86 protein-coding genes, 1 tRNA gene and 1 riboswitch are annotated in these 88976 nt (G+C 67.8%); of the genes, 48 read left to right on the top strand and 39 right to left on the bottom strand.

What is annotated here, in order from left to right; genetic code table 11:
- Positions 1 to 249: 249 nt before the first annotated feature.
- Complete coding sequence (locus KPB06_RS33360; RefSeq protein WP_059578077.1) at positions 250 to 1074, top strand: Cof-type HAD-IIB family hydrolase; 825 nt, start codon at positions 250 to 252, stop codon at positions 1072 to 1074.
- A gap of 130 nt (positions 1075 to 1204) precedes the next feature.
- Here the strand turns inward: KPB06_RS33360 and aqpZ are convergent, their stop codons facing one another.
- Positions 1205 to 1948, bottom strand: coding sequence for an aquaporin Z (gene aqpZ, locus KPB06_RS33355; RefSeq protein WP_006489324.1), 744 nt, complete (start codon positions 1946 to 1948; stop codon positions 1205 to 1207).
- Positions 1949 to 2247: 299 nt separating this feature from the next.
- Between aqpZ and KPB06_RS33350 the strand changes: the two genes are divergently transcribed.
- The gene (locus tag KPB06_RS33350) at positions 2248 to 2544 is read left to right on the top strand and encodes an H-NS histone family protein (protein ID WP_021162849.1); all 297 of its coding nucleotides are present in this window, start codon (positions 2248 to 2250) and stop codon (positions 2542 to 2544) included.
- Between the two features lie 103 nt (positions 2545 to 2647).
- On the opposite strand, the gene KPB06_RS33345 is transcribed toward KPB06_RS33350, so the two are convergent.
- Complete coding sequence (locus tag KPB06_RS33345) at positions 2648 to 3712, bottom strand: glycosyltransferase family 4 protein (protein WP_059578080.1); 1065 nt, start codon at positions 3710 to 3712, stop codon at positions 2648 to 2650.
- Between the two features lie 315 nt (positions 3713 to 4027).
- Positions 4028 to 4378 carry a hypothetical protein gene (locus KPB06_RS33340; protein ID WP_181035347.1) on the bottom strand — a complete coding sequence of 117 codons (351 nt, stop codon included), beginning with the start codon at positions 4376 to 4378 and terminating at the stop codon, positions 4028 to 4030.
- Here KPB06_RS33340 and flhD point away from each other — a divergent pair.
- The 25 genes from flhD to metF all read left to right on the top strand — a co-directional run bounded on the left by flhD (position 4377) and on the right by metF (position 30244).
- Positions 4377 to 4697, top strand: coding sequence for a flagellar transcriptional regulator FlhD (gene flhD / locus KPB06_RS33335; RefSeq protein WP_059578082.1), 321 nt, complete (start codon positions 4377 to 4379; stop codon positions 4695 to 4697). The genes KPB06_RS33340 and flhD overlap by 2 nt on opposite strands.
- Positions 4698 to 4789: 92 nt before the next feature.
- Positions 4790 to 5344: a flagellar transcriptional regulator FlhC gene (gene flhC, locus KPB06_RS33330; RefSeq protein ID WP_059578085.1), complete on the top strand. Its 555-nt coding sequence runs from the start codon at positions 4790 to 4792 to the stop codon at positions 5342 to 5344.
- A gap of 191 nt (positions 5345 to 5535) precedes the next feature.
- On the top strand, positions 5536 to 6396 hold the full coding sequence (gene motA / locus KPB06_RS33325; RefSeq protein ID WP_059578087.1) for a flagellar motor stator protein MotA: 861 nt from the start codon (positions 5536 to 5538) through the stop codon (positions 6394 to 6396).
- 13 nt (positions 6397 to 6409) lie between these two features.
- A complete protein-coding gene (motB, locus tag KPB06_RS33320) occupies positions 6410 to 7429 on the top strand; it encodes a flagellar motor protein MotB (RefSeq protein WP_059578090.1) in 1020 nt (339 codons plus the stop codon).
- A gap of 16 nt (positions 7430 to 7445) precedes the next feature.
- Complete coding sequence (locus KPB06_RS33315) at positions 7446 to 7823, top strand: response regulator (RefSeq protein ID WP_059578092.1); 378 nt, start codon at positions 7446 to 7448, stop codon at positions 7821 to 7823.
- Positions 7824 to 7856: 33 nt separating this feature from the next.
- Positions 7857 to 10127 (top strand): chemotaxis protein CheA, encoded by a 2271-nt coding sequence (cheA, locus tag KPB06_RS33310; protein WP_275905628.1) that lies wholly within the window; start codon positions 7857 to 7859, stop codon positions 10125 to 10127.
- A gap of 47 nt (positions 10128 to 10174) precedes the next feature.
- Entirely contained in the window at positions 10175 to 10690 is a 516-nt protein-coding gene (cheW, locus tag KPB06_RS33305; RefSeq protein WP_059578098.1) for a chemotaxis protein CheW, read from the top strand.
- 37 nt (positions 10691 to 10727) lie between these two features.
- Complete coding sequence (locus KPB06_RS33300) at positions 10728 to 12686, top strand: methyl-accepting chemotaxis protein (protein WP_275905629.1); 1959 nt, start codon at positions 10728 to 10730, stop codon at positions 12684 to 12686.
- A 3-nt stretch (positions 12687 to 12689) separates the two neighbouring features.
- Positions 12690 to 13682 (top strand): CheR family methyltransferase, encoded by a 993-nt coding sequence (locus tag KPB06_RS33295; protein WP_124659565.1) that lies wholly within the window; start codon positions 12690 to 12692, stop codon positions 13680 to 13682.
- Positions 13679 to 14407: a chemoreceptor glutamine deamidase CheD gene (gene cheD, locus KPB06_RS33290; RefSeq protein ID WP_099315949.1), complete on the top strand. Its 729-nt coding sequence runs from the start codon at positions 13679 to 13681 to the stop codon at positions 14405 to 14407. Before KPB06_RS33295 ends, cheD begins: the two co-directional genes overlap by 4 nt.
- Positions 14404 to 15495 (top strand): protein-glutamate methylesterase/protein-glutamine glutaminase, encoded by a 1092-nt coding sequence (locus KPB06_RS33285; protein ID WP_059578107.1) that lies wholly within the window; start codon positions 14404 to 14406, stop codon positions 15493 to 15495. Before cheD ends, KPB06_RS33285 begins: the two co-directional genes overlap by 4 nt.
- Positions 15496 to 15562: 67 nt before the next feature.
- On the top strand, positions 15563 to 15958 hold the full coding sequence (gene cheY / locus KPB06_RS33280) for a chemotaxis response regulator CheY (RefSeq protein ID WP_026045350.1): 396 nt from the start codon (positions 15563 to 15565) through the stop codon (positions 15956 to 15958).
- A gap of 2 nt (positions 15959 to 15960) precedes the next feature.
- Complete coding sequence (gene cheZ, locus KPB06_RS33275; RefSeq protein WP_059578110.1) at positions 15961 to 16692, top strand: protein phosphatase CheZ; 732 nt, start codon at positions 15961 to 15963, stop codon at positions 16690 to 16692.
- A gap of 318 nt (positions 16693 to 17010) precedes the next feature.
- Positions 17011 to 17514, top strand: a complete 504-nt coding sequence (locus KPB06_RS33270; protein ID WP_059578113.1) for a DUF2844 domain-containing protein — start codon at positions 17011 to 17013, stop codon at positions 17512 to 17514.
- A gap of 16 nt (positions 17515 to 17530) precedes the next feature.
- Positions 17531 to 18763 carry a DUF3443 domain-containing protein gene (locus KPB06_RS33265; RefSeq protein ID WP_226094301.1) on the top strand — a complete coding sequence of 411 codons (1233 nt, stop codon included), beginning with the start codon at positions 17531 to 17533 and terminating at the stop codon, positions 18761 to 18763.
- A 163-nt stretch (positions 18764 to 18926) separates the two neighbouring features.
- Positions 18927 to 19424: a VOC family protein gene (locus KPB06_RS33260; RefSeq protein WP_124659103.1), complete on the top strand. Its 498-nt coding sequence runs from the start codon at positions 18927 to 18929 to the stop codon at positions 19422 to 19424.
- A gap of 489 nt (positions 19425 to 19913) precedes the next feature.
- Positions 19914 to 20294, top strand: coding sequence for a DUF805 domain-containing protein (locus KPB06_RS33255; RefSeq protein ID WP_059578122.1), 381 nt, complete (start codon positions 19914 to 19916; stop codon positions 20292 to 20294).
- Positions 20295 to 20639: 345 nt separating this feature from the next.
- Positions 20640 to 21839 carry a flagellar biosynthesis protein FlhB gene (gene flhB / locus KPB06_RS33250; protein WP_060310193.1) on the top strand — a complete coding sequence of 400 codons (1200 nt, stop codon included), beginning with the start codon at positions 20640 to 20642 and terminating at the stop codon, positions 21837 to 21839.
- Positions 21836 to 23938, top strand: a complete 2103-nt coding sequence (gene flhA / locus KPB06_RS33245) for a flagellar biosynthesis protein FlhA (protein ID WP_275905630.1) — start codon at positions 21836 to 21838, stop codon at positions 23936 to 23938. Before flhB ends, flhA begins: the two co-directional genes overlap by 4 nt.
- Positions 23935 to 25695 (top strand): flagellar biosynthesis GTPase FlhF, encoded by a 1761-nt coding sequence (flhF, locus tag KPB06_RS33240; RefSeq protein WP_275905631.1) that lies wholly within the window; start codon positions 23935 to 23937, stop codon positions 25693 to 25695. Before flhA ends, flhF begins: the two co-directional genes overlap by 4 nt.
- Positions 25688 to 26506, top strand: coding sequence for a nucleotide-binding protein (locus KPB06_RS33235; protein WP_059638371.1), 819 nt, complete (start codon positions 25688 to 25690; stop codon positions 26504 to 26506). Before flhF ends, KPB06_RS33235 begins: the two co-directional genes overlap by 8 nt.
- Positions 26507 to 26528: 22 nt before the next feature.
- Entirely contained in the window at positions 26529 to 27263 is a 735-nt protein-coding gene (locus KPB06_RS33230; protein WP_006484033.1) for an RNA polymerase sigma factor FliA, read from the top strand.
- 95 nt (positions 27264 to 27358) lie between these two features.
- Positions 27359 to 27477: riboswitch (S-adenosyl-L-homocysteine riboswitch) on the top strand.
- A 32-nt stretch (positions 27478 to 27509) separates the two neighbouring features.
- Complete coding sequence (gene ahcY, locus KPB06_RS33225; protein ID WP_104011772.1) at positions 27510 to 28928, top strand: adenosylhomocysteinase; 1419 nt, start codon at positions 27510 to 27512, stop codon at positions 28926 to 28928.
- A 97-nt stretch (positions 28929 to 29025) separates the two neighbouring features.
- Positions 29026 to 29379: a phage holin family protein gene (locus KPB06_RS33220; protein WP_011882923.1), complete on the top strand. Its 354-nt coding sequence runs from the start codon at positions 29026 to 29028 to the stop codon at positions 29377 to 29379.
- Between the two features lie 34 nt (positions 29380 to 29413).
- Entirely contained in the window at positions 29414 to 30244 is an 831-nt protein-coding gene (gene metF, locus KPB06_RS33215) for a methylenetetrahydrofolate reductase [NAD(P)H] (RefSeq protein ID WP_059578135.1), read from the top strand.
- Positions 30245 to 30348: 104 nt separating this feature from the next.
- On the opposite strand, the gene KPB06_RS33210 is transcribed toward metF, so the two are convergent.
- Entirely contained in the window at positions 30349 to 31827 is a 1479-nt protein-coding gene (locus KPB06_RS33210; RefSeq protein ID WP_104011783.1) for an amidase, read from the bottom strand.
- 80 nt (positions 31828 to 31907) lie between these two features.
- A complete protein-coding gene (locus KPB06_RS33205) occupies positions 31908 to 32600 on the bottom strand; it encodes a dienelactone hydrolase family protein (protein ID WP_059578138.1) in 693 nt (230 codons plus the stop codon).
- Between the two features lie 221 nt (positions 32601 to 32821).
- Between KPB06_RS33205 and KPB06_RS33200 the strand changes: the two genes are divergently transcribed.
- On the top strand, positions 32822 to 33904 hold the full coding sequence (locus KPB06_RS33200; RefSeq protein WP_059578142.1) for an NAD(P)H-dependent flavin oxidoreductase: 1083 nt from the start codon (positions 32822 to 32824) through the stop codon (positions 33902 to 33904).
- 441 nt (positions 33905 to 34345) lie between these two features.
- The gene (locus KPB06_RS33195; protein WP_059578145.1) at positions 34346 to 35488 is read left to right on the top strand and encodes a branched-chain amino acid ABC transporter substrate-binding protein; all 1143 of its coding nucleotides are present in this window, start codon (positions 34346 to 34348) and stop codon (positions 35486 to 35488) included.
- A gap of 79 nt (positions 35489 to 35567) precedes the next feature.
- On the opposite strand, the gene KPB06_RS33190 is transcribed toward KPB06_RS33195, so the two are convergent.
- A complete protein-coding gene (locus KPB06_RS33190; protein ID WP_124863765.1) occupies positions 35568 to 36785 on the bottom strand; it encodes an MFS transporter in 1218 nt (405 codons plus the stop codon).
- Between the two features lie 239 nt (positions 36786 to 37024).
- Between KPB06_RS33190 and KPB06_RS33185 the strand changes: the two genes are divergently transcribed.
- From KPB06_RS33185 to KPB06_RS33175, 3 genes are all read left to right on the top strand, one after another.
- Positions 37025 to 37684, top strand: coding sequence for a HugZ family pyridoxamine 5'-phosphate oxidase (locus KPB06_RS33185; protein ID WP_099315955.1), 660 nt, complete (start codon positions 37025 to 37027; stop codon positions 37682 to 37684).
- Positions 37685 to 38038: 354 nt separating this feature from the next.
- Positions 38039 to 38332, top strand: a complete 294-nt coding sequence (locus KPB06_RS33180) for an H-NS histone family protein (RefSeq protein ID WP_060008799.1) — start codon at positions 38039 to 38041, stop codon at positions 38330 to 38332.
- A 255-nt stretch (positions 38333 to 38587) separates the two neighbouring features.
- Positions 38588 to 39745: a cation diffusion facilitator family transporter gene (locus KPB06_RS33175; RefSeq protein WP_060310190.1), complete on the top strand. Its 1158-nt coding sequence runs from the start codon at positions 38588 to 38590 to the stop codon at positions 39743 to 39745.
- Positions 39746 to 39800: 55 nt separating this feature from the next.
- Here KPB06_RS33175 and KPB06_RS33170 read toward each other — a convergent pair whose 3' ends face one another.
- The 3 genes from KPB06_RS33170 to KPB06_RS33160 all read right to left on the bottom strand — a co-directional run bounded on the left by KPB06_RS33170 (position 39801) and on the right by KPB06_RS33160 (position 41651).
- Entirely contained in the window at positions 39801 to 40271 is a 471-nt protein-coding gene (locus KPB06_RS33170) for an Lrp/AsnC family transcriptional regulator (protein ID WP_006477376.1), read from the bottom strand.
- A gap of 79 nt (positions 40272 to 40350) precedes the next feature.
- Positions 40351 to 41010: a 3'-5' exonuclease family protein gene (locus tag KPB06_RS33165; protein WP_006483674.1), complete on the bottom strand. Its 660-nt coding sequence runs from the start codon at positions 41008 to 41010 to the stop codon at positions 40351 to 40353.
- Positions 41007 to 41651, bottom strand: a complete 645-nt coding sequence (locus tag KPB06_RS33160; RefSeq protein WP_059638358.1) for an MBL fold metallo-hydrolase — start codon at positions 41649 to 41651, stop codon at positions 41007 to 41009. Before KPB06_RS33160 ends, KPB06_RS33165 begins: the two co-directional genes overlap by 4 nt.
- 652 nt (positions 41652 to 42303) lie before the next feature.
- On the opposite strand from KPB06_RS33160, the gene KPB06_RS33155 reads away from it, so the two are divergent.
- On the top strand, positions 42304 to 42915 hold the full coding sequence (locus tag KPB06_RS33155; protein WP_059578260.1) for a septal ring lytic transglycosylase RlpA family protein: 612 nt from the start codon (positions 42304 to 42306) through the stop codon (positions 42913 to 42915).
- 91 nt (positions 42916 to 43006) lie between these two features.
- Here KPB06_RS33155 and rsmI read toward each other — a convergent pair whose 3' ends face one another.
- Positions 43007 to 43894 carry a 16S rRNA (cytidine(1402)-2'-O)-methyltransferase gene (rsmI, locus tag KPB06_RS33150; RefSeq protein WP_226225734.1) on the bottom strand — a complete coding sequence of 296 codons (888 nt, stop codon included), beginning with the start codon at positions 43892 to 43894 and terminating at the stop codon, positions 43007 to 43009.
- Positions 43895 to 43940: 46 nt separating this feature from the next.
- Here rsmI and KPB06_RS33145 point away from each other — a divergent pair, with 46 nt between their 5' ends.
- From KPB06_RS33145 to KPB06_RS33125, 5 genes are all read left to right on the top strand, one after another.
- Positions 43941 to 44369, top strand: a complete 429-nt coding sequence (locus KPB06_RS33145; protein WP_275905656.1) for a YraN family protein — start codon at positions 43941 to 43943, stop codon at positions 44367 to 44369.
- Between the two features lie 126 nt (positions 44370 to 44495).
- Positions 44496 to 45080: an SIS domain-containing protein gene (locus KPB06_RS33140; RefSeq protein WP_275905632.1), complete on the top strand. Its 585-nt coding sequence runs from the start codon at positions 44496 to 44498 to the stop codon at positions 45078 to 45080.
- A gap of 17 nt (positions 45081 to 45097) precedes the next feature.
- A complete protein-coding gene (locus KPB06_RS33135; RefSeq protein WP_059578262.1) occupies positions 45098 to 45898 on the top strand; it encodes a BON domain-containing protein in 801 nt (266 codons plus the stop codon).
- Positions 45895 to 46257 (top strand): c-type cytochrome, encoded by a 363-nt coding sequence (locus KPB06_RS33130; protein WP_059578167.1) that lies wholly within the window; start codon positions 45895 to 45897, stop codon positions 46255 to 46257. Before KPB06_RS33135 ends, KPB06_RS33130 begins: the two co-directional genes overlap by 4 nt.
- Before the next feature lie 66 nt (positions 46258 to 46323).
- Positions 46324 to 46399: transfer RNA gene (locus tag KPB06_RS33125), tRNA-Ala, on the top strand.
- Positions 46400 to 46467: 68 nt separating this feature from the next.
- Here the strand turns inward: KPB06_RS33125 and KPB06_RS33120 are convergent.
- From KPB06_RS33120 to KPB06_RS33110, 3 genes are all read right to left on the bottom strand, one after another.
- Positions 46468 to 46779, bottom strand: a complete 312-nt coding sequence (locus KPB06_RS33120) for a hypothetical protein (protein WP_089464472.1) — start codon at positions 46777 to 46779, stop codon at positions 46468 to 46470.
- 125 nt (positions 46780 to 46904) lie between these two features.
- Positions 46905 to 48302, bottom strand: coding sequence for an enolase C-terminal domain-like protein (locus KPB06_RS33115; RefSeq protein ID WP_275905633.1), 1398 nt, complete (start codon positions 48300 to 48302; stop codon positions 46905 to 46907).
- 62 nt (positions 48303 to 48364) lie between these two features.
- A complete protein-coding gene (locus KPB06_RS33110) occupies positions 48365 to 49705 on the bottom strand; it encodes an MFS transporter (RefSeq protein ID WP_275905634.1) in 1341 nt (446 codons plus the stop codon).
- Positions 49706 to 50036: 331 nt separating this feature from the next.
- Here KPB06_RS33110 and KPB06_RS33105 point away from each other — a divergent pair, with 331 nt between their 5' ends.
- Together KPB06_RS33105 and KPB06_RS33100 are read left to right on the top strand one after the other, a co-directional pair.
- A complete protein-coding gene (locus tag KPB06_RS33105; protein WP_275905635.1) occupies positions 50037 to 50678 on the top strand; it encodes a DUF2239 family protein in 642 nt (213 codons plus the stop codon).
- A 15-nt stretch (positions 50679 to 50693) separates the two neighbouring features.
- Positions 50694 to 52025 (top strand): carotenoid oxygenase family protein, encoded by a 1332-nt coding sequence (locus KPB06_RS33100; RefSeq protein ID WP_275905636.1) that lies wholly within the window; start codon positions 50694 to 50696, stop codon positions 52023 to 52025.
- Between the two features lie 19 nt (positions 52026 to 52044).
- Here the strand turns inward: KPB06_RS33100 and KPB06_RS33095 are convergent, their stop codons facing one another.
- From KPB06_RS33095 to KPB06_RS33080, 4 genes are read right to left on the bottom strand one after another with little or no spacing between them, the layout of a single operon-like run.
- A complete protein-coding gene (locus KPB06_RS33095) occupies positions 52045 to 53211 on the bottom strand; it encodes an ABC transporter permease (protein ID WP_059643682.1) in 1167 nt (388 codons plus the stop codon).
- An 8-nt stretch (positions 53212 to 53219) separates the two neighbouring features.
- The gene (locus KPB06_RS33090; protein WP_060008773.1) at positions 53220 to 54374 is read right to left on the bottom strand and encodes an ABC transporter permease; all 1155 of its coding nucleotides are present in this window, start codon (positions 54372 to 54374) and stop codon (positions 53220 to 53222) included.
- A 21-nt stretch (positions 54375 to 54395) separates the two neighbouring features.
- Positions 54396 to 55094, bottom strand: a complete 699-nt coding sequence (locus KPB06_RS33085; protein ID WP_059578184.1) for an ABC transporter ATP-binding protein — start codon at positions 55092 to 55094, stop codon at positions 54396 to 54398.
- Positions 55095 to 55099: 5 nt separating this feature from the next.
- Positions 55100 to 56305 carry an efflux RND transporter periplasmic adaptor subunit gene (locus KPB06_RS33080; protein WP_104011775.1) on the bottom strand — a complete coding sequence of 402 codons (1206 nt, stop codon included), beginning with the start codon at positions 56303 to 56305 and terminating at the stop codon, positions 55100 to 55102.
- 359 nt (positions 56306 to 56664) lie between these two features.
- Here KPB06_RS33080 and KPB06_RS33075 point away from each other — a divergent pair, with 359 nt between their 5' ends.
- The gene (locus KPB06_RS33075) at positions 56665 to 56898 is read left to right on the top strand and encodes a hypothetical protein (RefSeq protein WP_023477920.1); all 234 of its coding nucleotides are present in this window, start codon (positions 56665 to 56667) and stop codon (positions 56896 to 56898) included.
- Between the two features lie 78 nt (positions 56899 to 56976).
- On the opposite strand, the gene KPB06_RS33070 is transcribed toward KPB06_RS33075, so the two are convergent.
- Entirely contained in the window at positions 56977 to 57765 is a 789-nt protein-coding gene (locus KPB06_RS33070) for a Mut7-C RNAse domain-containing protein (RefSeq protein ID WP_104011776.1), read from the bottom strand.
- Positions 57766 to 57832: 67 nt separating this feature from the next.
- Here KPB06_RS33070 and KPB06_RS33065 point away from each other — a divergent pair, with 67 nt between their 5' ends.
- The gene (locus KPB06_RS33065) at positions 57833 to 58741 is read left to right on the top strand and encodes an NAD(P)-dependent oxidoreductase (RefSeq protein WP_226094309.1); all 909 of its coding nucleotides are present in this window, start codon (positions 57833 to 57835) and stop codon (positions 58739 to 58741) included.
- Between the two features lie 72 nt (positions 58742 to 58813).
- Positions 58814 to 59449 (top strand): LysE family translocator, encoded by a 636-nt coding sequence (locus KPB06_RS33060; protein WP_059643694.1) that lies wholly within the window; start codon positions 58814 to 58816, stop codon positions 59447 to 59449.
- Positions 59450 to 59538: 89 nt separating this feature from the next.
- Here the strand turns inward: KPB06_RS33060 and KPB06_RS33055 are convergent, their stop codons facing one another.
- On the bottom strand, positions 59539 to 60840 hold the full coding sequence (locus KPB06_RS33055) for an MFS transporter (RefSeq protein WP_275905637.1): 1302 nt from the start codon (positions 60838 to 60840) through the stop codon (positions 59539 to 59541).
- Between the two features lie 97 nt (positions 60841 to 60937).
- Here KPB06_RS33055 and KPB06_RS33050 point away from each other — a divergent pair, with 97 nt between their 5' ends.
- Entirely contained in the window at positions 60938 to 61867 is a 930-nt protein-coding gene (locus KPB06_RS33050; protein WP_226291536.1) for a LysR family transcriptional regulator, read from the top strand.
- Positions 61868 to 62052: 185 nt separating this feature from the next.
- On the opposite strand, the gene KPB06_RS33045 is transcribed toward KPB06_RS33050, so the two are convergent.
- The 7 genes from KPB06_RS33045 to KPB06_RS33015 all read right to left on the bottom strand — a co-directional run bounded on the left by KPB06_RS33045 (position 62053) and on the right by KPB06_RS33015 (position 69582).
- Positions 62053 to 62886: an OmpW/AlkL family protein gene (locus KPB06_RS33045; RefSeq protein WP_060966385.1), complete on the bottom strand. Its 834-nt coding sequence runs from the start codon at positions 62884 to 62886 to the stop codon at positions 62053 to 62055.
- 18 nt (positions 62887 to 62904) lie between these two features.
- Positions 62905 to 64146 carry a DUF2957 domain-containing protein gene (locus KPB06_RS33040; RefSeq protein ID WP_059578205.1) on the bottom strand — a complete coding sequence of 414 codons (1242 nt, stop codon included), beginning with the start codon at positions 64144 to 64146 and terminating at the stop codon, positions 62905 to 62907.
- Positions 64147 to 64293: 147 nt separating this feature from the next.
- Positions 64294 to 65715, bottom strand: a complete 1422-nt coding sequence (locus tag KPB06_RS33035) for a DUF2957 domain-containing protein (protein WP_059578207.1) — start codon at positions 65713 to 65715, stop codon at positions 64294 to 64296.
- 434 nt (positions 65716 to 66149) lie between these two features.
- The gene (gene argC / locus KPB06_RS33030) at positions 66150 to 67100 is read right to left on the bottom strand and encodes an N-acetyl-gamma-glutamyl-phosphate reductase (RefSeq protein WP_059578210.1); all 951 of its coding nucleotides are present in this window, start codon (positions 67098 to 67100) and stop codon (positions 66150 to 66152) included.
- Positions 67101 to 67266: 166 nt separating this feature from the next.
- Positions 67267 to 67839, bottom strand: coding sequence for a flavodoxin family protein (locus KPB06_RS33025; protein WP_011546661.1), 573 nt, complete (start codon positions 67837 to 67839; stop codon positions 67267 to 67269).
- Positions 67840 to 68058: 219 nt separating this feature from the next.
- On the bottom strand, positions 68059 to 68655 hold the full coding sequence (locus KPB06_RS33020) for a YbhB/YbcL family Raf kinase inhibitor-like protein (RefSeq protein WP_059578213.1): 597 nt from the start codon (positions 68653 to 68655) through the stop codon (positions 68059 to 68061).
- A gap of 240 nt (positions 68656 to 68895) precedes the next feature.
- Complete coding sequence (locus tag KPB06_RS33015; RefSeq protein WP_059578215.1) at positions 68896 to 69582, bottom strand: orotate phosphoribosyltransferase; 687 nt, start codon at positions 69580 to 69582, stop codon at positions 68896 to 68898.
- Between the two features lie 459 nt (positions 69583 to 70041).
- Here KPB06_RS33015 and KPB06_RS33010 point away from each other — a divergent pair, with 459 nt between their 5' ends.
- Positions 70042 to 72312 carry an NADP-dependent malic enzyme gene (locus KPB06_RS33010; RefSeq protein WP_059578218.1) on the top strand — a complete coding sequence of 757 codons (2271 nt, stop codon included), beginning with the start codon at positions 70042 to 70044 and terminating at the stop codon, positions 72310 to 72312.
- Between the two features lie 144 nt (positions 72313 to 72456).
- Here KPB06_RS33010 and KPB06_RS33005 read toward each other — a convergent pair whose 3' ends face one another.
- Positions 72457 to 76047, bottom strand: coding sequence for an indolepyruvate ferredoxin oxidoreductase family protein (locus tag KPB06_RS33005; protein WP_059578221.1), 3591 nt, complete (start codon positions 76045 to 76047; stop codon positions 72457 to 72459).
- Positions 76048 to 76376: 329 nt separating this feature from the next.
- Between KPB06_RS33005 and KPB06_RS33000 the strand changes: the two genes are divergently transcribed.
- On the top strand, positions 76377 to 76571 hold the full coding sequence (locus tag KPB06_RS33000; RefSeq protein ID WP_059578224.1) for a hypothetical protein: 195 nt from the start codon (positions 76377 to 76379) through the stop codon (positions 76569 to 76571).
- 136 nt (positions 76572 to 76707) lie between these two features.
- On the opposite strand, the gene hppD is transcribed toward KPB06_RS33000, so the two are convergent.
- A complete protein-coding gene (gene hppD, locus KPB06_RS32995; RefSeq protein ID WP_059578227.1) occupies positions 76708 to 77805 on the bottom strand; it encodes a 4-hydroxyphenylpyruvate dioxygenase in 1098 nt (365 codons plus the stop codon).
- Between the two features lie 214 nt (positions 77806 to 78019).
- Here hppD and KPB06_RS32990 point away from each other — a divergent pair, with 214 nt between their 5' ends.
- Positions 78020 to 78535, top strand: coding sequence for an Lrp/AsnC family transcriptional regulator (locus tag KPB06_RS32990; RefSeq protein WP_059578229.1), 516 nt, complete (start codon positions 78020 to 78022; stop codon positions 78533 to 78535).
- Positions 78536 to 78591: 56 nt separating this feature from the next.
- Here the strand turns inward: KPB06_RS32990 and KPB06_RS32985 are convergent, their stop codons facing one another.
- From KPB06_RS32985 to paaA, 11 genes are all read right to left on the bottom strand, one after another.
- On the bottom strand, positions 78592 to 78978 hold the full coding sequence (locus KPB06_RS32985) for a DUF805 domain-containing protein (protein ID WP_059578232.1): 387 nt from the start codon (positions 78976 to 78978) through the stop codon (positions 78592 to 78594).
- A 2-nt stretch (positions 78979 to 78980) separates the two neighbouring features.
- Positions 78981 to 79469, bottom strand: coding sequence for a hypothetical protein (locus KPB06_RS32980; RefSeq protein ID WP_059578235.1), 489 nt, complete (start codon positions 79467 to 79469; stop codon positions 78981 to 78983).
- 18 nt (positions 79470 to 79487) lie between these two features.
- Complete coding sequence (locus KPB06_RS32975; protein ID WP_124863725.1) at positions 79488 to 79871, bottom strand: hypothetical protein; 384 nt, start codon at positions 79869 to 79871, stop codon at positions 79488 to 79490.
- Between the two features lie 629 nt (positions 79872 to 80500).
- Entirely contained in the window at positions 80501 to 81136 is a 636-nt protein-coding gene (locus KPB06_RS32970) for a GNAT family N-acetyltransferase (RefSeq protein WP_059578237.1), read from the bottom strand.
- A 233-nt stretch (positions 81137 to 81369) separates the two neighbouring features.
- Complete coding sequence (locus KPB06_RS32965) at positions 81370 to 81975, bottom strand: TetR/AcrR family transcriptional regulator (protein ID WP_059578238.1); 606 nt, start codon at positions 81973 to 81975, stop codon at positions 81370 to 81372.
- A gap of 16 nt (positions 81976 to 81991) precedes the next feature.
- Positions 81992 to 82813 carry a DUF1835 domain-containing protein gene (locus KPB06_RS32960; RefSeq protein ID WP_060008760.1) on the bottom strand — a complete coding sequence of 274 codons (822 nt, stop codon included), beginning with the start codon at positions 82811 to 82813 and terminating at the stop codon, positions 81992 to 81994.
- Between the two features lie 413 nt (positions 82814 to 83226).
- Positions 83227 to 84315 (bottom strand): 1,2-phenylacetyl-CoA epoxidase subunit PaaE, encoded by a 1089-nt coding sequence (gene paaE, locus KPB06_RS32955; RefSeq protein WP_059578243.1) that lies wholly within the window; start codon positions 84313 to 84315, stop codon positions 83227 to 83229.
- Positions 84316 to 84317: 2 nt separating this feature from the next.
- Positions 84318 to 84881: a 1,2-phenylacetyl-CoA epoxidase subunit PaaD gene (paaD, locus tag KPB06_RS32950; protein WP_059578246.1), complete on the bottom strand. Its 564-nt coding sequence runs from the start codon at positions 84879 to 84881 to the stop codon at positions 84318 to 84320.
- Positions 84882 to 84906: 25 nt separating this feature from the next.
- Complete coding sequence (paaC, locus tag KPB06_RS32945; RefSeq protein WP_059578249.1) at positions 84907 to 85710, bottom strand: 1,2-phenylacetyl-CoA epoxidase subunit PaaC; 804 nt, start codon at positions 85708 to 85710, stop codon at positions 84907 to 84909.
- Positions 85711 to 85720: 10 nt separating this feature from the next.
- Positions 85721 to 86005: a 1,2-phenylacetyl-CoA epoxidase subunit PaaB gene (gene paaB / locus KPB06_RS32940; RefSeq protein WP_006482881.1), complete on the bottom strand. Its 285-nt coding sequence runs from the start codon at positions 86003 to 86005 to the stop codon at positions 85721 to 85723.
- Between the two features lie 36 nt (positions 86006 to 86041).
- A complete protein-coding gene (gene paaA, locus KPB06_RS32935; RefSeq protein WP_059578252.1) occupies positions 86042 to 87040 on the bottom strand; it encodes a 1,2-phenylacetyl-CoA epoxidase subunit PaaA in 999 nt (332 codons plus the stop codon).
- 200 nt (positions 87041 to 87240) lie between these two features.
- Between paaA and KPB06_RS32930 the strand changes: the two genes are divergently transcribed.
- Positions 87241 to 88506, top strand: a complete 1266-nt coding sequence (locus KPB06_RS32930) for an SGNH/GDSL hydrolase family protein (RefSeq protein ID WP_060008757.1) — start codon at positions 87241 to 87243, stop codon at positions 88504 to 88506.
- Positions 88507 to 88976: the final 470 nt, after the last annotated feature.

Here is an 88976-nt window from a genome sequence, read left to right as displayed (position 1 = left end):
CCAACACCAGCCCAACACCAGCCCAACACCAGCCCAACACCAGCCCAACACCAGCCCAACACCAGCCCAACACCAGCCCAACACCAGCCCAGCACCAGCCCAGCACCAGCCCAGCACCAGCCCAGCACCAGCCCGCAGCAGCCCGCAGCAGCCCCCAGGCCCCGCGTGCCCGGCAACGACCCGGCGCGCTGCCGGGTACGACGTTAAAATGGCGCTTCCTCCGTGCCGCGCGCGCCACTCTCCCGCCCCATGTACAAAGTCATCGCCACCGATCTCGACGGCACGCTGCTGAACAGCGACCACCAGCTCGACCCGTACACGATCGACACCGTTCGCCGGCTCGACCGCGACGGCGTGCAATTCGTGATCGCCACGGGGCGCCACTATGCGGACGTCGCCGGCATTCGCGACGTGCTCGGCATCCGGCCGTACCTGATCACGTCGAACGGTGCGCGCGTGCATGCGCCGGACGACACGACGATCCACGCGCAGGACGTCGACGCGGCGATCGTTCGCCGCCTCGTGCAGCCCGAAGTCGCCGGCGCGCACGGCCGCGTGATCGTCAACCTGTTTACCAACGACGGCTGGCTGATCGACCGCGAAGCGCCGCACCTGCTCGAATTCCATCAGGATTCGGGCTTCCGGTACGAGGTGATCGACATGGCCGCGCATGACGGCGCCGCTATCGCGAAGGTGCTGTATATCGGCGAACCGGCCGATCTGGCGGTCGTCGCCGAGCAGATGCGCGTGCAGTTCGGCGATGCGCTGTACGTCACGTACTCGCTGCCCGACTGCCTCGAGGTGATGACCGCGAACGTGTCGAAGGGGCGCGCGCTGCGCACGGTGCTCGCGCGGCTCGGCGTCGATGCCGGCCACTGCATCGCGTTCGGCGACAACATGAACGACATCGACCTGCTCGAAACCGCCGGTCATGCGTTCATGATGAACAACGCGAATCCCGACCTGATCGCGCGGTTGCCTCACATTCCGCGGATCGGCAACAACTTCGACGCGGGCGTCGCCCGCCACCTGCGCACGCTGTTCTCGCTCGAAGACGACGTCGTCGCGTCCTGAGCGCCGGCCCCGTGCGCGTTTGCCGCGTGGAAATGAAAAACGGGCGCCAGGGGCGCCCGTTGAAATTGCCTGCCTCGATGTTCTTCGACAGCGTGAGGCTCGCTGCTCTGCTCGCTTGACCCCGTAGTGTTTATTCGCTTGTGCGAGCTGATGCGGGCAGCAGGTCGACGGCGTCGTCACGCCCGGCGACCAGCGGATAGATGATTCCGGCGAGCACCGCGCCGATCAGCGGCGCGACCCAGAACAGCCAGAGCTGACCGATCGCGTCGCCGCCCACGAACAGCGCCGGGCCGGTCGAGCGCGCCGGGTTCACCGACGTGTTGGTGACGGGAATCGAGATCAGGTGAATCAGCGTCAGGCACAGCCCGATCGCGATCGGCGCGAAGCCGGCCGGCACGCCGCGCTTGTCGGTCGCGCCGAGGATCACGAACAGGAAGAAGCCCGTCATCACGACTTCGCAGATGAACGACGCGGCGAGCGAGTAGTGGCCGGGCGAGCGATCGCCGAAGCCGTTCGTCGCAAAGCCGCTGCCGACCACGTCGAAACCCGGCTTGCCGGTTGCGATCAGGTACAGCACGAACGCGCCGAGCGTGGCGCCCACCACTTGCGCGACGATGTACGGTGCGAGATCGCGCGCCGGAAAGCGGCCGGCGACCGTCAGGCCGACGCTCACCGCCGGGTTCAGGTGGCAACCGGAGATGTGGCCGATCGCGAAGGCCATCGTCAGCACGGTCAGGCCGAACGCGAGTGCGACGCCGGCAAAGCCGATGCCGAGGCCCGGAAAGGCGGCGGCCAGCACGGCGCTTCCGCACCCGCCGAGCACCAGCCAGAACGTGCCGAATACCTCTGCAGCGAGACGCTGAGAAAGATTCATGTAGGGACCTCGTTCGAGTGGGTTGAAGACCCGGGGCGACGCAACGGATTTATTCGGTCGTCCGGAATTGGTCTGGATTATAGGAAATGAATCGGGCCCGGGAGGGTAAACGATTGTTAAATTTGAATGGCTGACGAATGCCTTTTATTAGAATAAGTCCGCATTCTCGATATAGGCGATTCGGTTAAAGATGGCAGCATTAATTTCGAAGGGCAGGGCGGCAGTGCGGATGACGTAACGGATGTTGGTGTCCCGGCCGGATTCGCCGGGGCCGCATCATCGAAAAGGGGAGTCGAAAAATGTCTCAATACGCGAAACTCAAGGCGCAGATCGCCGATCTGCAGGCTCAGGCGGACGACGTGCGCCGCCAGGAAGTGGCGGCGGTGATTGCCGAAGTCCAGCAGAAGATTGCGGAATATGGGCTGACCGCCCAGGATCTGGGCTTCGCGGAGCGGGCGAAGCGCGGGCGCCCGCCGAAGAAGGCGCCGCTGCCGCCGAAATACCGTGATCCGAAGTCCGGTGCAACCTGGAGCGGGCGTGGCAAGCCGCCGAATTGGATCGTCGGGAAAAACCGCGATCGTTTCCTGATCGAATGACCGCAAGCCAAATAGAAAGAGCCGCATCGTCGATGCGGCTCTTTCGTTTTACGCGCCGATTTCGGCGCGGTTTTTACCGCGCATTTCCCGGCGGATTTCCGTGTCAGGCGCCCGCAACCCGGCGCAATGCCGGCTGCTTGGCCGCCGCGCAAAGCGATTCGTAGGTTTCGACGTAACGCCGCGCCATCGCCTTCGCGCTGAAGCGCGTGTCGAACCGTTCGCGGATCGCGGTGCGCGACAGGCTGTCGATCCGGTGCAGCGCGCCGACCGCGCCCTGCACGTCCTCGACGATGAAGCCGGTCACGCCGTCCTCGATCACTTCCGGCACCGAGCCGCGGTTGAACGCGACGACCGGCGTGCCGCAGGCCATCGCCTCGATCATCACCAGGCCGAACGGCTCCGGCCAGTCGATCGGGAACAGCAGCGCCTTCGCACCGGACAGGAACGCGGGCTTTTGCGCTTCGTTGATCTCGCCGATGAATTCGACGTGCGCTTGGTCGAGCAGCGGCTCGATCACTTCCTTGAAGTAGTCGGCGTCGGCCTTGTCGACCTTCGCGGCGATCTTCAGCGGCAGCCCGCTTTGCGCGGCGATGCGGATCGCGGTGTCGACACGCTTTTCGGGACAGATCCGGCCGAGGAACGCGAGGTATTCGGGCTTCACGTCCGGCTGCGGCGTGAGCAGCGTGTCGGGCAGCCCGTGGTACACGGTGCCGGCCCACGCGGCCTGCGGCAGCGGCTTGCGCTGGTTGTTCGAGATCGACACGACCGGCGAATCGGGGAACGCGTCGAACACCGGCTGCAGCTCCGGCAGGTCGAGGCGGCCGTGCAGCGTCGTCACGTACGGCGTGTCGAGGCGCGACATCAGCGGGAACGGCAGGTAATCGAGGTGGAAGTGCAGCACGTCGAATTCGTGCGCGACCCGGGCGACCTGCTCGAGGAGCCGCATATGGGGCGCCATCGAGTCGCGGACCGACGGGTCGAGCCGCAGCGCGCGCGGCCACGCCGCCTCGAGACGGGCCGACGTGACGGAGTCGCCGCTGGCGAACAGCGTCACGTCATGGCCGAGTTCGACGAGCGCCTCGGTGAGATAGGACACAACCCGCTCGGTGCCGCCGTAGAGTTTCGGCGGGACGGCTTCGTAAAGCGGCGCGATCTGGGCAATTCGCATGGATGTTCTCCAGTGTCGATCCGGGGGCGCGATGGCGCCGATGGGGATCCCGTACAAGGTGGCGGAACTCGCCGACGCACGCGCTTCGCGGTACGTGGCCGGGCCCTGGGCGGGTGCGGGGGGCGCCGGACGGCAAGCTGCGGGGCGGGCCGGCACGGCTCGCGCCGCCGCCCATTGGAGTCCATTATCGATATCGCCCTGAGGGGTTCGAGTGTTTTTTCAAACACTTAAGGCTTGTTACACGATGAAATACGCGAAAACCCCGAGAAAAAGGGCACGGAATCCTGAACCGAGATAGCCTCGACTATTGTTGCGCTATCGTGAAAAACCACTATAATTTTTACCGATCCGATTGCCGGCGGCCCTGCCGGCGAGCCTTCCGCCACCGGCGCCGCGGGCATCGGTCTCCTCGCAACCGAATCCGCGTTGCAACCCGTTTTTCCAATAGCGCCTTTCAATCGGCCTTGTCAGAAAAATTCCTACACGGTTTACAGACAAATCCTGCATGGCATACGCCACTTCGCTGATACCGACATAAATCCCGTTTGGCCAAAATTCGCCCTGTAAGACTATAAACGAGCCGACTGAGCGCCTGGTGCGCACTGATCGAGCAAACGTTTTCATAACATGAATGGCCAAAGCAACGCTCTTTAACGGGGGAATCATGGGCACCACCAGCGAAATGCTCAGTGAGATCAAAGAGGTCAACCTGTCGTACCTCCTCCTCGCGCAACGACTGCTGCGGGAAGACAAGGCGATGGGTATGTTCCGCATGGGCATTTCTCAGGAACTCGCCGACGTGCTCGCCAACCTCACGCTCGCGCAGACCGTGAAGCTGGCCGCGTCCAACCAGATGCTGTGCCGCTTCCGCTTCGATGATCACGCGCTGCTGTCGTCGCTCGCCGACAAGGGCCGCAGCGATGTCGTCGCGCACGCCCACTCGGCCATCCTGATGGCCGGGCAGCAGGTCGAAGGCGTCCGCTGATCCATTCCGCCTTGCGTTCGTCCCGGCGCGCCGCGCCGGCCGGCAGCGTATTGGCCATTCATTCGAACAACGTCAAGCGGACGGTTATCACCATGGCAAGCAAAAGCGTCGTGATCGAGGTGAAGGAAATCACCCTCGCCATCGAACTGATCGAACTGGGCGCCCGGCTGCAGCTGCTGGAGGCGGAGACGAGCCTGTCGCGGGACCGTCTGATCAAGCTGTACAAGGAACTGAAGGGCGTGTCGCCGCCGAAGGGGATGCTGCCGTTCTCGACCGACTGGTTCATGACGTGGCAGCCGAACATCCACTCGTCGCTGTTCTACAACATCTACCGGTTCATGCAGGACCACGGCCGCTGCGAGCCGATCCAGTCGATCGTGAAGGCGTACCGGCTCTACCTGGAGCACGTGAACCTGTCCGGCGACGAGGCCGCGCTGAGCCTCACGCGGGCATGGACGCTGGTGCGCTTCTTCGATTCTGGGATGCTGCAGATGACTCCGTGCACGCGCTGCGGCGGCCATTTCGTCGCGCATGCGCATGATCCGCATCAAGGTTTCGTGTGCGGCCTGTGCCAGCCGCCGTCGCGCGCCGGCAAGACGCGCAAGGCCGCCGCCGCGCGCGCCGAACTGGCCGCCGCCCTGGCCTGAGCGCCGCGCCGGGCAACGCCGGGCGGGGCGCGAGCGTCGCACGGGCGGCGCCCGCGGGCCGCGCGAATCGTCCGCGCACTGCTGGTAAACACCGTCGGGCCGCCGCCGGGCGGCCGCGAAAGTTTTCCTGCCGACTGCCGTAAACCTGTTTAACGGCGGTCTTCCCGCCGGTCTTTCGTGAGGGACAGGCAGTGCTGATTATCGTGGGAACACTCGTGACGCTGTTGTCGGTCTTCGGCGGTTATGCGCTGGCGGGCGGACATCTGGGCGCCTTGATCCAGCCCATCGAGGTCCTGATGATCGTGGGCGCCGGCGTCGGCGCGTTCATCCTCGGCAACGGCGGCAAGACCATCAAGGCCACGCTGCGCGTGCTGCCGACGCTCTTCAAGGGCTCGAAATACACGAAGGACGTCTATATGGAGCTGATGGCGCTTCTTTACGTGCTGCTCGCGAAGGCACGCAAGGAAGGCACGCTGACGCTCGAGGCCGACATCGACGATCCGGAAAAGAGCCCGATCTTCACGCAATACCCGAAGATCCTCGCCGATCACCACATCGTCGAATTCCTGACCGACTACCTGCGCCTGATGGTGGGCGGCAACATGAACGCGTTCGAGATCGAGAGCCTGATGGACGAGGAGATCGAGACGCACCACACGGAAGGCGAAGGCCCGGCGCATGCGCTGATGCGCGTCGGCGACGCGATGCCGGCGTTCGGGATCGTCGCGGCCGTGATGGGCGTCGTCCACACGATGGCCTCGGCCGACAAGCCGCCCGCGGTGCTCGGCGCGATGATCGCGCAGGCGCTGGTCGGCACGTTCCTCGGGATCCTGCTGTCGTACGGGCTGATCGGGCCGCTCGCGAGCCTCGCGGAGCAGCGCGTGGCCGAGTCGACCAAGATGTTCCAGTGCATCAAGGTGACGATCCTCGCGACGCTGAACGGCTATGCGCCGGCGATCGCGGTCGAGTTCGGCCGCAAGGTGCTGTTCTCGACCGAGCGCCCGTCGTTCTCGGAGCTCGAAGAGCACGTGCGACGCGTGAAGGCGAAGTGAGGCGGAGCGACCGATGAGCAAGAGCAAGGATCGCGCGATCGTCGTCAAGCGGGTGGCCCCGGCGAAGAAGGGCCATCACGGCGGCGCATGGAAGCTCGCGTACGCGGACTTCATGACCGCGATGATGGCGTTCTTCCTGCTGATGTGGCTGCTGAGCTCGGTCACGCCGGTGCAGCTGAAGGGGATCGCCGAATACTTCAACATGCCGCTGAAGGCCGCGATCCTCGGCAGCGGCGACCGCAGCTCGCAGGATTCCAGCATCATCAACGGCGGCGGCCGCGACCTGTCGAGCGCGGACGCCGGCACGCTGCGCCGCACCGACGGCACGACGCCGCTTGCCGAGCGCCTCGCGAAGGCGGGCGACGAGCATTCGCGGTCGCAGGCGCAGGGCGCGCAGGACCGGCTCGAGCAGACGCGCCTGCACGACCTGCAGATCAAGCTGATGGCCGCGATCGAGGCCAATCCGACGCTGCGCCAGTTCAAGCAGCAGATCCGCATCGATTCGACGCTGATGGGGCTGCGCATCGAGATCGTCGATTCGCAGAAGCGGCCGATGTTCGCGATGTCGAGCGACCACGTCGAGCCGTACATGCGCGACATCCTGCGCGAGATCGGCAAGACGCTGAACGACGTGCCGAACCGGATCATCGTCCAGGGCCACACCGACGCCGTGCCGTACGCGGGCGGCGAGGGCGGCTACAGCAACTGGGAGCTGTCGGCCGATCGCGCGAACGCATCGCGCCGCGAGCTGATCTCCGGCGGCATGGACGAGGCGAAAGTGCTGCGCGTGCTCGGCCTCGCGTCGACGCAGAACCTGAACAAGGCCGATCCGCTCGATCCGGAAAACCGCCGGATCAGCGTGATCGTGCTGAATCGCAAATCCGAAGAAGCGCTGATGCGCGACGACGCGACGACGACGACGCTGTCCGCCGACGCGGCCGGTTCGAAGCTGCTCGCGCAGCAGCTCGGCGGCCCGACGCCGGCGGCGCGTCCGATCGTGGCGAGCGCCGTGGCCGTGGCGCCGAAACCCTGACGTTTCCGAGACAGACATGATCCGAACCATTCTCGCCATCGACGACTCCGCGACCATGCGTGCGCTGCTGCAGGCGACGCTTGCGCAGGCCGGCTACGACGTGACGGTGGCGCCGGACGGCGAAGCCGGCTTCGACATGGCGGCGACGGCGCCGTACGACCTGGTCCTGACCGACCAGAACATGCCGCGCAAGAGCGGGCTCGAGGTGATCGCCGCGCTGCGCAAGCTGAGCGCGTACGCGGACACGCCGATCCTCATCCTGACGACCGAGGGCAGCGACGCGTTCAAGGACGCGGCACGCGACGCGGGCGCGACCGGCTGGATCGAAAAGCCGATCGACCCGGGCGTGCTGGTCGACCTGGTCGCCACGCTGTCCGAGCCGGCTGCCTCCTGACATGAACGCGACGAATTCAACCGGTGACCGGGCATGACTCTCGACATCACTCAGTTCTACCAGACCTTTTTCGACGAAGCGGACGAGTTGCTCGCGCAGATGGAGCAGCTGCTGCTGAACCTCGACGTCGATTCGCCCGATCCCGAGGATCTGGCGGCGATCTTCCGCGCCGCGCATTCGATCAAGGGCGGCGCGGCGACGTTCGGCTTTTCCGCGCTGACCGATACGACGCACATCCTCGAATCGCTGCTCGACCGCGCGCGCAACCATGAGCTGACGCTGACCAAGGAGATGGTCGACGCGTTCCTGGAAACGAAGGACGTGCTGTCCGACCAGCTCGTCGACTACCGCGCGAGCGCCGAACCGGACGCGGCCGCCGCCGCGGCGATCTGCGCGAAGCTCGAACGGCTGAAGGCCGAAAGCGGCTCGGGCGCGCCCGCGGCAGCCGAGCCGGCGCCGGCCGCGCCTATGCCGGTCGCCGCCGCCGTGGCGCCGGCCGCCGAGCCCGTCGCAAGCGGCGATCGCGCGCCCGACCATGTGGTCGAGCAGGCCGTCGCGGCCGCGCATCCGGCGGCTGACGCCGATGCCGACGGCCCGCACCTGAAGATCACGCTGGTCGGCGTCGACGCGAAGGACCAGGCGCTGCTCACCGAGGAACTCGGCAACCTCGGCCGGATCGTCGGCCGCGAGGAAGCGGGCGCGGACCTGTCGCTGTGGGTCGAATCGGAGGTGCCGTCCGACGACATCGTCGCCGTGTGCTGCTTCGTGATCGACGAAAGCCAGATTCGCGTCGCACGCGGCACGGCGCCGGCCGCCGCCGGCGATGCGAAGGACGCCGCCGCAGTGGCCGCCGCCCCGGCCGCCGCGGCCGCGCCGCCCGCACGCGTCGAGGTGTTCGCGCTGCAGGCCGCCGCGCCGCAACCGGCTGCGCCGGCATCGACGCCGGCCGAGCCGCCCGCCGCCCCGGCCGCGGCAGCCGCCACGCCGCCGCAGCAACACGTTCGAGCGCAACCGCAGCCGGCCGAACATGCGGCGCCGGCCGCCGCCGCGCATCACGACGACAAGCGCGCACGCCCGGCCGCCGCGGCCGCGGGCGGCGCAGAAGGCAGCTCGATCCGCGTCGGCGTCGAGAAGGTCGACCAACTGATCAACCTCGTCGGCGAACTGGTGATCACGCAGGCGATGCTGGCCGAGACGGCGAGCGCGTTCGATCCCGCGCTGCACGACCGCCTGTTCAACGGGATGGCGCAGCTCGAGCGCAATGCGCGCGACCTGCAGGAAGCGGTGATGTCGATCCGCATGATGCCGATGGACTACGTGTTCAGCCGCTTCCCGCGCCTCGTGCGCGATCTCGCCGGCAAGCTCGGCAAGCAGGTCGAACTGGTCACGTTCGGCCAGGCGACCGAGCTCGACAAGAGTCTGATCGAACGGATCATCGATCCGCTCACGCACCTCGTGCGCAACAGCCTCGACCACGGGATCGAAACGGTCGACAAGCGCGTCGCGGCCGGCAAGGACGCGGTCGGCCAGCTCGTGCTGTCGGCCGCGCATCACGGCGGCAACATCGTGATCGAGGTGAGCGACGACGGCGCGGGCCTGAACCGCGAGCGGATCCTCGCGAAGGCCGCGAAACAGGGCATGCAGATCTCCGAGAACATCAGCGACGACGAAGTCTGGCAACTGATCTTCGCGCCGGGCTTCTCGACGGCCGAGACGGTGACCGACGTGTCGGGCCGCGGCGTCGGGATGGACGTGGTGAAGCGCAACATCCAGTCGATGGGCGGCCATGTCGAAATCTCGTCGCAGGCCGGCCGCGGCACGACCACGCGGATCGTGCTGCCGCTCACGCTCGCGATCCTCGACGGGATGTCGGTGAAGGTGGGCAGCGAGATCTTCATCCTGCCGCTGAACTTCGTGATGGAGTCGCTGCAGCCGTCGAACGACGACATCTACACGGTCGGCAACGGCGAGCGCGTGGTGCGCGTGCGCGGCGAATACCTGCCGCTCGTCGCGCTGCACGAGGTGTTCTCGGTCGACGACGCGCGCACCGACCCGACCCAGGGGATCGTCACGATCATGGAAACCGAGGGGCGCCGCTTCGCGATGCTGATCGACGAGCTGGTCGGCCAGCAGCAGGTGGTCGTGAAGAACCTCGAAACCAATTACCGCAAGGTCCACGGCATCTCGGCGGCGACCATCCTGGGCGACGGCAGCGTCGCGCTGATCGTCGACGTCGCGGCGCTGAACCGCGAAACCCGTGCGACGCACGGCGCCCGTGCGGGCGCCGAACTCGCCGTCTTCTGACTCTCGCCATCAACCGATTGGGGGCAAACGTGTCCGCTGAAGTTCAAATGATCAATCCGGCCGCGGCGAACGCGGCCACGAGCCGCCGCGACGCCGAACACGGCGATGCGACGGGCCAGGAATTCCTCGTCTTCACGCTCGGCGACGAGGAATACGGGATCGACATCCTGAAAGTGCAGGAAATCCGCGGCTACGACAGCGTCACGCGAATCGCGAACGCGCCCGAGTTCATCAAGGGCGTGATCAACCTGCGCGGCATCATCGTGCCGATCGTCGACATGCGGATCAAGTTCCACCTCGGCCGCGTCGAGTACGACCACCAGACCGTCGTGATCATCCTGAACGTGTCGAACCGCGTGGTCGGGATGGTGGTCGACGGCGTGTCGGACGTGCTGACGCTGCAGACCGACCAGATCATGCCGGCGCCGGAATTCGGCGCGACGCTGACGACCGAGTACCTGACGGGCCTCGGCACGGTCGACGGCCGGATGCTGATCCTGATGGACATCGAGAAGCTGATGTCGAGCCGTGAAATGGCGCTGATCGAGACACTCGGCGGGTAAGCGCGCCGCGCGCGCAGCAATTTCGGGAGAATCTGCAATGTTGCATAACTGGTCGATCCGCACGACGCTCACGGCGGTCGGACTCATCCTCGTGTGCCTGGCCGCCGCGGTCGGCGGGCTCGGCCTTTACGCGCTCAATCAGGCGAGCCGTTCGCTCGACGAGATCGCGCACGTCGACCTGCCGGCGATTCACACGCTCGACGACACGGCCGCGCAACTGCTGCGCTCGCGCGTGGCGCTCGATCGCTTCCGTACGCTGACCGAAGCCGGCAACGCGGCCGACGCGGCGAAGGTGCTCGACCGCGCGCAGGAGCTGTTCGCGAAGTCGAACCAGAACTGGCAGGCGTTCCAGTCGACGCCGAAGCTCGGTGTCGAGCAGGCGCTTCTCGACGAGCTCGCCGCACGCTACACGACGATCGTGAAGGAAGGCGTGGAGCCCGAATTTGCCGCGGCGCGCGCGGGCGACATGGCTGCGTACCACGCGGTGGCGGACACGAAGATCAGCCCGATGTTCGTCGCGTTCGACCAGACGGCGTCGGCCGTGATCGCCGCGCTGCAGAAGCGCGCGCAAGAACGTCAGACCGCGACGCAGTCGCAGATCTCGATGATGATCGCGCTGATCGCGGCCGGCATCGCGATCGCGTTCGTCGTCGTGATCGCGATCCGCTTCGTGCTGCGCGGGCTGATCGTCCAGCCGATCGAGGATGCGATCGCGCACTTCGAGCGCATCGCCGGGGGCGACCTCACGCAGCCGGTGAACGTATCGAGCACGAACGAGATCGGCCGCCTGTTCGGCGGCATCAAGCGGATGCAGGACGCGGTGACGACGATGGTGCAGGCCGTGCATCGCGGCACCGAATCGATCGACGTCGGCGCGCGCGAGATCGCCACCGGCAACATCGACCTGTCGCAGCGCACCGAGGAGCAGGCCGCGTCGCTGCAGGAAACCGCGTCGAGCATGGAGCAGCTGACGGGAACCGTGCGGCAGAACGCGGAGAACGCGCGGCAGGCGAGCCAGCTCGCGGTGAACGCGTCGGACATCGCGACGCAGGGCGGCGAGGTGGTCGGCCAGGTCGTGTCGACGATGCAGGACATCGCGGCGAGCTCCGGCAAGGTGGTCGACATCATCGGCACGATCGAAGGCATCGCGTTCCAGACCAACATCCTCGCGCTGAACGCGGCCGTCGAGGCCGCGCGGGCCGGCGAGCAGGGCCGCGGCTTCGCGGTGGTCGCGGGCGAGGTGCGCTCGCTCGCGCAGCGCAGCGCGAGCGCCGCGAAGGAAATCAAGCAGTTGATCGGCGATTCGGCCGAGAAGGTCGACAGCGGGTCGGCGCTCGTCGCGCGCGCCGGCTCGACGATGGACGAGATCGTGCAGGCCGTGCGCCGCGTGACCGACATCATGGGCGAGATCAGCGCCGCGTCCGACGAGCAGTCGACCGGCATCGAGCAGGTCAACCGCGCGGTCGGCCAGATGGACGCGGTCACGCAGCAGAACGCGGCGCTCGTCGAGCAGGCGGCCGCCGCGGCCGCGTCGCTCGAGGAGCAGACGCGCCAGATGAAGGCGATCGTGTCGGGCTGGCGCGTCGCGGGCGGCATCGCGCTCGCGCCGGCGCGCAGCGTCGCGCGGCCGGCCGCGCACGAACCGGCGGCGCTGCCGTCGGCGTCGCGCCACGACGCGCCGGTCGCCGCGCTGCCGGCGCCGCAGGGTGCGGCCCAGCCGGCGGCACGGCGCGCCGCGCCGGCGTCGCGCACGGCTGTGTCGGGCGCCGAGCACGAATCGAAGCGCGCGGCCGACGCCGCGCCGCGCACGCAGAAGGACGCACCGGCTGCCCGTGGCGCCGCCGCGGCGGGCGGCTATGGCCCGCGTCTGGCGAAGACGGCCGCCCCGGCGGACAAGCCGGCCGCGAAGCCCGCGCTCGTGCGCCCGGCGCTGAGCGGCGAGAAGCCCGCGCTGGCGGCCGCCGGCGCGTCCGACGACGACTGGGAGACCTTCTAAGCCATGCAGCACGCGCGCGCGCCGTTTCGACCCGATGCACCGGATGCCTCGCCTCGCGCGGGCGAGCCGGGGCGCGACTTCGCGTTCACCGGCGCGGATTTCGCACGCATTCGCGCGCTGATCCACCAACGCGCGGGCATCTCGCTGTCCGAGCACAAGCGCGACATGGCCTACAGCCGTCTCGCGCGGCGGTTGCGGGCGCGCGGCCTCGACACGTTCCGCGACTACCTCGACCTGCTCGAACAGGAAGACGATCCGCTCGAGTGGGAAGCGTTCACCAATGCGCTGACGACCAACCTGACCGCGTTTTTCCGCGAGGCGCACCATTTCCCGATCCTGTCGGAATTCGTGAAAGGGCGGCCGGCGCCGGTATCGGTCTGGTGCTCGGCGGCGTCGACCGGCGAGGAGCCGTACTCGATCGCGATCACGCTGATCGAGGCGCTCGGCGAAACAGCCGCGCGCGGCGCGTCGATCCTCGCGACCGATCTCGACACGCAGGTGCTCGCGAAGGCCGAAGCCGGCATCTACACGTACGACCAGGTCAAGCACCTGTCGCCGGAGCGGCTCAAGCGCTTCTTCCTGAAGGGCACGGGCGCGCAGGCCGGCCGCGTGAAGGTGCGCCCCGAGCTGCGCGCGATGATCCGCTTCGAGCAACTGAACCTGACCGATGCCGACTACGGGATCGCGAAGCCGTTCGACGCGATCTTCTGCCGCAACGTGATGATCTATTTCGACAAGCCGACGCAGGGGCAGGTGCTGTCGCGCTTCGAGCCGCTCGTGAAGCCGGGCGGGCTGCTGTTCGCCGGCCATTCGGAGAACTTCACGTACGTGACGCAGGCGTTCCGGCTGCGCGGGCAGACGGTGTACGAACTCACGCGCGACGCCGCGCAGGGCGCGCGCGCGCGCGGTGCGCCGGCGAGCGCGGCGGCCGAGCTGCCGTCGCCCGTGCGCGCACGGGCCGCGGGCGGCGCGCCGGCCCTGGGAGAGCGCGGATGAGCGCACTGCCGATCGCGACCAATCGCTACTTCGACAACCACTTCGAACGCCCCGGCGTGAAGCTGTTGCCGAACGAGTTCTACACGACGGCCGATGACATGGTGCTGATGACCGTGCTCGGCTCGTGCGTCGCCGCGTGCCTGCACGACCCGTACGCGGGCATCGGCGGGATGAACCACTTCATGCTGCCGGACGACGGCGCCGATCCGGGCGCGGCCGCGTCGGAATCGATGCGCTACGGCGCGTATGCGATGGAAGTGCTGATCAACGAGCTGATCAAGGCCGGCGGGCGCCGCGAGCGCTTCGAGGCGAAGGTGTTCGGCGGCGCGGCCGTGCTGGCCGGGATGACGACGATCAACATCGGCGATCGCAACGCCGATTTCGTGCGCCGCTACCTCGCGCTCGAGCGCATCCGCATCACCGCGGAAGACTTGCAGGGCGTGCATCCTCGCAAGGTCGCGTTCATGCCGCACAGCGGGCGCGCGATGGTGAAGAAGCTGCGGCTGCAGGTGCCGGGCGTGACCGAGCGCGAAGCCGCGCTCGCGCGCGAGGCCGAGCGCGCCCGCGCCGCACGGACGCGCGCGCAGATCGAGCTGTTCGCCGCGAAGCGGCCCGCGGCGCCGCAACCGGCGCGCCCGCGCATCGAGCTGTTCGGCGGGCGCGGCGCGGCGCCGTCCGCCGGGAGCCCGCACGCGGCAAACCTATCAAGAAAGCAGGAGGCATGACCGCAGTGCAGAAGATCAAAGTATTGTGCGTCGACGATTCGGCGTTGATCCGCAGCCTGATGACCGAGATCATCAACAGCCAGCCCGACATGACGGTGTGCGCGACCGCGCCCGATCCGCTCGTCGCGCGCGAGCTCATCAAGCAGCACAACCCCGACGTGCTCACGCTCGACGTCGAAATGCCGCGCATGGACGGGCTCGACTTCCTCGAGAAGCTGATGCGCCTGCGGCCGATGCCGGTCGTGATGGTGTCGTCGCTGACCGAGCGCGGCTCGGAAATCACGCTGCGCGCGCTCGAACTCGGCGCGGTGGATTTCGTCACGAAGCCGCGCGTCGGGATTCGCGACGGGATGCTCGACTACGCGGAAAAGCTCGCCGACAAGATCCGCGCGGCGTCGCGTGCGCGCGTGCGCCAGGCGCCGCAGCCGCAGGCCGCCGCGCGCGCGGCGGACAGCGCCGCGGCCGCGCCGATGATCAACAACCCGCTCGTCAGTACCGAGAAACTGATCATCATCGGCGCGTCGACGGGCGGCACCGAGGCGATCCGCGAAGTGCTGACGCCGCTGCCGCCGGATGCGCCGGCCGTGCTGATCGCGCAGCACATGCCGCCGGGCTTCACGAAGTCGTTCGCGCAGCGGCTGAACGGGCTGTGCCGGATCGCGGTGAAGGAAGCCGAGCACGGCGAACGCGTGCTGCCCGGCCATGCGTACATCGCGCCGGGGCACGCACACCTGTTGCTCGCGAGAAGCGGCGCGAACTATATTGCGCAACTGTCGGACGAGCCGCCGGTGAACCGGCACCGCCCGTCGGTCGACGTGCTGTTCCGCTCGGCGGCGACGCACGCGGGCAAGAACGCGATCGGCGTGATCCTCACCGGGATGGGCCGCGACGGCGCGGCCGGCCTGCTGGAAATGAAACGCGCGGGCGCTCACACGTTCGCGCAGGACGAAGCGAGCTGCATCGTGTTCGGGATGCCGCGCGAGGCGATCGCGCTCGGTGGCGCGGACGAGGTCGCGCCGCTCGCCGACATGAGCCGCCGCGTGATGGCGCGCCTGGCGACGATGGGCGACCGCGTGCAGCGCGTGTGAATGGAATGTCACGGGGCGCGTGCCACGATGCGCGTCCCGACGGAAACGAATCTGGAAAGGAACGACGATGGACAAGAGCATGAAAATCCTGGTGGTGGACGATTTCCCGACGATGCGCCGGATCGTCCGCAACCTGCTCAAGGAACTGGGCTACACGAACGTCGACGAGGCGGAAGACGGCGCGGCCGGCCTCGCGCGGCTGCGCGGCGGCGGCTTTGACTTCGTGATCTCCGACTGGAACATGCCGAACCTCGACGGCCTCGCGATGCTGAAGGAAATCCGCGCGGACGCGACGCTCACGCATCTGCCGGTGCTGATGGTCACGGCCGAGTCGAAGAAGGAGAACATCATCGCGGCCGCCCAGGCCGGCGCGAGCGGCTACGTCGTGAAACCGTTCACGGCCGCGACGCTCGACGAGAAGCTGAACAAGATCATCGACAAGATGGCCAAGACCGGGAGCTGAACGTGAACGAGCCGATCCATGCGGCGCTCGCCGGCGCGGCGGTCAACGCCGACGGCCATGCCGAAGGCGCCGATTACGCGAGCGACCGGATCCTCGCGCGCATCGGCCACGTCACGCGCACGCTGCGCGATTCGATGCGCGAGCTCGGGCTCGACAAGCATGTCGAGCGCGCGGCCGAAGCCGTGCCCGATGCGCGCGACCGCCTGCGCTACGTCGCGACGATGACCGAGCAGGCCGCGGTGCGCGTGCTGAATGCGATCGAGATCGCGAAGCCGATGCAGGAGCGCGTCCAGAACGAGGCCGAGGCGCTTGACGCACGCTGGGCGCAGTGGTACGCGGCGCCGATCGAGCACGCGGAAGTGCGCGAGCTGATGGACGATACGCGCGCGTTCCTGCGCACGCTGCCCGAATCGACGGCGGCGACCCGCGCGCAACTGCTCGAAATCATGCTCGCGCAGGATTTCCAGGATCTGACCGGGCAGGTGATCAAGAAGATCATGGACATGGTCTACCTGATCGAGCAGCAGCTCCTCACCGTGCTCGTCGAGAACATCGCGCCCGAGCGGCGCGAGCAGTTCGCGGCCACCGCCGCCGCGCTCGCGGCCGAACAGATCAGCGCGACCGGCAGCCCCGAGTCGCTGCTGAACGGCCCGCAGATCGCGCCGGAAGGCAAATCCGACGTGGTTCAGGACCAGGGGCAGGTCGACGACCTGCTCGCGAGCCTCGGTTTCTGACCCGCCGCGGCGCAGCCGCGCGCCCCTTCGCCGGGCGCCCCATTGCCGGGCGCCCCACTGCCGGGCGCCCCTTTGCCGGGCGCCCCGTTCCGCGGGGTCGCCGATGCGCGCATTCCCCGTTTCCTGCGTCGTTTCCCCGAGCCCGCCACCGCTGCGCTGCGCGGCGTGATCCTGCGTCGAATTGACAATTGGACACACTCCGCAGGCATACTACGCGTCAGCAGCAACGCAGGGTCATTCGTACGATTCATCAGTGGACAGGCGGCGCGGGCCGATGGCGGCGCCGTCGGCAACGCAGCCAGTCCCTTGGGGGGGAACGTGAAGCTGAAACGCTTGGGCTGGACCGTCGCGCACGCGACGGCTGCAATGGGTGTGCTGTGGGCCGTCCACGCACACGCGGAACTGGGCGGCGCGCCGATGTCGCCGCCGGCGGACGATCAGGCCGCCACCGTGCGCGCGCTGCAGCGCGCGATGCGCTCGGCGGACGGCGTGCAGACGAGCGCGGCCGCCTATACCGTGCGCGAGATCACGCTCGGGTCGGGCACCGTCATCCACGAATACACGTCGGCCGCCGGCAGCGTGTTCGGCCTCGCCTGGCGCGGGCCGACGATGCCGGATCTCGCGTCGCTGCTCGGCAGCTATTTCCCGCAGTACACGGCCGGCGTCCAGGCGGCGCACCGGGCGCGCGGGTGGCGCGCGCCGGTGGCCGTCGAGACGAGCGGCCTCGTGATCCGGACGGGCGGCCACATGGGCGCCTTCTCCGGCCAGGCATGGCTGCCGTCGGCGCTGCCTGCCGGCGTGGCCGGCACCGATATCCAGTGACAGCGGGAGAGCGATCTTGAGCATTCCTCGTACATTCAAGCGCTGGCTCGGCGTGCTGGGCCTCCTGGCCGCGACGGCCGTGCTCGTGACGGCATGCGGCGGCGGCGATGGCGGCGGCGGCAGTGCGGGCAACAACGGCAATACCGGCAACAACGGCTCCGACGGCAACAGCGGCAACACGGCCGTCATCACGGTCGGCGCCGGCGCCGCGAACGTGATCAACATCCCGACCGTCAGCGTGAAGGTCTGCGTGCCGGGCACGTCGAACTGCCAGATCGTCAACAACGTGCTCGTCGATACCGCGTCCTACGGGCTGCGGCTCGTCGGCAGCGCGGTGTCGGGCGTGCTCGGCAGCCTGCCGCATGTGACGAGCGGCGGCGCGCCGGTCGCCGAATGCGGCAAGTTCGTGTCGAGCTACACGTGGGGGTCGGTGCGCACGGTCGACCTGTCGATCGGCTCCGAGCAGGCGGCGTCGCTGCCGGTGCAGATCATCGGCGACCTCGGCACGGCGAACGTGCCGAGCTCGTGCACGAACGGCGGCGCGTCGGCCAACTCGACGGGCGCGCTCGGCGCGAACGGGATCCTCGGCATCGGGCCGGCGCCGTACGACTGCGGCACGACGTGCGCGACGTCGACGTCGTCGAACAACAACAACTACTACGCGTGCCCGAACGGCGACAACGCGAGCTGCGCGGTCGCGCTCGTGCCGCTCGCGCAGCAGGTGGCGAACCCCGTGCATCGTTTCGCGAACAACGACGGCGTGAGCGTGCAGATGCCGACCATCTCGGACAACGGGCAGGCGAGCGCGACCGGCACGCTGACGTTCGGTCTGCCGAACCTGAGCGGCAAGACGGTGATGACGTCGACCACGACCGGCGACGTCAGCGCGACGTTCCAGGGGCGCAACGTGATGGCGTTCTTCGATACGGGCTCGAACGCGTATTTCTTCAACGATTCGGCGCAGACGGTCTGTTCGAGGAATACGGAGTTCTACTGCCCGTCGTCCACGACCACCTATTCGGCGACGCTGAGCGGCCAGAACGGCGCATCGGGCACCGTGTCGATGCCGGTCGCGAACGCGGATTCGCTGTTCTCCAATTCGTCGACGTTCGCGTTCAACGACATCGCGGGGCCGTTCGGCTCGTCCAACTGGCTCGACATCGGCATGCCGCACTTCTACGGCAAGACGATCTACTTCGGGATGGACAAGACCGCGAGCGGCGGCGCGCAGCCGTTCGTCGCGTTCTGACGCGGCACGGCCGCGGGCAGCAAAGAGGGGGCGAGCGATCGCCCCCTTTTTTTTATCCGACAGCCGCGCGCGCACTACGGATCGAATCGCCGCCGTGTGCGCGCGCAGCGCCTACGATGTAAGACCGGCACCGGTGCCGGCACGACATCGAGGAGACAGCGCCATGACCCCGCGCATACAACGCATCACGCCGTTCCTGTGGTTCGACCGCGACGCCGAGGCGGCGGCCGATTTCTACGTATCGGTGTTCGACAACGCGCGCATCGTGCACGTCGCGCGCTACGGCAAGGCCGGCGCGCACGCGTCCGGACAGGCCGAGGGCACGGTGATGACGGTCGCGTTCGAACTCGACGGGCAGGCGTTCGTCGCGCTGAACGGCGGCCCCATGTTCCAGATGACGCCGGCCGTGTCGTTCGTCGTCAACTGCCGCGACCAGGACGAGATCGACCATTACTGGGCGCGCCTGGCCGAAGGCGGCGACGCGCGCGCGCAGCAATGCGGGTGGCTGCGCGACCGCTTCGGCGTGTCGTGGCAGGTCGTGCCCGTGCAGATGGCCGAACTGATGACGGGCGACCCGGCCCGCGCCGAGCGCGTGATGGCGCAGGTGATGACGATGAAGAAGCTCGATCTCGGCGCGCTGCAGCGGGCGGCAGCCGGTTAGCGGCGGCCGGCCAGGCCGCTTCGCTCGGTCTGGCCGTTCAGGCTTTTCACGCCTTTCACGCCTTTCACGCCTTTGAGGCCAGTGGCCGCCCGTGCCGTATTGCCGTCGGGCGAGGCGATGCGGCCGGTATCGACAATGGCGAAGGGTGACGCGACCGCCGCGCCTGCGTATTGCCGGCTGCCCGGTTAATCGCACGCCGGATCCTCGAGTCGATTATCGGGGCGGCCGTTTCATTCGGCTGTAATCGAATGTCGGATTATCCGGGCCGTCGTTTCCGTCAGATCTTCACGATTATTAAAATGACGCGGCGTGCAAGCCCCGGCCAAGCCGAAATGCGCCATTGCAGCCATTTCCGTGTCATATGGGCGGGCGATACGCCCCTGTGCGCGTAGTGCGCCGCATGCGAAAAGAGATGGAGCGCACTGAAATTCAACCCTATAATTTCGGCGTTGTTTCCGGGGTGCCAATATAAAACAGGAGGGTAATAAGATGAATTTTTCCGAAGCCATTCGTGCCGTACTGAATAAATACGCCACGTTCGAAGGCCGTGCGCGCCGCGCCGAATACTGGTATTTCGCGCTGCTGAGCTGCGTGCTGTCGATCGTCGGCCAGATCATCGGCGCGGCCGGCCGCGACGGCGGCCTGATCACGCTGCTGCTGCTCGGCGCGATCTCCCTGGTGTCGCTCGCGCTGATCGTTCCGGGCATCGCGGTCAGCGTGCGCCGCCTGCACGATACGGGCCGCTCGGGCTGGTTCCTGCTGCTCGCGCTGATTCCGATCGTCGGCAGCATCCTGCTGCTCGTGTGGATGTGCTCGCGCGGCACCGAAGGCCCGAACCGTTTCGGCGCGGACCCGATTCCGGCCGTCTGACCGACGCTGGCCCCCGACGCGCGACGTCGTTGGGGGCCGTTTGCCCCGCTTTTCCCGCTTTCCCGCGCTTCTCCCGCTTTCCCGCCCGCCGTTTCACCGTTCCCTTCGCATCGCACCGTCACCGTCCCGCCTGCGGCCGCCATTTCGCCGACGCGCCGCCCGGCCTGCTTTCGCGCCGCGCCGCGCGTCGTTCCGCCCCCGCTCCGGCCGCGTTCGCGGCCGCTCGCCCGATTCCCCGAAATACCCCCCTTTCCCGGCTTTGCTCGACCGATCGGCGTTTGACGCCTCCATGAATAATCGGTGTCACTGAAAAACGGCATTCCGCCGTACCCGACTGGAGGCCCCGTGGCAGACGAGAGCGATCTCGACAAGACCGAAGCCGCCACTCCCAGGCGCCGCGAGAAGGCGCGCGAGGAGGGGCAGGTCGCGCGTTCGCGCGAACTGGCTTCGTTCGCACTGCTCGCGGCGGGGTTCTACGGCGCATGGCTGTTCGCGGGCCCGTCGGGCGCGCATCTGCAGGCGATGCTGCGCGGCGCGTTCACGTTCGATCGCGCGACCGCGTTCGACACCGACCGGATGCTGTCGGCGGCCGGCAGCGCGAGCCTCGAAGGCTTCGCCGCGCTGCTGCCGCTCCTCGCGCTCACCGGCGTCGCCGCGCTGCTCGCGCCGATGGCGCTGGGCGGCTGGCTGATTTCGCAGAAGACGCTCGAACTGAAGTTCGACCGCCTGAACCCGATCTCGGGGCTCGGCCGGATGTTCTCGATCCAGGGGCCGATCCAGCTCGGGATGTCGATCGCGAAGACGCTGGTCGTCGGCGGAATCGGCGGCGTCGCGATCTGGCGCAGCAAGGACGAACTGCTCGGCCTCGCGACCCAGCCGCTCGGCGCCGCGCTGCCCGATGCGCTGCATCTGGTCGCCGTGTGCTGCGGCACGACGGTCGCCGGGATGCTGGTGGTCGCCGGGCTCGACGTGCCTTACCAACTCTGGCAGTACAACAAGAAGTTGCGCATGACGAAGGAAGAAGTGAAGCGCGAGCATCGCGAGAACGAGGGCGACCCGCACGTGAAGGGGCGGATCCGCCAGCAGCAGCGCGCGATCGCCCGCCGCCGGATGATGGCGGCCGTGCCGAAGGCCGACGTCGTCGTCACGAACCCGACGCACTTCGCGGTCGCGCTGCAATACACGGATGGCGAGATGCGCGCGCCGAAGGTCGTCGCGAAGGGCGTGAACCTCGTCGCCGCGCGCATCCGCGAACTCGCGGCCGAACACAACGTGCCGCTGCTCGAAGCGCCGCCGCTCGCGCGTGCGCTGTATCACAACGTCGAACTCGAGCGCGAGATCCCCGGCTCGCTGTACTCGGCGGTCGCCGAAGTGCTCGCGTGGGTCTACCAGCTCAAGCGCTTCCGTTCGGAAGGCGGCGCGTTCCCGGCGGTGCCGGTCGATCTCGACGTGCCGGCCGAACTCGACAAGGGCGCGTCGGTCGCCGCCGACGACGAACGTGAAGAAGCCGAAGACGCGCTCGGCCAGCAAGGGAACGCAGCATGAGCACCCCGAACACCGGCCTGTTCGCCAAACGCACGAACCCGTTCGCGGGCACCAACCTACGCGCGCTCGCGGGCCCGATCCTCATCTGCATGATCCTGGGGATGATGATCCTGCCGCTGCCGCCGGTGCTGCTGGATCTGCTGTTCACGTTCAACATCGCGCTGTCCGTGATGGTGCTGCTCGTCAGCATGTACACGATGAAGCCGCTCGACTTCGCGGCGTTCCCGAGCGTGCTGCTGTTCTCGACGCTCCTGCGCCTGTCGCTGAACGTCGCGTCGACGCGCGTCGTGCTGCTCGAAGGCCACACCGGGCCGGATGCCGCCGGCCAGGTGATCGAGGCGTTCGGCCACTTCCTCGTCGGCGGCAACTTCGCGGTCGGCATCGTCGTGTTCGTGATCCTGATGATCATCAACTTCATGGTGATCACGAAGGGCGCGGGGCGGATCGCCGAAGTGTCCGCGCGCTTCACGCTCGACGCGATGCCCGGCAAGCAGATGGCGATCGACGCCGACCTGAACGCGGGCCTCATCAACGAGGAACAGGCGCGCAAGCGGCGCCTCGCCGTATCGCAGGAAGCCGAGTTCTACGGGTCGATGGACGGCGCGTCGAAGTTCGTGCGCGGCGACGCGATCGCCGGCCTGATCATCATGGCGATCAACGTGATCGGCGGGCTGATCGTCGGGATGGTCCAGCACGACATGAGCTTCGCCGCGGCCGGCACCAACTACACGCTGCTGACGATCGGCGACGGCCTCGTCGCGCAGATCCCGTCGCTCGTGATCTCGACCGCGGCCGGCGTGATCGTGTCGCGCGTCGCGACCGACGAGGACATCGGCACGCAGATCACCGGCCAGCTGTTCACGAACCCGCGCGTGCTGAACATCACCGGCGCGATCATCGTGCTGATGGGGCTGATCCCCGGGATGCCGCACTTCGCGTTCCTCGCGCTCGGCGCCGGCGCGATCTGGCTCGCGCGCACGCAGACCCGGCGCGCGGCGGCCCGCAAGGCGGCCGGCGACGTCACCGACATCGCGCCGCCCGCCGTGCTGCCGGCCGACAGTCACGAAGCGACCTGGGACGACGTGCAGCTGATCGACCCGCTCGGCCTCGAGGTCGGCTACCGGCTGATCCCGCTCGTCGACAAGAACAGCGACGGCGAGCTGCTCAAGCGCATCAAGAGCATCCGCAAGAAATTCGCGCAGGAAATCGGCTTCCTGCCGCCGGTGATCCATATCCGCGACAACCTCGAACTGCGGCCGAACGCATACCGGATCGCGCTGAAGGGTGTCGAGATCGGCTTCGGCGAAGTGTTCCCGGGCCAGTGGCTCGCGATCAACCCGGGCCAGGTGACGGCCGCGCTGCCGGGCGCCGTCACGCAGGATCCGGCGTTCGGGCTGCCGGCCGTGTGGATCGACGTCGCGATGCGCGAGCAGGCGCAGGTGTACGGCTACACGGTGGTCGACGCGAGCACGGTCGTCGCGACCCACCTGAATCATCTGGTCGTCCAGCATGCGGCCGAGTTGCTCGGCCGCCAGGAAGTGCAGGCGCTCGTCGAGCGCACCGGCAAGGACGCGCCGTCGCTCGTCGAGGACCTCGTGCCGAAGACGATCTCGCTCACCACGCTGCAGAAGGTGCTGCAGAACCTGCTCGAGGAAGGCGTGCCGATCCGCGACATGCGCACGATCCTCGAGGCCGTGTCCGAGCATGCGGGCCGCGGCGACGCGTTCGAGATCACGGCCGCGGTGCGCCTCTCGCTCGGCCGCGCGATCACGCAGCAGTGGTATCCGGGCAACGGCGAAATGCAGGTGATGGGCCTCGACGCGAATCTGGAGCGCGTGCTGTCGCAGGCGCTCGCCACCGGCGCGAACCCGGGCCTCGAGCCCGGCCTCGCGCACAACCTTCTGACCGGCACGCAGCAAGCGATGCTGCGTCAACAGAATCTCGGGCTGCCGCCGGTGCTGCTGGTGCAGCACGCGCTGCGCGCGATGCTCGCGCGTTTCCTGCGCCGCAGCCTGCCGCAATTGAAAGTGCTGTCGTACGCCGAAGTGCCGGACACACGCACGATCAAAGTCGTTAACGTCATCGGGGGTTCCGCTTGAACATTCGCAAATTCACCGGCGCAACGAGCCGCGACGCACTTCGTCTCGTGCGCGAGGCGCTCGGCGCCGACGCGGTCGTGCTGTCGAACCGCACGCTCGATGACGGCAGCGTCGAAATCGTCGCACTCGCCGATTCAGATCTCGCCGCGGTGGCGCCGCCGGCCGCGCGGCCGCGCTTCGCTTCGCCGCGCCTGCCGGAATCCGTGCCGGCCGCCGCCGTGCCGGGCATCGTGTCGCGCCCGGGCATCGCGCCGCGCCCGGCCGTCAATCCGTATGCGGCGGGCGAAGGCGGGCTGCCTGACGTGTTCTCGTCCGTGTTCGGCGCGAGCGCCGACGCGCAAGAGGCTGACATGCATGCTTCGTCGAGCGATGCGGACGCGCCGGCCGCCGCGCCGTCGATCGCCGCGCCGACCGCCGGATCGCCGGCCGCCACTTCCGAACCCGCACCGTGGCTGGTCGAGCACGCGAAGCGCCTGACGCAGCAGCGCGACGCGCTGATCGCCCGTGCGCAGGCGCCGGTCGAGCCGCCGGCAAGCGCGCCGCAGCCCGCGGCCAGCGCGACGCCGCCCGACTGGGCCCGCGACATCGTGCGCGAGGCCGAACGCCGGATGCCGAACGCAGGATCGTCTGCCGCCGGATCGCCTGCCGCCACGAAGCGCACACCCGACACGGGCGCCGCGTACGCGGCGAGGGCGGCGGACCGCACGCGCCTGCCCTCCGACGCGGCCGCCGCGGTGGCCGACGCGGTGAAGTCGCGCATCGAGCGGATCGTCAACGACACCGTGATGCACGAGCTCGGCGAGCTGCGCGGGATGATGGAGGAGCAGTTCGACAGCCTGATGTGGCACGACCGCCAGCGCCGCAGCGCCGTTCACGGCGCGCTGACGAAGCACCTGTTCGCGGCCGGTTTCTCCGCGCAGCTCGTGCGGATGCTGGTCGACAACCTGCCGGCCGGCGACGGCGCGCAGACCTTCGAGCAGGCCGCCGAATGGGCGCAGTCGGTGCTCGCGTCGAACCTGCCGGTGCTCGACAGCGAGGACGCGCTGATGGAGCGCGGCGGCGTGTTCGCGCTGATGGGGCCGACGGGCGTCGGCAAGACGACCACCACCGCGAAGCTGGCCGCGCGCTGCGTGATGCGCTTCGGCGCGAGCAAGGTCGCGCTGCTGACCACCGACAGCTACCGGATCGGCGGCCACGAACAACTGCGCATCTTCGGCAAGATCCTCGGCGTGCCGGTGCACGCGGTGAAGGACGCGGGCGATCTCGCGCTCGCGCTGTCCGAGCTGCGCAACAAGCACATCGTGCTGATCGACACGATCGGCATGAGCCAGCGCGACCGCGCGGTGTCCGACCAGATCGCGATGCTGCACGGCGCGAACGCACCGGTGCAGCGCCTGCTGCTGCTGAACGCGACGAGCCACGGCGACACGCTCAACGAAGTCGTGCAGGCGTACCGCAGCGCGGGCGAGCACCCCGACCTGGCCGGCTGCATCCTGACCAAGCTCGACGAGGCGACCCACCTCGGCGGCGTGCTCGACACGGTGATCCGCTACAAGCTGCCGGTTCACTACGTGTCGACCGGCCAGAAGGTGCCGGAGAACCTGTACGTCGCGTCGACCCGATTCCTGCTGAAGAGCGCGTTCTGCGTGCCGCGCGACGGCTCGCCCTTCGTGCCGCAGGACGACGACATGCCGACGCTGCTCTCCGCACTGACCGCGCGTTCCACCGCCGAGCTGCACGAGGTGCGATTTGGATAAACCGATCATCGATCAGGCCGAAGGGCTGCGCCGCCTGCTGGCCGGGCGCGCGTCGCGCATCGTCGCGGTGACGGGCGGGCCGGCGGGCGTCGGCTGCACGTCGACCGTCGTGAATCTCGCGGCGGCGCTCGCGTCGCTCGGCAAGGACGTGCTCGTCGTCGACGAGCGCGCCGACGTGCGCTCGGCCAGCGCGACGCTCGCCGGCGCGTGGCTGCGCGACGGCGCGCGCACGCGGGTCGCGGCCGGTTTCAGCCTGTGCGCGGCGGCGCGGCTCGCGCGCGCCGGCTACAGCGACGCGCAACTGAGCGACTTCATCGACGGCCCGGCCGACATCGTCCTCGTCGACGCGCAGCTCGGCGCCGACGGGGCGTTCTCGGCGCTCGCGCGCGAAGCGCACGACGTGCTGGTCGTCACGCGGGTCGCCGCGCAGGCGATCACCGAGGCGTATGCGTGCATGAAGCGGCTGCATTTCGCGCACGCGTTCGCGCAGTTCCGCGTGCTGACCAACCAGGTCGGCAGCCACGCGGACGCGAAGGCGGCGTTCGACAACCTCGCGGGCGTCGCGAACCGCTACCTGACCGTGTCGATCGCCGACGCGGGCTGCGTGAGTGCCGATCCGCTCGTCGAGCACGCCCGCGAATTGATGCATGCGGTGGTCGACGCGTTTCCGTCGTCGTCCGCCGCGCGCGACTACCGGCAGATTGCCGCCGACCTGTTGTACTGGCCGATGCGCCCGCGTTCGGGTGCGGGCCGCGCGGTCCACGCCGGCGGCAAGCCGTCGTACGAGGCGGGCGCGGCACACGCCGCGTGAGCGCCACCCGGAGGAGGGAGCCATGATGTACAACGCTCAAGGAAAGATGTCCCAGGCCGACGTGCTCGCGCAATACGCGCCGCTCGTGCGTCGCCTCGGATTGCAGCTCGTCGCGAAAATGCCGGCGAGCGTCGATCTCGACGACCTGATCCAGGCCGGCATGATCGGCCTGATGGACGCGGCGGGCCGCTACAAGGAAGACCAGGGCGCGCAGTTCGAGACCTACGCGACGCAGCGCATCCGCGGCGCGATGCTCGACGAGCTGCGCAGCAACGACTGGCTGCCGCGCAGCCTGCGCAAGACCTCGCGCGAGGTCGAGCACGCGGTGCACCAGGTCGAGCAGCACCTCGGCCGCTCGGCGAGCGAGACCGAGATCGCGCAGCACCTGAACATGCCGCTCGACGAATACCAGGGGATGCTGCAGGACCTGCATGGCAGCCAGCTCATCTACTACGAGGATTTCGATCGCGCGGCCGACGACGAGCCGTTCCTCGACCGCTATCGCGTCGATCACGCCGATCCGCTGTCGGCGCTGCTAGACGAACACCTGCGCGAGGCGCTCGTCGAGGCGATCGAGCGGCTGCCGGAGCGCGAGAAGCTGCTGATGTCGCTGTACTACGAACGGGGTCTGAATCTGCGCGAGATCGGCGCGGTGCTCGAGGTGAGCGAATCGCGCGTGTGCCAGTTGCACAGCCAGGCCGTCGCGCGCCTGCGCGCGCGGCTGCGCGAGCAGGCGTGGGTGGGCGCGGAGTCCTGACCCTCTGCCGACGGCGGCGGCGCGCCGGCGCCGCGCGCTCGCGCCGTATGCGGTGCTTGCGCATTTCGCGCGCCGATTTGCTACAATCCCCTCCGTTTTCCGAGGAGCGTTGCGACGGACCATCCTGCGTCCGCCAGGCTCGGAAGGCTTCACCAAGCAGCCGTGCGACGATTTTTTCGCGCCGGCCCCGCTTCCTGAACGGCGCTCACGTCACCAATCTAGAAACTTTTTAGAAAGGAGGGCGTGATGAACGCCATTATCGATTCCAAGGCTTCCCACGATTACGTCGTCGCCGACATGGCGCTGGCCGGCTGGGGCCGCAAGGAACTCAACATCGCCGAGACCGAAATGCCGGGCCTCGTGCAGATCCGCGACGAATACAAGGCGCAGCAGCCGCTGAAGGGCGCGCGCATTGCCGGTTCGCTGCACATGACGATCCAGACGGGCGTGCTGATCGAGACGCTGAAGGCGCTCGGCGCGGACGTGCGCTGGGCGTCGTGCAACATCTTCTCGACGCAGGACCACGCGGCCGCCGCGATCGTCGAAGCCGGCACGCCGGTGTTCGCGTTCAAGGGCGAGTCGCTCGACGAATACTGGGAGTTCTCGCACCGCATCTTCGAATGGCCGAACGGCGAATTCGCGAACATGATCCTGGACGACGGCGGCGACGCCACGCTGCTGCTGATCCTCGGCTCGAAGGCCGAGAAGGACCGTTCGGTGATCGCGAAGCCGACCAACGAGGAAGAAGTCGCGCTGTACAAGTCGATCGCCGCGCACCTCGACGTCGACGCGAACTGGTACTCGAAGCGCCTCGCGCACATCAAGGGCGTGACGGAAGAAACCACGACCGGCGTGCACCGCCTGTACCAGATGGAAAAGGACGGCCGCCTGCCGTTCCCGGCGTTCAACGTGAACGATTCGGTCACGAAGTCGAAGTTCGACAACCTGTACGGCTGCCGCGAGTCGCTTGTCGACGGCATCAAGCGCGCGACCGACGTGATGATCGCGGGCAAGGTGGCGGTCGTCGCGGGCTACGGCGACGTGGGCAAGGGCTGCGCGCAGTCGCTGCGCGGCCTGGGCGCGACCGTGTGGGTCACCGAAATCGATCCGATCTGCGCGCTGCAGGCGGCGATGGAAGGCTACCGCGTCGTGACGATGCAATACGCGGCGGACAAGGCCGACATCTTCGTGACGGCCACCGGCAACTACCACGTGATCAATCACGATCACATGAAGGCGATGCGTCACAACGCGATCGTCTGCAACATCGGTCACTTCGACTCGGAAATCGACGTCGCGTCGACGCGCCAGTACCAGTGGGAAAACATCAAGCCGCAGGTCGACCACATCATCTTCCCGGACGGCAAGCGCATCATCCTGCTGGCCGAAGGCCGCCTCGTGAACCTCGGCTGCGCGACCGGCCACCCGTCGTTCGTGATGTCGAATTCGTTCGCGAACCAGACGCTCGCGCAGATCGAACTCTTCACGCGCGGCGACCAGTACGAGAACAAGGTCTACGTGCTGCCGAAGCATCTCGATGAAAAGGTCGCGCGCCTGCACCTCGCGCGCATCGGCGCGAACCTGTCGGTGCTGTCGGACGAGCAGGCCGCGTACATCGGCGTGCAGAAGGACGGCCCGTTCAAGCCGAACCACTACCGCTACTGATGCGCTGCCGCCGCCGCGCCGTGCGTGCCCGTCGCGGGCCGCGCGCCGCGGCGGCGCTCACCGATCGTACCGATCGACAACCGAACCGGAGCCCTCCATGAGCGTCATCCTCACCTGGGTCATCAACGCGCTCGCGCTGCTGATCATCACGTACCTCGTGCCGTCGATCCACATCAAGAGCTTCGGCACTGCTTTGATCGTCGCGGTCGTGCTCGGGCTGATCAACACGGTGATCCGGCCGGTGCTGATCCTGCTGACGCTGCCCGTCACGATCGTCACGCTCGGGGTGTTCATCCTCGTCGTGAACGCGCTGTGCTTCTGGTTCGCGTCGTCGCTGCTGAAGGGCTTCGAGGTGTCGGGGTTCTGGTCCGCGTTCTTCGGTTCGATCCTGTACAGCATCGTGTCGTGGCTGCTGTCTGCCCTGATCTTCGGCCAGCGCGACATCGGCTGAGGGCCGGCGGGCGCAGGCCCAACCCCATCGAATCATGAAACCGATCGAACTCTCGTTTGAATTCTTCCCGCCGAAGACGGCGGACGGCGTCGAAAAGCTGCGCGCCACGCGCGCGCAGCTGCTGCCGCTGAAGCCGAAATTCGTCTCCGTGACGTTCGGCGCCGGCGGCTCGACGCAGCAGGGCACGCTCGATACCGTGCTCGACATGCAGAAGGACGGCCTCGAGGCCGCGCCGCACCTGTCGTGCATCGGCTCGTCGCGCGACAGCCTGCGCGCGATCCTCGACCAGTACCGCTCGCACGGCATCCGGCACATCGTCGCGCTGCGCGGCGACCTGCCGTCGGGGATGGGCGCGGTCGGCGAGCTGCGCTATGCGTCGGAGCTCGTCAGCTTCATCCGCGCCGAGCACGGCGACTGGTTCCACATCGAGGTCGCAGGCTACCCGGAGTACCACCCGCAATCGCGCTCGCCGAAGGCCGATCTCGAGAATTTCGCGCGCAAGGTGAAAGCCGGCGCGAATTCCGCGATCACGCAGTACTTCTTCAACGCGGATGCGTATTTCCGCTTCGTCGACGACGCGCGCAAGCTGGGCGTGGACGTGCCGATCGTGCCGGGCATCATGCCGATCACGAACTTCTCGCAGTTGATGCGCTTCTCCGAGATGTGCGGCGCCGAAGTGCCGCGCTGGGTCGCGCGCCGGCTCGAGAGCTTCGGCGACGATCGCGAGTCGATCCGCGCGTTCGGCGCGGACGTCGTCACGGGCCTGTGCCAGCGCCTGATCGACGCGGGCGTGCCGGGGCTGCACTTCTACACGCTGAACGCGGCGGTCGCGACGCGGACGATCTGCGAACGGCTCGCGGTGTAAGCGCCGTCACGCGGTTGCATGCGTGAAAGCCCCGCCGGTTTGCGCCGGCGGGGCTTTTTCATGGTTCATCGAGCAGTGCGACGCGCGGCGCAAACGCGCGCGCGTCAGCGCTGCGCCTGCATCAGCGGCGGGCGGCGGTCGAACCACGGCCGCGCCTGTTCGAGCTGCCGCGCGAGCCGGAGCAGCAACGCGTCGTCGGCGTGGCGCGCGGCGAACTGCACGCCGATCGGCAGCCCGCGCGCGTTCCAGTACAGCGGCACCGACATCGCCGGCTGGCCGGTCAGGTTGAACAGCTCGGTGCAGCCGGCCCACGCGAACGCCTTCTCCGACGACTTCGCGAGCATTTCCTTCAGCAGCGGCTTCACCGGCAGCGCGGCGACGAGCTTCATCTGCGCGGATTCGAACGGCGTCGGCTGCAGTTCGCCGATCTTCACCGGCGGCCCCGCGAGCGACGCGCACAGGATCGCGTCGTAGCGCGACACGAGGCCCGCGACCTGCACGGTGAGCTGGCGCTGCCATTCGAGCACGTCCGCCAGGCGCGTGCGCGCGAGGCGGCGGCCGACCACGGCCATCGCCCACGTCGCGGCCTCGAATTCGCCGCGCCGCGGCGCGCGGCCCGTCAGTTCGCGCGCGCCGAGCACCATGTCCTCGGCGATCGTCGCCCACAGCGTGAGGAAGGTTTCGGCCGCGCGCGCGTAGTCGATCGGCAGCGTCGCCGGCTCGACGTGATGGCCGAGCGATTCGAGCAGCGCGGCCGCGTCGTCGAGCGCCGCGCGCGTGTCGGCCGCGAGCGCCGGCGCGAGCATCGGATCGGCGACGAGGCCGATCCGCAGCGGGCCGGGCGGCGTATCGAGCGCGCCGAGGAAGGTGCCGGGCGCGCCGGGCGGCCGCGTCTGGCCGGTCGTCACGTCGAGCAGCAGCGCACTGTCGCGCACGCTGCGCGACACCGCGTGCTGGACGACGAGTTCGCCGTTCGACGGCAGGTCGACGAGCACCGGATTGCGGCTCGGCTTCAGGCCGAACAGCCCGCAGCACGACGCCGGAATGCGGATCGAGCCGCCGCCGTCGGACGCATGCGCGAGCGGCACGATGCCGGCCGCGACGGCCGCCGCCGCGCCGCCGCTCGAGCCTCCGGGCGTGTGGTCGAGGTTCCACGGGTTGCGGCACGCGCCGAACAGCGCCGGTTCCGTGTACGGCATCTGGCCGATTTCGGACGTGTTGGTCTTGCCGAATATGTTCAGGCCCGCCGCGCGGCTGCGCGCGATCACCGGCGAATCGTCGGCCGGCACGAAGTACCGGTAGTGCCGGCTGCCCATCGACAGCGGCAGCCCGGCGACCGCCGCGCCGAGATCCTTGACGAGATACGGCACGCCCGCGAACGGCGTATCGGCGCCGGGTGCGGGCGCGGCCGCCGCACGCGTGCGCGCGGCTTCGTAGTCGTGCAGCACGATCGCGTTGATCGCACCGTTGACCGCTTCGGCCTGGCCGATCGCGGCGTCGAGCAGTTCGCGCGGGCTGGCCTGGCGGTCGCGCACGAGCGCGGCGAGGCCGATTGCGTCATGCGCGAGATAGTCCGAGTGCATCGCGGTCACCCCCGTTGTGACGCGTGGCGATGGTGCGAGCATAACGCGGGCCCGGCGTGCGGGCCCGCGGCCGTGCCTTTTTAAAGATGCTCGGCGAGGAACGTCAGCGTGCGACCGTGCGCGAGCGCCGCGGCACGCTGGTTGTACGATGCGCGGTCCGTGCAGTTGAAGCCGTGCTCGGCGCCCGGGTACACGTGGAACGACGCGTGGCCGCGGCCGGCGAACGCGGCCTTCACCTGGTCGACGGCGTCGAGCGGAATGCCGTGGTCGTTTTCCGCGTAGTGGAACAGGATCGGCTGCGTGATCTGGCCGGCGAGGTCGAGCGCGTTCTGGATGCCGCCGCCGTAATAGGACACCGCCGCGTCGAGCTTGCCGGTCGCGGCCGCGCGATACGCGAGCTGGCCGCCGAAGCAGTAGCCGATCGCGGCGAGCTTGCCGGCCACTTCGGGACGGGCGCGCAACGCGTCGGCCGCCGCGACGATGTCCGCGACCGCGAGACCCACGTCGGTCTTCTTCAGCAGCTCGATGCCCTTGTCGCGATCCGCGCCCTCGTAGGTCAGCTCGACGCGCGGCTGCGTGCGCCAGAACACGTCGGGCGCGAGCGCGACGAAGCCGTCGGCCGCATACTGGTCGGCGACCGCACGGATGTGCGCGTTCACGCCGAAGATCTCCTGGATGATGATGACGGCAGGCCCCTTGCCGCGCTTGGGCAGTGCGAGATAGCCGCCGAAGCTGTCGTTACCGGTCGGGATGTCGATCCATTGGGCAGTCACGTTCTGAACTCCTGGCGTGCGGGGTGCGGGAGGCGCCCCGGAGTGATAAGAGGCGGCCTAGTGTGCCACCAATCGCCCGCTGCTGCAGCGCACGCGGGCGCTTCTCGCGCAGCGATCGTTTCGATCTCGATTATTCATTTTTCGGCGCCGCGCCGCTTCGATAAAGTCGATGTGCCGGCCTTTACAAAGCGCTTTCGCGCACCGTCATCGAAGGATTCGCCATGTCTGCCCGCTCGTTTTCCACGCCCTTTTCCGAACGCTTCGGCCTGCGTCTGCCGCTCGTGCAGGCGCCGATGGTCGGCGCGACCACGACCGCGATGGTCGCCGCCGCATCGAATGCCGGTGCGCTCGGCAGCCTCGGCGCCGGCGCGCTCGCACCGGAGCGCATCGGGACGGAAGTCGCCGCGATCCGCGCGGCGACCGATCGCCCGTTCGCGATCAACCTGTTCGTCTTGCCCGATGAAGTCGCGCCGGACGCGGCGACCGTCTCGCGCGCACTCGCGGCGATCGACCCGCTGAACGCCGCGCTCGGCCTGCCGCCGGGCACGGCGCCTGCGCGCTACGCGCCCGATTTCCGCGCGCAGCTCGATGCGCTCGTCGCGCTGCGCGTGCCGGTCGCGAGCTTCACGTTCGGCGTGCTCGACGCGGCCGACGTCGCGCGCCTGAAAGCCGCCGGCACCTATGTGATCGGCACCGCGACGCACGTCGCCGAAGGGCTCGCGTGGCGGGCGGCCGGCGCCGACGCGCTGTCCGCGCAGGGCGCCGAGGCGGGCGGCCATCGCGGCACCTTCATCGGTTCGGCCGCCGACGCGCTGATCGGCACGCTCGCGCTCGTCCCGCAGCTCGTCGACGCGACGGGCCTGCCGGTGCTCGCCGCGGGCGGCATCATGGACGGCCGCGGCATCGCCGCCGCGCTCGCGCTCGGCGCGCAGGGCGCCCAGCTCGGCACCGCGTTTCTCACGTGCGCGGAAAGCGCGATCGCAGCCGACTGGAAGGCGCGCCTGCTCGCGAGCGCCGATACGTCGACGCAGGTCACGCGCGCGATCACCGGCCGTCATGCACGCGGGCTGCGCAACACGCTGATGGCGCGGCTCGGCGAGCACGAGGCCGACGCCGCGCCGTATCCGGTGCAGAACGCGCTGACCCAGCCGCTGCGCCAGGCCGCCGCGCGCGCGAACGACGGCGACTATCTGTCGCTGTGGGCCGGCCAGGGCGCGCCGCTCGCGCGGCGGCGCGGCGATGCGCTGACGACGGCGCAACTGGTCGCCGCGCTCGACGTCGAATGGCGCGCATCGGCTGCCTGAACACCGCTTCGGCCGCTTGAACCATTCATGTCATCGGGCGACGAAACGCGCGTGGTGTCACGCGCGTTTCATTCAATGATCCAGGTCACAAAATACCGAATCGAAATGCCTCCGGGAATGGGCTGAAACGACCTTTCGACGGATCGCCGTGAATTAGCGGAAACCCTTATCCGGCGGGGCCTGCAGCGATATTCGAGTCATTTCTCCAAAGCGCCGATATCGGTAGTGTTACCACTACCCCAAAAAAGTCCCACAAATTAATTTGATCACCTACACTTGCGCGCAAGTACGGGCGGGCGGCTGCTAAAAGCGGCTGTTTTCACGTGCTTGAGGCCAAGTGCATGAAGGATGCAACCGGCGAATCGTCCAGTGATTGCAAACACAGGGATGGCAGCGGGGCACCGGGCGATGGCGTTTATTGGGACCGAACTGGAGACTTACATGAATATCAAGATGCAAAAGCTGTTGCCGATCACCGCAGCGGCGATGCTGTGTGCTGCAGCTGCAAGCAACGCGTCCGCCGATCAAGTCGTCAAGATCGGCCACGTCGCGCCGTTGACGGGCGGCATTGCACACCTGGGCAAGGACAACGAAAACGGCGCGCGTCTCGCCGTCGAGGAACTCAACGCGAAGGGTCTCACGATCGGCGGCCAGAAGATCACGCTGCAACTCGACCCGCAGGACGACGCCGCCGACCCGCGGCAGGCGACGCAGGTTGCGCAGAAGCTCGTCGACGACAAGGTCGTCGCGGTGGTCGGCCACCTGAACTCCGGCACGTCGATCCCGGCCTCGAAGATCTACAGCGATGCGGGCATCGTGCAGATCTCGCCGTCGGCGACCAACCCGGCGTACACGCAGCAGGGCTTCAAGACCACGTACCGCGTGGTCGCGACCGATGCGCAGCAGGGCCCGGCACTGGCGAACTACGCGCACTCGAAGGGCATCAAGAGCGTGGCGGTGGTCGACGATTCGACCGCGTACGGCCAGGGTCTCGCGAACGAGTTCGAGAAGAAGGCGAAGGCGCTCGGCCTGAAGGTGATGTCGCATGACGCGACCAACGACAAGGCGGTCGACTTCCGCGCGATTCTGACCAAGATCAAGGGCGAAAACCCGGACGCGATCATGTACGGCGGCATGGACGCCACCGGCGGCCCGTTCGCGAAACAGGCGAAGCAGCTCGGCCTGCGCGCGAAGATCTTCGCGGGCGACGGCGTGTGCACGGAGAAGCTGGCCGACCTGGCCGGCGACGCGACCGACAACATCGTGTGCTCGGAAGCCGGTGCCTCGCTCGAGAAGATGCCGGGCGGCGCGGCGTTCAAGGCGAAGTACGAGAAGCGTTTCGGCCAGCCGATCCAGATCTACGCACCGTTCACGTATGACGCCGTGTACATCATCGCCGACGCGATGAAGCGCGCGAACTCGACGGACCCGGCGAAGATCCTCGCGGCGATGCCGGCGACGAAGTACACGGGCGTGATCGGCACGACGACGTTCGATTCGAAGGGCGACCTGCAGCACGGCGTGATCTCGCTGTACAACTACAAGAGCGGCAAGAAGTCGCTGCTCGACGAAGTGAAGATGTAACGCGGCAAGCGGCCGACAGAAGGGGTGAAAACGCGCATGCGGCAACGCATGCGCGTTTTCTTTTGGGGCCGGCGGGCCGTCAGATCTTCAGGTGCGCGAGCACCCTCGGCGCGACGAGTGCGACGAGCGCCGCGCACAGCGCGACGACCGACAGGCCGACCGTCAGGTTCGCGGCCTGCGCGACCGCGCCGATCACGACCGGACCGAACAGCAGACCGAAATACGCGAGCCCGGCCACGTGCGCGAGCCCTTCGGCCGCGTGGATGCCCTTCACGCGCGCGGCGGCCGCGAACAGCACGGGCATCATGTTGGCCAGCCCGAGGCCCATCAGCGTGAAGCCGGTGAGCACCGCGGCCGGATACGGCAGCAGCAGCGCGCCGATCATCCCCGCGCAGGCGAGCGACGCGCTCGCGAACACGAGCTGCGGCGCGCCGAAACGGGCGCGCACGGCGTCGCCCGCGAAGCGCGCGATGGCCATCCCGCCCGAGAACGCCGCGTACGCGGCGCTCGCGAGCGCGGGGCTCGCCGCGACGACGTCGCGCATGTAGACCGTCGCCCAGTCGTACATCGCGCCTTCGGCGATCAGCGCGATCAGCGCGATGCCGCCGAGCATCCACAACGCAGGCGAGCGCCAGCGGTTGCCGCCGCCGTGCGCGTGCTCGTGATGCGGCACGTGCGGCAGCACGGCAGGGCTCGCGGCCACGAGCACCGCGGCGCTCACCGCCGCCGCGAGCGCGAGATGCGCGACGGGCGCCATGCCGGCCGACAGCAGCGCGCCGCCGGCCGCCGCGCCGGCCATCCCGCCGATGCTGAACATGCCGTGCAGCGACGACATGATCGGCTTGCCGAGCGCGATTTCGACCGCGCTGGCCTCGGCATTCATCGCGACGTCGAGCGTCGCCATCGAGAAGCCGAACAGCGCGAGCACCGCGATCAGCATCCAGTAGTCGGGCACGACGAGGATCAGCGCCGCGCACGCGGCCATCACGAGCCCGCCGGCGAGGCACGCGGTGCGCGAACCGACACGCGCGATCCAGCGCGCGATGGTCAGCATCGCGGCGATCGACCCGCCGGCGACCGCGAACAGCGCGATCGACAGCAGCCCGGGGCTCAGCGCGAACTTGTCGCGCACGGTCGGCACGTGCACGCCCCACGACGCGTACATCATGCCGGCGACGAAGAACAGCGCCATCGACGCCGTGCGCGCGCGCTGGCGGGCCGGCAAGGGCAGCACGCGGTGCGCGTCGGGCGGCGCGGCGAACGGAGACGATGATTCGGGGGAGGAGGATTCGGGCACGGGAAGGCTCGTCAGGGAAATGCGCGGGCGCGGGCGGCGCCGGTCGGATTTGTCCGATTCTATCGAACCGCTTACGATCCTGCCGGGCGCTGGCCGTTCGGCCGAGGCGCGGGCGATCGCGCCATCCCGCGGCGGCGTCCCCGATCGCGCATTGTCCATCCGGCCGATGCGCGGCGCGCGGCGCCCGCGGGTAACATCGAAACCATCCCCGACGCCGCTTTTTCACCGCAGGAGTCCCCTTGAACATCGATCCCGCCCTCGCCTTGCATCTGCTGCACCGTTGCGCGTTCGGCACGCTCGCCACCCATACGCGCGAACCGCAGGGCTTCCCGTATCCGACGGTCGTCCCGTTTGCGCCCGATGCAAGCCATCGGCCCGTGATCCTGGTGAGCGGCCTGGCCGAGCACACGCGCAATCTGGCCGCCGATCCGCGTGCGGGCTTTCTCGTCGTCGATGCAGGCGGCGACGATGTCCTGGGCGCCGAGCGCGCGACGCTGCTGGGCCGGTTCGTGCCGCTCGGCGACGATCCGCACGTCACCGCGCGCTACCGGCGCTACGAGCCGGACGCCGAGCGCTATCTGGCGCTCGGCGATTTCGCGTTCTGGGCGCTCGAGATCGAGCGGCTGCGCCATATCGTCGGGTTCGGGCGAATGGGCTGGGTCGACGGCACGCGTCTCGATACGCTGCCGCCGCTCGCGTTCGACGACGAACAGGCGCTGTGGCATGCCTACGACACGAGCGACGCACGCCGCGACGGGCTCGACCTGCTCGGCGTCGATCGCCATGGCGCGGACTGGCGATGCGACGGCCGCCGCGTGCGTACGCCGTTCGACGCGCCGTTGGCCGATACCGCGGCGTTGCGCGATCGGCTGATTGCCTGCGCCCGGGATGTGACGTGACGTCGCGGGTCAGGATTTGTCCGGTTAGCGAACGGCGTCATGTAGTTTTCGCAAAACTGTCGTCTGATGAAAGCTTTGATTTTTTCGAATGCGGGTAATTGCGTATGTTGATAGACCGAATAGCCAATCGCTAATGTCCTAATCTCTGTACGGGAGCGTGAAAATTTGAGAAAAGGCCGCGGCCGGTCAAAATGACATGGGCGAATTACAATGCGTCTCAGGATTTTCATGAATCTCGCTTCTATCAAATCTTTTTTGTGCTAATCTCTGCCTTCGAAAATCCGAGGCACATATATTTCATGAATGGTGAGCTGGCTGCAGACCGGCGCCATTGGTCAGATAGAAAGGGAAACTATGTCTTCTTACAAGGACCTGCTGGCCCAGCGGGAGAAGCTGGAGAAGCAAATCGAAGAAGCGAAGTCGCGTGAATACGCTGAAGTACTGAATGACGTGAAGCAGAAAATTGCCGACTACGGCTTTTCGCTCGCCGAACTCGGTCTCAGCCGCGCGAAGGCCGGCAAGGTCGGCCGTCCGCGCGCTGGCGTGGCGGCAAAATACCGCGATCCGGAAACGGGTGCGACGTGGTCGGGCCGTGGCAAGCCGCCGCGCTGGATCGCCGGCAAGAACCGCGAACAGTTCACGATTTAAACGTTCGTTCAGGTTGCCCGCTCTTCGAAAGAGCCGCGTATCCGTCGAGGAGCGCGGCTTTTTGTTTTCGGGCTGCCGGCGGCCCGTGTCGGCGCTGTCACGAAAATGTAAGAATCCAGTGTGAATGAAAATGCGACACGTTCGCATAAGCGATTGATTTAAATGGGAAATTTGTGGGTATTGGAAGGGCGTGCGGCGCGTCTTTGATAGAATTGCGTATCGCACACCGATGCGCACACCGATATCTCATATTTCATGTCCACGTTTTCCGGCGACGCGCAGAGCGCAGATAAGCACGCCGTTGCGCGCAAGAGCACGCTCGTCAGTATTGTGCTGAATGTCGTACTTGCGACATTTCAGATCGTCGTCGGCGTGATTGCGCATTCGCAGGCATTGATTGCCGACGGCGTGCATTCGATTTCCGATTTGATCTCGGATTTTGTCGTGCTGGTTGCGAATCGGCACAGCGGCGCGTCGCCCGATGCCGACCACAATTACGGCCATAGCCGCTACGAGACGGTCGCGTCGCTGTTTCTCGGCGCGATCCTGATTGCGGTCGGTATCGGCATGCTCTGGCGCGCCGGCGACCGGCTCGTTAATCTCGAAAATATTCCGGCCGTGCATTTTTCCGCGCTGATCGTTGCGCTGACGGTGCTCGTGTCGAAGGAAGCGCTGTTTCGCTACATGCTGCGCGAAGCGCGGCGCGTGCGCTCGGCGATGCTCGTCGCGAACGCATGGCATGCGCGTTCGGATGCCGCGTCGTCGCTCGTCGTCGCGATCGGCATCGTCGGCAGTCTGGCCGGCGTGCGGCTGCTCGACCCGATCGCGGCGGCGATCGTCGGCTTCATGGTCGCGCGCATGGGCTGGACGTTCGGCTATGACGCGTTGCAGGACCTCTCCGACCGCGCGCTCGATACGGCCGACACGGCCGAGATTCGCGCGCTGCTCGTCGCGACGCCCGGCGTGCGCGACGTGCACGACCTGCGCACGCGCAAGATGGGCGATGCCGCGCTAGTCGATGCGCACATCCTCGTCGATCCGAAGATCTCCGTCTCCGAAGGCCATTACATCGCCGAGACCGCGCGTGCGCGCGTGCTGTCCGACCCGCGCGTGCTCGATGCGCTGATCCATGTCGACCCGGAGAACGACGCGGCGCGGCGCCCGGCGCTCGCGCTGCCGCCGCGCGGCGAGCTTGCGGCGCGGCTCGAGGCCGCGCTCGCGCAGCGCGGGCTGCGTGCGGCGGCGATCAACCTGCATTACCTGAGTACGGGGCTCGAGGTCGACGTGACGCTCGACAGCGACCCGCGCGACACCGACGCGGCGCTGGCCGGCCGGCTCGACGTCGAGACGCTGAAGCGCGAGTTCGGCGCGCGCCGGATCAGCTTCACGCGCACGCTGCCCGCGCCGACGTGACCGGCAGGTAGCCCGCGACCGCGGACGCGGCCCGCCGCAGCGGCAGGGCCGCGCGTTACAGCGGCAATTGCGTGTCGAACTTGATTTCGCGCAGCACGACGCTCGTGCGCACCTGCGACACGGCCGGGATCTTGAAGATGCGCTCGTGGAGGAACACGTCGTAGGCCTTGATGTCCGGCGCGACGATCTTGAGGATGTAATCGGCTTCGCCGGTCGTGCTGTAGCACTCGGTGACTTCCGGGCAGGTCGCGATCTCGCGTTCGAACTGCTCGACGCCGCCCTCGTTGTGGCGCGTCAGGTGCACGTGCGCGAGCGCGCAGACGTGCAGGCCGAGCTTCTCGCGATCGAGCAGCGCCGTGTAGCGCTGGATCACGCCCGACTGTTCCATGTCCTTGATGCGGCGCCAGCACGGCGTGCTCGACAGCCCGACCTGGTCGGAGATTTCCTGAACGGAACGGCGCGCGTCGAGCTGCAACAGGCGAAGGATTTTTTGCGAAAAGGAATCGAGCGTCACCTGCGCCTCCATGCGGCAGCTACAACACGCTGAATGTTAGAGGGCCGGGAAAGGAAAGGCAATCTGGCGACGCGTCGCTGAGCGAGATTCGCTAATTTGCTCGCGGATCCGTGGGATTTTGTCCCGCCCCCGCGCTTTCCGACCGGTCGGTATCCGACACCGCGAGGCCCGCCAGCGCGGCCTGCTGCCGGCGCAGGTCGGCGAGCATGTTGCAGAACAGCGCGCCTTGCTCGATCGCGTCGTCGAGCGCGACGTGCGTGTGCGGATGGTCGTCGAACCAGTGCTTCGGAAAGCGCGGCTTGATCGCCTTGCGGTACGGCAGGCCCGTCATCGCGAACGCGAGCGTCTTGATGTCGAGCGCCGACCACGAGAACGGGCAGCGCCCCGCGAAGCGCATCATGTACCAGAACATGAACGTGAAGTCGAAGCCGGCCGGCATCGCGACGAACACCGGCTTGCCGGGCAGCGCCTCGACCCATTCGACGTAGGCGACCAGCGCCGCCTCGGGCGTCTGCAGATCGCGCCGGCACGCGGCCCAGGCTTCCGGCTCGGTCTTCCACCACGCTTCCTGCACCGGGTGCGCGTGCGCGCCGGGCAGCGTCTCGAGGTTCGCCGAGAACGTCGCGATCAGCTGCTTGTCCTCGGTATAGGCGGCCGACGCGAAGCTCAGCATCGAGTGCGGGCCGGGAATCGGGCCGTCGGCCTCGACGTCGGTGCTGACGTAAATTTCCGGGATGGCGGTCTGGTTCATCCGAATACCTTGTCGGACACGAACGGGTTCGTGCGGCGCTCGTCGCCGAACGTCGACACGGGGCCGTGGCCGGGCACGAACGTGACGTCGTCGCCGAGCGGCCACAGCTTTTCCTTGATCGAACGGACGAGATCCTCGTGATTGCCGCGCGGGAAATCGGTTCGGCCGATCGAGCCCGCGAACAGCACGTCGCCGACGATCGCGACGCGATGCGCGCGGCTGAAGAACACCACGTGGCCGGGCGTGTGGCCCGGGCAGTGATAGACCTCGAGCGTTTCGTCGCCGAACTGCACGGTGTCGCCGTCGTTCAGCCACCGGTCGGGTTCGAAGCTGTCGGCGGCCGGAAAGCCGAAGCGCTCGCTCTGCGTCGGCAGCTTCTCGATCCAGAAGCGCTCTTCTTCCTGCGGCCCCTCGATCGGCACGCCGTAGCGCGTCGCGAGCGTCTTGGCGCCCGCGCAGTGATCGATGTGCCCGTGCGTGAGCAGCACCTTGTCGACCTGCACGTTCTGCCGCGCGATTTCCTGTTCGATCCGGTCGAGATCGCCGCCTGGATCGACGACGGCGGCGCGGCCCGTCTTCTCGCAGACGAGCAGCGAGCAATTCTGCTGGAACGGCGTGACCGGAATGAGCGTGACTTTCATGGAGGCACCGGCGGCTAAAAGGAGCGATTGTACCGGTCGCGCGCGCGGCCTGCCGTGCGTGCGACGCGCCCCGAGGTGCACGCATCAGGGCATTCCCGGAGCATGCCGATTGTTACAGCCATAGCGAGAATCAATGGTCCGCCGGGGACCCTTTTCGAGACAAGGTTTTGATTTATGTATAATGCGCCCCATTGCGCGTGAATTTCACGCCATTCGCTGGTGTTTCGGCCCCGTTAAACGAGGCATCCGATTCACCGTCAAGCATCGGCCGCCGGGGAGTCCGGCGGTGTATCCAGCACCGAACATTCGGTGCTCACGTCTTGTCCGGCCGGGCGCTGCGCGCCCGCCTGCGGCCTTGCTGCCGCGCCGCCGGATGAGGCCTGTGCCGCCGTTCCTGTGCGTTGGTCGTATCGACGCGCGCGAACGTGGAGCCATGTTCGATGGCGGCATGTGGGGTCTGGTCAGGCTGTTGGGGACAGGTTGCGCCAGACGTGAAAACTAATCAGGACGGTTGCGGCCCAGACGAACGCCGCGCCCATGCTAGCCGCCTGCTCGCATTCGAGCGGGGCGTGCACGCATTTGCCGTCCGGGCCGCATCGCGTTGTGAAGCAGCGTTGTATCGATGCGGCCCGAACCAGAAGGCGACACGTCGATGAATTTACGTTTTCCGAGCCGATTCGGAACCATTGCATTGTTTTTTGCGCTGACGGGCTGTGCGGTGCCACCCAGCCAGACCACCGGCAGCGTGAACCCGAAGCGGGCGGTCGACAAGACGGCCGCTGCCGCGAAGGCGGACGACGACAAGCAGCCGCTCAATTTCGATTCCGCGCTGGCATCGATGCCGGCCGCCGACAGCAAGGACGCGAAGAAGTCGTCGCTGGCCGACGCCGAGCCGATCGACGGCAAGGATGTATCCGATTTCCGCCAGAGCGGCCGCGCATCGTGGTACGGGCGCGATTTCCACGGCCGCCGCACCGCGAACGGCGAGCGCTTCAACATGAACGCGTTCACCGCCGCGCACCGCACGCTGCCGCTGTCGTCGTACATCAAGGTGACGAACGCATCGACCGGCAAGTGGGTCGTCGTGAAGGTCAACGATCGCGGGCCGTTCAAGCGCGGCCGCGTGCTCGACCTGTCGTATGCGGCGGCCAAGGTGATCGGCCTCGTGCACGCCGGCACGGGCCGCGTGAAGATCGAAGGGCTGTCGCCGCAAGAAGCGCGCGAGGCGCGCGACGAAATGTTCGCGTCGATCTCGGCGAAATAACGCGGCGATCCCGTCCGGAGAATCCACCGCTCATGCACAAAGGGCTGCCTTCCGGCAGCCCTTTGTACTTTTCGCGCGGCGGCGGCGCGCGTCAGTCTTCCCTGCCTTCCTTCAGCACCAGCGCACGCGCATACAGCGTGTTGCGCGATGCGCCCGTCAGCGCGGCCGCGAGCCGGGCCGCGCTCTTCACCGGCACCTCGTCCAGCAGCAGCCTGAGCAGCGCGTCGTGCGCGGTGTCGTCCGCTTCGCCGCTTGCCGCCGGCGCGCCTTCGACGACCAGCACGAACTCGCCGCGCTGGCGGTTCGCATCGCCGGCGAGCCAGCTCTGTCCTTCGGCCAGGGTGCCCTGGAACAACTGCTCGTGTAGCTTGGTGAGCTCGCGCGCGATCAGCAGCCGGCGCGCGGGGCCGAACGCGTCGGCGAGCGCGGCGACGGTTTCGGCGATCCGGTGCGGCGCTTCGTAGAACACCAGCGCGTACGGGTGCGACGCCAGCGCCTGCAGCGCGGTCGCGCGCTGTTTGGCCTTCGGCGGCAGGAAGCCCGCGAACGTGAACGCGCCGGCCCAGTCGCCGGCCACGCTCAGCGCGGTCACGGCCGCGCTCGCGCCGGGCAGCGGAACCACTGCGAAGCCGGCCGCGCGCACGGCGTCGACGAGCCGCGCGCCGGGGTCGGAGATGCCCGGCGTGCCGGCGTCCGACACATAGGCCACGCGTTCGCCGCCACGCAGCAGTTCGATCACGCGCTGCGCGGCTTCGCGTTCGTTGTGCTCGTGCACGGCCACGAGCGGTTTCGAGATCCCGTAGCGGGCGAGCAACTGGCCCGTGTTGCGGGTGTCTTCGGCCGCGATGCGGTCGGCGAGGCCGAGCACGTGCAGCGCGCGCAGCGTGATGTCGGCCGTATTGCCGATCGGCGTGGCGACCACGTAGAGCGCGGCGTCCGGGTAGTGCTGCGTATGCGCGAGTTCGAGGAGGGCAGTCATGGCAGGCAATGCACGCAATCGCGGCACGAACGGAACAAGGACGGCATTGTGCCACGCGGCGCCGGCCCGGCCGGACGGCGCGCGCGGCCGGCCGCCTTCGGGCGACAACTTTTCCGGCGCGACGCGATCCAAACCGGTCGGCGCGGCGTTCGAGCAGCGCGCGCGGCAGTTTCTCGAGCGTCATGGTCTCGCGTTCGTCGCCGCCAATGTGACGATGCGCGGCGGCGAGCTCGATCTCGTGATGCGCGAGCCCGACGGCATGCTCGTGTTCGTCGAGGTGCGCGCGCGGCGCAGCACCCGGCATGGCGGCGCGGCCGCGAGCGTCGGCTGGCGCAAGCGGCGGCGCCTGGTCGCGGCCGCGCTGCAGTTCTGGTCGCGGCACGGCGCCGGCGCCGCGTGCCGTTTCGACGTCGTCGCGTTCGAGGCCGGCCGGCTTGCGTGGCTGCGCGATGCATTTCGTACCGACGATGCGTAGCCGCGAGCTGTGACGAGATGTAAAGAGTTCTTGCCGGACCGCCGGAGAGGGCGCCGGAGTACGGTAAACTCGCCGCACCCACGATGTCGCGCGAGTTGTGCCGCGCGCCCAGTTCACCAGGAATCGATGTCAGTCGAACGTATTCAGCAACAATTTCGCGACAGCGCCGCGCTTCACGCCGAAGCGGCCGACGCGCTGTCGCTGCCGATCGCAGCCGCGGTCGATGCGATGTTCGCCGCACTGGCGAACGGCAACAAGATCGTCGCGTGCGGCGACGGCCCGTCGGCCGCCGCCGCGCAGTACCTCGCCGCGTCGCTCGTCGGCGGTTTCGAGCGTGAGCGTCCGGGCCTGCCCGCGATCGCGCTGGCCACCGACGCGTCGCAGGCCGGCCTCGCGGGCGTGGCGGCCGCCGAGCAGTTGTTCGCGCAGCAGGTGCGCGCGCTGGGCCAGACGGGCGACATCCTGCTGGTGCTCGATGCGGGCGGCGCATCGCCGCGCGTGCTCGCGGCGATCGGCGAGGCGCACGAGCGCGAGATGACCGTCGTCGCGTTGACGGGCGGCAACGACCACACGGTGGCGGCCGCGCTGTCCGACACCGATATTCCGATCAGCGTGCCCGCCGTTCGCGCGGCGCGCATCCACGAAGTCCATCTGCTGACCATCCACTGCCTGTGCGACGGCATCGACGCGATGCTGCTGGGTGAGGATTGAACGAAGGAGAGCCGTCGATGAATCAAAGCCGCGTCAAACAGACGCTCGTCAGAACCACGCTGCTCGCCGCGCTGACGGCGGGCCTCGCCGTGTCGCTGCAGGGCTGTGTGCTCGGGGTCGTGGGCGCAGCGGCCGGCGGCGGCGCGCTGATCGCGACCGATCGCCGTACGCTCGGCGCGCAGACGGAGGATCGCGAGATCCAGGTCAAGTCGCTCTCGCAGATCAACAACGGGCTGCCGGACCAGTCGCACGTGAACGTGACGGTGTTCAACCGCCGCGTGCTGCTGACGGGCGAGGTGCCGAACGATGCGTCGAAGCAGCGCGCCGAGGAAATCGTGCGTGGCATCAACAACGTGAACGGCATCGTCAACGAACTGTCGGTCGGGCCCGCGTCGTCGCTGTCGTCGCGCGCGAACGACTCGTACCTCGAAGGGCGCGTGAAGTCCGAGCTGATCGCGACGAAGGGCATCTCGGCGAACTACTATAAGGTCGTTGCCGAACGCGGCAATCTTTACCTGATGGGGCTCGTGACGGTGGACGAAGGCAATCGCGGCGCGGAAGCCGCGAGCCAGGTGCCGGGCGTCGAGAAGGTCGTGAAGGTGTTCCAATACGTGAAGCCGCAGGACGCGCAGGCGCTGCAGGACGCGTCGCCCGCGAGCGGCGCATCCGGCGCGCAGGCGGCTGCCGCACCGGCGGACAGCGCGACGGTCGGCGCGGTGCCCGACGCGTCGGTGCAGTCCACGCCGCTGCAGCCGCCCGCGCCGATCTCGAATTCGTCGAGCGTGCATCCCGGCAATCCGAAGGCGAAGGCGCAATGACGGGCATGCAGATGAAGCAGATGAAACGCTGGATGGTGCACGGTGGCGCGGCCATGGCGCTCGTGGCCGGCACGCTGGGCGCGGCTCACGCGGACGTCGGCGACGGCCTGAAAGTGGCGCGCGGCAACGCGTGCATGGGCTGCCACGCGGTCGACCGCAAGCTCGTCGGCCCGTCGTTCAAGGACATCGCCGCTCGCTACAAGTCCGATCCGCAGGCCGTCGCGAAGCTGTCGAAGAAGGTGAAGGACGGCGGTTCGGGCGTGTGGGGCGCGATTCCGATGCCCGCGCATCCGCGCATGAGCGACGCCGACGTCCGGTCGGTGGTCGAATGGGTGCTGGCCGGCGCGCCGTCAAAGTAACGCGTCGCGCGTGACGTAACCCCTATTGCCAAGCGTGGAAATGCGTGTGTATGATGGTCGACTGTTGGGGCGGTAGCTCAGCTGGGAGAGCGTCGCGTTCGCAATGCGAAGGTCGGGAGTTCGATCCTCCTCCGCTCCACCAACGGAATTTGAAAGGCCCGATCGCAAGATCGGGCCTTTTTGTTTTCCGCAAGCCATGGGCGCGACGCGCTAGGTCGCCAACTGGCAGGCCAACCTGAACGCAGGCACCGACAGCACGGCGAACCCCACCGTCATGGCCGCGAGCACCGCGGTTCTTCTCCGCAGCAGCACGCACAGGGCGATCGACAGCCCGTAGACCGCGCAGGTCAAAATGATGATCCACCCGAGCGTCGCGTAGCCCGCACCGCCTTCGAAATTCGACACGTTCCGCGTGATCCGGGTCGCGACATAGCCGGCGACGGTCACGCTCGCGGGCAGGCACAGCGCCGAATACAGCACGAAGACGATGATCTGCCGCGGTGTCGGGCCGGATGACGTCATGAAAAGCGATATTTGCGAATGGACGAGGAGCGCCCGACCGTCCGCCGCACGGGTCGATCCAGGCAGCCGGCAGGATGCGGCCGTTTCCCGTATTTGGCAACCGCCCCCGTCAGCACACCGCCCCGTCACCCGCGCCCGAAACTCGGCCGCTTCGGATCGTACGTCCACCCCGGCACCAGATAGCGCATCGCCACCGCATCGTCGCGCGCGGTGCCGCCCACCTGCCGGTACAGCGCATGCGCGGCCTCGACCTGTGCCATGTCCAGCTCGATGCCGAGCCCCGGCCGTTCCGGCACGGCCACCTTGCCGCCGACGATCGCGAGCGGCTCGCGCGTGAGCCGCGCGTCGCCTTCCTGCCAGATCCAGTGCGTGTCGATCGCGGTGATCGTGCCGGGCGCGGCCGCCGCCGCATGCGTGAACATCGCGAGCGACACGTCGAAGTGGTTGTTCGAGTGCGAGCCCCACGTGAGCCCCCAGTCGCGGCACAGCTGCGCGAGCCGCACCGAGCCCTGCATCGTCCAGAAATGCGGATCGGCGAGCGGGATGTCGACCGCCTGCAGCCGCACCGCATGATCCATCTGCCGCCAGTCGGTCGCGATCATGTTGGTCGCGGTCGGGATCCCCGTCGCGCGGCGGAATTCGGCCATCACCTCGCGGCCCGAATAGCCGCCTTCCGGCCCGCACGGATCTTCCGCGTACGCGAGCAGGTGGCCTTGCCCGCGGCACAGCGCGACGGCCTCGTCGAGCGACCACGCGCCGTTCGGATCGAGCGTCGTGCGCGCGTCGGGAAAGCGCGACTTGATCGCCGCGATCGCTTCCATCTCGTCCGCGCCGGCCATCACCCCGCCCTTCAGCTTGAAATCGGCGAAACCGTAGCGCTCGACCGCCGCTTCGGCCTGCCGCGCGATCGCGGCCGGCGTGAGCGCCGCTTCGTTGCGCAGCCGGAACCAGGCATCCGAAGCGTGCGCCTCGTCGCGATACGGCAGATCGGTGCGGCGCCGGTCGCCGATGTAGAACAGGTACGCGAGCATCGGCACCGCGTCGCGCTGCTGGCCTTCGCCGAGCAGCGCCGCGACCGGCACGTCGAGATGCTGGCCGAGCAGGTCGAGCAGCGCGGCCTCGATCGCGGTGATCACGTTGTCGAGCCGCAGATTGATCTCGTGCGGCTGGCGCAGCACGGCCGCCTCGCCGGCCGACGTCACTTCGTGGCGGATCGTGCGCCCGGCGCCGGGACCGGCGCCGGACAGCGCCGCGCGCACCGCGTTGAGCGTCGCCTGGTAGCGCCCGATCGGCTGCCCGACCACGCGATCCGTCATGCGCTCGAGCGCGTGGCGGATGCCTTCGCCGCCCGGCACTTCGCCGACGCCCGTATGCCCGCTGCTGTCGTCGAGGATCACGAGGTTGCGCGTGAAGTATGGCGCGTGCGCGCCGCACAGGTTGAGCAGCATGCTGTCGCGGCCGGCGACGGGAATCACCTGCATGCGCGTGATGCGCGGGGTGCCGGCACGGCTGGGTTCGGACATCGGTTCGCTCCTGGTTCCGGTGGCGCGCGGGCCGACGGACGCGCCGGCGCGGCCCGCGCGGTTCATTGAAGCTCGACGCGGCGGATCTCGCCGACGACGAACAGGTAGCAGATCACGGCGACGAGCGCGTGCGCGACGACATAGACGAGCGCGCCGTTGAACGACCCGCTGCGGTCGACGATATAGCCGATCGCGATCGGCGTCGTGATGCTGGAAAGGTTGCCGCAGGTGTTGAGCAGCGCGCCGCTCAGCCCGGCGATCTGGCGCGGCGCGGTGTCGGCGTTGACGGCCCAGCCGAGCGCGCCGAGCCCCTTGCCGAAGAACGACAGCGCCATGAACAGCACGACGAGCACGTGCGAATCGGTGTAGTTGCAGACGATCATCGACATCGACAGCAGCATGCCGATCACGATCGGCACCTTGCGCGCGACCGACAGCGAGCGGCCCTGCCTGAGCAGCGCATCGGACACGACGCCGCCGAGAATCCCGCCAAGGAAGCCGCACACGGCGGGAATCGACGCGACGAGCCCCGCGTTGAGGATCGACATCCCGCGCGCCTGCACCAGATAGACGGGAAACCACGTGATGAAGAAGTAGGTGAGCGCGTTGATGCAGTACTGCGCGACGTACACGCCGACCAGCATCCGGTTGCGCAGCAGCGCCTTCACGTGGCGCATAGACGGGCCGCCGTCGCGCCCGCCCGTCGCCTGGTCGATGTTGACGAGCGCACCGCCTTCGGCGAGGTAGTCGAGTTCCGCGCGGTTGATGCTCGGGTGCTCCTTCGGGTCGTACATCGTGCGGTTCCACACCAGCACGAACGCGAAGCCGAGCACGCCCATCACCGCGAACACCGCCTGCCAGCCGAACGCGTGCACGAGCCAGCCCATCAGCGGCGCGAACACGACGGTCGCCGCGTACTGCGCGGCGTTGAAGATCGCCGACGCGGTGCCGCGTTCGGCGGCCGGGAACCACGCGGACACGATCCGGCTGTTGGCGGGGAACGACGGCGCCTCGGCCGCGCCGACCAGGAACCGCAGCCCGAACAGCAGCGCGAACGCGGCCGCGCCGCCGAAGAAGCCGATGCCGCCCTGCAGCAGCGTGAACAGCGACCAGAAGAAGATGCTGAATGCGTAGACGATGCGCGATCCGTAGCGGTCGAGCAGCCAGCCGCCCGGCAGTTGCGCGACCACGTACGACCAGCCGAACGCGGAAAAGATGAAGCCCATCTGCACGTGGCTCAGGTGCAGCGCGCGGGCGAGGCTCGGGCCCGCGATCGCGATGGCCGCACGATCCGCGTAGTTGATCGTCGTGACCGCGAACAGGACGGCGAGCACCAGCCAGCGCACGCGGGTGCGCCGGGCCGTTGCCGACGCGGACGCCGGCAGCGCGTGAAGCGGATTCATGACTTGTCTCCTCCGAAGGGCGGAAGGTGCCGTCGTGCGGCAGGCGCGTCGGTGCGCGCGTGATGTGGGTGGATGCCGCCGGCGGGAGGCCGGGCACCGGACGCCGATGCGAGGGCGTCCGGGCCATTCTGTCATGTCGAAACTTGCGTTTTCATGCCAATTGCTGACTTGATCGATTCAGCATTTGAATCGATCGGGCGAGGTTCCCCGCGGTCGACCCCGCAGGATGGGAACTCGATGAGGGCAATGTTTTTACCCGGATAATATTGACATCCGATTAATACCCGGATAAAAATTGCGTCATTCCGATTTCAGCCTGCGGGCGACCACGATGACCTCCTCCACGCTCCTTCCTTCGTACACGGCCTTCGACGGCCACCGGCGGCTCGCGTCGGGCCCGCTCGCGACGGTCGCGCTCGCTGCCCGGCAGGCGGCCGGCGACGCGACGTCCGGCACGATCCTGATCTTCGACGACGCGACGGGCCGCTCGATCGACCTCGACCTGCGCGGCACCGCGGACGACGTCCGCGCGCGCTATGCGGTGCCGTCGGGCGGCGCATCCGGAGCGTCCGGCGGCGCCGGCGAGCCGGCAGGCGCGGGCGCCGGCGAACAGCGCGGCCGCGGCCGGCCGAAGCTCGGCGTGGTGTCGCGCGAGGTCACGCTGCTGCCGCGTCACTGGGAATGGCTCGGCGCGCAGCCGGGCGGCGCGTCGGTGGCGCTGCGCAAGCTGGTCGAGGACGCGCGGCGCACGCATGCGGCGGCCGACCGGCGCCGCGACGCGCAGGCGCGCGCGTACCACTTCATGTCCGCGATGGCGGGCGACCTGCCCGGTTTCGAGGAGGCCGCGCGGGCGCTGTATGCGAACGACCCGGCGCGGCTGGCCGAGCTGATCGCCGGCTGGCCGGACGACGTGCGCGACCATGCGCTCGCGCTGGCGCGCGGCGATCTGCCGCCGGCCGCCGAAGACTGCTGACGGAGCGCCGATGCGATGACCGTATTCGACCTGAACCGCGGCGCGATCGCGCCGGTTGCCGACGAAGTCGACTTCTTCGACCTGCGCGTGACGGGCACCCTTCCGCGCGAACTCGACGGCACGTTGCTGCGCAACGGCCCGAACCCGCCGGGCGGCCGCTTCGAAGGCAACGACCTGCTGTCGTGGTGGCCGGAGGCCGCGATGCTGCACGCGATCGCGTTCGACGACGGCCGCGCGGCCGGCTACCGGAACCGCTGGGCGCGCACGCGGCGCTGGGCCGCCGTGCACGCGCCCGCGCGGGCGCCGCATCTGCCCGACACCAATCCGAACGTGAACGTGCTGCAGCATGCGGGCGAATTGCTCGCGCTGGCCGAGGGCGGCGCGCCGCTCGCGATCACCGCCGCGCTCGATTCGCTCGGCATGCCGGCGCGGCACGCGGGCTTCGACGGCGGGATGGCCGCGCATCCGAAGGTCGACCCGGCAACGGACGAGCTGATCCTGTTCCGCGCGGACTGGCGTGCGCCCTGGCTGCGCTACGGCGTGATCGACGCGACGGGCGTGAAGCGCGTCGATCTCGAGATCGAGCTGGGCGCGCCGTCGATGATGCACGACCTCGCGATCACCGAAACCCGCAGCCTGCTGCTCGACCTGAACGTCGGCTACGACTTCTCGCTGCTGAAGCAGGGCCACCGGATGCCGCTGCGCTGGCACGACGACCGGCCCGCGCGCATCGGCGTGCTGTCGCGCCACGGCGGCGACGTGCGCTGGTTCGACGTCGAGCCGTGTTTCATCCAGCACGTCGTCAACGCGTACGACTGCGACGCATCGTGCATCGTGCTCGACGCGGTGCGCTATCCGTCGTTCCTGCGGCTCGACGCGCGCACGGGCCGCTTCGCCGACGACCCGGTCGGCGAGCTGTGGCGCTATGTGATCGATACCGCGAACGGGCTGATCGACGAAGGGCCGCTCGCCGACGGCGGCATCGAGCTGCCGCGCATCAACGAAACCCGCACCGGGCGCCGCTACCGCTATCTCTATGCGGCCGAGCAGCCGAACAACGCGGAAATGCGCGGCGTGATGCGCTTCGACCACGCGCGCGGCACGACGATGCACTATGCGGTGCCGGCCGGCGACCAGAACGGCGAGCCGGTGTTCGTGCCGCGCCCGGGCGGCGCCGACGAGGACGACGGCTGGCTGCTGGTGATGGTCTACCGCGCGGCGACGGATACGAGCGACGTCGTGATCCTCGATGCGCGCGCGATCGACGCGGGGCCGGTCGCGACCGTGCATCTGCCGCGGCGCGTGCCGGCCGGGTTCCACGGCGCGTGGGTGCCGCGCGAACGTTGAACGTGAGCGGCGGCGCGCGTCACTGCGCGCGCAGCGCGTCGACGATCTTCAGCCGCGCCGCGCGCATCGCCGGCAGGAACCCGCCGACGAGCCCCATCACGAGCGAGAACCCGAGCGTCTTCACGACGATCGCGGGCGTCAGCACGAAGCGGAACGACAGGTCCGAGAAGGTCTGGAAGTTGGTCGTCGAGAATGACGCGAACTGCATCAGCGACGCGCACGCGAGCCCCGCGACGCCGCCGACGAAGCCGAGCAGCAGCGCCTCCAGCAGGAACGCGGCGAGCACGTTGGTGCGCTTGAAGCCGAGCGCGCGCAGCGTGCCGATCTCGGCCACGCGGTTCGCGACCGACGCATACATCGTGATCATCGCGCCGATCATCGCGGCGATCGAGAAGATCGTCGACAGCGTGATGCCGAGGATGTTGATGAACGTCGACAGCGCCTTCGACTGGTCGCCGTAGAAGGTCTGCTCGCGCTTGGCCTCGTCGGTCAGGCGCGGGTCGACGTCGATGTCGGCCTTGAAGCGCGCGAAGCCGTCCGCGCTCGGAATGCGCAGCACCATCGACGAATAGCTGGTGCGCCGGAACGACTGCATCAACTGGTCGACGTCGCCCCAGATCTCCGAATCGAAGCCGCTGCCGCCCGCGTCGAACACGCCGACGATGGTCCAGTCGCGCTGCGCGAAATGCAGGCGGTCGCCGAGCTGCGTGCCGCTGAAGCCTTTCGCGATCGCGCTGCCGACGACGATCTCCGACGAGCCGGGCGCGAAGGTCCGGCCGGCCGCGAGCTTCACGTGCGGACGCAGCGCGAGGCCGGCCGGCGACACGCCGCGGATCACGACGTTCGACGGCTTGCCGCTCGACGTCTTCACGAGCGAGATCAGCACCACGGCTTCCTTCGACACGAGCGGCCGGCCGTCGGGGCCGAGCGCGACGGCCGGGTGCATCTCGAGCGCGTTGGCCTGCTGATGGTCGATCGAACTCTGGATCTCGGTCTCGGCGCCCTTGCGGATCACCACCGCGTTGTCGGGTTCGCCGGTCGACACGAGCGTTTTCGTGAGGCCCGCATCGAGCATCTGCACCGTCGCGAACACGAAGATCACGAGCGCCATCCCGCCCGCGGTCAACGCGGTGGTGAGCCGCCGGGTCCACAGGTTGCGCGCGATGTAGGTGAGCGGGATCGCCATGTGCGTCGCTATCCGATCGCCCGCAGGCCTTCGACCACGCGCACGCGCGCGGCCTGCCACGCCGGCACGAGCGCGGCCGCGAGGCCGACCGCGACCGAGCACGCGGCCTGCAGCACGACCGTCCCGGTCGATACCTTGAACACCGGGAAGATGCCGCCTGCCGCCTGCTTGAACAGGCTCGCGGCGGGCGGCGTCGCGAGGATCCCGAGCGCGCCGCCGACCACCGCGATCACGACCGATTCGCCGAACACGATCAGCGCGAGAAACCCGGGGCCGAAGCCGAGCGCCTTCAGCGTCGCGTATTCGGCCGTGCGCTCGCGCGCGCTCATCGCCATCGCGTTGGCCATCACCGCCATGATGATCAGGATCACCACGTACGACACCAGGCGAATCGCCGCGATGATCTGGTTCGACATCGCGACGAAGCCGAGCTGGAACGCCTGCTCGGTCTCGGTGAGTGTCTCGGCGAGCGAGTTCTTGAACACCGCGTCGACGTTGCGCGCGATCGCGGCGCCGTCGTCGGGGTTCGCGACGCCGAGCACGAACACGCCGACCTGGTCGGCCTGCTTCGGCGTGCGCTTGCGCACCGTCTCGTTCAGGTAATCCCAGTGGAACACCAGTTGGCGCGTGATCGTCGAATCGTCGCGGCCGTCGAGAATCCCGCGCACGACGAAATCCCACGTGCCCGGATAGATCGTGCCCTTCAGCGGGATCACGTCGCCGACCTTGAAGCCGAACTGCGTCGCGAGCTGCCGGCCCACCAGGCAGCCGCGGCGGTCGCGGTCGTAGTCGGCGCGCTGCTGCGCCGGCAGGATGAATTCGGGATACAGGTCGAGGTAGTTCTCCGACACCGCGAAGCTCGCGAAGAAGTTTTTCGGGTCGCGATAGATGCCGCCGAACCAGTTCGAGCGGACCACGGCCGTCACGCCGTCGACGCCGCGGATCCGGTTCTCGTAGCTCACCGGCAGCGGAAACACCAGCGAGATCGCGTTGCGCGTGACGAGCCGTCCGCTGGACGCGGCCGCCGCGCCCGCGTACCACGCGTCGACGACGGTGTGCAGCAGCCCGAACGCGAGCACGGCGATCGTGAGCCCGAGCACGGTCAGCAGCGTGCGCAGCCGGTGCCGCAGCGCATTGCGCGCGATCAGCTTCAGCACATACACGGCGCGCGCTCCTGTCGCCGCTCAGCCGGCGTGCCCATCGATCAGCTCCCCCTTTTCCAGATGGACGAGCGAGCGCGCGGCGCCGGCCGCGTGCGCGTCGTGCGTCACCATGATGATCGTCTTGCCGAGCTCGGCATTCATCCGCTGCAGCATCGCGAGCACGTCGGTGGCCGACGCGCGGTCGAGGTCGCCGGTCGGCTCGTCGGCGACGATCAGCACCGGATCGGTGATCAATGCGCGCGCGATCGCGACGCGCTGCTGCTGGCCGCCCGACAGCTCGGACGGGTAATGGCTCGTGCGGTCGCCGAGATTCACCATGTCGAGCACGAGCTCGACGCGTTCGCGCCGCTCGCGGCGCGACAGGTGCGTGAGCATCAGCGGCAGCTCGACGTTCTCGAACGCGGTGAGCACGGGCATCAGGTTGTAGAACTGGAAGATGAAGCCGACGTTCGCCGCGCGCCATTCGGCCAGTTGCGCCTCGGCGAGTTGCGAGATGTCGAGTCCGCCCACGCGCAGCTCGCCGCTGTCGGGCCGGTCGATGCCGGCCACGAGGTTCAGCAGCGTGCTCTTGCCGGAGCCCGATGGCCCCATCAGCGCGACGAAGTCGCCTTCGCCGATGTCGAGCGTGATGTCGGTCAGCACGGGCACGATCTGGTTGCCGCGCCGGTACGACTTCGCGACGTGGCTGAGCTCGACGAGGGGCGGTTGGGCGTCGTTCACGCGCGCTACTTCTTCGCGACGGTCACGTTCGCGCCGTCCTTCAGCTTCGCGCCCGGGGCGAGCACGACCGTGTCGCCGGGTTTCACGCCGCGCACCGCGACGAGCTCGCCGATCCGCGCGCCCTTCGTCACGGCCACCGCATGCACGGCGTCGTCCTTCACGACGAACACGACCGGCCGGCCGTCGCGCTCGACCACCGCGCTCGCCTGCACGGCCGTCACCGGCTGCCGGTCCTGCGGCGACGCGGGTTTCGACAGGAACGCGATCTTCGCGCTCATGTCGGGCAGCACGCGCTCGTCGCGGTCGACGAAGCGCACCTTCACGAGCACGGTGGCCTTCGAGCGGTCGACGGTCGGCACGATGCGCGACACGCGCCCCGCGAAGCGCATGTCGGGCAGCGCGTCGAGCTGGATCTCGCACGGCTGCTCCGCGCGGATCTTCGCGATGTTCGATTCGGCGACGTCGGCCTCGACTTCGAGCGTTTCCATGTCGGCGATCGTCACGACCGCGCCCTTGCTGTCCGACGCGGACGAGAACGGTGTGATGTTGTCGCCGACGTTCGCATGCTTGGCGAGCACGATGCCGTCGAACGGCGCGCGGATCACCGTCTGGTCGACCGCCACCTGCGCGGCTTGCGCGTTCGCTTCGGCCGACGCGATCGCGGCCTGGTCGCTGGCGAGCGTCGCGCGCGCCTTGTTCACGCGGGCCGTGTCGGTGTCGAGCTGCGCGGCCGGCACGGCCCCGCGCGGCGCGAGTGCGGCCGTGCGGCGCAACGCGATCTCCGCATCCTTGAGCTCGGCCTGCGCGACGCCGAGGTTCGCGCGGGACACCTGCACCTGCGCGCGGGCCTGCCCGAGCGACGCCTGCACGTCGCTGCTTTCGAGGCGCGCGATGATCTCGTTCTGCTTCACGCGCGTGCCTTCGAGCACGCCGAGCCACTCGACGCGCCCCTGGCCCTTCGACGCGACCGCGGCCTTGCGCTGCGGCACGACGTAGCCGGTCGCATTGAGCTGCATGTCGTTCTGGTACGGGTAGGCGGACGTGACGGACGTGGTGTCGACGCTTGGCCGGCCGGTGAGCGCGAGGCCGGCGCCGATCGCGACGACGACGAGCGCGGCGGCGAACGCATAGCGCGCCCACCGGCGCCGGCGCGGCGCCGGTGCGAGCGGACGCCGGTCGATTTTCAGTTTGTCCAGATTGTGATCGGGCAATTTGAGCGCCTCGAGACGGCGGCGGTCGTGCGACCGGCCGCGATCCGGTTTCCCGGGAAAGGGACGGATGGACGCCAGTATAAGCGTCGCCTCGGCGCCGCGCGAGCCGGTTTGCGGCGCGGTGCGACGGCGGCTCCCCCGGCTTGCCGGTACCGGGTGACGCGGCGGCCCCCGGGAAAACCCGAGGATGCAGGCAACGTGTCAACTTGCCGCGAACGCGGTGCGTTATGGAACCAGTGCGTCAGGTTTCGTCGCGACGGAACGGCGAAAGCCGGCCTCGCGGCCTGGGGCTCCGGTGCGAATGCCTCGCATCTTTAATTACCGGTACGTTTGATTTTTTCTCCGCTAAAGGAAAAACAATGAAGAAGACGCTCGCTTCGATCATCGCCGCAGCATTCGCGCTCGCATCGGTTTCGGCATTCGCACAGGCGTCCGCGCCGGCAGCCGACACGCCGGCTGCCGCATCGGCACCGGCCAAGAAGGATCACAGCAAGCCGAAGCACCAGCTGAAGCACCACGGTTCGAAGAAGGGCCAGGCGAAGGCCGCAGCCGCATCGGCCGCCGGCACGAACGACGCAGGCACGCAGAACTAAGCGGTTCGCCGCCACGGCCGGCGTTGCCGGCCATCGATCGGCCAGCCCCGCATGCTCCGGCATGCGGGGTTTTGTTTTTCAGGCGCCGAATTCGCCGGGTTCGTCGGATTCGCCCGGTTCGTCGAGCCGAACGGGCGGCGGCGCGCGCATCGCGTCGACCACCGTGCGCATGCGCCGCCAGTGCGAGCCTTCCCAGAACACGCGCCGGCACACGTCGCACGCGACGAAGCGCCGCTGCCGCTGCCGGACGCCCGCCGGCACGCGCGGCGCGGCGGCGGCCGCGTCGAGCGGATGCAGCGGCGCGTTGCAGCGCAGGCACAGCCGGAACGGCCGCATGTGCGGGGCGAGATCGAGCCGCTCGAACAGTTCGCGCAACTGCTCGGCCGGCTGCCGCGCATGGAGATAGCAGCCGCGCACGACCGCACGCCGCTTGAGCAGCTCGCGGTCGCGGGTCAGCACGATCCGGTGCTCGCGCTCGGCCAGCGCCGCGAGTTCGTCGTCGCGGTAGTGGTTGTCGTAGCAGGTGTCGAAGCCGGCGAGGCGCAGCAGTTGCGCGAGGCCGCCGAGATGCGCGTCGGCGACGAAGCGCCATGACGCCGGCGGCAGTCCGGTGGCACCGTTGGCCGCCGGCCGCGCGCGCTCGGGAAAGACGTCGACGCGGTCGCCGTCGTCGAGCGGGCGGTCGAGCGCGGCCGGCGCGTCGTTCACGCACAGCCGGCCGATTTCGGTATGCGGGACGCCGAGCGCCTCGATCGCGTGCTTCACCGTCGCATCGCGCGCGCACGCGTGGGCGAACGCCCGATCGCGCCGCGGGCGCGCGAGAAAGGCGTTCAGTTCGCCGTGAAAGCGGAAGGTCGCGGTCGCCATTCGTGCAGTATCGCACCGCGCCGGCCGGCCGGCGGCAGGCGGCAGGCGCTGCAGACCGTCGGCATCTGTGTTTAACTCGCGGCTTCACGGAGCGAAGGAGCGGGTGATGGATCTCGGGTTTATCGGGCTGGGCGAAATGGGGCAGGCGATCGCGACGAACCTGCTGAAGGCGGGCCACACGGTGCGGGTCTGGAACCGCTCGCGCGAGCGGGCCGAGCCGCTCGCGGCGTTCGGCGCGCGGATCGTCGACACGCCGGCCGACGCGTTCCGCGGCGACGCCGTGTTCTCGATGCTCGGCGACGATGCGGCCGCGCGCGCGGTGTTCGACGACGCGCTGCTGGCCCAGGCGCCGCGCGGGCTGATCCACGTGAACATGGCGACGGTATCGGTCGCGCTCGCCGAGTCGCTCGCGCACGCGCATGCGTCGCGCGGCATCGACTATGTCGCCGCGCCGGTGATGGGGCGGCCCGACGTCGCGGCCGCCGCGCGCCTGACGATCATGGCCGGCGGTCCGGCCGAGGCGATCGACCGCGTGCAGCCGCTGTTCGACGCGATCGGCCAGAAGACCTGGCGGTTCGGCTCGCTGCCGCAGCACGCGAACGTCGCGAAGATCGCCGCGAACTTCACGCTCGCGTCGGCGATCGAGACGCTCGGCGAGGCATCCGCGCTGCTGGGCGCGCACGGCGTCGCGATGCGCGATTTCCTCGACGTGATCACCAGCAGCGTGTTTCCGGGGCCCGTCTACGAGGGCTACGGCGCGATGATCGCCGAGCGGCGCTACGAGCCCGCGCGCTTCAAGGCGCGGCTCGGGCTGAAGGACGTCCGGCTCGCGCTGGAGGCCGGCGACGCGACGTCGGTGCCGCTGCCGGTCGCGAGCGTCGTGCGCGACAGCCTGCTCGACGCGCTCGCGCACGGCGGCGGCGACCAGGATTTCGCGGTGCTCGGCGAAGCCGCGCTGCGCCGCGCCGGCCGCTGACATGCGACACAAGCGTCGTACGCACGGCATAATCGGCAGTTCGTTTTCCGTCCATTTCAGGCAGAGGCAGTCATGAACTTGCATACGTGGTGGCTTTTCGTGGCGACGGTGTTCGTCGTGTCGGCGATTCCGGGCCCGAACATGCTGCTCGTGATGACGCACGGCGCGCGGCACGGGCTGCGGCGTTCGTCCGCGACGATGGCCGGTTGCCTGAGCGCGCTGGTGCTGATGCTCGCGGTCTCCGCGGCCGGGCTCGGCGCGGTGCTCGAAGCATGGCCGGCGATGTTCAATGCGTTGCGCTTCGCGGGTGCGGCCTACCTGATCTATCTCGGCGTGAAGGCGTGGCGCGCACGCGTGGACGACGCGCCGGCGGCCGACGTCGATGCGGTGTCGCAACAGGCATCGGCATCGCGCGCGGCGCTGTTCCGCAACGGCTTCCTGGTCGCGGGCAGCAACCCGAAGGCGATCCTGTTCGCGGCCGCACTGCTGCCGCAGTTCATCAACGCGGCCGAGCCGACGCTGCCGCAGTTCGGCATCCTCGTCGTCACGTTCGCGGTGATCGAGGTGAGCTGGTATCTCGTCTACGCGGCGTTCGGCACGCGCATCGGCGCCACGCTGAAGAGCCAGAGCGTCGCGAAGGTGTTCAACCGGCTGACGGGCGGGCTGTTCGTCGGCTTCGGCGCGATGATGGCGCTGGTCCGTCACTGATTCCCGGCCGGCGCCGGTGTACCGAACGCCCCGTCCCTCGCGAGAGGGCGGGGCGTTCGGCTTTCGAGCGCCGCTTCACCGCTGCCCGCTTATGCACGCGGGCGATCGAACGCCGCGGCGCCCGCCGCGCGCCCGGCCGCCAGCCCGAACCCGGCCGCCGCGCCGGCGAACGCGAACCCGACGCCGCACACCGCGCTCCAGCCACCCCATGCCCATGCGCTGCCCGCAAGCGCCGCGCCGAGCGCGCCGCCGATGAAGAACAGCCCGACGAACAGCCCGTTCAGGCGTCCGCGCGCGGCCGGGTTCAGCAGGTTGATCGCGCGGCGGCCGATCGTCTGGTCGACGATCACGCCTGCGTCGAGCAGCGCCGCGCCGCCGGCCAGCAGCGCGAGCGCGAGGCTGCGATGCGCGTACATATCGAAGCCGAACCAGCCCGCGCCGGCGATCCCGAGCACGGTCAGGGCCGCGAGCATCGTGCCGTGCGCGAGCCGCTGCGCGGCCGCGCCGTGGCCGCGGTCGCCCGCGCGGCCGGCGAGCGGCGTGACGATCGCGCCGCTGGCGCCGGCGAACGCGAACAGCGCAATGCCGTGCAGGTCGAGCGCGAACGGCGGTTGCGCGAGCCGCAGCCCGACGGCGGTCCAGAATGCGCTGAACGCGGCCATCGCGAGCGCGGCCGACAGCGCATGCCGGCGCAGCACCGGCTCGTCGGCGAGCAGGCGTCCCATCGACGCGAGCAACGCGCGGTAGCTGGCCGTGATCGACGGCGTGCGCGCCGGCAGGCGCAGCGCGAGCACGACCGCGATCGCCGCGTTCGCGAGCGCGGCCAGAAGATAGAACGCGCGCCAGCCGGCCGAGCCCGCGATCAGGCTCGCGAGCGGCCGCGACAGCAGGATTCCGAGCATCAGCCCGCTCATCACGTTGCCGACCGCGCGGCCGCGCTGCGCTTCGGGCGCCATCGACGCGGCCATCGGCACCAGCATCTGGATCACGCTCGACGCGGCGCCGGCCGCGAGCGTCGCGAGCAGGAACACGGTGCCCGAGCGCGTGAAGGCGGGCAGCGCGAGCGCCGCCGCGCAGACGGCGAGCGTCGCGACGATCAGACGGCGGTTCTCGAGCAGGTCGACCAGCGGCACGAGCAACGCGAGCCCGGCCGCGTAGCCGAGCTGCGGCAGCATCGCGACGAGGCCGGCGAGGCCGGGCGGCAGGTGCAGGTCCGCGCTGATCGGGCCGGTCAGCGGTTGCGCGGCGAACAGGTTCATCACGATCACGCCGACCGTCGCGGCGAAGAACAGCGTCATGCCCGTGCTCAGCGCGGGCGGCGCGACGACGGACGGGGAAACGGCGGCGGACGGGGAAACGGCGGAGGGGCAGCGGTTGGCAGGGCAGTTCATCGGAAGGCTGGGTGGTGGGTCGAAGGAATTCCCATCCTAGGTGCCCGATGTTTATGCAACAATTGAAATATGTCTAACATGATTATGCGAGTTTGTTTTGAATACGCGTGATCTCCAGGCGTTCGTCGCGGTCGTCGACAGCGGGTCGATGGTGGCCGCGGCCGCGAAACTCCACCTGACGCAGCCGGGCCTGACGCGGCGCGTGCAGAACCTCGAGACGCTGCTCGGCGTGCCGCTGCTCGAACGGCAGAGCAAGCCGCTGAAGCCGACCGCCGCGGGGCGCGACGTCTACGCGCTCGCGCGCAACGTGCTCGGCGCGGTCGACGAGCTGATGGCGGCGGGCGCGCCGGACGGCGAGCCGTCCGGCGAGTTGCGCATCGGCGTGCCGCCGTTCCTGTCCGAGCTCGCGCTCGAGCGGCCGATCGACCGGCTGCGCGAGGCGTTCCCGCGCCTCACGCTGCGCGTGACGGCCGGCTGGTCGCCCGCGCTGGTGCAGGGCATCGAGCGCGGCGCGCTCGACGTCGCGACCGTGATGGTGCCGGCGAGCGCGGCGCTGCCCGACGCGTTGACGGCGACGCTGCTCGCCACGCAGCCGACGGTGCTCGTCGCCGCGCGCGATTTCCCGCTGCCGGACGGCCCGCTGTCGCTCGACACGCTGTCCGGTTTTCCGTGGGTGCTGAGCCAGGACGGCTGCGGGATGCGCTCGGCGCTGAGCCGCGCGCTCGGCGCGGCCGGGCTGCCGTTCGACGTCGCGGTGGAAGCGTTCGGCTCGGAGCTGCAGTTGTCGCTCGTCGCGCGCGGCGCCGGCATCGGCATCGCCGCGCCGAACGCGCTGGCGCGCAGCGCGCATCGCGACGCGCTGAGGGTGGTGGAAACGGCGGGGCTGGAAACGCGGATCAACGTGTGGATCGTGCACGGCACGTTGCCGGGCCGTCTCACGCGGCCTGTCGCGCTGCTGCGTAACGCGCTGGGCGAGGTGCTCGAACGGGAGAACGAAAAGGGGTCAGGCGCCGTCACGGCGAACTAGAGGCCGCATTCGAGGGAAAATCCTTATTTTCTCTACGGAAATGTTGCATTGCGGAAACCGATTCGCTATAGTGACACCTGTCTCCTCCATGTCTCCTCTGATATGGATTCAGCCCGCCACTTAGGCGGGCTTTTTTTTGCCTGCGATTGTGTCGCGGCCATCCATTCGCGCCGGCATCGCCGCGCTCAGAACTTGTACGTCATCCCGACGTAGCTGATGATCGGGTCCGCCTTCAGATCCGATTTCGACTCGGCGAGCACCGAGCCGTCGGCTGCCTTGATCGTCACCGTCGACGTCGTCTTCAGCGGGATGTAGGTCACCGACGCGACCAGCCCGAAGTGTTCCGTCAGGTTGTACTGCAGGCCCGCGTTGAACACCGGCTGCCACGACGACGACGCCTTCGCCTCCACCGAGGTCGTCCCCGGCTTGCCCGCGCCCGCCGCGAGGATCGCACCGAGGTTGTCCTGCGTCTGCTTGATGAAGTTCGTGTTGAGCTGCAGGGCGCTGAACCAGTTGTACGACACGCCAAGGCCGAGGAACGGCCGGAATTTCGCGGTCGCCTGCCCGAAGTAGTACTGCAGGATCACCGCCGGGCTCCACTGCCGCACGCTCTTCACGATCGGGTTGACCGACCCGAGCCCGATGTTCTGCGTGCCGAGCGCGCCCGCCGGGCCCGGCGGCTTGATCGTGCCCTGGCCCGACACCTTGAACACCGGCGGCACGCCGGCCACCGACGTGACCGCGATGTGGTCGGTCAGGAAGTGGCTGACCGTCAGGCCGACCGTGTCGGCGCCGCTCGTGTGCAGCCCGGTGCCCGCCGACGTGAACGACGGCGGCAGCCGCAGCGGCGTGTTGATCGGCGTCGGCGCGACGTTGGTCGTCATCGGCGTGCTGCTCTGCTGCGGCATGATGTGGAACCAGCCCAGCGTGACGACGTTGCTGCCGGCGCTCTGCGCGTGCGCGGCGAGCGGCGCCACGGCGGCGGCGCCGGCCGCCGCGCAGAGAAGGGTTTTCTTCATCACGGCTTTCCCCTCCGCTTACTGGACGAATGCGCCGATCGTGAAATACGGCGTCGATCCCGCGTTGTCGAGGAAACCGAACACGCCACCCGAGAAGATGAACTTGCCGGTCGGCGACGTGCTTCCCGAACCCGTGTGGATCGTCGTGACCGTGCCCGGCACCTTCTGCGTGTAGTCGAGGTCGAGCACTCGCGTGAGCGACGCCTGCGACGGCTGGAACGGATCGAGCAGCGTGGCCTGCTTGTCGATCAACGCGGTGGTCCGGTAATCGAACTGGCTGTCGACGCCGATGTACTCGCCGTTCTGCGAACCGGCCGCGACGGCCGTCTGCGGCGCGAGGATCGAGATGCTCGATTCGTCGTCGGCGGTCAGGCCCGGCACGCCGTTGCTGTCCGGCGTCGGGTTCGGGTTCGCGACCCCCGTGCGCACGAGGATCGGCACGAGCTGGTTGCGCAGCTTGCCGACGATCATGAAGCCCTTGCCCTGCGGCGTGGCCGACAGCGTCGGCTTCATCTGGCTCGCGTAGTTGTTCGACTGGAACGCGCCGCTGCCGTCGGCCGACTGCACGAAGTTCGTGCCCTGCTGCGTGCACGCGCCGCCGGCGAACTGGCCGGTCGTGTCGCACTTGGTCCACGTGCCGTCCGCGTTGATCGTCACCTTCGCGTCGATCGACGCCGGCGCGAATTTCTGCGACGGCACTTCGCCGAAGCCGATGTGGCTGTACGTGCCCGCGACCTTCGTGATGTCCGTTTCGATCGACGAGAAGCCGATGAACGGGTAGTACGGGAATTTCGTGTCGGGCACCGCGGCCTGGCCGAGCACGCCGTCGAACTGGATCTCCTTGCCGGGAATCGTGCCGCCCGCGACGCCGAAGCCGACGAAGATGCGCGCCGGACGCGACGCATCGAGGCTCCCGCCGTTCAGGCGGAACGCGCACTGGTTCAGCTTGTTGGTCGGCAGCAGCGTTTCCTGCGTGAGCGTGCCGCTGTCGACCGTGCCCGCGCGGGTCGGCACGACGGTGCCGGTCTTTTGCGGCACCGGCGATTCGACATAGGTGACCTGCCAGGTCATCTTGGTCGTGTCGAGCTGGACTTTCGCGAGTTCGCCGCTGCCCGCGCCGCCCGTGAACACGGTGTTGTAGTCGAGCGTGGCGGGGCAAAGCCGCTCCTCGACGAGCGGCGGCGGATTGTCGCTGCCGCCGCCGCAAGCGGAAAGAAGGGGGGCGGCGGCAGCGGCCGCCAGAATGAGGTTGCGCTTCATGTTGCTCCTCCAGATTTGTCTTGTGTGGCGGCCAGCTCCCTGTCGGCCGCTTCTGTTGGTCGTGCTCGTCCTGCCCGCGCCGTGCCGGGCGCCTTCGTGCCTTCCCTGCAACGCGCGGCGGCAGGCCGGCCGCCGCGTCCTCGATCGCTACTTGCTGATCTGCGCGCCCACGCCGAAGTACGGGGTCGACGACGTCGTCGAATTCGCCGACGTCGCCGTGACGCCGCCGTTCACCGTGCCCTGGATCAACGCCGCGTACAGCCCGCCCGTCGCGATCACCACGCCCGATGCCGACGGGTAGCTCGCGCCGCTCGGCGGGGCGGTCTTCGCGTTCAGCAGGCCCGGCGTCGTCTGGCCGTAGTCGAGCGTGAAGCCGTCTTCCTCGGCCTGCGTGGACGGGTTGATGAACGACGCATTGCCGCCGCGGATCAGCGCGGCCGTGTACTTGAAGTTCGAGTCCGCGCCCGCGTAGCCGCCGTCGATCGCGCCCGACGTGATCGCCGTCGCCGCGCCGAGCACCGCGATGCCCGATTCGTCGTCGACCTGCGCATCGAGGTGCAGCGGCGGCGTGCCGAGGTTCACGTTGCCCGTGCGCACGATCACCGGCACCGTCGCGCCGTTGAGCTGGCCGATCACCATGTGCGCGGTCGCCGACTTGCCGGTCGCGCCGACAATCGGCAGTTGCGTCTGCGGCAGTGTCTGCGGCGCCTTGGCGCTGTCGAAGTAGCCGCCGTTCGCGCTTGCCTTCCACGGATCGCCGGTCGTCTGGCAGCCGCCCGCCCCGCTCGACGTGCACGCGCCGTTCGCATCGAACGTCTCGCTCGAGTTCGAGCCCTTGGTCGCGTAGTTGCCTGACGGCACGAGGTGGTAGAGCAGCGCGTTGTACGTGCCCGGCAGCTTCGAGAGGTCGGTCGTCGTGTTCGCGAAGCCGAGGAACGGATAGAAGTCGAAGTGACGGTTCGGCACCTGGCCGACGTTCTGCACGACGCCGGGGATGATCGTCAGCCCGTCGTACTGGATCGTCGCGCCGGGAATGCCGCCGCCCGCCACACCCATGCCGACCAGCAGCATTGGCGGGTTCGCCTGGTTGAAGTCCGCGGCCGTCGAATACGTCGAGCCGTCCGGCGCGGGGCCCGTGCCCGGCGTGAGGACGAACGCGCAGCGCGTCTGCTCGGCGGTCGGCAGCGTGCCGGTCGGCGGATGAACGACCTTGCCGGTGATGGTCGTGCCGACGCGGCTCGGCGTGACGGTGCCCGTCTTCAGCGGAATCGGCGATTCGAGCCACTTGAGCGTGTAGGTCATCGCGACCGCGTCGATGTTGACGCTGACGATCTCGCCGCTACCGGCACCGCCGAGATACGTGCTCTTCACGATGTCCGCGTTGGCCGGGCACAATGCGCCGTTGATCGGCTGCGAAGGCGGCTGCCCTTGCGGGCCGCAGCTCGAGCCGGAACATTGGGGCGCATCGATCGGCGCGAGCGCGCCGCCGGAGTCCCCCCCGCCACATGCAACCAGGAAAGGGGCAATGGCAAAGGCCGTTGCCACCCCCTTCGATAAGGTGTGCGACATGCCGCTGTCTCCAATCGTTTAATTGTGCGAGCTAATGTCGCTGCCTGTGTTTTTGCTGTCAATTGATGAACCCGTCTAAAAAAGGCGATTGAAACGGGATCTGCCAATTGAATCCTTTCCTGATAAGGCTATTGGTAAGAATTTAAACGCGAGACAGGCTGTCGAAAGCTGCCGGAGTGGGGCGTGCGCGACGCTCGGCAGGCTCTCGCAACGCCTTCCCGCGTATAACGGCAGCGTTTGAATTGACGGGTATCCGGTTTATCCCTATTCGGGATTGACTGGATAAGGAGGGGCTGGATTAGTTCGCGGATAATCGCGCAATGGAAAGCTTGTAAATATTTGTAAATGCGCGATCCGGCGTTTTTATATATTGCCTGATACGGGTAAATAAAAAGCCGGCCAGTGGCCGGCTTTGCATGGCATGCGAGGCTGAATCAGCGTTTGAGGCCTGCGTCCTCGGCCGCGCCGATGTTGAGATTCATGCACTGGATCGCGGCGCCCGACGCGCCCTTGCCGAGGTTGTCGAGGCGCGCGACCGTGACGAAGCGCTCCGCGTTGCCGAACACGAACAGGTCGACGCGGTTCGTGTCGTTGTTCGCCTGCACGTCGAAGAAGCCGCCGTCGAGGTTCGCGTCGGCGTCGAACGGTGCGACGCGCACGAACGCCTCGTCCGCGTAGTACTCGGCGAACACGCGCTGCACGTCCTGCGGCGTCGCGCGCTTCGCGAGCTGCTCGGGCGTGAAGTAGGTCGTCACCGCGAGGCCCTTCAGGAACGGGCCGACGATCGGCGTGAAGATCGGTGCGTTCGCGAGGCCCGTGTGCGCGGCCATTTCCGGCAGGTGCTTGTGCGCGAGGCCGAGCGCGTACGGGCGCGGGCTCGCGAGCTTGCCGCCCGGCGCGGCGTTTTCGTATTCGGCGATCATCGACTTGCCGCCCCCGCTGTAGCCGGTGATCGAGTAGCTGTGCGCGGCGAACGTCGGCGCGACGATGCCCGCGTCGACGAGCGGACGCATCGCGAGCACGAACGCCGATGCATGGCAGCCGGGCACCGCGATGCGCTTCGACGTGCGAATCTTCTCGCGCTGCGCGCGGGTCAGTTCCGGCAGGCCGTACGCCCAGTCGGCATGCGTGCGGAACGCGGTGCTCGCGTCGATCAGCGTGGTGTTCGGGTTCTCGACGAGCGACGCGGACTCGCGCGACGCGACGTCCGGCAGGCACAGGAACGTGACGTCCGACGCGTTGATCAGGCGGCGGCGCTCGTCGACGTCCTTGCGCTTCGCTTCCTCGATGCGCAGGATCTCGATGTCGCTGCGTGCCGACAGGTATTCGAAGATCTTGAGGCCCGTCGTACCTTCCTGGCCGTCGACAAAAACTTTGGTGCTCATTTCGCTCTCACTGGATGAAACGGGAGCCGCGGCGCCCTGAAACCGCCATTTTAAGACGTCATCCGGCGGCGCTGGGCCGCGCGGGACGAAAAAAGACGGCCGGCGGCCGTCTTCGTGTCCCTTTGACGCCCGCGCCGATACGCGCGCGGGCCGGGTGAGGGCGTGCTCAGCGGGCGCCGGCGTCCCAGCGGGCGGTCGCTTCGGCGACGCGCCGGCCGAATGCCTTGCCGGTTTCGAGGTCGCCCGGCAGCGGGCCCTCGTCGGGCGTCGCATCGGCCGGCGATTGCGCGAGCAGGCCCGTGGAGCCGCCGAGATAGTTGATGTCGTTGCGCGTGGCCGCCTTCGAGTTCGCCGGCATCAGGCTCGTGCCGACCCACACCATCCCGTGCTGCATCGCCAGCGTGACGAAATATTGAATCGTCGAGAACTTGTCGCCGTTCATCGTCGCCGAGTTCGTGAAGCCCGCGGCGATCTTGTCCTTCCACTTCTGCGTGAACCACGCTTTCGACGTGGCATCGGCGAATTGCTTGAACTGCGCCGACGGGCCGCCCATGTAGGTCGGCGCGCCGAAGACGATCGCGTCGGCCGCGTCGAGCGCGGCCCAGCCCGCGTCGTCGAGGTCGCCGACGGCGATCAGGCGCACGTTCGCGCCGGCGTCCTGCGCGCCCGCGTGCACGGCCTCGGCCAGTTTCTGCGTGTGACCGTAGCCGCTGTGATAGACGATGACGATGTTCGACATGAAGCGTTCTCCGGAAAAGGGGCGGAAACGGCGGGCCGCCGCGGCTCGCCGCGTCACGCGTCGCCGGCAGGCGGCGCGACGGTCGCGCGGCAGGGCATGCCGCGACCGGTGACGACGAGTCTAGCAAGCCGAAATGACGAGACAACGTGCGCGCGCGGCGCACTGAAATTCGCGGCGGCCGGCAATCGCGGCGCCGCCGCCGGGCGAGGCACCGCGCGGCTACTGCCCGTACGTGACCGTGAGTCGCGCGGTGCCGATCGCGAGCGTGCCGATCTCGTGCTCGAACATCGGCGCGGGGCGGCCCTGCGACACGCGCAGGTCGGTGCCTTTCAGCGCGTAGACGGTGATCACGTAGCGATGCGGCTTGCCGGGCGGCGGGCACGGACCGCCGTAACCGTCGATCCCGTAGTCGTTGCGCGCCTCGCTCGCGCCGATGCGGCGCAGGAAGCCGGATGCGCTCGCGTCGGCCGGCAGGCTCGTGACGGTCGCCGGAATGCCGGCCACGGCCCAGTGCCACCAGCCGTGCCCGGGCGCGTCGGGATCGAAGATCGTGACCGCGTAGCCGCGCGTGCCGGGCGGCGGGTTGTGCCACGCGAGTTGCGGCGAGCGGTTCGCGCCCTTGCAGTCGCCGCGGTCGAACACGTTCGCGGCCCGCACGCGGGCGCCGGGCGTCAGGTCGTCGCTCGTCACGGTGAACGGGCCTTCCGCATGCGCGGGCAGCGCCGCGAAAACGGCGGCGCAGAGGAGGGCAGGGAGGAGGAACGGAGACGGGCGACCCGATGGCGCAGGCGGAGCGATCCGGCGATCCACACGCATATGGCGCTTCTCCCGTCACGTGGGCCGGACCGAGATGCCCGGCATTGTTGGCGTTGTGTGTTGCCCGCGCAGCTGAGGGCGGCGATGGATCAAGTCTAGCATTAGGGTTCGATGAGCGATGCCCACCGCCGCCCGCGATTGCGCTCGGTCAGGGTGCATGGCAACGGACGAAAAAAAGCCGCCTGCGGTGAAGCAGGCGGCTTGTTCAGCCAGTGCGCCGGCATGCATGCCGGCGTGGCGTCATTCCTTCGCGGCCGTCGCGCCGCCGTGCGCGGCCGACCATTCGGCCGGTGCGTGCAGGAATTTCTCGACTTCGTCGAGCGTCTTCGTCTCGAAGTAGCCCGAGGCCTTCGCGACACGCAGCACGTCCCACCACGTGGCGAGCGCGTGCAGGTCGACGTCGATGTCCTTCAGGACCGACACGCTTTCCTTGAAGATGTCGTAGTGGAACAGCACGAAGCAGTGGTTCACCGTCGCGCCCGCGGTGCGCAGCGCGTTGACGAAGTTGATCTTGCTGCGGCTGTCGGTCGTCAGGTCTTCCACCAGCAGCACGCGCGAGCCTTCCTCGAGATGGCCTTCGATCTGCGCATTGCGGCCGAAACCCTTCGGCTTTTTGCGCACGTACTGCATCGGCACCATCATCCGGTCGGCGATCCATGCCGCGAACGGGATGCCGGCCGTCTCGCCGCCCGCCACCGCGTCGATCTGCTCGAAGCCGATGTCGCGCGTGATCGTCGTTTCCGCCATTTCCATCAGCGCACGGCGCACGCGCGGATACGAGATCAGCTTGCGGCAGTCGATATAGACGGGGCTTGCCCAGCCGGACGTGAAGATGAACGGTTTTTCGGCATTGAAGTGCACCGCCTGCACTTCGAGCAGGATTTTGGCGGTCGTATCCGAGATCGACTGACGATCGTAGCCTGTCATGGGCATTCCTTGGGTGATGAGCGAGGAGCGGGCGCGGGCCCGGTGGCGCAGCAAGGGGAACCTGCCCGGAGGGCCGGGGCGCGATCGGCAGGCCGACCGCATCGCTGCGCGCGTAGCCGGCTATTTTACCCGATCCAGGCCGGTTTTCGGCGGAATTCGCGCGGTTCGGCGCGCGGCTCACCACAGGCGAAACAAACGGGGCTCGATCAGTCCGATGCGGATGCCGGGGATGCGGCGGTGCACCAACGGAGGTCATTTAGGGGGTGTACACTAGGCGACCCTAAGAAATCGTTCAGTACTTTGTACTTTCCTCTTGCCATCCGCCAAGGTTCGATGGCGTGCCGATCCGGCGCGTCGCGGGCCGTCTCGCAGTCGACCATCCCCTCGATTCAAGCAGACGCGGCCGAAGGTGCTGTGTACTGAGTCGTCAATATTTCGCATGTCTCTCGCAGGTCAATCATGGACGAACAACTGAAGCAGGCCGCTCTCGCTTATCACCTGAACCCGAAACCCGGCAAGATTTCGGTCACTCCGACCAAGCCGCTGTCGAACCAGCTCGATCTGTCGCTCGCGTATTCGCCGGGCGTCGCCGCCGCGTGCGAGGCGATCCACGCCGATCCGCTCGACGCGCAGAAGTACACGTCGCGCGGCAACCTCGTCGGCGTCATCACCAACGGCACGGCCGTGCTCGGTCTGGGCAACATCGGCCCGCTCGCCGCGAAGCCGGTGATGGAAGGCAAGGGCTGCCTCTTCAAGAAATTCGCGGGCATCGACGTGTTCGACATCGAACTGTCGGAGTCCGACCCCGACAAGCTCGTCGAGGCGATCGCGATGCTCGAGCCGACGCTCGGCGGCATCAACCTCGAGGACATCAAGGCGCCGGAATGCTTCTACATCGAGCAGAAGCTGCGCGAGCGCATGAAGATTCCCGTCTTCCACGACGATCAGCACGGCACTGCGATCATCGCGTCGGCCGCGATCCTGAACGGCCTGAAGGTCGTCGGCAAGAAACTCGCCGACGTGAAGCTCGTGTGTTCGGGCGCCGGCGCGGCCGCGATCGCGTGCCTCGACCTGCTGGTGAACCTCGGCCTCACGAAGTCGAACATCCTCGTCGCCGATTCGAAGGGCGTGATCTACGAAGGGCGCGGCAACCTCGATCCGTCGAAGCAGCGCTATGCGGCGAACACCGACGCGCGCTCGCTCGCCGACGCGATCGTCGGCGCGGACGTGTTCCTCGGCTGCTCGAGCGCGGGCGTGCTGAAGCAGGACATGGTCAAGACGATGGGCGACAAGCCGCTGATCCTGGCGCTCGCGAACCCGGAACCGGAAATCCGCCCGGAAGACGCGAAAGCCGTGCGCCCGGACGCGATCGTCGCGACCGGCCGCTCGGACTACCCGAACCAGGTCAACAACGTGCTGTGCTTCCCGTTCATCTTCCGCGGCGCGCTCGACGTCGGCGCGACGACGATCACGGAAGAAATGAAGCTCGCGTGCGTGCGCGCGATCGCCGAGCTGGCCCAGGAAACCGACCAGAGCGAGGAAGTCGCGAAGGCGTACGAAGGCCATTCGCTCGAATTCGGGCCGGACTACCTGATTCCGAAGCCGTTCGATCCGCGCCTGATCATCAAGATCGCGCCGGCCGTCGCTCAGGCCGCGATGGATTCGGGCGTCGCCACGCGCCCGATCCAGGACATGGACGCCTATCGCGAGCAGCTCGGCGCGACCGTCTACCGCACCGGCATGGTGATGCGTCCGGTGTTCGCGACCGCGAAGCAGAAGGAGGCCCGCATCGTGTTCGCCGAGGGCGAGGACGAGCGCGTGCTGCGCGCCGCGCAGTTCGTGCTGCTGGAAAAGATCGCGAAGCCGATCATCATCGGCCGTCCGTCGGTCGTCGACATGCGCCTCGCGAAGATCGGCTCGAAGCTGAAGGCCGGCACCGATTTCGAAATCGTCGATCCGGAAGACGATGCGCGCTACCACCGCTACTGGCAGGCGTATCAGGAGATCGGCGCGCGCGACGGCGTGACGCCGGAAGTCGCGAAGGCCGCGATGCGCAAGTTCAACACGCTGATCGGCGCGATGCTCGTGCATCTGGGCGACGCGGACGGGATGATCTGCGGGATGATCGACACGTTCCACAGCCACCTGAAGTTCATCGAGCAGGTGCTGGGCCGCGCGAAGGGCGCCGAGCACTTCGCCGCGATGAACCTGCTGATGCTGCCGGGCCGCAACCTGTTCGTGTGCGACACGTACGTGAACGAGCTGCCGAGCGCCGACCAGCTCGCCGACATGACGATCCAGGCCGCGGCCGAGATCGAGCGCTTCGGCATCACGCCGAAGGCCGCGCTGCTGTCGAACTCGAACTTCGGCAGCGCGCCGTCGGCGTCGTCGCGCCGGATGGCCGAGGCCCGCAAGCTGATCGTCGAACGTGCGCCGAACCTCGAGGTCGACGGCGAAATGCACGGCGACGCGGCATTGTCGGAACTGATCCGCAAGCAGGCGTTCCCGGGCACGACGCTGTCGGGCGAGGCGAACCTGCTGATCATGCCGAACGTCGAAGCGGCGAACATCGCGTACAACCTGCTGAAGATGGTCGGCGGCGAAGGCGTGACGGTCGGCCCGTTCCTGCTCGGCGCGGCCAAGCCCGTCCACATCCTGACGCCGGCCGCGACCGTGCGCCGGATCATCAACATGACGGCCGTTGCCGCCGCGAACGTGAACACGAAGTAAGTCCACGCCCGCGGTGCCGCGCGTCACGCGCGGCGCAATGAAAAAGCCACGGAACCTGCGTTCCGTGGCTTTTTTTGCATGAACCGTAAGGGGCGACGGCGGCGCGGGAAGGGCGTCCAGTCCGCGAACGCCCGCCGCGCGCGCTTACGCGACCTGCTGGTGCGACTGGCCGCCTGCCGGCGACCGCCACTTCGCGAGCAGCGTGTCCCACTTCTGGCGTACCGCGCGCAGGTTGTTCTCCTTCACGTGGCCGTAGCCGCGAATGCCGTCCGGCAGCGCCGCGAGCTCGAGCGCGAGCGGCCGGTTGGCCGCGTTCAGCTTGGCCAGCACCTCGTCGATCAGCGCTTCGTACTCGCCGATCAGCGCGCGCTCGGTGCGGCGCTCCGCGGTGCGGCCGAACGGGTCGAGCGCCGTGCCGCGCAGGAACTTCGCCTTCGCGAGCAGCCGGAAGGCCGACATCATCCACGGGCCGTACGCCTTCTTCACGAGATGGCCGTGGGCGTCCGTCTTCGCGAACAGCGGCGGCGCGAGGTGGAATTTCAGCTTCCAGTCGCCTTCGAACTGTGCGGTCAGGCGCGCGAGGAACGCGGGATCGGACTGCAGCCGTGCGACCTCGTATTCGTCCTTGTACGCCATCAGCTTGAACAGGTTGCGCGCGACCGCTTCGGTCAGCGGCTCCTGCACCGTGTCGCCGTCCGCCAGTGCCCGCTCGGCGGCGCGCACCTTGTCGACGAACGCCGCATAACGCGACGCGTACGCGGCGTTCTGGTACGCGGAGAGGAATTCCACGCGCTTCGCGATCAGCGCGTCGACCGCCTTCCTCGTGTGCAGCGAGATCACCGTGGCGCCTTGCGCGGGCCGGGCGTCGCCGGCCGCGGCCTGCTTCACGCTGGCCAGGTCGTACGCGGCGCGGCGGCCCCAGTCGAAGGCCGCGCGGTTCTTGTCGACCGACACCGCGTTCAGCTCGATCGCGCGTTCGAGCGACGCGAGCGTCAGCGGCAGCCAGCCCTTCTGCCATGCGTAGCCGAGCACGAACGGGTTCGTGTAGATCGCGTCGCCGAGCAGCGCGACCGCGAAGCGGTTCGCGTCGATGAAATCGACCGCTTCACCGGCGGCCGCGCGGATGTCGTTCTCGGCGGACAGGCCGGGGAACGCCCAGTTCGGGTTCTTGATGAACTCGGCGGTCGGCGTCTGCGCGCTGTTGACGACCACGCGCGTCGCGTCGTGCCGCATCCGCGACGTGCATTCGTCGCCGGCCGTGACGATCGCGTCGCAGCCGATCACGAGATCGGCTTCGCCCATCGCGATCCGCGTCGCATGGATGTCGGTCGGCGCGTGCGAGATCTGCACGTGGCTCATCACGGCGCCGCCTTTCTGCGCGAGACCCGTGACGTCGAGCACGGTCACGCCCTTGTTCTCCAGGTGCGCGGCCATCCCGAGCAGCGCGCCGATCGTGACGACGCCCGTGCCGCCCACGCCCGTGACGAGCACGCCGTACGCGCGATCGATTTCCGGCAGCGTCGGTTCCGGAATCGGCGGCAATGCGCTGCCGTCGACCGACACGGCCTTCGGCTTCTTCAACTGGCCGCCCTCGACCGTGACGAAGCTCGGGCAGAAGCCCTTCACGCACGAGAAGTCCTTGTTGCAGCTCGACTGGTTGATCTGGCGCTTCGTACCAAATTCGGTCTCCAGCGGCTCGACCGACAGGCAGTTCGACTGCACCGAGCAGTCGCCGCAGCCTTCGCACACCGCTTCGTTGATCACGACGCGTTTCGCCGGGTCCGGATACGTGCCGCGTTTGCGGCGGCGGCGCTTCTCGGTCGCGCAGGTCTGGTCGTAGATCAGGATCGTCGTGCCTTCGATCTCGCGCAGCTCGCGCTGCACGTCGTCGAGCTGGTCGCGGTGATGGATCGTCACGCCCGGCGCGAGCAGCGCCTTCTGGCTGTCGTATTTCTCCGGCTCGTCGGTGACGATCACGATTTTCTTCGCGCCTTCGGACGCGAGCTGGTGCGTGATCTGCGGCACCGTCAGCACGCCGTCGACCGGCTGGCCGCCCGTCATCGCCACCGCGTCGTTGTAGAGGATCTTGTAGGTGATGTTCGCCTTCGACGAGATCGCCGCGCGCACCGCGAGCAGCCCCGAATGGAAATAGGTGCCGTCGCCGAGGTTCGCGAACACGTGCTTTTCGTCGGTGAACGGCGCCTGGCCGATCCACGGCACGCCTTCGCCGCCCATCTGGCTGAAGGTGCTCGTGCTGCGGTCCATCCACACGGTCATGTAGTGGCAGCCGATCCCGGCGATCGCGCGCGAGCCTTCCGGCACGTTGGTCGACGTATTGTGCGGGCAGCCCGAGCAGAACCACGGCTTGCGCTCGGTCTGCACGTGCGGCTTCGCGAGCGCCATTTCCTTCGCGTTGATCACCGCGAGCCGCGCCGCGATGCGCGCGCGCACGTCGGACGGCAATTCGAATTTATCGAGCCGCGTCGCGATCGCCTTCGCGATGATCGCGGGCGACAGCTCGTAGTGCGCGGGCAGCAGCCAGTTGCCCATCGGCACCGACCATTCGCCGCCGGCGCCGTCCTTCTCGTCGAACTTGCCGAACACGCGCGGGCGTTGCGCATCGGGCCAGTTGTACAACTCTTCCTTGATCGCGTATTCGAGGATCTGGCGCTTTTCCTCGACCACCAGGATTTCGTCGAGGCCGCGCGCGAACGCCTGCGCGCCTTGCGCTTCGAGCGGCCACACGCAGCCGACCTTGTAGAGCCGGATGCCGATCCGCGCGCAGGTTTCGTCGTCGAGGCCGAGGTCGATCAGCGCCTGGCGCACGTCGAGGTACGCCTTGCCGCCGGTCATGATCCCGAAGCGCGCATGCGGCGAATCGATCTCGATGCGGTCGAGCTTGTTCGCACGCACATAGGCGAGCGCCGCGTACCACTTGTAGTCGAGCAGCCGCGCTTCCTGCACGAGCGGCGGATCGGGCCAGCGGATGTTCAGCCCGCCTTCCGGCAGGATGAAATCGGTCGGCAGCACGATCTCGGTGCGATGCGGGTCGATGTCGACCGACGCCGACGATTCGACGACGTCCGTCACGCACTTGAGCGCGACCCACAGGCCCGAGTAGCGGCTCATCGCCCAGCCGTGCAGGCCGAAATCGAGATATTCCTGCACGTTGGACGGGAACAGCACCGGCAGCCCGCAGGCCTTGAAGATGTGCTCGGACTGGTGCGCGAGCGTCGACGATTTCGCCGCGTGGTCGTCGCCGGCGAGCACGAGCACGCCGCCGTGCTGCGCCGAGCCGGCCGAGTTCGCGTGCTTGAAGACGTCGCCGGTGCGATCGACGCCCGGGCCCTTGCCGTACCACATGCCGAACACGCCGTCGTATTTCGCGCCGGGGTACAGATTCACCTGCTGCGAACCCCACACGGCCGTGGCGGCGAGATCTTCGTTGAGGCCGGGCTGGAAGACGATCTGGTGGGCGGCCAGGTGCTGCTTGGCTTTCCATAGCGACAGATCGAGGCCGCCGAGCGGCGAGCCGCGGTAGCCGGAGATGAAGCCGGCCGTATTGAGACCGGCGGCGCGGTCGCGTTCCTGCTGGAGCATCGGCAGGCGCACGAGGGCCTGGATGCCGCTCATGTACGCGCGGCCGCGTTCCAGCGTGTATTTGTCGTCAAGCGTGACGGACTTCAGCGCGGCTTCTAGCGACGCGCGTTGGTCTGCGTCTAGCGGGGCATTCATTAACTGTCTCCTCCACCCGGTCTGGGATCACCAAAACTTCGGTTGCGTCGGCATCTTTTGGACGCGTCTGCAGTGGCCGGCATGTTCGCCGGTTTTAAGGGATGGTAGCACTGGGGCAAACCCGCCGCCCATCGGTCGCGACGCGGGGCACGGGCGTCCGCACGTCGCGAAACAGGGCGAGATCATGCGTTACATCATGTAAAAGCATGTAAAGCGGCATTGATCTGCGGGCAAATGCCGTTAATCTTGTCGGCCTGCCGGAGGTGCCCGGCCGCGTGGGTGCGTTCCGACGCGCTCGGGGAGGCGCCGGCAGTTTTACAGGAGGTGCAATGAATACACGTCATATCCAGAGTTTCCTGATCGTGTCCGCCGCGTTTTTCGCGATGACCGGCCCGGTGCGTGCGCAAGGCGCGAGCGCGCTGGCGGCAGCCGGCGCGCAGATGCTTCAGATCGTGCCGGCCCAGGACGCCGTGGCACAGCCGTCGGCCGCGCGTGCCGCCGAGTCGAAGGCGAGCGTGCGTTGATGCGATCGCGCGGCCCACGGGCCGCGCCGGCATGCAAAAAGGGCGGGAATCCTCGGGTTCCCGCCCTTTTTCTTTGTGTCGCCGGATCGTGCGGCTGGCCCGGTGGCGCGGCGCCGCCCGCCACCCGGCGGATGCGTCAGGCCTTGTCCTGCACGACGCCGCGGCGGATCTGGTCGAGTTCGATCGATTCGAACAGCGCCTTGAAGTTGCCTTCGCCGAAGCCCTGGTTGCCCTTGCGCTGGATGATCTCGAAGAAGATCGGCCCGATCTGGTTCTCGGTGAAGATCTGCAGCAACAGGTCGTCGCGCGCGCCGTCGATCAGGATCTTGCGCTTCTTCAGTTCTTCCAGCGATTCGCCGTGGTTCGGCACGCGGCGGTCGACCAGCTCGTAATACGTGTCGATCGTGTCGAGCAGCTTCACTTCCTTGCTGCGCAACCCGTCGACCGCCTGGTAGATGTCGCTCGCGCCGAGCGCGATGTGCTGGATGCCTTCGCCGTGATACGCGTCGAGGTATTCCTGGATCTGGCCGGCCGTATCCGAGCCTTCCTCGTTGATCGGGATGCGGATCTTGCCGCACGGCGACGTCATCGCCTTCGACTTCACGCCCGTCACCTTGCCTTCGATGTCGAAGTAGCGCACTTCGCGGAAGTTGAACAGGCGCTCGTAGAACTCGGCCCATTCCTGCATGCGGCCGCGATGCACGTTGTGCGTCAGGTGATCGATGTAGGTGAGGCCGTGGCCGACCGGGTTCGGGTTCGCGCCGGGAATCGGCTCGAAGTCGACGTCGTAGATGCTGATGTCGCCGATCGCGCCCGGTTGCGCGCCGTTCTTGCCGCGCCAGCGGTCGACGAAATAGATCAGCGAATCGCCGATCCCCTTGATCGCCGGGATGTTCAGCTCCATCGGGCCCGTCTTGTTGTCGAAGCCCCACGCGCCGAGTTCGAGCGCGCGCTGGTATGCCTTGGCGGCGTCCTGCACGCGGAACGCGATCGCGCAGATCGACGGGCCGTGCAGCCGCGCGAAGCGTTGCGCGAACGAATCGGGTTCCGCGTTGATGATGAAGTTGATGTCGCCCTGGCGGTACACCGTCACGTCCTTGTGGCGGTGGCGCGCGATCGCGGTGAAACCCATCCGCTCGAACAGTTGTCCGAGCGCTTTCGGGTCCGGCGCCGTGTATTCGATGAATTCGAAGCCGTCGGTGCCGACGGGATTGTCCCAGGTGGGGATCTGCATGTCGTGTCTCCTGTGCGGGGCGATCGGCCGGCGCGGCGTGCGCATGTCCGGCCTGGTTCGATGTCGACGGCCGTGCCCGTCACCAGCATGCGCGGCAAGTCGATACATGCGACAGAGTGTAGCGGGCGGCCGCGAGCGGAAACTTGCGAACTTAATCGCCCGCGCCTACGATGGCGCAATTTCCAGTCTCAAAATTATCGATGGAGGGCAGAAGATGGCGCAGGCTGAATTGGATGCCATCGACCGGCGGATTCTCGCGATTCTTCAGGAGAACGGGCGCCTGTCGAACCAGGAGATCGCCGAGCGCGTGAACCTGTCGCCGAGCCCCTGCCTGCGGCGAATCCGGCGGCTCGAGGAAATCGGCGTGATCACCGGCTATGTCGCGCTGCTGAATCCGCAGAAGCTCGGGCTCGACCTGCTCGCGTACGTGAGCGTGCGGCTCGAGAAGCGCGGCGGCCTCGCGCCGGTCCGGGCCGACGAGACGTCGGCGCGCGCGGGCGCGACCCACGCGGAACTGTTCCGCGCGGCCGTGCAGACCTGGCCGGAAGTGGTCGCGTGCCACGCGATGACGGGTGACATGGATTACCTGCTGCGCGTGCAGGTCGAGGACATGGCGCATTTCTCCCGCTTCGTGCAGGAGCATCTACTGCATCACCCGTCGGTGATCGACGTGAAAACGAGCTTCTCGCTCGATTGCTTCAAGGAAACGACGGCGTTGCCGATTCGCTGACGGCGACGTGTGATGTAGATGCGACGCGCCGGCTTGCCGTACCGCCGGTGCGGGGGCTACGTGCGCGTGCGGCGCGGATCGGGGCCGTATTGATTACCGGCGTTGCGGGGCGCGAGCCACAGCGACACGAGGATCACAATGGGGGCTGCGAACAGGAAGTAGCCGATGCACAGCAGGCCGGAGCGATTGCTGTCGTGCAGGCGCCTGACGTTGTAGGCCAGGGTCGCGCATAGCGACGCGAGCCCGGCGCAGAACAGCAGGAACGACGTGAGCGTTGCGTCGGCGGAAAGCCGAGTGTGGGACCATTTGATCAGCGTGATCAGAAGATAAAAGAGCGGGTAATGGCCGAGCAGGAAGCAGAGGAAATCCCGGCGTCGCTCTCGGCCCCGAAACGACAGCATGCGCCGATAGCCGTTCAGCCATGCATGCAGCGCGGTCTTCATTGTCATCTCCAACCATGGCGGCGGCGCAGGAACAGCATGGTGATACCGACGTCGATGACAACACAGACGGTTGCTGTTCCCGCGATCCAGAAAGCGGGAATGTGGGGTAAGGGGAGTAATAAAGGGATGTTCAACTGCGCTGTGGCCGCCGTCGTCGCGGCGAGTCGGGCGAGAATAATCGCCTGCGCGCCCCATGTACCTGCTACCGCGACAGCGATAACCAGCAACGTCGCCACGGTGCAAACCTTGGCCGATGCGATGTGTGTACGGAAGAACGAAATTCCGATGCTCACGGCCGCCCCAAGAGTACCAAAGGCGATAGTGGTCCGAAGTTGATCGACGAACATCTGTGATGGCGGGCCGGCGACGAACCATACGGCATGCGTGCTAGCGAGGCTCTCTATGAACCTGTTGTGGAGGGTGAAGCCCAGCAGACCGCCTAGCACTGTAAAGAAGGCCAGCGATATCGGTTTGGCGATGGTGAGGCGCATGTCGTGATAGACGGAAGTTCAGAAATTCAACGACGGAAGTGCCGTGCGCAGACCGCGCAGGACGGTGTCGATTTCGCTGATTGTATTAAGTCGGATCAGCTCCCTGGTTCGGCGATTGTATTTCGCCATTGCCGTGGCTGGAGACTGGCCACCATTGCGCTGCATAAATACGGATTTGGCATGCCTGTAGAGTTGGATGTCTGGTAGGGGATCAGTACCGAAGATATAGGGAGAACGAAGCTTCAGCGTATATTCCTTGGTAATGAGTTCGGGCAAGAGGTTGCCGATTTTGGGCAATGGTGTGATGTTGCTGACGAAGCCCGCATATTCAAGCACCAGCGTGGTTTTACCATTGGGGCGCGGACGACATCGATGCCGAATGCTCCCTTTAGCATTTGCCACATGGTCATCTCGCCAGACACGACCCGTTGATTGTCGATGTAGATATCGGCAGTTTCATACAGTTGGGCAACGGTCCGATAGATTTGCAGATTGGATGCACCAACCGTGTTAGCCAACGATGGCAGTCCGGACTTCGCATGCAGTTGTTCGATCAACAGATACATTCCGGTAGGCTGCCCGTAATTGATGCGTTGTCCCGTCATACCCTTCGCAACATGAAATAGACGAATCGGGAAAATAGGTTCGATGGATGAAGGCGTGGCCCGAGTATGGAGAAACCACGGGTAGACAGCCTGTCACTTCGACCTTTCGCCGAATGAAATAAGCGACCGATCATCTATCGGCGGGCGCTCAAAGATCAATGGGACGGATACGAAAGTAGATGTTCTTCTGCGCGAGCACTGTCCGGCGACAGAGGAGCTTGAACCGCACTGCCAGCGGACGCGCTGCGCCGGAGCGCGGGAAACATGCCGTGATGTCGGCTGCAAGGGCGGCCGTATCGGTGAGGCGATGGGGTGACAATGACGTCGGCAGCCGCCGGACACGCGAAGCGCGAAAGGGGCGAGCCCTTTTTCGCGGGCTGCAACGGCAGCGCGTTGGGGCTTGAGGTTGGCGAGTCGGGCCCGGCGTCAGGCCGGCATCAGCGATTCGATGAACTTCGTCGTGCGGCGCGCCTGGCGCTTCATCGCGTAGTCGAACACCGCGGCCTGTTCCTGCAGCATCTCGGCGATGATCGTCGAGTGGTCGGCCGGCGGCAGCGACAGGTACGCATCGGCTTCGCCGTACGCGTACTCGATCCGCATCCCGGATTTCTTCGCGATGTGCATCATCGTCGCGTTACGCGACAGGCAATGCATGTACAGCATCGTCACGTGCGTGTTGCGGCTGCGGATCGCCGCGCGCTCGAACAGCTTCGAGCCGACGCCGCGGCCGCGCGCGCTTTCGAGCACCGACACGCCGAATTCGGCCGTGCGCGTGTCGCCCTCGGCCGGCAAGTAGGCCAGGTGGCCGACGCCGATCAGTTCGAGGTCGTGGTCGAACACGCCGAACACGGTATCGCGACCGAAATCGATCGTGCGGACATAGTTCTCGATCACGTGGTCGGGCACCATCTGGCCGAAGCGCAGCAGGCGGTCCTCTTCGTCGAGCGAGAGAAAGTGGGTGAGCATTTGCTCACGGTCTTTGGAAGCCAGTTCCCTGACGAGAACCGGCGCAGTACCGACCTTGCCGACAGCATCGGCACGGCCGTTGAATTGCGTGTTCATCGTGGGTTCCTCAGTGTGGGTGCACAAGCGGGTTGTGCAATGCAACAGCATTTTACCCGAGCGAGGTTGGGGAAAACCCGTATTTGACGTTCTTTGTCCTGAGGGGGAATTCTAAATCCGCTTAGTTCATTCCGTAACTTGCTGATTTTGAAGGGATTTAAAATTCATCATATGAAATACGCGACGGGTGGTGCCACTGTGCCCGTCGCGCAACGCATGCTGCTGCGCGACAATCAGGCCGCCGTCGATAGCCCGCGCTCGATCAGGTCGATCACCTGTTCGGCGAAGTCGCGGTAGCCGAGGCGGCCGCCGGGCTTCAGCCACGTGAAGGTCCAGTTGATCATCCCGAACACCATCATCGTCACCGGGGTCTGGTTTTCCTTTGAGATCCGGTCCGGGTAGGCGCGCGCGAGCTGTCGCGTGAACGCCGCGACGATGTCGCGCTGGCGGTCGAGCACGATTTCGCGCTGCGCGTCCTCCAGATACTTCACGTCGTTGAGCAGCGCGACATGGCGGCTGTGCGACGTCTCGTATTCGGCGAGGAACGCGCGCACGAGTTCGGCGAACGCGTCGCGCTCGCTGAGGCCGCGCCGCTGGCTCGCGCCCTCGACCTCGGCGATGATCAGCATCAGCCGCTTCGTGTAGCGGTCGAGCAGGTCGAACAGGATCGCTTCCTTGCTCTCGTAATAGTGATAGAGCCGCGCCTTCGACGTACCGCTCGCGGTCGCGAGATCGGACATCGACGTGCTCGGGTAGCTCGTCTGCGCGAATTTCTCGGCGGCCAGGTCGAGGATCTGCTCGCGCTGGGATTCGTGGTCGGGCGCTCGGGTTCGGGCCATGGTCGAATACGGAAGATTAGCGGTGCGCCGCCGCGGCGGCTGCGCGCACGTGCGTGGAAGAGAGGGCTGCGGGCGCATCGTCCTGCAGTTCGAGCCGGCCGGCTGCCGCGAGGTCGCGGCAGCGCCACCAGGCGATCGAGTCGCTGACGAACAGCCCGCCGCGGTCGGCCGCGGCCATGATGCTGCCGACGAGGCGCTGCGCGGGCTGCCAGTCGGCTTCCGCGCGCGCGACGATCAGCGCGTCGAGATCGGCGTAGTGGCCGCTCTTGATCGTGTTGCTGACCCAATAACGCAGTTCGGCGTTCAGGTGCTTCGCCTCCTGCCATTCGAGCGCGAGGCGGCCGATGCGCAGGACCGAGACCGGCGCGGCCGCCGGCCGCTTGCGCGCCAGTTCCGCGGGCGAGAACATTCCGGTCGCGCACGCCTGGTCGGTGCGCGACAGCGCTGCGCGCTGCGCGGCGTCGAGGTCGGCGGCCGACAGCCGCACCTCGTTCAGGCGCTGCGGCACGTTGCGCAGGTGATAGGCGACCCGGCGCAGCAGCAGCTTGTCGCCGACGCTCGGCGCGTGCCACACGACGACCTGGCCGGCATCCATCGCAAGCTGGTCGAGGCGCGCGAATTCGGCCTCGATTTCCGCGTTCCAGTCGGGAATCTGGTCGCCGAGCACGTGCTGCCAGAACGCGGCGCGTGTGTCGGGCGTCTCGTCGACGCCCTTCAGCGGCCCGACGCCGAGATCGTCGAGCAACCCGACGACGCGCTCGTCGCGTCCGGCTAGCGCAAGGGCCTCGCGCAGCGACGCGGCGGCGGTGCCGCCCTGAATCACATGAATGGTACTCATCGGCCTGTCGTCAACAAAAGAAAACCGCCGGCCGGGCGGACGTTGCGATGTCCAGCCGGCCGGCGGCCCCTAGGGTCTGTTTACATATGGAACGCACATGCGAATGCCCGAAATCGCTCGTAGGGCAAGGAGTGAGAAGCGCCGTTTGGCCGCGCCAAACAAGCGACGAGCGACGCCGCCATACGGGCGATTTCGGGCATTCCCCTGACATGATTTTTTTAATTTGGGGTTGCCACGAGAACGGCCGCTCGCCGCGTTGTGCTCCTTGCGAATACGTCAGTATTCGCGGCGTCGCACGCCTCGCGAGCGGCCGTTCTCGTGGCAACGCATGCGCGTTCCATATGTAAACAGACCCTAGTGTAAGCGAGATGTGTGACGGCGAGAAACCGCCCGGCGCCGCGACGCGACGCCGCTCAACGTTCGTCGAAGCTCACTACGACCTTGTCGCTGATCGGGTGGCACTGGCACGTGAGCACGAAACCGTCCTTCACTTCGTGCTCCTCGAGCGTGTAGTTCTTCTCCATCCGCACTTCGCCTTCGATCACCTTCGCGCGGCACGTGCAGCACACGCCGCCCTTGCATGCGTACGGCAGCGCGAGGCCCGCGCGCAGGCCCACGTCGAGCAGGCTCACGCCTTCGTACGGCAAGCGCAGCTTGCGCTTCTTGCCGTCGAGCACGATTTCGAGGTCGGCGGCAGGCGTCTGCGCGGTGATCTCGACGACCGGTGCGCCGGCCTGCGGCAGCGGTGTGCCGAAGCGCTCGACGTGCACCTTCGCCTGCGGCACGCCGGCCGCCTTCAGCGCCGCTTCGGCGGCGTCCATCATCGGCGCCGGGCCGCAGATGAACGCCTCGTCGATCGCGTCGGCCGGCGTCAGCGTCGCGAGGAATTCCGCGCATTTCGCCTGATCGAGCACGCCGTTGAACAGCTCGACGTCCTGCAGGTCGTCCGACAGCACGTGATAGAGGACGAAGCGGTTCATGTAGCGGTTCTTCAGGTCCTCCAGCTCCTCCGCGAACATGATCGCGTCGACGCTGCGGTTCCCATAGATCAGCGTGAACGTGCTGCGCGGCTCGAGCTCGAGCGTCGTCTTCACGATCGCGAGCACCGGCGTGATCCCCGAGCCGCCGGAAAACGCGACGTACTGCTTGCCGTGGTCGGCGTTCAGGTGCGTGAAGAAGCGGCCGTCCGGCGTCATCACGTCGATCGTGTGGCCGGGCTTCAGCGTGTCGAACGCGAAGTTCGAGAAGCGGCCGCCGCGCACGCGCTTGATGCCGATGCGCAATTCGCCGTCGCGATCGTAGTCCGTCGTGCCGACGCAGATCGAATACGAGCGGCGCGTCTCCTCGCCGTCGATGTGGGTCTTCAGCGTGACGAACTGGCCCTGCGTGAAGCGGTACGCGTCGCGCAGTTCGGGCGGCACGTCGAACGAGACGGTGACGGCATCGGCGGTCTCGGGCCGCACGTCGCGGATGCGCAGCGGGTGAAATTGCGGGGTCGCCATATTCAGTAGGGTTTGAAGTAGTCGAAGGGTTCGCGGCAGTCGACGCAGCGATACAGCGCCTTGCAGGCCGTGGACGCGAATTGCGCGAGACGTTCGGTGCGCGCGGAGCCGCAGCGCGGGCAGGTGGGCGCCGCGACCGGCCGCGGCACGAAGCGCACGACGTTCTCCCGCGGCGCGGTGCTGCCGCACTGGCCGACCGGCGGCGCGATGCCGTAGGCCCGCAGCTTGTCGCGCGCTTCCTGCGTGATCCAGTCGGTCGTCCACGCGGGGGCGAGCACCGTCTCGATCCGGTGCGGCGGCAGATCGGCGGCCTGCAGCGCGGCGGCGATGTCCTCGGCGATCTGCGACATCGCCGGGCAGCCCGAGTAGGTCGGCGTGATCACGACTTCGAGCCGGCCGTCGTCCGCGCGGCGGACGTCGCGCAGGATGCCGAGCTCGCGGATCGACACGACCGGAATCTCCGGATCGGGCACGGCTTCCAGCACGTCCCATGCGCGGGCGAGCAGCGGATCGTCGCGGTGCGCGGCGGGAGCGCCGTGGGTAGGGGCGGCGGTCTGGGCGGACATCGTCGGGCTCCGTGGCGTGGGGCGGTTACCAGCTCGCGCCGGGATGCTGACGCGCGAGGCTCTGCATTTCGGCGAGCAGGTAGCCCATGTGCTCCGAGTGCTCGCCCTGCTTGCCGGTCGTTACATGCTTCACCGGAGTCGGCGGCGTGAGCGTGGCCTCGGCGAGCGCGTCGTCCACGTCCGCGCGCCACGCGGCCTCGATCGCGGCCGGCGCCGGGCCGATGCCCGGTGCGACGATCGCGTCGTCGATCGCATCGGCGGTGAAGAATTCGCGCGTGTACGGCATCAGGTAATCGAGCGCGGCCTGCGCGCGGCGGTGCGATTCGTCGGTGCCGTCGCCGAGGCGCACGAGCCATTCGCGCGCATGCTGGACGTGATAGCGGGTTTCCTTCACCGATTTCGCGGCGATCGCGGCGAGTTGCGTGTCGGTCGACGTTTCCAGCGCGCTCCACACGTGCAGCATCAGCGCCGCGTACAGGAAGTTGCGCACGATCGTCACCGCGTAGTCCTTGTCGGCGTGCGCGGTACCGGAGAGCGGGCCATAGTGCGGCAGCTCGGCGAGCGTGAAGTTCGCGAATTCGCGCTCGGTGCGGAAGTACGCGTAATCGTCCTCGGTCTTCGTCGCGCCGGTGAGCTGGCGCTCGAGCTCGGCCGCGTGCGTGTACAGCATGCGCGCCTGGCCGATCAGGTCGAGGCTCATGTTGGTGAGCGCGATGTCTTCCTCGAGGATCGGGCCGTGGCCGCACCATTCGGCGTTGCGCTGACCGAGGATCAGCGCATTGTCCGCGAGGCGCAGCACGTAGGAGAGGTGTTCGGGCGTGATCGTCATGGCGCGGGCGTTACATGTGGTTGACTTCGTCGGGCAGCGTGTAGAACGTCGGGTGACGGTAGATCTTGTCGCCCGCCGGCTCGAACAGTTCGGCCTTCTCGCTCGGATCCGACGCCGTGATCGCCGACGACGGCACCACCCAGATGCTCACGCCTTCCTGGCGACGCGTGTAGACGTCGCGCGCCATGCGCAGCGCCATCGTCGCATCGGCGGCGTGCAGGCTGCCGCAGTGCTTGTGGTCGAGGCCCTGCTTGCTGCGCACGAATACTTCCCAGATCGGCCATTCCTTGTTCATTACCTTCTCCTGATTCATGAATTCGAGGGGTGCCGCTCAGGCGGCGTGCTGTTCGGCGCGGGCGCGGCGCTTCGCTTCGTGCGCGAGCGCGGCTTCGCGCACCCAGGCGCCGTCCTCGTGCGCCTTCACGCGAGTGGCGAGGCGTTCCTTGTTGCACGGGCCGTCGCCGTTGACCACGCGCCAGAATTCGTCCCAGTCGATCGCGCCGTAGTCGTAGTGACCGCGCGCCTCGTTCCATTTCAGGTCGGGGTCGGGCAGCGTCACGCCGAGCACCTTCGCCTGATCGACGGTCGCGTCGACGAATTTTTGGCGCAGATCGTCGTTCGAGATCCGCTTGATGCCCCATTTCGCGGACTGATTGCTGTGGACCGAATCCGCATCGCTCGGGCCGAACATCATCAGCACCGGCCACCACCAGCGGTCGACGGCCTGCTGGACCATCGCACGCTGCGCGTCGGTGCCCTTCATCATCGACAGCAGCGCGTCGAAACCCTGGCGCTGATGGAACGACTCTTCCTTGCACACGCGGATCATCGCGCGCGCGTAGGGGCCGTACGTGCAGCGGCACAGCGGGATCTGGTTCATGATCGCGGCGCCGTCGACGAGCCAGCCGATCACGCCGACGTCGGCCCAGGTCGGCGTCGGGTAGTTGAAGATGCTCGAGTATTTGGCCTTGCCCGCGTGCAGCGCGTCGACCAGCGAATCGCGCGATACGCCGAGCGTTTCGGCCGCGCTGTAAAGATAGAGGCCATGGCCGGCTTCGTCCTGCACCTTCGCGAGCAGGATCGCCTTGCGCTTCAGGCTCGGCGCGCGCGAGATCCAGTTGCCTTCCGGCAGCATGCCGACGACTTCCGAGTGCGCATGCTGCGAGATCTGGCGGATCAGCGTCTTGCGATAGGCGTCGGGCATCCAGTCCTGCGGTTCGATCTTGCCGTCCGCGGCCATCACCGCATCGAACCGCGCCTGCTCGGGCGACTCGGCTGCGGCGTCGAGCGGCGCGACGTTGCCGGGGATGTCGAGGGATTGCGTGTACATGGCGGAGGCTCTCGTCCGGTTGAATGTGTGCGAAGTATAAACCAACCGACCGGTCGGTTAATAAATTTCTTGCGGATTTGCGGCGGGACTGGGGTAAACGAGGGACATCGGGGCGCGATCGAATGGCGCAAGTGCGGCTTCGCGCGAGGGTCCGGCGTCTTCTGCGGCACAATGCCCGCTTTCCGATGAGGATCTTGCCGATGTCATTTCGAAGCAGTTTCGCCGCGGCCGTGCTGGGGGCGGCCGTTTTCGTGTCGCCGCTCGAGGCGTCGGCCGCGCCGGCCGGATGGGTCGCCGCGTGGGCGACCGCACTGCAGCCGATTCCCGACCTCGCCGCGCCGCCGCCGCTTTACCGCGCGCCCGACGTGGCCGGCCGAACCGTGCGCCAGGTCGTCTATCCGACCGTGTCGGGGCGGGCCGCGCGGATTCGCGTGAGCAACGCATACGGTCGCGCGCCGCTGGTCGTCGAGGCCGCGAGCCTCGCGCGTGCCGGCGAAGGTGCCGCGCTCGCCGGCGGCGCGGCGGTGCCGGTCCGGTTTGGCGGCAAGGCGTCGGTGACGCTCGCGCCTGGTCACGAGATCGAAAGCGATCCGGTGACGATCGACGTGACGGCCGCGCGCCCGTATGCGATCAGTCTCCAGATGGGGCCGAACGAGCGGATGACGGTCTGGCACCGCGTGTCGAACCAGTTCAATTATGTGTCCGCGCCGGGCGATCACGTGGGCGACCCGGGCGCCGACGCGTTCCGCACCCGTTTTACCCAATATGCGTGGGTGACCGAGTTGGCTGTCGAGTCCGGCGCCGCGCGCGCCAGCGTCGCCGCGATCGGCGATTCGATCACCGACGGGCTGCGCTCCACCGTCAACCGGAACCGCCGTTGGCCGGACGCACTCGCGCGCAGGCTGGCCGCGTCGGGCGCCGATTCGGTCGGTGTCGTGAATCTCGGCATTAGCGGGAACCGGCTGCTCAGCGACTCCGCGTGCTACGGCACCTCGCTGGCGTCGCGATTCGAGCATGATGCGCTGTCGCGCTCCGGCGTGAAGGCGGCGATCGTGCTGATCGGGATCAACGACATCAACTTCGCGGCGATGCCGCCGCGCGCCGGGCTCGATTGCGATCACCCGCATACGCAGGTAACGGCCGCATCGCTGATCGACGGCTATCGCCGGCTGATCGACGCGGCGCATCGCCAGGGCGTGAAGGTCTTCGGCGCGACGCTCACGCCGGCGGCGTTGCCGGCCGGGCGCGAGGCGATCCGGCTCGAGGTGAACCGGTGGATCCGGAGCGGCGGCGGGTTCGACGGCGTGGTGGACTTTGACGCGGTGCTGCGCGATCCGGCGCGTGCGAGCGTGTTGCAGCGCCGATACGATAGCGGCGATGGAATCCATCCGAGCGATGCCGGTTACACGGCGATGGCCGATGCGGTGCCGCTCGAGCAATTGCAGGCTGCCGTGGGCGGCAAGTGACGCCCCTCTATATAGAGAGGAATATTGCAGACGGCCTGTCGGCGGACAGCGCTACATCGTTCGTCGAGCCCCCAGCCTCCGTGCGCGACAGCGCACGGAGGCTTTTTCAAGCTTTCTTCACAAAGAGCTTGCGTGGATGGGGGCGGGTGCTTAGAATCACGCCTCTTTCGCGCTACCGGAAACGCGGCGCGGGGGGAGGGGAAGCGGTGCTGTTGGGGTTCGGTGGTAACGAGCCTCGGCGGCGCAGGAAGATGGGCCCCGCAGTCGCAACGAAGTCGTTCAGAAAGTTGTTGACGAGTTGCGAAACACGGTTCATAATCTCGCTTCTCTGCTGCTGAAAACGCAGCGCTGCTGGGAAACGCGGAGTTTCTCGCAGACATGCTCTTTAAAAATTAACAGCCGATAAGTGTGGGCGCTTGATGAAAGCGAGCTGATCCTCGGATCAGATAGCGAAAGTATCAAGAGTCTCA

This window comes from Burkholderia semiarida, from assembly GCF_029268935.1.
Lineage (GTDB): Bacteria > Pseudomonadota > Gammaproteobacteria > Burkholderiales > Burkholderiaceae > Burkholderia > Burkholderia semiarida.
Note: the sequence above shows the minus strand (reverse complement) of the source record. Positions and strands in the feature narration are given on the sequence as shown.

Excerpts from the sequence above, each read along its gene's own strand:
- metF (WP_059578135.1), top strand. The coding sequence starts at position 29,414 with ATGAAACCGATCGAACTCTCGTTTGAATTCTTCCCGCCGAAGACGGCG.
- KPB06_RS33220 (WP_011882923.1), top strand. The coding sequence starts at position 29,026 with ATGAGCGTCATCCTCACCTGGGTCATCAACGCGCTCGCGCTGCTGATC.
- KPB06_RS33115 (WP_275905633.1), bottom strand. The coding sequence starts at position 48,302 with ATGTCCGAACCCAGCCGTGCCGGCACCCCGCGCATCACGCGCATGCAG.
- paaB (WP_006482881.1), bottom strand. The coding sequence starts at position 86,005 with ATGAACAAGGAATGGCCGATCTGGGAAGTATTCGTGCGCAGCAAGCAG.
- KPB06_RS33075 (WP_023477920.1), top strand. The coding sequence starts at position 56,665 with ATGAAGAAGACGCTCGCTTCGATCATCGCCGCAGCATTCGCGCTCGCA.
- KPB06_RS32930 (WP_060008757.1), top strand. The coding sequence starts at position 87,241 with ATGTCATTTCGAAGCAGTTTCGCCGCGGCCGTGCTGGGGGCGGCCGTT.
- KPB06_RS33180 (WP_060008799.1), top strand. The coding sequence starts at position 38,039 with ATGTCTTCTTACAAGGACCTGCTGGCCCAGCGGGAGAAGCTGGAGAAG.
- KPB06_RS33230 (WP_006484033.1), top strand. The coding sequence starts at position 26,529 with ATGATGTACAACGCTCAAGGAAAGATGTCCCAGGCCGACGTGCTCGCG.
- hppD (WP_059578227.1), bottom strand. The coding sequence starts at position 77,805 with ATGCAGATCCCCACCTGGGACAATCCCGTCGGCACCGACGGCTTCGAA.
- rsmI (WP_226225734.1), bottom strand. The coding sequence starts at position 43,894 with ATGACTGCCCTCCTCGAACTCGCGCATACGCAGCACTACCCGGACGCC.
- KPB06_RS33045 (WP_060966385.1), bottom strand. The coding sequence starts at position 62,886 with ATGAAGAAAACCCTTCTCTGCGCGGCGGCCGGCGCCGCCGCCGTGGCG.
- KPB06_RS33340 (WP_181035347.1), bottom strand. The coding sequence starts at position 4,378 with ATGATTCCCCCGTTAAAGAGCGTTGCTTTGGCCATTCATGTTATGAAA.
- KPB06_RS33295 (WP_124659565.1), top strand. The coding sequence starts at position 12,690 with ATGCAGCACGCGCGCGCGCCGTTTCGACCCGATGCACCGGATGCCTCG.
- KPB06_RS33140 (WP_275905632.1), top strand. The coding sequence starts at position 44,496 with ATGTCAGTCGAACGTATTCAGCAACAATTTCGCGACAGCGCCGCGCTT.
- KPB06_RS33165 (WP_006483674.1), bottom strand. The coding sequence starts at position 41,010 with ATGAACCAGACCGCCATCCCGGAAATTTACGTCAGCACCGACGTCGAG.
- KPB06_RS33055 (WP_275905637.1), bottom strand. The coding sequence starts at position 60,840 with ATGAACTGCCCTGCCAACCGCTGCCCCTCCGCCGTTTCCCCGTCCGCC.
- KPB06_RS33000 (WP_059578224.1), top strand. The coding sequence starts at position 76,377 with ATGAATACACGTCATATCCAGAGTTTCCTGATCGTGTCCGCCGCGTTT.
- paaA (WP_059578252.1), bottom strand. The coding sequence starts at position 87,040 with ATGTACACGCAATCCCTCGACATCCCCGGCAACGTCGCGCCGCTCGAC.
- paaC (WP_059578249.1), bottom strand. The coding sequence starts at position 85,710 with ATGACGATCACGCCCGAACACCTCTCCTACGTGCTGCGCCTCGCGGAC.
- KPB06_RS32970 (WP_059578237.1), bottom strand. The coding sequence starts at position 81,136 with ATGAACACGCAATTCAACGGCCGTGCCGATGCTGTCGGCAAGGTCGGT.
- cheA (WP_275905628.1), top strand. The coding sequence starts at position 7,857 with ATGACTCTCGACATCACTCAGTTCTACCAGACCTTTTTCGACGAAGCG.
- KPB06_RS33025 (WP_011546661.1), bottom strand. The coding sequence starts at position 67,839 with ATGTCGAACATCGTCATCGTCTATCACAGCGGCTACGGTCACACGCAG.
- KPB06_RS33130 (WP_059578167.1), top strand. The coding sequence starts at position 45,895 with ATGACGGGCATGCAGATGAAGCAGATGAAACGCTGGATGGTGCACGGT.
- KPB06_RS33195 (WP_059578145.1), top strand. The coding sequence starts at position 34,346 with ATGAATATCAAGATGCAAAAGCTGTTGCCGATCACCGCAGCGGCGATG.
- KPB06_RS33160 (WP_059638358.1), bottom strand. The coding sequence starts at position 41,651 with ATGAAAGTCACGCTCATTCCGGTCACGCCGTTCCAGCAGAATTGCTCG.
- paaE (WP_059578243.1), bottom strand. The coding sequence starts at position 84,315 with ATGGCGACCCCGCAATTTCACCCGCTGCGCATCCGCGACGTGCGGCCC.
- KPB06_RS33095 (WP_059643682.1), bottom strand. The coding sequence starts at position 53,211 with ATGGCGATCCCGCTCACCTACATCGCGCGCAACCTGTGGACCCGGCGG.
- KPB06_RS33035 (WP_059578207.1), bottom strand. The coding sequence starts at position 65,715 with ATGTCGCACACCTTATCGAAGGGGGTGGCAACGGCCTTTGCCATTGCC.
- KPB06_RS32965 (WP_059578238.1), bottom strand. The coding sequence starts at position 81,975 with ATGGCCCGAACCCGAGCGCCCGACCACGAATCCCAGCGCGAGCAGATC.
- KPB06_RS33345 (WP_059578080.1), bottom strand. The coding sequence starts at position 3,712 with ATGCGAATTGCCCAGATCGCGCCGCTTTACGAAGCCGTCCCGCCGAAA.
- KPB06_RS33155 (WP_059578260.1), top strand. The coding sequence starts at position 42,304 with ATGAATTTACGTTTTCCGAGCCGATTCGGAACCATTGCATTGTTTTTT.
- KPB06_RS32980 (WP_059578235.1), bottom strand. The coding sequence starts at position 79,469 with ATGCGCCTCACCATCGCCAAACCGATATCGCTGGCCTTCTTTACAGTG.
- KPB06_RS33285 (WP_059578107.1), top strand. The coding sequence starts at position 14,404 with ATGACCGCAGTGCAGAAGATCAAAGTATTGTGCGTCGACGATTCGGCG.
- KPB06_RS33060 (WP_059643694.1), top strand. The coding sequence starts at position 58,814 with ATGAACTTGCATACGTGGTGGCTTTTCGTGGCGACGGTGTTCGTCGTG.
- KPB06_RS33300 (WP_275905629.1), top strand. The coding sequence starts at position 10,728 with ATGTTGCATAACTGGTCGATCCGCACGACGCTCACGGCGGTCGGACTC.
- KPB06_RS33135 (WP_059578262.1), top strand. The coding sequence starts at position 45,098 with ATGAATCAAAGCCGCGTCAAACAGACGCTCGTCAGAACCACGCTGCTC.
- argC (WP_059578210.1), bottom strand. The coding sequence starts at position 67,100 with ATGAGCACCAAAGTTTTTGTCGACGGCCAGGAAGGTACGACGGGCCTC.
- KPB06_RS33070 (WP_104011776.1), bottom strand. The coding sequence starts at position 57,765 with ATGGCGACCGCGACCTTCCGCTTTCACGGCGAACTGAACGCCTTTCTC.
- KPB06_RS33260 (WP_124659103.1), top strand. The coding sequence starts at position 18,927 with ATGACCCCGCGCATACAACGCATCACGCCGTTCCTGTGGTTCGACCGC.
- flhD (WP_059578082.1), top strand. The coding sequence starts at position 4,377 with ATGGGCACCACCAGCGAAATGCTCAGTGAGATCAAAGAGGTCAACCTG.
- KPB06_RS32960 (WP_060008760.1), bottom strand. The coding sequence starts at position 82,813 with ATGAGTACCATTCATGTGATTCAGGGCGGCACCGCCGCCGCGTCGCTG.
- KPB06_RS33010 (WP_059578218.1), top strand. The coding sequence starts at position 70,042 with ATGGACGAACAACTGAAGCAGGCCGCTCTCGCTTATCACCTGAACCCG.
- flhA (WP_275905630.1), top strand. The coding sequence starts at position 21,836 with ATGAGCACCCCGAACACCGGCCTGTTCGCCAAACGCACGAACCCGTTC.
- cheY (WP_026045350.1), top strand. The coding sequence starts at position 15,563 with ATGGACAAGAGCATGAAAATCCTGGTGGTGGACGATTTCCCGACGATG.
- KPB06_RS33350 (WP_021162849.1), top strand. The coding sequence starts at position 2,248 with ATGTCTCAATACGCGAAACTCAAGGCGCAGATCGCCGATCTGCAGGCT.
- paaD (WP_059578246.1), bottom strand. The coding sequence starts at position 84,881 with ATGTCCGCCCAGACCGCCGCCCCTACCCACGGCGCTCCCGCCGCGCAC.
- ahcY (WP_104011772.1), top strand. The coding sequence starts at position 27,510 with ATGAACGCCATTATCGATTCCAAGGCTTCCCACGATTACGTCGTCGCC.
- KPB06_RS32990 (WP_059578229.1), top strand. The coding sequence starts at position 78,020 with ATGGCGCAGGCTGAATTGGATGCCATCGACCGGCGGATTCTCGCGATT.
- KPB06_RS33210 (WP_104011783.1), bottom strand. The coding sequence starts at position 31,827 with ATGCACTCGGACTATCTCGCGCATGACGCAATCGGCCTCGCCGCGCTC.
- KPB06_RS33360 (WP_059578077.1), top strand. The coding sequence starts at position 250 with ATGTACAAAGTCATCGCCACCGATCTCGACGGCACGCTGCTGAACAGC.
- KPB06_RS33120 (WP_089464472.1), bottom strand. The coding sequence starts at position 46,779 with ATGACGTCATCCGGCCCGACACCGCGGCAGATCATCGTCTTCGTGCTG.
- flhC (WP_059578085.1), top strand. The coding sequence starts at position 4,790 with ATGGCAAGCAAAAGCGTCGTGATCGAGGTGAAGGAAATCACCCTCGCC.
- KPB06_RS33005 (WP_059578221.1), bottom strand. The coding sequence starts at position 76,047 with ATGAATGCCCCGCTAGACGCAGACCAACGCGCGTCGCTAGAAGCCGCG.
- KPB06_RS33105 (WP_275905635.1), top strand. The coding sequence starts at position 50,037 with ATGACCTCCTCCACGCTCCTTCCTTCGTACACGGCCTTCGACGGCCAC.
- KPB06_RS33015 (WP_059578215.1), bottom strand. The coding sequence starts at position 69,582 with ATGACAGGCTACGATCGTCAGTCGATCTCGGATACGACCGCCAAAATC.
- KPB06_RS33255 (WP_059578122.1), top strand. The coding sequence starts at position 19,914 with ATGAATTTTTCCGAAGCCATTCGTGCCGTACTGAATAAATACGCCACG.
- KPB06_RS33040 (WP_059578205.1), bottom strand. The coding sequence starts at position 64,146 with ATGAAGCGCAACCTCATTCTGGCGGCCGCTGCCGCCGCCCCCCTTCTT.
- KPB06_RS33170 (WP_006477376.1), bottom strand. The coding sequence starts at position 40,271 with ATGGAGGCGCAGGTGACGCTCGATTCCTTTTCGCAAAAAATCCTTCGC.
- motB (WP_059578090.1), top strand. The coding sequence starts at position 6,410 with ATGAGCAAGAGCAAGGATCGCGCGATCGTCGTCAAGCGGGTGGCCCCG.
- KPB06_RS33175 (WP_060310190.1), top strand. The coding sequence starts at position 38,588 with ATGTCCACGTTTTCCGGCGACGCGCAGAGCGCAGATAAGCACGCCGTT.
- KPB06_RS33100 (WP_275905636.1), top strand. The coding sequence starts at position 50,694 with ATGACCGTATTCGACCTGAACCGCGGCGCGATCGCGCCGGTTGCCGAC.
- KPB06_RS33200 (WP_059578142.1), top strand. The coding sequence starts at position 32,822 with ATGTCTGCCCGCTCGTTTTCCACGCCCTTTTCCGAACGCTTCGGCCTG.
- KPB06_RS32985 (WP_059578232.1), bottom strand. The coding sequence starts at position 78,978 with ATGAAGACCGCGCTGCATGCATGGCTGAACGGCTATCGGCGCATGCTG.
- cheD (WP_099315949.1), top strand. The coding sequence starts at position 13,679 with ATGAGCGCACTGCCGATCGCGACCAATCGCTACTTCGACAACCACTTC.
- cheW (WP_059578098.1), top strand. The coding sequence starts at position 10,175 with ATGATCAATCCGGCCGCGGCGAACGCGGCCACGAGCCGCCGCGACGCC.
- KPB06_RS33110 (WP_275905634.1), bottom strand. The coding sequence starts at position 49,705 with ATGAATCCGCTTCACGCGCTGCCGGCGTCCGCGTCGGCAACGGCCCGG.
- KPB06_RS33315 (WP_059578092.1), top strand. The coding sequence starts at position 7,446 with ATGATCCGAACCATTCTCGCCATCGACGACTCCGCGACCATGCGTGCG.
- aqpZ (WP_006489324.1), bottom strand. The coding sequence starts at position 1,948 with ATGAATCTTTCTCAGCGTCTCGCTGCAGAGGTATTCGGCACGTTCTGG.
- KPB06_RS33020 (WP_059578213.1), bottom strand. The coding sequence starts at position 68,655 with ATGCGTGTGGATCGCCGGATCGCTCCGCCTGCGCCATCGGGTCGCCCG.